The 115,343-nt window shown below is 59.6% G+C and carries 95 protein-coding genes, 2 pseudogenes and 1 riboswitch (2 of these 98 cut by a window edge); of the genes and pseudogenes, 53 read left to right on the top strand and 44 right to left on the bottom strand.

Annotated features, from left to right (window positions below; translation table 11 throughout):
* Together NXC24_RS33310 and NXC24_RS33305 are read left to right on the top strand one after the other, a co-directional pair.
* Positions 1–849 carry the 3' portion of a malonyl-CoA synthase gene (locus NXC24_RS33310; protein WP_104827518.1) on the top strand. It extends 663 nt beyond the left edge of the window, so only the last 849 of its 1,512 coding nucleotides appear in the window; the start codon falls outside the window, past its left edge; the stop codon is at positions 847–849.
* A gap of 32 nt (positions 850–881) precedes the next feature.
* On the top strand, positions 882–1,859 hold the full coding sequence (locus NXC24_RS33305; protein ID WP_104827971.1) for a helix-turn-helix transcriptional regulator: 978 nt from the start codon (positions 882–884) through the stop codon (positions 1,857–1,859).
* A gap of 124 nt (positions 1,860–1,983) precedes the next feature.
* On the opposite strand, the gene NXC24_RS33300 is transcribed toward NXC24_RS33305, so the two are convergent.
* The 4 genes from NXC24_RS33300 to NXC24_RS33280 form a co-directional block, all read right to left on the bottom strand.
* Positions 1,984–2,562 carry an OmpA family protein gene (locus NXC24_RS33300; RefSeq protein WP_104827517.1) on the bottom strand — a complete coding sequence of 193 codons (579 nt, stop codon included), beginning with the start codon at positions 2,560–2,562 and terminating at the stop codon, positions 1,984–1,986.
* 4 nt (positions 2,563–2,566) lie between these two features.
* Complete coding sequence (locus NXC24_RS33295) at positions 2,567–2,989, bottom strand: hypothetical protein (RefSeq protein WP_104827516.1); 423 nt, start codon at positions 2,987–2,989, stop codon at positions 2,567–2,569.
* A 745-nt stretch (positions 2,990–3,734) separates the two neighbouring features.
* Positions 3,735–4,295 (bottom strand): GNAT family N-acetyltransferase, encoded by a 561-nt coding sequence (locus NXC24_RS33285; protein WP_104827514.1) that lies wholly within the window; start codon positions 4,293–4,295, stop codon positions 3,735–3,737.
* A gap of 14 nt (positions 4,296–4,309) precedes the next feature.
* Positions 4,310–6,667, bottom strand: coding sequence for an Orn/Lys/Arg decarboxylase N-terminal domain-containing protein (locus NXC24_RS33280; protein ID WP_104827513.1), 2,358 nt, complete (start codon positions 6,665–6,667; stop codon positions 4,310–4,312).
* A 564-nt stretch (positions 6,668–7,231) separates the two neighbouring features.
* Here NXC24_RS33280 and NXC24_RS33275 point away from each other — a divergent pair.
* Positions 7,232–8,482, top strand: a complete 1,251-nt coding sequence (locus NXC24_RS33275; RefSeq protein WP_104827512.1) for a sensor domain-containing diguanylate cyclase — start codon at positions 7,232–7,234, stop codon at positions 8,480–8,482.
* 832 nt (positions 8,483–9,314) lie between these two features.
* Positions 9,315–9,680, top strand: a pseudogene (locus NXC24_RS36080) (DUF4168 domain-containing protein); the annotation flags it as partial.
* A gap of 484 nt (positions 9,681–10,164) precedes the next feature.
* Here the strand turns inward: NXC24_RS36080 and NXC24_RS33265 are convergent.
* The 3 genes and pseudogenes from NXC24_RS33265 to NXC24_RS33255 all read right to left on the bottom strand — a co-directional run.
* Positions 10,165–10,419 (bottom strand): annotated as a pseudogene (locus NXC24_RS33265) (IS66 family transposase); the annotation flags it as partial.
* Positions 10,420–10,466: 47 nt separating this feature from the next.
* A complete protein-coding gene (gene tnpB / locus NXC24_RS33260) occupies positions 10,467–10,817 on the bottom strand; it encodes an IS66 family insertion sequence element accessory protein TnpB (RefSeq protein WP_104822825.1) in 351 nt (116 codons plus the stop codon).
* Complete coding sequence (locus tag NXC24_RS33255; RefSeq protein WP_104822824.1) at positions 10,814–11,242, bottom strand: transposase; 429 nt, start codon at positions 11,240–11,242, stop codon at positions 10,814–10,816. Before NXC24_RS33255 ends, tnpB begins: the two co-directional genes overlap by 4 nt.
* Positions 11,243–11,704: 462 nt before the next feature.
* On the opposite strand from NXC24_RS33255, the gene NXC24_RS33250 reads away from it, so the two are divergent.
* From NXC24_RS33250 to NXC24_RS33215, 8 genes are all read left to right on the top strand, one after another.
* A complete protein-coding gene (locus NXC24_RS33250) occupies positions 11,705–12,679 on the top strand; it encodes a quinone oxidoreductase (RefSeq protein WP_104827510.1) in 975 nt (324 codons plus the stop codon).
* A gap of 298 nt (positions 12,680–12,977) precedes the next feature.
* Positions 12,978–13,418, top strand: a complete 441-nt coding sequence (locus NXC24_RS33245; RefSeq protein ID WP_104827509.1) for a biotin/lipoyl-containing protein — start codon at positions 12,978–12,980, stop codon at positions 13,416–13,418.
* Complete coding sequence (locus NXC24_RS33240) at positions 13,418–14,806, top strand: acetyl-CoA carboxylase biotin carboxylase subunit (RefSeq protein ID WP_104827508.1); 1,389 nt, start codon at positions 13,418–13,420, stop codon at positions 14,804–14,806. Before NXC24_RS33245 ends, NXC24_RS33240 begins: the two co-directional genes overlap by 1 nt.
* Complete coding sequence (locus NXC24_RS33235; protein WP_104827507.1) at positions 14,803–15,231, top strand: acetyl-CoA carboxylase; 429 nt, start codon at positions 14,803–14,805, stop codon at positions 15,229–15,231. Before NXC24_RS33240 ends, NXC24_RS33235 begins: the two co-directional genes overlap by 4 nt.
* Positions 15,228–15,935 (top strand): 5-oxoprolinase subunit PxpB, encoded by a 708-nt coding sequence (gene pxpB, locus NXC24_RS33230; RefSeq protein WP_104827506.1) that lies wholly within the window; start codon positions 15,228–15,230, stop codon positions 15,933–15,935. The genes NXC24_RS33235 and pxpB overlap by 4 nt, the downstream gene beginning before the upstream one ends.
* Positions 15,932–16,927 carry a biotin-dependent carboxyltransferase family protein gene (locus NXC24_RS33225; RefSeq protein ID WP_104827505.1) on the top strand — a complete coding sequence of 332 codons (996 nt, stop codon included), beginning with the start codon at positions 15,932–15,934 and terminating at the stop codon, positions 16,925–16,927. Before pxpB ends, NXC24_RS33225 begins: the two co-directional genes overlap by 4 nt.
* 31 nt (positions 16,928–16,958) lie before the next feature.
* Positions 16,959–17,726, top strand: coding sequence for a 5-oxoprolinase subunit PxpA (locus NXC24_RS33220; RefSeq protein ID WP_104827970.1), 768 nt, complete (start codon positions 16,959–16,961; stop codon positions 17,724–17,726).
* Positions 17,727–17,877: 151 nt separating this feature from the next.
* Positions 17,878–19,083, top strand: coding sequence for a pyridoxal phosphate-dependent aminotransferase (locus NXC24_RS33215; RefSeq protein ID WP_104827969.1), 1,206 nt, complete (start codon positions 17,878–17,880; stop codon positions 19,081–19,083).
* Positions 19,084–19,144: 61 nt separating this feature from the next.
* On the opposite strand, the gene nac is transcribed toward NXC24_RS33215, so the two are convergent.
* Positions 19,145–20,050 (bottom strand): nitrogen assimilation transcriptional regulator NAC, encoded by a 906-nt coding sequence (gene nac / locus NXC24_RS33210; protein ID WP_104827504.1) that lies wholly within the window; start codon positions 20,048–20,050, stop codon positions 19,145–19,147.
* 241 nt (positions 20,051–20,291) lie between these two features.
* On the opposite strand from nac, the gene NXC24_RS33205 reads away from it, so the two are divergent.
* From NXC24_RS33205 to NXC24_RS33180, 6 genes are all read left to right on the top strand, one after another.
* Positions 20,292–21,059 (top strand): SDR family oxidoreductase, encoded by a 768-nt coding sequence (locus NXC24_RS33205; RefSeq protein WP_104827503.1) that lies wholly within the window; start codon positions 20,292–20,294, stop codon positions 21,057–21,059.
* Entirely contained in the window at positions 21,056–21,763 is a 708-nt protein-coding gene (locus tag NXC24_RS33200) for an amino acid ABC transporter permease (protein WP_104827502.1), read from the top strand. The genes NXC24_RS33205 and NXC24_RS33200 overlap by 4 nt, the downstream gene beginning before the upstream one ends.
* Entirely contained in the window at positions 21,760–22,518 is a 759-nt protein-coding gene (locus tag NXC24_RS33195; protein ID WP_104827501.1) for an amino acid ABC transporter permease, read from the top strand. The genes NXC24_RS33200 and NXC24_RS33195 overlap by 4 nt, the downstream gene beginning before the upstream one ends.
* Positions 22,515–23,282, top strand: coding sequence for an amino acid ABC transporter ATP-binding protein (locus tag NXC24_RS33190; RefSeq protein WP_104827500.1), 768 nt, complete (start codon positions 22,515–22,517; stop codon positions 23,280–23,282). The genes NXC24_RS33195 and NXC24_RS33190 overlap by 4 nt, the downstream gene beginning before the upstream one ends.
* 31 nt (positions 23,283–23,313) lie before the next feature.
* The gene (locus NXC24_RS33185; RefSeq protein WP_104827499.1) at positions 23,314–24,150 is read left to right on the top strand and encodes an ABC transporter substrate-binding protein; all 837 of its coding nucleotides are present in this window, start codon (positions 23,314–23,316) and stop codon (positions 24,148–24,150) included.
* Positions 24,151–24,248: 98 nt separating this feature from the next.
* Entirely contained in the window at positions 24,249–24,923 is a 675-nt protein-coding gene (locus NXC24_RS33180) for a 4-carboxy-4-hydroxy-2-oxoadipate aldolase/oxaloacetate decarboxylase (protein WP_104827498.1), read from the top strand.
* Between the two features lie 42 nt (positions 24,924–24,965).
* Here NXC24_RS33180 and NXC24_RS33175 read toward each other — a convergent pair whose 3' ends face one another.
* On the bottom strand, positions 24,966–25,211 hold the full coding sequence (locus NXC24_RS33175) for a DUF6074 family protein (protein ID WP_104827497.1): 246 nt from the start codon (positions 25,209–25,211) through the stop codon (positions 24,966–24,968).
* Positions 25,212–25,558: 347 nt separating this feature from the next.
* On the opposite strand from NXC24_RS33175, the gene NXC24_RS33170 reads away from it, so the two are divergent.
* Positions 25,559–26,038, top strand: a complete 480-nt coding sequence (locus NXC24_RS33170) for a DUF2231 domain-containing protein (protein WP_245464119.1) — start codon at positions 25,559–25,561, stop codon at positions 26,036–26,038.
* A 137-nt stretch (positions 26,039–26,175) separates the two neighbouring features.
* On the opposite strand, the gene NXC24_RS33165 is transcribed toward NXC24_RS33170, so the two are convergent.
* The gene (locus tag NXC24_RS33165; RefSeq protein WP_104827967.1) at positions 26,176–26,637 is read right to left on the bottom strand and encodes a cupin domain-containing protein; all 462 of its coding nucleotides are present in this window, start codon (positions 26,635–26,637) and stop codon (positions 26,176–26,178) included.
* Positions 26,638–26,763: 126 nt separating this feature from the next.
* Here NXC24_RS33165 and NXC24_RS33160 point away from each other — a divergent pair, with 126 nt between their 5' ends.
* The 5 genes from NXC24_RS33160 to NXC24_RS33140 all read left to right on the top strand — a co-directional run bounded on the left by NXC24_RS33160 (position 26,764) and on the right by NXC24_RS33140 (position 34,464).
* Positions 26,764–28,317: a winged helix-turn-helix domain-containing protein gene (locus NXC24_RS33160; RefSeq protein WP_104827496.1), complete on the top strand. Its 1,554-nt coding sequence runs from the start codon at positions 26,764–26,766 to the stop codon at positions 28,315–28,317.
* Between the two features lie 594 nt (positions 28,318–28,911).
* A complete protein-coding gene (locus tag NXC24_RS33155) occupies positions 28,912–30,318 on the top strand; it encodes a TolC family outer membrane protein (protein WP_281060757.1) in 1,407 nt (468 codons plus the stop codon).
* Positions 30,319–30,347: 29 nt separating this feature from the next.
* The gene (locus NXC24_RS33150) at positions 30,348–32,501 is read left to right on the top strand and encodes a type I secretion system permease/ATPase (protein WP_104827494.1); all 2,154 of its coding nucleotides are present in this window, start codon (positions 30,348–30,350) and stop codon (positions 32,499–32,501) included.
* Positions 32,501–33,802 (top strand): HlyD family type I secretion periplasmic adaptor subunit, encoded by a 1,302-nt coding sequence (locus NXC24_RS33145; protein WP_104827493.1) that lies wholly within the window; start codon positions 32,501–32,503, stop codon positions 33,800–33,802. The genes NXC24_RS33150 and NXC24_RS33145 overlap by 1 nt, the downstream gene beginning before the upstream one ends.
* Before the next feature lie 8 nt (positions 33,803–33,810).
* Entirely contained in the window at positions 33,811–34,464 is a 654-nt protein-coding gene (locus NXC24_RS33140) for a ribbon-helix-helix domain-containing protein (protein ID WP_104827492.1), read from the top strand.
* 60 nt (positions 34,465–34,524) lie between these two features.
* On the opposite strand, the gene NXC24_RS33135 is transcribed toward NXC24_RS33140, so the two are convergent.
* Both NXC24_RS33135 and NXC24_RS33130 read right to left on the bottom strand, forming a co-directional pair.
* Positions 34,525–35,475, bottom strand: coding sequence for a transglutaminase-like cysteine peptidase (locus tag NXC24_RS33135; protein ID WP_104827491.1), 951 nt, complete (start codon positions 35,473–35,475; stop codon positions 34,525–34,527).
* Between the two features lie 249 nt (positions 35,476–35,724).
* Positions 35,725–36,816, bottom strand: a complete 1,092-nt coding sequence (locus tag NXC24_RS33130) for a hypothetical protein (RefSeq protein ID WP_158704608.1) — start codon at positions 36,814–36,816, stop codon at positions 35,725–35,727.
* A gap of 362 nt (positions 36,817–37,178) precedes the next feature.
* On the opposite strand from NXC24_RS33130, the gene NXC24_RS33125 reads away from it, so the two are divergent.
* Entirely contained in the window at positions 37,179–52,703 is a 15,525-nt protein-coding gene (locus tag NXC24_RS33125) for a VCBS domain-containing protein (protein WP_104827489.1), read from the top strand.
* 210 nt (positions 52,704–52,913) lie between these two features.
* On the opposite strand, the gene NXC24_RS33120 is transcribed toward NXC24_RS33125, so the two are convergent.
* Both NXC24_RS33120 and NXC24_RS33115 read right to left on the bottom strand, forming a co-directional pair.
* The gene (locus tag NXC24_RS33120) at positions 52,914–53,219 is read right to left on the bottom strand and encodes a hypothetical protein (RefSeq protein WP_104827488.1); all 306 of its coding nucleotides are present in this window, start codon (positions 53,217–53,219) and stop codon (positions 52,914–52,916) included.
* An 83-nt stretch (positions 53,220–53,302) separates the two neighbouring features.
* Positions 53,303–53,680: a helix-turn-helix domain-containing protein gene (locus NXC24_RS33115; RefSeq protein ID WP_104827487.1), complete on the bottom strand. Its 378-nt coding sequence runs from the start codon at positions 53,678–53,680 to the stop codon at positions 53,303–53,305.
* A gap of 122 nt (positions 53,681–53,802) precedes the next feature.
* On the opposite strand from NXC24_RS33115, the gene NXC24_RS33110 reads away from it, so the two are divergent.
* Positions 53,803–54,180, top strand: coding sequence for a nuclear transport factor 2 family protein (locus NXC24_RS33110; protein WP_104827486.1), 378 nt, complete (start codon positions 53,803–53,805; stop codon positions 54,178–54,180).
* Positions 54,181–54,229: 49 nt separating this feature from the next.
* Here the strand turns inward: NXC24_RS33110 and NXC24_RS33105 are convergent, their stop codons facing one another.
* Positions 54,230–56,275, bottom strand: a complete 2,046-nt coding sequence (locus NXC24_RS33105) for a flotillin family protein (RefSeq protein WP_104827485.1) — start codon at positions 56,273–56,275, stop codon at positions 54,230–54,232.
* A 689-nt stretch (positions 56,276–56,964) separates the two neighbouring features.
* On the opposite strand from NXC24_RS33105, the gene NXC24_RS33100 reads away from it, so the two are divergent.
* Both NXC24_RS33100 and NXC24_RS33095 read left to right on the top strand, forming a co-directional pair.
* On the top strand, positions 56,965–59,526 hold the full coding sequence (locus NXC24_RS33100; RefSeq protein WP_104827484.1) for an FAD-dependent oxidoreductase: 2,562 nt from the start codon (positions 56,965–56,967) through the stop codon (positions 59,524–59,526).
* A gap of 390 nt (positions 59,527–59,916) precedes the next feature.
* Positions 59,917–60,576 (top strand): DUF3313 domain-containing protein, encoded by a 660-nt coding sequence (locus NXC24_RS33095; RefSeq protein WP_104827483.1) that lies wholly within the window; start codon positions 59,917–59,919, stop codon positions 60,574–60,576.
* Positions 60,577–60,654: 78 nt separating this feature from the next.
* On the opposite strand, the gene NXC24_RS33090 is transcribed toward NXC24_RS33095, so the two are convergent.
* The 4 genes from NXC24_RS33090 to NXC24_RS33075 form a co-directional block, all read right to left on the bottom strand.
* A complete protein-coding gene (locus tag NXC24_RS33090; RefSeq protein WP_104827482.1) occupies positions 60,655–61,893 on the bottom strand; it encodes an ABC transporter permease in 1,239 nt (412 codons plus the stop codon).
* Positions 61,890–62,579, bottom strand: coding sequence for an ATP-binding cassette domain-containing protein (locus tag NXC24_RS33085; protein ID WP_104827965.1), 690 nt, complete (start codon positions 62,577–62,579; stop codon positions 61,890–61,892). The genes NXC24_RS33090 and NXC24_RS33085 overlap by 4 nt, the downstream gene beginning before the upstream one ends.
* Before the next feature lie 5 nt (positions 62,580–62,584).
* A complete protein-coding gene (locus NXC24_RS33080) occupies positions 62,585–63,004 on the bottom strand; it encodes a hypothetical protein (protein ID WP_104827966.1) in 420 nt (139 codons plus the stop codon).
* A gap of 111 nt (positions 63,005–63,115) precedes the next feature.
* On the bottom strand, positions 63,116–64,870 hold the full coding sequence (locus NXC24_RS33075) for an alkaline phosphatase (protein ID WP_104827481.1): 1,755 nt from the start codon (positions 64,868–64,870) through the stop codon (positions 63,116–63,118).
* A gap of 383 nt (positions 64,871–65,253) precedes the next feature.
* Between NXC24_RS33075 and NXC24_RS33070 the strand changes: the two genes are divergently transcribed.
* Complete coding sequence (locus NXC24_RS33070) at positions 65,254–66,171, top strand: DMT family transporter (protein WP_104827480.1); 918 nt, start codon at positions 65,254–65,256, stop codon at positions 66,169–66,171.
* An 82-nt stretch (positions 66,172–66,253) separates the two neighbouring features.
* On the opposite strand, the gene NXC24_RS33065 is transcribed toward NXC24_RS33070, so the two are convergent.
* A complete protein-coding gene (locus NXC24_RS33065; RefSeq protein WP_104827479.1) occupies positions 66,254–67,252 on the bottom strand; it encodes a 4-hydroxyproline epimerase in 999 nt (332 codons plus the stop codon).
* A gap of 190 nt (positions 67,253–67,442) precedes the next feature.
* Here NXC24_RS33065 and NXC24_RS33060 point away from each other — a divergent pair, with 190 nt between their 5' ends.
* The gene (locus tag NXC24_RS33060) at positions 67,443–68,240 is read left to right on the top strand and encodes an SDR family oxidoreductase (protein WP_104827478.1); all 798 of its coding nucleotides are present in this window, start codon (positions 67,443–67,445) and stop codon (positions 68,238–68,240) included.
* Between the two features lie 162 nt (positions 68,241–68,402).
* Here NXC24_RS33060 and NXC24_RS33055 read toward each other — a convergent pair whose 3' ends face one another.
* On the bottom strand, positions 68,403–69,398 hold the full coding sequence (locus NXC24_RS33055; protein WP_104827477.1) for a LacI family DNA-binding transcriptional regulator: 996 nt from the start codon (positions 69,396–69,398) through the stop codon (positions 68,403–68,405).
* A gap of 264 nt (positions 69,399–69,662) precedes the next feature.
* Here NXC24_RS33055 and NXC24_RS33050 point away from each other — a divergent pair, with 264 nt between their 5' ends.
* The 5 genes from NXC24_RS33050 to otnC all read left to right on the top strand — a co-directional run bounded on the left by NXC24_RS33050 (position 69,663) and on the right by otnC (position 74,654).
* Positions 69,663–70,979: an MFS transporter gene (locus NXC24_RS33050; protein WP_104827476.1), complete on the top strand. Its 1,317-nt coding sequence runs from the start codon at positions 69,663–69,665 to the stop codon at positions 70,977–70,979.
* 64 nt (positions 70,980–71,043) lie between these two features.
* Positions 71,044–71,973, top strand: coding sequence for an L-threonate dehydrogenase (gene ltnD / locus NXC24_RS33045; protein ID WP_104827475.1), 930 nt, complete (start codon positions 71,044–71,046; stop codon positions 71,971–71,973).
* 3 nt (positions 71,974–71,976) lie between these two features.
* The gene (gene otnI / locus NXC24_RS33040) at positions 71,977–72,753 is read left to right on the top strand and encodes a 2-oxo-tetronate isomerase (RefSeq protein WP_104827474.1); all 777 of its coding nucleotides are present in this window, start codon (positions 71,977–71,979) and stop codon (positions 72,751–72,753) included.
* Positions 72,754–72,756: 3 nt separating this feature from the next.
* A complete protein-coding gene (otnK, locus tag NXC24_RS33035; RefSeq protein ID WP_104827473.1) occupies positions 72,757–74,019 on the top strand; it encodes a 3-oxo-tetronate kinase in 1,263 nt (420 codons plus the stop codon).
* Complete coding sequence (otnC, locus tag NXC24_RS33030; RefSeq protein WP_104827472.1) at positions 74,016–74,654, top strand: 3-oxo-tetronate 4-phosphate decarboxylase; 639 nt, start codon at positions 74,016–74,018, stop codon at positions 74,652–74,654. The genes otnK and otnC overlap by 4 nt, the downstream gene beginning before the upstream one ends.
* Positions 74,655–74,721: 67 nt before the next feature.
* Here the strand turns inward: otnC and NXC24_RS33025 are convergent, their stop codons facing one another.
* The 9 genes from NXC24_RS33025 to NXC24_RS32985 form a co-directional block, all read right to left on the bottom strand.
* Complete coding sequence (locus tag NXC24_RS33025) at positions 74,722–75,687, bottom strand: MBL fold metallo-hydrolase (RefSeq protein WP_104827471.1); 966 nt, start codon at positions 75,685–75,687, stop codon at positions 74,722–74,724.
* Positions 75,688–75,935: 248 nt separating this feature from the next.
* Positions 75,936–77,381, bottom strand: a complete 1,446-nt coding sequence (locus NXC24_RS33020) for an NAD(P)(+) transhydrogenase (Re/Si-specific) subunit beta (RefSeq protein WP_104827470.1) — start codon at positions 77,379–77,381, stop codon at positions 75,936–75,938.
* A gap of 18 nt (positions 77,382–77,399) precedes the next feature.
* Entirely contained in the window at positions 77,400–78,974 is a 1,575-nt protein-coding gene (locus NXC24_RS33015) for a Re/Si-specific NAD(P)(+) transhydrogenase subunit alpha (protein ID WP_104827469.1), read from the bottom strand.
* A gap of 36 nt (positions 78,975–79,010) precedes the next feature.
* Positions 79,011–79,457 (bottom strand): RidA family protein, encoded by a 447-nt coding sequence (locus NXC24_RS33010; RefSeq protein ID WP_245464117.1) that lies wholly within the window; start codon positions 79,455–79,457, stop codon positions 79,011–79,013.
* Positions 79,458–79,533: 76 nt separating this feature from the next.
* The gene (locus tag NXC24_RS33005; RefSeq protein WP_104827467.1) at positions 79,534–80,028 is read right to left on the bottom strand and encodes a cupin domain-containing protein; all 495 of its coding nucleotides are present in this window, start codon (positions 80,026–80,028) and stop codon (positions 79,534–79,536) included.
* Positions 80,029–80,226: 198 nt separating this feature from the next.
* On the bottom strand, positions 80,227–81,534 hold the full coding sequence (locus tag NXC24_RS33000; protein ID WP_104827466.1) for an MFS transporter: 1,308 nt from the start codon (positions 81,532–81,534) through the stop codon (positions 80,227–80,229).
* Positions 81,535–81,573: 39 nt separating this feature from the next.
* On the bottom strand, positions 81,574–82,362 hold the full coding sequence (locus NXC24_RS32995; protein ID WP_104827465.1) for an SDR family oxidoreductase: 789 nt from the start codon (positions 82,360–82,362) through the stop codon (positions 81,574–81,576).
* Positions 82,359–83,363 (bottom strand): D-2-hydroxyacid dehydrogenase family protein, encoded by a 1,005-nt coding sequence (locus NXC24_RS32990; RefSeq protein ID WP_245464116.1) that lies wholly within the window; start codon positions 83,361–83,363, stop codon positions 82,359–82,361. The genes NXC24_RS32995 and NXC24_RS32990 overlap by 4 nt, the downstream gene beginning before the upstream one ends.
* 5 nt (positions 83,364–83,368) lie before the next feature.
* Positions 83,369–84,115, bottom strand: coding sequence for an RraA family protein (locus NXC24_RS32985; protein WP_104827464.1), 747 nt, complete (start codon positions 84,113–84,115; stop codon positions 83,369–83,371).
* A 90-nt stretch (positions 84,116–84,205) separates the two neighbouring features.
* Between NXC24_RS32985 and NXC24_RS32980 the strand changes: the two genes are divergently transcribed.
* Positions 84,206–85,192: a LysR family transcriptional regulator gene (locus NXC24_RS32980; protein ID WP_245464115.1), complete on the top strand. Its 987-nt coding sequence runs from the start codon at positions 84,206–84,208 to the stop codon at positions 85,190–85,192.
* Between the two features lie 156 nt (positions 85,193–85,348).
* A complete protein-coding gene (locus NXC24_RS32975; RefSeq protein WP_104827462.1) occupies positions 85,349–86,344 on the top strand; it encodes an aldo/keto reductase in 996 nt (331 codons plus the stop codon).
* A gap of 29 nt (positions 86,345–86,373) precedes the next feature.
* On the opposite strand, the gene NXC24_RS32970 is transcribed toward NXC24_RS32975, so the two are convergent.
* From NXC24_RS32970 to NXC24_RS32960, 3 genes are all read right to left on the bottom strand, one after another.
* The gene (locus NXC24_RS32970; RefSeq protein WP_104827461.1) at positions 86,374–87,309 is read right to left on the bottom strand and encodes a GGDEF domain-containing protein; all 936 of its coding nucleotides are present in this window, start codon (positions 87,307–87,309) and stop codon (positions 86,374–86,376) included.
* Positions 87,310–87,504: 195 nt separating this feature from the next.
* On the bottom strand, positions 87,505–88,407 hold the full coding sequence (locus tag NXC24_RS32965) for an alpha/beta hydrolase (RefSeq protein ID WP_104827460.1): 903 nt from the start codon (positions 88,405–88,407) through the stop codon (positions 87,505–87,507).
* 224 nt (positions 88,408–88,631) lie between these two features.
* Positions 88,632–90,893, bottom strand: a complete 2,262-nt coding sequence (locus tag NXC24_RS32960) for a bifunctional diguanylate cyclase/phosphodiesterase (RefSeq protein WP_104827459.1) — start codon at positions 90,891–90,893, stop codon at positions 88,632–88,634.
* Positions 90,894–91,130: 237 nt separating this feature from the next.
* Here NXC24_RS32960 and NXC24_RS32955 point away from each other — a divergent pair, with 237 nt between their 5' ends.
* Together NXC24_RS32955 and NXC24_RS32950 are read left to right on the top strand one after the other, a co-directional pair.
* Positions 91,131–91,802, top strand: coding sequence for an ATP-dependent Clp protease proteolytic subunit (locus NXC24_RS32955; RefSeq protein ID WP_104827458.1), 672 nt, complete (start codon positions 91,131–91,133; stop codon positions 91,800–91,802).
* A gap of 142 nt (positions 91,803–91,944) precedes the next feature.
* Positions 91,945–92,937, top strand: coding sequence for a dienelactone hydrolase family protein (locus tag NXC24_RS32950; protein ID WP_104827457.1), 993 nt, complete (start codon positions 91,945–91,947; stop codon positions 92,935–92,937).
* A gap of 95 nt (positions 92,938–93,032) precedes the next feature.
* Here NXC24_RS32950 and NXC24_RS32945 read toward each other — a convergent pair whose 3' ends face one another.
* From NXC24_RS32945 to thiC, 5 genes are read right to left on the bottom strand one after another with little or no spacing between them, the layout of a single operon-like run.
* Positions 93,033–93,662, bottom strand: a complete 630-nt coding sequence (locus NXC24_RS32945) for a thiamine phosphate synthase (RefSeq protein ID WP_104827456.1) — start codon at positions 93,660–93,662, stop codon at positions 93,033–93,035.
* The gene (locus tag NXC24_RS32940; protein ID WP_104827455.1) at positions 93,659–94,432 is read right to left on the bottom strand and encodes a thiazole synthase; all 774 of its coding nucleotides are present in this window, start codon (positions 94,430–94,432) and stop codon (positions 93,659–93,661) included. Before NXC24_RS32940 ends, NXC24_RS32945 begins: the two co-directional genes overlap by 4 nt.
* Before the next feature lie 2 nt (positions 94,433–94,434).
* Positions 94,435–94,632 carry a sulfur carrier protein ThiS gene (gene thiS, locus NXC24_RS32935; protein ID WP_104827454.1) on the bottom strand — a complete coding sequence of 66 codons (198 nt, stop codon included), beginning with the start codon at positions 94,630–94,632 and terminating at the stop codon, positions 94,435–94,437.
* A complete protein-coding gene (thiO, locus tag NXC24_RS32930; RefSeq protein WP_104827453.1) occupies positions 94,623–95,603 on the bottom strand; it encodes a glycine oxidase ThiO in 981 nt (326 codons plus the stop codon). Before thiO ends, thiS begins: the two co-directional genes overlap by 10 nt.
* A gap of 1 nt (position 95,604) precedes the next feature.
* Entirely contained in the window at positions 95,605–97,431 is a 1,827-nt protein-coding gene (gene thiC / locus NXC24_RS32925; protein ID WP_104827963.1) for a phosphomethylpyrimidine synthase ThiC, read from the bottom strand.
* Between the two features lie 92 nt (positions 97,432–97,523).
* Positions 97,524–97,656: riboswitch (TPP riboswitch) on the bottom strand.
* A 199-nt stretch (positions 97,657–97,855) separates the two neighbouring features.
* Between thiC and NXC24_RS32920 the strand changes: the two genes are divergently transcribed.
* The 7 genes from NXC24_RS32920 to NXC24_RS32890 all read left to right on the top strand — a co-directional run bounded on the left by NXC24_RS32920 (position 97,856) and on the right by NXC24_RS32890 (position 104,951).
* Positions 97,856–98,608, top strand: coding sequence for a FadR/GntR family transcriptional regulator (locus NXC24_RS32920; protein ID WP_104827452.1), 753 nt, complete (start codon positions 97,856–97,858; stop codon positions 98,606–98,608).
* Between the two features lie 29 nt (positions 98,609–98,637).
* Positions 98,638–99,621, top strand: coding sequence for a D-erythronate dehydrogenase (gene denD / locus NXC24_RS32915; protein WP_104827451.1), 984 nt, complete (start codon positions 98,638–98,640; stop codon positions 99,619–99,621).
* 1 nt (position 99,622) lies between these two features.
* The gene (locus NXC24_RS32910) at positions 99,623–100,399 is read left to right on the top strand and encodes an SDR family oxidoreductase (protein WP_104827450.1); all 777 of its coding nucleotides are present in this window, start codon (positions 99,623–99,625) and stop codon (positions 100,397–100,399) included.
* A 100-nt stretch (positions 100,400–100,499) separates the two neighbouring features.
* Positions 100,500–101,567, top strand: a complete 1,068-nt coding sequence (gene ugpC, locus NXC24_RS32905; RefSeq protein WP_104827449.1) for a sn-glycerol-3-phosphate ABC transporter ATP-binding protein UgpC — start codon at positions 100,500–100,502, stop codon at positions 101,565–101,567.
* 153 nt (positions 101,568–101,720) lie between these two features.
* Positions 101,721–103,034, top strand: a complete 1,314-nt coding sequence (locus NXC24_RS32900) for an ABC transporter substrate-binding protein (protein ID WP_104827448.1) — start codon at positions 101,721–101,723, stop codon at positions 103,032–103,034.
* A 66-nt stretch (positions 103,035–103,100) separates the two neighbouring features.
* Entirely contained in the window at positions 103,101–104,036 is a 936-nt protein-coding gene (locus NXC24_RS32895; RefSeq protein WP_104827447.1) for a sugar ABC transporter permease, read from the top strand.
* Positions 104,037–104,051: 15 nt separating this feature from the next.
* Positions 104,052–104,951, top strand: a complete 900-nt coding sequence (locus NXC24_RS32890) for a carbohydrate ABC transporter permease (protein WP_104827446.1) — start codon at positions 104,052–104,054, stop codon at positions 104,949–104,951.
* A 129-nt stretch (positions 104,952–105,080) separates the two neighbouring features.
* On the opposite strand, the gene NXC24_RS32885 is transcribed toward NXC24_RS32890, so the two are convergent.
* Positions 105,081–106,091, bottom strand: coding sequence for a LacI family DNA-binding transcriptional regulator (locus NXC24_RS32885; protein ID WP_104827445.1), 1,011 nt, complete (start codon positions 106,089–106,091; stop codon positions 105,081–105,083).
* A gap of 336 nt (positions 106,092–106,427) precedes the next feature.
* Between NXC24_RS32885 and NXC24_RS32880 the strand changes: the two genes are divergently transcribed.
* From NXC24_RS32880 to NXC24_RS32870, 3 genes are all read left to right on the top strand, one after another.
* Positions 106,428–107,414, top strand: a complete 987-nt coding sequence (locus tag NXC24_RS32880; RefSeq protein WP_104827444.1) for a sugar ABC transporter substrate-binding protein — start codon at positions 106,428–106,430, stop codon at positions 107,412–107,414.
* Between the two features lie 161 nt (positions 107,415–107,575).
* Positions 107,576–109,096: a sugar ABC transporter ATP-binding protein gene (locus tag NXC24_RS32875; protein WP_104827962.1), complete on the top strand. Its 1,521-nt coding sequence runs from the start codon at positions 107,576–107,578 to the stop codon at positions 109,094–109,096.
* Positions 109,080–110,102, top strand: coding sequence for an ABC transporter permease (locus NXC24_RS32870; protein ID WP_104827443.1), 1,023 nt, complete (start codon positions 109,080–109,082; stop codon positions 110,100–110,102). Before NXC24_RS32875 ends, NXC24_RS32870 begins: the two co-directional genes overlap by 17 nt.
* 34 nt (positions 110,103–110,136) lie before the next feature.
* On the opposite strand, the gene NXC24_RS32865 is transcribed toward NXC24_RS32870, so the two are convergent.
* Positions 110,137–110,946, bottom strand: coding sequence for an alpha/beta hydrolase (locus NXC24_RS32865; protein WP_311319449.1), 810 nt, complete (start codon positions 110,944–110,946; stop codon positions 110,137–110,139).
* 235 nt (positions 110,947–111,181) lie between these two features.
* On the opposite strand from NXC24_RS32865, the gene NXC24_RS32860 reads away from it, so the two are divergent.
* On the top strand, positions 111,182–111,415 hold the full coding sequence (locus tag NXC24_RS32860) for a DUF2171 domain-containing protein (protein WP_104827441.1): 234 nt from the start codon (positions 111,182–111,184) through the stop codon (positions 111,413–111,415).
* A gap of 94 nt (positions 111,416–111,509) precedes the next feature.
* On the opposite strand, the gene NXC24_RS32855 is transcribed toward NXC24_RS32860, so the two are convergent.
* Positions 111,510–111,659, bottom strand: coding sequence for a hypothetical protein (locus tag NXC24_RS32855; protein ID WP_016553206.1), 150 nt, complete (start codon positions 111,657–111,659; stop codon positions 111,510–111,512).
* A gap of 84 nt (positions 111,660–111,743) precedes the next feature.
* A complete protein-coding gene (locus tag NXC24_RS32850; RefSeq protein WP_104827440.1) occupies positions 111,744–112,247 on the bottom strand; it encodes a metallophosphoesterase family protein in 504 nt (167 codons plus the stop codon).
* 142 nt (positions 112,248–112,389) lie between these two features.
* Between NXC24_RS32850 and NXC24_RS32845 the strand changes: the two genes are divergently transcribed.
* Positions 112,390–113,274, top strand: coding sequence for a hypothetical protein (locus NXC24_RS32845; protein WP_104827439.1), 885 nt, complete (start codon positions 112,390–112,392; stop codon positions 113,272–113,274).
* Positions 113,275–113,309: 35 nt separating this feature from the next.
* Here the strand turns inward: NXC24_RS32845 and NXC24_RS32840 are convergent, their stop codons facing one another.
* Positions 113,310–113,522, bottom strand: coding sequence for a hypothetical protein (locus NXC24_RS32840; protein WP_104827438.1), 213 nt, complete (start codon positions 113,520–113,522; stop codon positions 113,310–113,312).
* A 191-nt stretch (positions 113,523–113,713) separates the two neighbouring features.
* Here NXC24_RS32840 and NXC24_RS36075 point away from each other — a divergent pair, with 191 nt between their 5' ends.
* Positions 113,714–113,899 (top strand): hypothetical protein, encoded by a 186-nt coding sequence (locus tag NXC24_RS36075; protein ID WP_104827437.1) that lies wholly within the window; start codon positions 113,714–113,716, stop codon positions 113,897–113,899.
* Between the two features lie 273 nt (positions 113,900–114,172).
* Positions 114,173–114,421: a hypothetical protein gene (locus tag NXC24_RS32830; RefSeq protein ID WP_104827436.1), complete on the top strand. Its 249-nt coding sequence runs from the start codon at positions 114,173–114,175 to the stop codon at positions 114,419–114,421.
* Positions 114,422–114,965: 544 nt separating this feature from the next.
* On the opposite strand, the gene NXC24_RS32825 is transcribed toward NXC24_RS32830, so the two are convergent.
* Positions 114,966–115,343, bottom strand: the end of a protein-coding gene (locus NXC24_RS32825) for an amylo-alpha-1,6-glucosidase (protein WP_104827435.1). The gene runs 1,827 nt beyond the window's last position; only the last 378 of its 2,205 coding nucleotides appear in the window; the start codon falls outside the window, past its right edge; it ends in the stop codon at positions 114,966–114,968.

Below are 115,343 nucleotides of genomic sequence, written 5' to 3'. Positions count from 1 at the left end.
GCCTCGATGTATCTGCTGCCCAAATTCGACGCGGACGAGGTATTGCGGCTGATGCCCCGAGCGACGGTTCTGATGGGTGTCCCGACCTTCTATGTCCGGCTGGTGCAGCATCCCGGCCTGAACGCCGAGGTGACCTCGGAGATGCGGCTCTTTATCTCGGGCTCCGCGCCGTTGCTTGCCGAGACGCACAGGTTGTTTTCCGAAAGGACGGGCCATGCGATCCTCGAGCGCTACGGCATGACCGAGACCAACATGAACACCTCGAACCCCTATGACGGGGAGCGCGTGGCTGGCACCGTCGGCTTTCCTCTACCCGGCGTTTCCCTGCGCGTCACGCAGCCGGAAACGGGGGCGTCGCTGGCGGATGGCGACACGGGCATGATCGAAGTGAAGGGGCCGAACGTCTTCAAGGGCTACTGGCGCATGCCCGAAAAAACCAAAGCCGAGTTTCGCGACGACGGCTTCTTCATCACCGGCGATCTCGGCAAGATCGACGAGCGCGGCTATGTGCACATCGTCGGCCGGGGCAAGGATCTCGTCATCTCCGGTGGGTACAACATCTATCCGAAGGAGATCGAGAGCGAGATCGATCAGTTGCCCGGCATAGTCGAGAGCGCCGTCATCGGCGTGCCGCATCCCGATCTCGGAGAAGGCCTGACCGCAGTCGTCGTGCGAGAGCCGGGCGCGGCGATCGACGAGACGGCGGTGCTGGAAGGGCTGCGGGATCGTCTTGCACGATATAAGCAGCCCAAACGCATCATCATCGTCGATGAGCTGCCGCGCAACACCATGGGCAAAGTACAAAAGAACGTGCTGCGCGATGCTTACTCGGGACTTTTTCAAGCTTAAAGCCGGAGTTTTTGCCAGTGGCAGGGGGCACATTGACAGAGATTATCCAGATCACGCTAGAGCCGACATCACTCACAACTGGTGAAGTTGCTCAATGGATTACTGACAAAAAGCCGAATAATTTCTATCGACCCCTCAGTACCGATCGTCGTGGCCTGTTTTCATTCGGTGTCCATGGAACGGCCGATTTGGTCGGCTGGACCGTATCAAGTTCGGCGGATCGCGCCTTTTCCGTTACAGTCGAAAACGACGACTTCATGTTTTTTGTCGAACGTGAAACCTGTTACGAACTGGCAACGGGCGGGATACGTCACGCGATCACGCCCACGACCGGGTTACTGACGATGGCTGATCGATATTCCGGGGTCGGCATCCAAGCGGGCAGCATTGCAGAAGGATTTTGCATTACCCGAGCGTCGGTGCTGTCTGCATTTATCCGAACTTTCGACCGTCCGCTGCCCAGCGACTTCGAATTCGCACCCATGCAGGATCTGACCACCGGACCAGCACAACATCTTTTCAAACTAATGCGCATCTTCAGAGACGAGGTTTGCGCCAATCGAAATATCGGCGCTTCCCCAATCGCTCTTGCAAGCTTTCAGGAGGTGTTTGGTCTGCTGATGGTGCAGAATTTGCGCCACACATCTTCTCATGTCAGGTCGCCAGTACAGACAATTGCTCCACGGCAGGTTCGACGAGCCCTGGAGTTTGCCAAAGCGCATATCGCTATGCCCATCACGATATCGGATATGGCAGAAGCGGCAGGTGTCAGCGTTCGCACGCTGCAGTTTAATTTTCACCGCTTCTTGAACAAGTCACCGATGACCTATTTGAGGCAGTTGCGTCTCGATGGTGCGCGTCATGACCTGTTGACTACCGTCCCATCCTCGACCGTCAACGAAATTGCACTCCGTTGGGGCTTTACGCACCGCGGTCGTTTCTCTCAGGAATATCGTGCCGCTTTCGGCGTTCCGCCAAGTGCAGATCTGGGACGTAAATTCAGAGCCTGATCAAAAGTGCAGCTCTTTGTAAGGATGTGTTATCGAAACAGGGTGCGTTTGCAATGGCGGAAGCGCAGCGGTGAGCAACCAACTCCCACGGAAGGCCTTCCTGAAAGTCGACGCCACGTTCATGTCATTGACTGCGAGTGAACACCCCGAGATTGACGAGTTGCACGCGTCTGTTGTTGGAAGCCTCGGTGTTGGATCCTTCGATCGGGAAAGCCTCGCCGACGCCGACGGCGTAAAGTCGTTGAGGGTCGACGGCGAATGTGGTTGCCAATGCTTCCTTTATCGCGACGGCGCGTTGCTGACTGAGATCGAGATTGTGCTTTTCGTCCCCGGTCGAGCTCGCATGACCAATCACGAGGAACTTGTAGGCCCAAAGGTTCGGATGGTGCAGCGCATCCGCGATCATACCGAGTGTCCGGTAGGATTTCGGCTGGATGGCGACCGAGTCATTCTCGAAATTGATCTCGACGACCATCTGCGGAAGCTTGGCAATCTTGCTCCAGTTGGGCAGTGCCGACATCTCCTTGCCCGCGCCGGCCTCCTGGCGCAACAGTTCGATGTCGATGGCCGGGGCGTTCGCCTTGAGTTTACCCAGGCCCGAAATGATCCGTTGTTGGGACACCTGCTGGGCGAAGGCGAAGCTTGCCGGCAGGACGCCGATGGCAACGAGAACTGCGAATGTCTTAAAGGAACGCGGTAACATCGTCTTACCTCCACCCTGCATCGGTAATCGCCTGGTTGCACTTATCGCTCACCCGCTTTTGCCCTTTGTTGAGGCAGGCGAGTATATATCCGTCGCCCTTGACGCCTTTGCAGCGCATGGCGATGTCGCCTCTACAGACTTGGCTATAGGCGCTCTGCGCCTGCTCGCGTTGAGTGATCGATTGAACGACGCTGGCGACGGAGGTCTTGCAGCTTGGCGATATCTTTGCCTCGTTCTGCGCGAGGCAGTCGGCGATCCGTCCGCCGCCAAGGTTCAGGCCCTTGCAGAATTTGCCGATATCGGCGCCGCAATCGTCCGCAAGCTTCGTAACCGCATCCGCATAGCTGATGGTTTCCGCCTGCAGTAGCCCGCCATAAGAAACACAAGCAAGCATGACGGCCGCGAAAAGATTGCCTCTCCTCGACATTCTTCGCCCCCTCTGAGTTTGGCACGCCGGGGTAGGCGTACAGACGCCGCCAACCTGCCTGAAACCTCAGACGCCAGGAAGTATGTTACGGTATCGCTGATCGGGACACGTCTGCATTGAGGCGAGCGGCAGATTTGCACGCAGCACAGTCTCGTGATGTTCGGCTTACCAAATCGCTCGGCTGACCCGGGTGCTCGCCTTCGCGTGGCGAGAAAATGTGTAAAATACCGTAAAATACGGTTTTGATGATTTCTCTTCGTTTTTGGTCGGTAGAAGTGTCCCGTGTCGGATGAGGGCGCTAGCTGAGTTGCTACTAAGATCCGCAGCAGTGCGGGCCTGCCGCACTTGGTTGCCAATGCGGCTCATTGCGGCGAGTTGTCTGGCGGGCGCCTGCTTCGAAATGCGCGCCAGATCGACGGAGCAGCTATAAGGAACGTTATGAAAGCAGCCAGCATAACGAGCGCAATACCCGTCTGCAGGAGCTCGAAGCGCAGAGTGTCGCGGGATACGAAATGCCCCGCTACCATCCCGGCTACGGCCAGCGGAAGGCGAACGAAAATTGGCATCTCCATCGTCTGTTCCCCCCATAAGAACCGCCAATGCGGGCGTTCCGAGGAAGTATAACACGTAATCCGGGTCTTCCTCACTTGTGTGGCTCAGTTCCGGTTATGCGGAGCTTGCCCTGTGGTTCCTCGGCCCCGCTTTCGCAAGGGTGCGTGGTACCAGAGATTCAATCCCGTTGTTTTCAGCGAGTGGAGAGCGGAGGCGGTGGTGGTGGGGTGGTTGAGCCGGCGGCGAGTGAGCGCTGAACCATCACGGTATCGGCCCATCGGCCGTAACGATAGGCGACCGCCGGCAAAAGGCCGACGCGAGCAAAGCCGAACCGTTCATGCAGGGCGAGCGAGGCGGCGTTATCGGCGTCGATATAGCCGATCATCTGCCGGAAGCCGGCCGCAGCGCAGGCGTCGATCAACCCGCGCATGAGCAGGCTCCCGACACCCTGCCCGACATGGTCGTGATGCACATAGATCGAATGCTTGACGGTGTAACGATAGGCCGGGCGTTTGCGGAACAGCACCACGTAGGCATAGCCGACGACCTTCTCGCCCTCGAGCGCAACGACGTGCGGGAAGCGGCGGTCTTTCAAATTCTTGCGCCGTTCCCGCAGATCGTCCGGTTGCGGTGTATCGCTATCGTCCACCCCAACCTCGATGCCGCGGCGAATATGGCGGCGATAGATCGCCAACATGGCATCGACGTCGGTCTCCCGGGATGGGCGAATGACGATTATTTTCTCCTGCTTCATGACTGAACCTAAGCCTATTCCGCGACGACGTAGGTGTAGAGCCGGATGCGGCCGGATGCATCAATCTCGCGATAGACCCCCTGAATCTCCACCTCAAAGCCGGGGAAGGTGTTGAAGCAGGTTTCAAACATCTTGAGATAGTCGATCATGGGCTTTGCCTGCTCCGTCAAGCGCTCGCCCGGCACGATCGTCGCAATACCCGGAGGGTAGACGACGAAGGGTGTCGTCGCGATGCGGCCGGCTATGGCGTCGATCGGCAGATATTCCACATCGTTGCGAACCAGGCAGCGTGCCGCATCGTGGGGCGACATGGCTATCGGGGGTAGGTGGTCAGCGGAAAACTGCTTGGTCTGAAGCCCGCTGACATCGGCCTGGCGGAAGAAATTATGCATTTCTGCGCAGAGATCGCGCAGGCGCACGCCGGCATAGCGGCCCGGACGGCGTCGATAGAATTCCGGAATTACCTCCTCCAGCAGAGCATTGTCGTCATGGAGTTTCTTGAAGGCGACGAGGCCGCTGATCAAGGTGCCGGCCTTGCTGGCCTCCACGCCAGGAGTGAGCAGGAAGAGCAGCGAATTGAGGTCGTTCTTTTCCGCGACGATGCGGTTTTCGCGCAGATATTGCGCGACCACCGGCGCCGGTATGCCATGCTCGGTGTATTTTCCGCTCGCCCGGTCGAAGCCGGGGGTCAGCAGGGTGAGCTTGTTCGGATCGGTCATGGCAAAGCCCGGCTCCATTGCGGAAAAACCGTGCCACGCTGCGTCGGGCGTCAGATGCCAGAAGGCGGGATTGGTGGCGAGCTGGTCGGTAGAGACGCTTTCCCACGGCACTTCATGCACCGCGCCGTGGCTCGATACATCCGGGATCGCCACCCGATCCGGCACGAAGGGCTCGAAGAACCAGCGGCGCTCGGGACGATGCTCCTTCTCTTCGAATTCGCGTCGCACTGCGCGGATCTTCTTACGCAGCTCGATGCCGAGGCGGATCGTATCGTCCCACAGCACTTCGCCCGAGCGGCCCTTCATCATCTGCGCGCCCACGTCGAGCGAGGCAAACAGCGGATAGAAGGGCGAGGTCGAGGCGTGCTGCATGAAGCTTTCGTTGAAGCGACGGTGCTCCACGCGGCGCTTCTGGCCGGTAATATGCCGGTCCTTCATGTGGATCTGAGAGGCCTGCGAGAAGCTTGCGAGCTGCTTGTGGGTGGATTGCGTGGCGATGATGCCGGGCGCGTCCGGGCCAAGATCGGAAAGGCCCATGGCAAAGCGTCCGGCATAGAGCGGATGAAACTTCATGAAGCCCGCCCACGCCTCGTCGAAGAGGATGTAGTCGCACAAATGGCCGATGCGCTTGAGGATCATCTCGGCATTGTGAATGGTACCGTCATAGGTGCACTGTTCCACGACAGCAACGCGGAATGGGCGCGGCTTCTTGTAAGCCTCCGGGTCTTTCACCAGCGGGTGCGTGCGGATGCGCTCGCGCAGGGCGTCCTCGTCCATGACCGCGAAATCGATGGGACCGATCAAGCCATAGAGGTTGCGTATGGTCGGCATGTAAACCGGAATGCCGCCCGAGATCATCAAGGCGCCGTGATGGGCGGCCTTGTGGTTGTTGCGATCGAACAGCACGAGATCGCCATCGGTGACGAGTGCGGAGAGCGCGACCTTGTTGGACGTGGAGGTGCCGTTCAGGACGAAATAGGTCTTCTCGGCGCCGAAGATTTTGGCTGCTTCCTTTTGTGCAGCGAGCGCCGGTCCTTCGTGAGTCAGCAGGTCGCCGAGGTCGAGCACGGAATTGTCGAGATCGTCGCGAAACACCGCTTCGCCGAGATGCTCCATGAAGACCCGCCCGATCGGGCTGCGGCTGTAGAAGATGCCGCCATTGTGCCCGGGGCAGGTCCAAAGGTGATTGCCTTCCTCGGCATAATCGACCAGTGCACCGAAGAACGGCGTCTTCAGCGTCTCGGCATATTGCTTGAGCCGGCTGATGAGGCTCTTGGCGATGAAGGCGGGCGTTTCTTCCGATAGGAAGACATAGCCATCGATGAAATCGAGGACCTCTACCGGCACATCCTCGAAGCGCTTACGGCGGATCAGCAGGATGATGGGGAATTCCAGGCCGCGCCGGCGCATTAGGTTGATGAGGGAGGCCGTTTTGCCCTCGAGCCCCTTTTTGCCCCAGTCGACTAGCATGCAGCCGATGGCGGCGTCCGTCTGTACGGCGATCTCCGCATCTTCGAGGTTTCGTGCGCGCACCACCTCAAAGCCGGAGCCTTGGATCTCCTCGATGATCTGGTTGTAGCGGGCGCCCTCCAGGTCATCGCTGTCGAAAGCCGGCGTTGCGAACAGAAAGTTGAAACGTCTGAAATAATCCATTTGGGTACCCGCTCCTGATCTGGGACGAGATGTCGACGCATTTCATGACAAGGATGTGACAGGCTGTCGGATGTTCGAAACACTTGCACAGAATGGCATTTTTGCCATGCGTCTCTTCTCTTCCTGAATTTCTCCGTGCAAATCGATCGTCGGCGACTGTCCGATGCGATAAGCTCCTTTCGAGTGAACGGCCGCTTCTGAAACATAGTTCTGGCAACAAACCACCTGGCTAATGGTTCCGATTCCTTTCAAGGCGAGCAGATATCCTGTTGCATTTTCGGTCAGCCGCCGAGACTTTCATCGGCATATGCGTTTGCTGCTGGCTTTGTGATTGTCAGGAGCTTGGCTGGAAACCACATGCTGCCGGCAGGTGTAGCTTTGCCCGTGGCAGAGGGATTTTGGCTACAGACCCCGATATTTGAACAACCACCAGCCGTCCACGTGCTTCCTTCGTTGGCAGCAAAATCTTAAGCGTTGCGACAGCATGTCCGGACTCCAGCTTGACGACATTCCCCTGCGCAATTTACGGCTGGATAGCAATCTGCTTTGAAAGGTGTCGGGTCGATGTCGGCTGTACGTGCATTTGGAAGATTATCCGATGAGGCAGCGCGGCGCGAACTCGACCGCCTGGCCGCTCTCGATCGGCTGGACATATTAGACACGCCTAGAGACGAGGGGTTCGAACGGCTGGCTCGCCTCATCAAGCAGGTGTTCACAGTCGATATTGGCATCGTCTCGTTCATCGACGCCCACCGTCAGTGGTACAAGGCCTGTTTGGGATTGCCGGCAGACGAGGTGCCCAGGGAAGACACGTTCTGCCGCTACGTGGTGGACTGCGAACAGCCGATCGTCGTGCCCGATGCGAGCCGCGATCCCCGGTTTGCGTCCAATCCTGCCGTGACGGGAGAAGCGCATATCCGGTTTTACGCCGGCGTTCCTCTCAAGACCCGTGATGGTCATACCGTGGGAACCGTCTGCGCCATCGACCGTCAGCCGCGGTCATTTGGAAACAAGGATCTGGCGATCCTGGAGGAGATTGCGGGCGTCGCAATTGATCGCGCCGAGTTGCTGCAGTCGGCGGCCATCGACGTCCTAACGGGCGCGCTGACCCGTCGCGCTTTCAACGAGGAGGCCAGCCGTCTGCTTTCCCTTGCGGCTCGCCATCATCATGACGTGGCGTGTATCGTGCTCGATGTCGACCACTTCAAAAGGATCAACGACACCTATGGCCACGCGGCGGGCGACGAGGTGCTCAAGTCGGTGATCAAGACGTGCCGAGAGCAGCTCCGAGCGGACGATCTGCTTGGGCGTTTGGGTGGTGAAGAATTTGCAATTCTCCTTCCGCATATTGACCAGGCTGCTGCGTTTAAGGTGGCTGAAAAGCTTCGCAGCGCGCTGGATGCAGTTCCGGCCCAACTTGCAGAAAACACGGTGCCGGTTACCGCGAGTTTTGGCGTGACCGCGATGTCGATCATCACGAAGGACATCGATACGCTTCTCGCCCAAGCTGACGCTGCTATGTATCACGCCAAGCAGGCCGGTCGTAATCGCTGCGAATCATTCGCCGCTCGCTCCGGGTCGCACCAAAGTGCGCGGCGTCGGGTGCTTAAAGCCGGCGTAATCATTTTCAACGAAAGGCACTCGAGCTTCGATTGCACGATCCGTTCTCTCGGACCTGATGGTGCGAACCTCGTCGTGTCGACTGCTTTGGGCATCCCATCGGAGTTCGTGTTGAGCATCCCGGGAGAGGGATTCGAAACCACGTGCCGGATAGTCGCGCAAGACCGTCAGCATCTGGATGTGATGTTCCGGTAGGCTCACATCCAAACAACAAATACCTCGCTTTCCGACCGCGGCCTGCCGCTGATGACGGGATGTAATTCTGGCGCGGCGCGCTTTCAGAGGCCCTTTAGAAACCCAGTTCCGACGATGTTTGCCGTCAGCAGGCGAGGCCCTGGCGCTGGCAGCAAACCTTCTCCTGGCTGTTTGAGAGCCACGATGGCGATCGAAGGGTACAGTGCCCACCGATGATCGGCGCGAAGGTTTCTTAGCAAGGATTAAGTTTTATCTTGATCGATGGGTGGTGCAAAGCTTCATCCTCTTATAGTTTCACTTAAGGCAATGGAGGTTGCTGGAGGAGGATTCTATGAGTGAAAGAGCCCTGGGCTTTTTGTTGGCTGCAGAAATGTCTGCTCTTTTCTGGGCTGCAGTATTTGTCGTGGTGTTTTCAAACTCATAACTGTGGCATGCGATGCGTGCCAAATATCATCGGTAATAGCTCTGCGAGCGGCTGCATTCGGTAACTGCGCTCGGGATCGGAAAGCCGATGATCGCGCTTTGCGACAAGCTCTTGGATTTGCATGCAGACACAACAGTGTGGGTATGTGGAAGTAGCAAGCGTGTGCACCCAAACCGCCCCCGACATGGGCCCCCAAGACACACTCCCGCGCACATGTGAGATTTCCGCTCTCGGGTTCAGTCCGCCATAAAATCGCCCCCCAATGGACAGCAGATCACCCCGATATCATCACGGGATACCCTTCTCGAGGCCACATTGTGACTTGATCGTTGCTCGATCCCGCCCACAGCGAAAGCAAAGCAATGCAACATAATGCCGCTTTCGCCGCATGATCTGAGAGGAGCGAACATGCACACTCGTTATACCAAGACCCTATCGTTGACTGCTGCTGTTTTCAGCCTGACGTTGCTCGGCCAACCAGCGTTCTCGCAGGTGATGGCCCAGCAGCAGCCAGCGACTCAGCAACAGCCAGCGGCTCAAGGACAGACTGGTGACAATGGCGCAGCCGCAGCCGTCAGCGATCAAAAAATCGAAGCATTTGCGGTCGCCTATCTCCAGGTCGATAAAGTGAGGCAGGAATATTCGGCCAAGATAGGAGCAACGCCCGATGTAACGGCAAAGCAGAAACTGCAAACCGAAGCTAGCGAGCACATGGTTAAGGCTGTGGAAGGTTCCCCGGGCATTTCGCTAGAGGAATATAAGGCGATTTTGACGACGACAAGCCTGTCGCTGCGACCGGCGATGCAGGCTCGGTCACCGAAGGCGCGCTGGCGAGCGGCAACGAGACCCCGCATGTCGAGACCGATGCCATCACCACCGGCTCGCTCAATATCTCCTGGGGTGCTGATAACGCCAACACCAACAACGGCGTCGCCGGCGACCGGTCGGTCGCCTTCACCGATGCCTCGGTTGCGGCGACGGGCCAGGACGGCGAAGCGCTGAGCTCGCATGGTCTGGCCGTACATACAGTACTGCTGGCCGATGGCACGCTGGTTGGCTACACCGGCGAGACTGCTCCAACGGCCGTGACGAATGGCGAGGGCGGGGTTGGCTCGAACATCGTCTTCTATGCGACGGTCTCGGACACCGACAACGGCCACTATAACTTCACCCTGGTGCAGTCGCTCGATGACGCCAAGGGTTCGGATGCCATCACGCTGACCTTCGGCTACACGGCAACCGATTCCGATGGCGAGTCGGCGACCAGCTCTTCGAGCTGCAATTCCATCTGGTCGATCAGCCGCTGGGTGCGCTCCCGGCTCGGACCGTGTTTGTCGCGTTCCAACTTGGCGATCAGCAATTGCAGATGGGCGTTGAGCGCCTCGATGCTGGAAAGCTCTGCCTTGGCTTTGGTCGCTTCGGCCTCCGCCTGCAACCGCGCCTCGCGTTCCGCCAGCAGCGCGGCGTGGGCGCTGGCAAGATCGTCCGGAAGGGAAAGCGGTGGCAATGACATGCAAATTTTAGAGCATATTTCCTGAACAAATTCAATGAAGAAGGCGCTCAAACCCGTGTCGGACGCCAGGTTTCCTGCGGCGCCCGCCAGTCAATTCCCGACAGCAAATAAGAAAGCTGTGCGGCCGAGATCGCGACGGCGCCGCCTTCAACATTGGGCCAGATAAACCGCCCGCGCTCCAATTTTTTCGTGAACAGGCAGGCGCCTTGGCCGTCATGCCAAATTAATTTTACCAGATCACCTCGTCGACCCCTGAAGCAGAACAGATGACCGCCCAGAGGGTCATGTTTCAACACCTCCTGCACCCGAAGGGCCAGCGAAGGAAAGCCGCACCGCATGTCTGTATGTCCCGTCGCCAGCCACACCTTGACCCCCGTTCCCATCGGAAACGGGTTCATCGCAACGTCTCCAGACCACAAATGAGCCGCAGCAGGACGTCCACGTCGACATCCCGACCGACGATCACACGCCGGCCGTTCGCACTCACCACCTCCATGCGACCGGGCGCGGTGACAGAAGGCGGCACAGCGACAGTCGCCGCAGGTGGCGTATTCGCAACATTAGGCTCGGTAACAACGATCGCTGGAACAAATCCGTTCGCCGAGCGGGGGACAAGCCGTCCTTCCCGCGCGGCCCTGCGCCAGGCATTCAACTGCCAGCGCGTGATCCCATGACGCTGCGCCGTGGCCGTCACCTGTCGCGGGCCGTTATAACTCTCAGCCACGATCGCCAGCTTCGCTTCATCCGTGAAACGCCGGCGACGCCCGCTATCGACAATCTCCATCCGGCTGAAATGCCCGGTGAGATCATTCCTCAAGTCCATGTGTGAAGCACCGTCTATATTGCCGTCTATATAGACAGAGCATCCACACTCTCACTCACTGCACAATGCGGCCCAACTCGGATGCGTACATTTTGACAGCCGCTCAGAACGATCCGACACTCGCTAAGAGAGTTCAGGACAAGTTTCCGAAATCCGCTCCGGCGCAGCAGTAAGCTGAGTGGAGAACTGCACTGCGCACCTTAAGACAATGCGGTAGCGGCGAATAACCGTAGGCGATCCCCACTTTTGGTCAGGTGGAATGGACGATCACAATTGTTAGTTCTGCCGCGCCAGCTACCGTGACCGCGCGTGAAGCAAATATCCCCTAAACGTTGGTATAGCTACGGTTAGACCTCAGTCGCGTAGCCTTCGAAGTTGGGCACGAGTAAACCTCCGTCGAACAATGAAAAGCGTTACGGTCGGTGACATCGATGCCGACCATAATGCAACGGAGGTTCGAAGGTGGAGCGAGCCGTTCGCATTCACAAGTATGGTCCGGCCGAGGTGCTCAGTCTCGAACCGATCGAGGTTCCGCTGCCGGGGCCTGGCGAGGCGCTGATCCGCCACACGGCGATCGGGCTCAATTTCGTCGAGGTCTATTTTCGGCGCGGCACGTTCAAGGTGCCGGCGCTTCCGGCTACGCTCGGCAATGAAGGCGCAGGGATCGTCGAAGCCATCGGCCCCGGCGTTACTGGTGTACAAATCGGCGACCGTGTCGTCTATGCCGACGGCCCGCTCGGCGCCTATGCAACGGTCCGCCTCTACCCCGCCGATCAGCTTGTGCGCATTCCCGACGCGATCAGTGACAGACAGGCCGCGGCCTCTTTTTTGCGCGGCACAACGGCGCGCATGCTCTTGAAGGAGGTAGCGCCACTCAAAGCTGGCGATACGGTGCTTTTCCATGCCGCGGCCGGCGGAGTCGGCCTGTTATTCACGCAATGGGCGCGTTCGCTCGGCATTCGCGTTATCGGCACCGTGTCCCATGAGAGGAAGGCGGAAGCCGCACGACGCGCCGGCTGCATCGAGGTGATCAACTATGCCACGGAGGATTTCGTCGAGCGTGTCCGAGACATCACGTCCGGCGAGGGCGTCGCGGCCGTGTTCGACGCCGTTGGCCGCGACACCGCGCTCAAATCGCTGGCAACGCTGAAGCCGCGTGGCGTGCTGGCGCTTTTCGGCCAGGCATCCGGCAGCCCGCCTGACATCAATCCGTCCCTGCTGGCGCCGAAATCGCTATACGTCACCTGGCCGATTCGGCCTGTCTATATGGCGACGCCTGCACAGCGACAGACCAGCGCAACCGACCTGTTCGATGCGATCGGCGGCGGTATCCTTGGTGTCGGACCAAACCAGATCTTCGCTCTCGACGACATCGTTGCGGCCCATCGGGAACTCGAAAGCCGCAAGATCGTCGGCGCCGCCGTCATAACACCGTAAGCCGTTCGCGTCGCTGCGGTCCGCTACAGCCATCCAGGCGGACGCGGAGCCCGCCTTTGTAGGCGCGCTCAATGCCAGGGACAAACTAATCGCCGTCACGGACCAATTGCAGGCGGGAGCTGCAAAAGCGCCACCTGGCAAGGCAGCGGTGCCGGATGATCTTTTCCTGGATCACAGGCGCCATTAAAAGTTCTTCTGACCCCATCGTTCGGCCCATCGTGTACGGAAGAGATCAGCCGAACGCGGTCCTCATAAGTATGGACCCGCGAAGAGGCACTCCGAAATACCGAGTACTCTGATGGACCTGTCGAAAATAAAGACGCTGATCGATTTTGTCGGACGATCGAACATTTCCGAGCTGACGGTAACGGAAAAGGACGTCACGGTACGGATCTTTCGGTCACCGGATCAGACGGCCTCCGCCGCTCCGGAGCAGGTCCTCGATAAATCAGTGGTTGGTTCGGCCGTATCGAGCGGCGATGTTTCGGCAAACGCATCGGCCTCAGCCATCGCCGTGAAGGCGCCCCTCTTTGGCGTGCTGCATCGCGCAGCGGCGCCGGGGGAGGAGCCTTTCGTCAGGGTTGGCGACACGGTGCAGGAGGGGCAGATCCTTTTCATCATCGAAGCAATGAAGGTCTTCAACAAGATCGTCGCGCCGCATGCCGGTCGCATTTTGCGCCTGACCGACGTCGATGGCGGTGAAGTTGAAACGGGCGTCGTGCTGGCGGAGATTGCGTGATGGCGGAGCCGCTTGATAAAGCCTTGGCAGAACGGCGTTTCGACACGGTTCTCATCGCCAATCGAGGTGAGATTGCCGCGCGGATTCAGCACGCTTGCCGCGAACTCGGTCTGAAGACGGTCGCGATCTGCTCCGAAGCGGACAGGCAGGCATCCTATGGCAAGACGGCCGACAGCTTTCTGTGCATCGGTCCCTCGAACGCGGCCCGGAGTTATCTCAATCAGGATGCAATCCTCCTTGCCGCGCATCTGACCGGGGCCGGCGCGATCCATCCCGGTTACGGATTTCTGTCGGAAAACGCTGCTTTCTCTGACGCTGTTGAAAAGGCCGGCCTTGTCTTCATTGGGCCTGAAGCTTCCTCGATTGCGACCATGGGCGACAAGATATCGGCAAAACGGGCGATGATCGCCGCCGGTGTGCCCTGCGTGCCCGGCCCTGATACGTCGCTTCCGGACGATCTGGCGTCCATCGAGCGCATCGCGCAGGAAATCGGCTATCCCGTGATCATAAAGGCCGGGGGCGGCGGGGGCGGAAGAGGGATGCGGGTGGTTCCCGAGGCCGACGGGCTGCACGAGGCCATCGCTCTGACGCGCGAGGAAGCCCGGCAGGCTTTCGGCTCCCCGGCGCTCTACATGGAGAAGTTTCTCGAACATCCACGGCACATCGAGATTCAGGTGCTGTGCGATACCCACGGCAATGCCATCTGGCTTGGACATCGCGATTGTTCCATGCAGCGTCGGCATCAAAAGGTCGTGGAAGAGGCGCCGGCACCCGGGATTTCATCAGAGGCGATCAAGGCGGTGGGCACGGTCTGCGTCGAAGCCTGCCGGCAGATCCGCTATCGTGGTGTCGGAACCTTCGAATTCCTCTACGAGAATGGCTCGTTCTATTTCATCGAAATGAACACGCGTCTGCAGGTCGAGCATCCGGTCACTGAGATGACCAGCGGGATCGATATTGCGCAGGCACAGATACAAGTCGCTCAAGGTGTTCCCCTGGAAACCAGCCAGGATGATGTGACCTGTACCGGCCATTCCTTCGAATGCCGCATCAATGCCGAGGATCCCGACAGTTTCCTGCCTTCGGTGGGGACTATCACCGATCTTGCCCTTCCTGAAGGGCCGGGCATCCGGGTCGATACCCACATCCATGCCGGCTATCGGGTCTCGCCCTATTACGACTCGCTGATTGCGAAGCTGATCGTCCATGCGCCCACGCGAACGGAAGCGATGGCGAGAATGCGTGAGGCCCTTGCCGTCACGCGGATAGAAGGGATTTCCACCAACCTGCCATTGCTGCGCGCACTGTTCGAGGATGAAGGGCTCGCACGTGGCGAGACGGATATCCGCTATCTGGAGCAATGGCTCCAGCATCGGAGGGCGGCATGAGCGCGATCGACTTCAGCGATCCGGCGACCATAGCAGTCCTGGCCGATGCCTTGATGGCCGCGGGAGTCGGCGGAATTGAAATCTCGAGACCTGGCGGAAATCTGCGTCTCGTGATTTCGGCAGCGGGTGGCGCTCAAGTCAGCACGACAGGGAATGCACGGCCGGGCTTGGCCGTGACACCGGCGGCCACCGTCAAAGCGCCGATGGCAGGTCGCTTCTGCCCTTCATACCCTTCGGCCCCCATCGAAATCGAGCATCGTCCTCGCGCTGTTTCAGAGCAGGACGTTATCGGCTTCATCCGCATAGGTTCCGTCCTACTTCCTATTCCCGCGGGCCGGTCCGGTTTGCTGAGCAAACGACTGGCAGAGCCCGATGCTCTCGTCGGTTTCGGTGATCCCCTGTTCGAGATCGAGCCACACTCATGATTGCCAATTCGAACATCCTTGCGCAACGTCGCGAAATCGTCCCCGCCGTCAAAGGCCAGGCGCGGGTTTCCTGCATCGGAGCTCGATCTTTCCTGCTCGAAGCGCCGGGTGAATTTGACCTCCCCGCCCAGCGATGGATCTGGGGCCTCTCGCAAACGGTGACGCGCTGGGCAGATATCGCGGAAGTGATCCCCGGCATGACCAATCTCCTGGCGATCTTCAAGGAGACGCCCGAGGATCCCGAATTCATTGCAGGCCGGCTTCTCGAGGCATGGAACAATACCGAGAGCCTCGACCTGGCGGGAAAGATCATCGAAGTCCCCGTCCACTACGGCGGCGCTTATGCGATCGATCTTCCGGCTATCTGCGACTTCAGCGGATTGAGCGACCGCGAAGTGGTGCGTATTCACTATGAAGCCGATTACCGTGTTTTCGCCTTGGGAAGTGCCCCGGGTTTCGCCTACCTGCACGGCCTTGATCCGCGCATTTATATGCCTCGCAAGACCATTCCGTCGCTGAGGATGGAAAAGGGCAGCGTAACGATCGGAGGAATGCAGACCGGCGTTGCGATGCTGACCGGTCCGAACGGGTGGAACTCCCTCGGCCATGCGGAATTGCAGATGTTCGATCCGACCTCCGCGACGCCGGCCCTTATGGCGCCCGGGGATACCGTGCGCTTTCTGCCGGCAAGGATCGAGCTATGATCCAGATCATCGAAACCGGTTCATTCAACACCGTCCAGGACCTTGGCCGCCCCGGCTATCGCGACATCGGGGTCTCGGCCAGCGGCGCGATGGATCCGCTTGCGGTGAAGATCGGCAATATCCTTATTGGCAATGACGAGGGCGCGGCGGCGATCGAGGTTCAGACCTTTCCGTTCAAGCTGCGGTTCGAGACCGATAGCGTCTTTGCCGTCACAGGTGCGGACGGCCATCCGACACTGGATGGTCGGGAATTGCTTCCATGGTGTACTCACGTCGCCGAGCCGGGTCAGATCCTGGAGCTGAGGCAGCCACCGAAATTGGCCCGCGCCTATATCCTGTTCGGTGGAGGGCTGGACGTGCCGGTCCTCATGGGCTCGCGCAGCACCGCGCTGCGCGGAGGGTTTGGCGGCAATGCCGGTCGATCGCTCGCTAGGGGCGACAGGATCGGATTTGGCACGGTTTCGGATGCACTCCCTCTGCCACCAAGCGGCATCGCCGCCGTCGAGCCGGCCGTGGCGTTGCGCGATGTCTTCCCGGCTGTGATCGACAGTGTGCTGCCGATCCGGGCTATAGTGGCTGGCGAGCATGAGCTCTTCGCCTCCGAAGGCGAGGCCTTCTGGGGCCAGACCTGGAGGATATCATCCAGCAGCGACCGCACCGGTTATCGCCTCTCCGGCGAACCGATCAAGCCGTCAGCGACAGTCGAGATGCGCTCTTACGGCATCGTGCCCGGCGTGATCCAGGTCCCGCCCGGTGGCGAGCCGATCATCCAAATGAGCGACGCCAACACCGCGGGTGGCTATCCCAAGATCGCGGGCGTCATCGAATGCGATCTGTGGCGTCTCGGGCAAGCCCGTATTGGAAGCCGGTTGCGGTTCGTTCGCTCGACGCATGCCGAGGCACGCGCAGTTGAGCAAGCCGTTGCCCGCTATGTCGCGGATGTCAGGCGGACCTCGCAGATGGTCAAGCGCGCTTTGAAGGCGATGGCCTGACGGCAAGTGAATGGGTCAAAAGGAGGAAGCTGTGAAGATCGATCTGAATTCTGACATGGGCGAAGGTTTCGGTCCTTATCGGCTATGCGATGACGAAGCGATGATGAAGATCGTCTCGTCCGCCAACATTGCCTGCGGCTTTCATGGCGGTGACCCGGATACGATGGCGCGCATGGTGCGTCTCGCAAAGGAAAACGGCGTGGGGATCGGCGCGCATCCGGGTCTGCCGGATCGATCCGGTTTCGGCCGGCGCGAGATGCCGTTTCAGCCGGACGAACTGCGGCAGCAGATGCTTTATCAGCTCGGCGCTCTGATCGCGATCGCCAAGAGCCAAGGCATGAGGGTCAGTCATTTCAGCTTTCACGCGGCCATGGGCAATATGGTCAATCGCGATCCAGCGCTCGCCGATCTGATGATGGATGCCATTTTCACCGTCGATCCTCGCCTGGTGATATTCGTCACGGCCGGCAGCGAAATCGAGAAGGCGGCAAAACGCGCGAAACTCAGGACGCTGGCGCTGTTTCTGGCCGACCGCGCCTATGACGCCAGCGGCGCGCTTGTTGCCCGCGGTCTGCCGGGCGCCCTCGTCAAGGATGAGGCTTCTGTTCGGGCGCGAGTGCGTCGTTTTCTGACCGATGGCACCGTCGAGGCCATCGACGGTACCACCATCGCCATGCCGGCCCGGTCGATCCTTGTGCATAGCGATACGCCCGGCTCCTTGGAGCTTGCCCGCATTGTCCGCAGCGAAATCGAGGCTTCCGGCGCCACGCTCGCGCCTGCGGCCGAACTTGCGTCCTGATTGCCTAAAGCATGTCGCGCAAAAGTGTGCAGCGGTTTTGCGACAACGACATGCGCAAAAACAAGAGCTTAAAGCGCAAGGAGCGAATCCCAGAGATCGTGACGCGCTTTAAGGCAACCAAATTTTCCCATCTCAGCGAAAGATCATGCCGATGTCTTCCATAGCCGATCGCCTCAAAAACGTCTCCATCTCCGCATCCGCCGCCATGACCCAGCGCGCCAGGGAACTCGCCGCCAAGGGCATCAAGGTTGTCAGTCTCTCGTCCGGCGAGCCGGACTTTCCAACGCCCGCTCATGCGATCGAGGCAGCGCACGCCGCAGCGTTGAACGGCGAGACGAAATATCCGCCGATGGATGGCACGCCGGCACTGAAGGCTGCGATCAGCAGAAAGTTCAAGCGCGACAACAATCTCGATTATGATGCCAGCCAGATCGTCGTGTCCGGCGGCGGCAAGCAGGTGATCTTCAACGCGATGCTCGCGACCTGCAATCCCGGCGACGAGGTCGTTATTCCCACTCCGTCCTGGGTTAGCTACGCCGACATCGTCAAGTTTGCCGGCGGCGTGCCCGTGGCAGTGCCTTGCTTCGAGCAGGCTGGATTCAAGCTGCGTCCCGAGGATCTGGAGGCTGCGATCACGCCGCGTACGAAATGGCTTATCCTGAACTTCCCGAACAATCCGACAGGTGCCGCCTGCTCGCGCGCCGAAATGGCCGCGATTGCTGACGTCATGCTGCGCCATCCGCACGTCTGGATCCTGACCGACGATATCTACGAGCACCTGGTCTATGACGGCTTTGAATTCTGCACGATCGCCGATGCCGAACCCAGGCTTTACGACCGTGTCCTGACGATGAACGGAGTTTCGAAAGCCTATGCCATGACCGGCTGGCGGTTGGGATATTGCGCCAGCGGATCGAAGGAGCTGATCGCGGCGATCAGCAACGTCAACGGCCAGAACAGCGGCGGGATCGCCACCGTCTCGCAGGCTGCCGCGATCGCAGCGCTCGACGGTCCCCAGGATCTCCTCAAGGAACGGGCGGCCATCTACAGGGAAAGACGCGATTTCGTTCTCAATCAACTGTCGAAGGTCGAAGGGCTGCGTTGCCACAAGCCCGAGGGTGCCTTCTACCTCTATCCCAACATGTCAGCCCTGATAGGCAAGACGACCAAGGGCGGACGCAAGATCGAGACTGATGTCGATTTCGTCATGGCGCTCGTGGAGGAGCATCACGTCGCGACAGTGCAGGGTGCCGCCTATGGCATGAGCCCTTATTTCCGCATCTCCTATGCGACAAGCATGGAAATGCTTGGCGAGGGCTGCGCGCGTATCGCCCAGTTCTGCCGCGATATGCACTGACACCGGATCGTGCCCACCGGCCCGGTTTCCGGGTCGGTGGGCGCGAGGCCCGTTGCCAAATCTAGAGTTTTAGCCGTTCGGTCAGTTCGACAAGGATATCCTTGACGGCGAATGCCGGCTCCGACAGTGAACTCTGATCGGACGTGCAAAGCGACAGCGTTTCCTCGATGCGGGGCGAGACGAGCCGGCAGACAAGAGGCTCGCTCGATTCCGACACGATGCGGTCAGCGATCGCCTTCGGCATGATGGTCGCGCCAAGCCCGCTGCCAACCGCGCGCCCCAGGGTTCGCACGATTTCCACTTCGGCCACGACCTTGAGGTTGATCCGGCTGCGCGTGAAGGCGGCATCGATGGCCCGACGCACGAAATTATAAGCCGGCGGCAACAGCATCGGCATTCCGTCCAGTGCGCTGACCGGCAGGGGCTTCGGGTCTGAATCGATCGCGAAATTGCGATGAGCGACGAAATAGAATTCCTCCCTGAGGATCGGTTCGAACCGTACGCCCTTGATCGGCCCGATGCCGTGGATCAGCGCCATTTCCAGCCGGCCGTTCATGATCATCTGGCTGTAGGTCTGGCCGACGCTCTCGGTCAGATGAAGCAGAATGCCGGGGTGCCGCTTTCTCGTTTCCGCCAGCAGCTCGACCGAGAGCGTGGCAGCGCTGCTGAAAGGCACGAGGCCGATGGAAACGCGTCCCGCAAGCGAATTGCCGGCGGCTGCCGCATCCGTCTGTGCCTGTTCCATCTGACGGAGAATGATCTGCGCATGCCGGTAGACCGCATGTCCGGCATCGGTCATGCTGACGCCCTGCTGGCTTCGGATCAGCAGTTTCTGCCCGAAATGCTCCTCGAGCGCCGCCAACTGCTGGCTCAGCGCCGGCTGGGCGAGGTGCAGGATATCGGCGGCCCGCGTAATGCTGCCGCTGTCAACGATGGCGATGAAGGATTTGAAACGTCTGATATCCATGGCATTGGGTACTATTCTGTCTTCCGGGGCATGTTTGCAGACGCGCATCTGTTTTGCAACGCGCGTCGATGCGGGAAGGCCATGTAGGCTCCGGCAAAAAGGCGCAATTACCCGCGGCAACAGCCCGCTCGCTTGCGGCCGGTCGATCTCCATAAAAGTTGCTTATTACTCCAAAAATAATCGGTCTTAGGCAAGGAGTTGAAGCTCCGCTAATGTCTGCGGCAACAACAAGGGGATCAGAATGCCATTCTCTGATTACAAGACCGCGTTGGTCACCGGCGCCTCCTCCGGTATCGGCGCTGCAGTGGTGGAGCGGTTTCGCCGCGAGAACATCGAAGTGCATGCGATTGCCCGCAGCGCTGGTCCATTGACGGAACTGGCAGAACGTACGGGATGTATCGCTCACGTCATCGATGTGACGGATCGTGCGGCCATCGCCGATCTTGCGAACCGCGTTCAGTTCGATATTCTGGTCAACAATGCCGGCGTTGACCGGCCGAAGAAATTCCTCCAGGCGGACGAAGAGGACATTGATCTCCTCATCGACGTCAATCTCCGCGCCGTCCTGCATATTTGCCGCCTGATCGTGCCCGGAATGGTGGCTCGCGACCGCGGGCATGTCATCAACATCTCCTCGATTGCCGGCAACTATAATTTCGGCGGCAACTCCACCTATCACGCCGTCAAGGCAGGCGTCGCCATGCTGTCGAACCAACTGCGTATCGACGCATTCGGCAAGCGCGTCCGCGTGACCGAAATCTGCCCCGGCCGCGTCGCGACCGATATTTTCAACCACGTGCACGGCAGTGATCCCAGCGTGCGCGAACGCTTCATCGATGGGTTCGAGCTGCCGCAGGCCGCCGATATCGCTGACGCAATCGCCTTTGCGATCGCCGCGCCGGTCGCGGTTAATATCGGCCATATGGAGATCACCCCGACATTGCAGGTGATGGGCGGCCTTCAGACGGCCAAGCCTCAGCCCCATGACGCGGAAGGTGCGAAGCCGTGAGCGGGTTCGATCTTTCGGCGATCCTCAGCAATCCGGACTATCAGGCGATGCTCCTGCAGGGCATCGAGATGACTTTCGTCATCTACATCGGCTCCTGGCTGCTTGCCATGACACTCGCCATCCTGCTGTTTGCGCTTCGGATGTCGCCGCTTCGCGTCGGTGATCCCATCGTAAAGGCCTACGTTTCCTATCACCGCAATGTGCCTACACTCGTGCAACTGATGCTGTGGTATTTCGGGATCTATTCGTTGATGCCGCAGGGCATCACGGATTGGCTCGCCAACCACAATGCCGAAGCCATTTTCGCGGTGATCGGGCTGGGATTGTGTCAGGCTGCCTATTTCAGCGAGGACTTGCGTTCCGGCCTACGCTCCGTCAGCCCTGGGCAGATGGAAGCAGCCAAGGCGCTCGGGCACGGCTATCTTTCCGCAATGCGTTTCGTGATCATGCCCCAGGGGCTGCGCAATGCGCTGCCGCCGCTGATCAATCATAGTGTATCCCTCTTCAAGAACAGCAGTCTCGCCATCGTTGTCGGTGCGTCGGAGCTTACGCATGCGGTGAAGGAAATCGACAATGTCAGCTTCCGCACCTTTGAGATCTATTTGATCGGCACCGTGATCTATCTGTTCTTCTCCCTGATCATCATGGCCCTGGGCGCATTTCTTTCCATGCGGTCCGATCCGATGCGGAGGGCGCGCGCGTGATCCAGGACGTTATCAACATCATCCATGACTATTGGCTTTTGTTGCTGATCGGCCAGTATCCCAATGGCCCGCTGGGCGGCCTTGCGAATACGCTCATTCTCTCGGCGCTCGCCATCGCGCTCGCATTCCCCGTCAGCATCCTGCTAGCCATGGCTCGCCTTTCCAAATGGGCGGTCCTCCGGTGGCCGGTGACGGGCCTGGTCTACATCACACGCGGCGTTCCGCTGCTGATGCTGATCCTTTGGTCCTATTTCCTCGTTCCGCTCTGGACTGGCGCGGACGTGCCGAGTTTCCTGATCATGCTGGTAACGCTGGTGATCTATGAGGGGGCGTTCTTGAGCGAGGTCGTGCGGGCCGGCATCGTTTCACTCGGTCAAGGGCAAATGGATGCCGCCAGGGCTCTCGGCCATAGCTATATCGGCGCGATGCGCTTCGTGATCCTGCCGCAGGCGCTCTACAATATGATCCCGAGCATGATCTCGACCTTCGTCTCGACGATCAAGGATACGACGCTTGGTTACGTCATCAATGTACCGGACCTGACCTTTGCTGCGAGCCAGGTGAACAACCAACTGCTCTCGCAGCCTTTCCAGGTCTTCTTCATTCTCGCCGTGGCCTACTATCTGCTCTGCTGGAGCCTGACCCACATTGCCAACACGGTTGAAAAGCGAATTGCCCGCAGGCGTGCAGGGCCAAGCAAAGTTCGCCTTCGCACCGACGTCCTTCCCCTCAAGACATTTACGGAGCAGCTATGAGCATCCCAGTTTCCGGGCCGCAGGACGCTCAGGAGATACGTCTTCATGAGGTCTGCAAGAATTATGGTCATTATCCGGTGTTGAAGAACATCAACGCCGCCGTCAGCCGCGGCGAGGTGGTCGTCATTTGCGGGCCGTCCGGTTCCGGCAAATCCACCCTGATCCGCACGATCAACAGGCTGGAAGAGATCAATAGCGGTTCGATCAGTTTTGAGGGAAAGAATATTCATGCCCCGATGGGCGGTGCCGAACTCAACCGGCTGCGTAGCCAGATCGGTTTCGTTTTTCAGAATTTCAACCTGTTTCCCCATCTGTCCGTCATCGACAACGTTTCCATGTCGCCAATCCGCGTCAAGGGCGTGCCGGCGAACGTAGCGCGCGACAAGGCCATTTCGCTGCTTGATCGAGTGGGCCTTGCCGACAAGGCAAATGCCTATCCCGGCCAGCTTTCAGGCGGTCAGCAGCAGCGCGTGGCAATCGCCCGCGCGCTCGCGATGGAGCCGCCCGTCATGCTCTTTGACGAACCAACGAGCGCGCTCGATCCGGAGATGGTGGGCGAAGTGCTCAGCGTCATGAAAAGCCTGGCGGCCGAGGGGATGACCATGCTCTGCGTCACCCACGAAATGGGCTTCGCCCGCGATGTGGCGGACCGGATCTGGTTCATCGACGCAGGCGAGATCCTGGAAACCGCTCCTCCGGAGGAATTCTTCAAAAATCCTCGCCATCCCCGAGCGCAGCGCTTTCTTTCCGATCTGCGCCACTAAGCATCTGAAATCAATAATAAGGAGAACAGCAATGAACTGGAAATACCTCACCGTAACGCTGGCACTCACGGGCACCGCTGTCGCCATGCCGGCCAAGGCCGACCAACTCGACACGATCATGTCAGCCAAGACGCTGCGCTGCGCGACCTATGCGGATGTTCCGCCGTTTTCCTCGCCTGATCCAAAGACCCGCGAAATGGCGGGATTCGACGTCGATCTGTGCAAGGCGATCGCGAATGAACTTGGCGTAAAGGCCGAGATCAAGCCGATTTCGGTCGAGGCGCGTGTCCCGGAAGTCAAGCTTGGCCGGGTCGACATCACGGTCGCCAACCTTGCCTATACGCTGAGCCGCGCGGAGCAGATCCAATTCAGCGATCCCTACTATGTCGCCAAGGAAATGCTCATTGTTCCCGCCGATGACGCCGGCAAGAAGAAGGCCGATTACGAGGGCCAGCGTCTCGCCTCGACCAAGGGCTCGACGTCGGAGCTGGCGATCAAACTCAACAAATCCGACCCGCTGACCTTTCAAGATACGGGCTCTGCCTACCTTGCCGTTCAGCAGGGGAAGGCGCGCGGCATGGTCGCGAACACCATGACGACGACGCTGCTTGTCAATCAATCGAAGACCAAGGGCAAGCAGATGCGCATGATCGACGAGCCCATGCTGCTGGAGCCGGTCGGTATCGGTATGCAGAAGGATCAGCCTGCGCTGACCGCAAAGGTCAATGCAATCCTGCACAAGCTGGATGACTCCGGCGAGATCAACAAGATCTGGGAAAAGTGGCTTGGTCCGAACACGGAATACAAGATGACCCGCAACGAGAAGGTCGTACCGATCACCGAATTGAAGTTCGACCCGATCCCCTGACGCCGCATCTTCGCGCCTAGTCAATTCTCCATCCGAAAATCCTTGTTGATTGCCGGCGGCGGTATGCCTGCCGCCGGCCTAAACCATGAGAAGTTTCCATGACCCACATCAAAGATATCGCCGAGCGACCGAGCACCGCAGACATCGAAGCGCTCGCCAAATTCTCGCCCGCAACGATCCATGAAGCCCAGGGTCGCCGCGGCGCGCTCTCCTCGCGTCTGAAGCCCGTGGACTATCGCATGAAGCTTTGCGGTCCGGCGTTCACGGTGAAGTGCGCGCCGCGCGACAACATCATGCTGCAGCTTGCGATCAACTACGCCAAACCGGGCGACATCATCGTCGTGTCTGCGGGAGAATACGAGGAAGCGGGCTCCTTCGGCGATGTTCTGGCCAATGCTTGCCTTGCCAAGGGCATCGGCGGCTTGGTGACCGATACAGGCGTGCGCGATACGCTTCAATTGAGGGAACTCGGGTTTCCGGTCTTCTCACTCAGCGTCTGCATCAAAGGCACGGTCAAGGAGACGCTCGCTGCGGTCAACGATCCGATCATCGTCGGCGGAGAGATCATCAATCCTGGTGATATCATCGTCGGCGACGCGGATGGTCTTGTCGTCGTTCGCAGAGAGGAAGCGCGGGAGGTCGCGCGGCTTTCGCAGGCGCGTGACGATGCCGAAGCGGGCTACATCGAAGCCTATAGGCAAGGCAAATCGGTCATCGAAGTCAGCAAGCTTGAGCCGGTGCTGAAAGCCAAGGGCCTCATCGTCGATATCTGACCAGTTATTTCCCGATCAGGCCGCCTAGCTGCTATTCGAAACCTAGTGTCCTGCCTCATCCATCGCAAAGGCGACTTGCAGTTCCATCTGAACCGCATGCATGAAGCGGCTCGCTTGGCGCGATATAGCCTCCTCGGTCATACCTTGCCGTTCGAGCGCAGCGGCAAGCGCCGCCATCTCCGACCGCCAGAAACGGTTAGCTTCCTCGCCATGAAGGCGCTGGAGAGCTTCTGCGCATCGTTTGACTTCGGCTACGCGCCGATCGGCAGGAAACTGTACAACCGTCATACTGTCTTCGTCCTTGTAAGTCGAATCACCTCAGAATGACGCAGCATTGCCGCCGGACCTTCACAAATGGTGAACCGGCCGTTTTGGCCCGCTTTTTGCGATCTGCAATGGCAGCTCGTCCGGCAGTGGCATTGCGTCTCATCAACGGAACAAGGGGCAACTGGATCTGTAGCTGGTCCAATTGTTGCATTCCTAAATGGCCCTATAGACGCGCCCGTACCGCCGTCGCGTTGTGGAACATTCCTATGCAACCGGAGTTCATATGTATGGCTTTGTGCTGCCAAGCCTCTCATGCGTCGTGATGTGGTCTGATGGCGGCGCTCGCCGCGCCTCCGGGAGGCATTACGATGGCCCAGCCTATGATCACCCACAATCCTCACAGCACGGCAAGCATTGCCGGCCACCCTGTCCACGCAATGCTGATACCATTCCCGATCGCCTTCTTCGTCGCGACCTTCGTTTGCGACCTCGTTTTCTGGCGAACCGGCAATGCAGCCTGGGTCACCGGTTCGCTCTGGCTGCTCGGGGCCGGCCTGATCATGGCCGCGCTGGCCGCTGTTGCCGGACTCACCGACGTCCTTGGCGACGCCCAGATCCGTAACCTTCAGGACTTATGGCTTCACGCCGGCGGCAACGTCCTTGTCGTCCTGATCGAGCTTTACAACTGGTACTCGCGATATGCCCACGCAGAGGCGGCGGTGGTGCCGGTTGGCCTCGTCCTGTCGCTGATCGTTGTCCTCATCCTCCTGTTCACGGGTTGGAAAGGCTGGGGAATGGTCTATCGACATCATGTCGGCGTCGCGGATGAATCGGACGAAATGCGCTGAATACTGTCAGCGTGATTGTAGTCGGCCTCGCTTGCTGCAAAAAATCCGGTCGGCGGACCGGAGAAGGTCCTGTAAACCAACGCCAGAGGTCCTGCGTTGCACCTGTCGCCGCGTTGCACTGGGCCTGCCAATCGCGCCTACGCGCTTGTTGTCAGAGTAGAGATCTGATCGGTATCGTAGCGGCTCCGCAAGTCGGCAAGCGCGCTTGGATCGGGAGAGCCGTGTGCAGCGAGCTTCGCAAGCTCTTCGAAATAATGCTCGTGTCCGGGCGGAGAGACGGTCATCAGCACGCGCGCCGGCTTTTCGCTGACATTGGTGATGTTGTGCGGCACGCCCGCTGGAATGAACAGGTAGGTACCCGGGGTAGCGCGGATCGTTTTTTCGCCGACGTGCCAGAGGCATTCGCCGTCGAGCATGTAGAAGGTTTCCTCCTGCACGCGATGGATATGCCGGCCGGTGGCAAACCCGGCTGGGATCGTCCAGTCGAACATGCTCGTGTGTCTCGTATCCTCGCCGGTGACGAGAAACACCATGGGATGGCCACGCAGCATGACCCCCTTGTTCTCGTCAGGCATGCGGATGACAGGGGCGGCGCTCATCTTATCCTCCATTGGCTCGGTGCTGCTTCCGCAAGCACCCACCCAGAATGCCACCGCCCTGTCGGACAGTCCTGAAGCCGTTCCGAAATTGTTGCGAAAAGATCGCAAACGGTATCTTCTTCAGGAATGGTTACAAGCCTCACGTTTGGCCCATTTCGCCTCGACGCCGATGCCGGGATCCTGTTCCACGGCGACAAGCCGACGCCGCTCGGTCAGCGGGCGGTTGCGTTGCTTGCGCTGCTCTTGGAGCGGTCGGGTTCACCGGTTTCGAAGGAAGCGCTAATCGAGACTGCATGGCCCGGGCTCGCCATAGAGGACAGCAACCTGACGGTCCAGATCGCGGCGGTGCGGCGGGTTCTCGAAAACCTTAGCGGTGGCGGATGCTGGATAGAGACGCTGCCACGACGCGGCTATCGTTATGTCGGACCGGCGGTCGCAGTTGATGGTCCTGATTCGGCAGCCGCGGTCTTGGCTACGACAACGCCGACATTGCCAGACAAGCCTTCGATCGCGGTTTTACCGTTCTCCAACCTGAGCGGCGATCCTGAACAGGATTATTTCACTGACGGGATGGTTGACGACATCATCACCGGCCTAGCGCGCATCAATTGGCTGCTCGTCATCGCGCGTAACTCGACCTTCATCTACAAGGGTCGCGCGGTGGACGTGAAGCAGGTCGCCCACGAGCTCGGTGTCCGCTACGTGCTCGAAGGCAGCGTGCGGAAAGCCGGTGGCAGCGTACGCGTGACCGGCCAGATGATCGATGCATCGACCGGCGCTCACGTATGGGCTCAGCGGTACGACCGCTGCTCTACCGATATTTTTGCGCTTCAGGACGAGATCGCCCTATCGGCTGTCGGTGCAATCGCACCCAGCCTGCGGCGTGCCGAAATCGATAGGGTGAAGCGCAAGCGTCCCGACAGCCTCGATGCATATGATCTTGTGCTGCGGGCGCAGCTCGACGTGGATTCCGGCATGCCGGACCGGGTTGCGCGAGCGCTGGTGATGCTCGATCGTGCCATCGAACTCGATCCGGGTTATGCGCTGGCGCATGGCAATGCCGCGATGTGCCATCATTGCCTCTTCCTGCGCGCCGGCCTGCAGGAAGCCAACCGTGCCGCTTCCATCCGCCATGCTCGCTCAGCGATCCTCCACGGACAGGATGATGCATCCGCCCTGACCCTTGCGGGTTTTTCCATTGGCATGGATGGACATGACCGGAAAGCTGCTTTCACCGCACTGGAAGCCGCACTCGCCATCAGCCCGTCATCTGCCCTGACCTATATCTTGGGAAGCGTCATTCTCGGATGGGGCGGAGAAGCAGAGCGGGCCATCGAGTGGAGCGAGCGGGGCATGCGGCTGAGCCCATTTGACTCATGGGCTTTTGCCGCATTCGATGCGCAAGCGATGAGTCATTTGCTGCTTGGCCGCTATGATGAAGCCTGTCGCGCAGCCTACAAGTCTGTTCAGGCCAATCCCGCACACAGCATCACCCATGTGCAATTGGCTGCCGCCCTGGCCAAGCTCGGCCGGCTGGAAGAAGCGAGGGCAGCCGCTGCGCGGGTGCTTGAGCTGCATCCAACGTTTCACTTCGGCCGCCAGTTTGCAGGCGTCGACTGTGCGCCGGCGCTCGCGCAATGCCTTGGTGATGCGCTACGTGCTGCCGGCCTGCCGGAGTAGCGCGCATCGACCCTGCCGGCGCCTTCGACGGGGTCCGCGTTCGGATCCCATAACGAGCAGATATTCGGCGCCTTGAAAGTAATTTTCAGCAACAGAAGCGAGATATGTTTCCGGATAATCGCAGATCGGCTTCGCAGAACTTACGGTTCTGAGATCGAGTGAGAATATAGTCAACTTTCTACGGCGTTGCTTCGGCTAAAGCGCCGGCGACGCGATAACTGGGCCCTGCCGTCCTCGATTACGTGATTGCGGCCAAGATAGCGTGCAGCATTCTCAGTTATCGGTGGTCGTTTTGTACCAGCCCACACCGCCGAAGGTAGGCCCGTGTTCTGCATAAAGAGACGACTGCGTGCCGGATCGACCGCACGTCTGCGCAGTGACTGTGAACAGACCAAAAATGGTCAACAAATTGTTAGTCATGAGGCTTGCGCGCCGCGATATTAACTGCTTCAGAGGAAATAAATAAGAATCTACTTTGCAAGTAGATGTGATTTCGTCTACCTAGTGGATGAATAAGCCTGGAAGTATATTAGCAAAGTACTGTTTTTGGGGAAGGGTACTATTTTGGTTTATAGAAAACGATTGATTGGGGCGATCGGCATTTCGGTAGCCATTAGTTCTTTATTGAGCGGCGCTGCTTACGCTACGACATTGCAGCAGGCAATTGACAAGACAATGAAGACCAACCCGCAGATCATGGAGGCTGCCCAGAATAGGGAGGCAACCGAGTTCCAACTGCGGCAGGCGAGGGGGCTTTATCTGCCGTCGGTCGATCTGGAGTCGGGTTATGGTCGCCGTAGGCTTTCGGATGTCACGTCGGGAGCCCTGACGCGTAGCACGGATTACCTAAATCCGGCCGACGTCAGCTTGACGATTACGCAGACGTTGTTTGACGGCGGCGACCGCAAGGCACAGAAAGATAAGCAGGCGGCTCGTGTCGACAGCGCATCCTTTCGCGTCCAGCAGCGCTCGGAAGCCTTAGCGCTTGAAGTGACCCAGGATTATCTCGAATATATGCTGCAGACGGAAATTGTCGCGGCCGCGGAAAAGAACGTCGCCTTCCACAAGCAGATGGTCGGTAACATCGAGGATAGCATTAAGGGCGGGGCCCTTACCGATGCCGATCGTTATCAGGGCCGCGAGCGCCTGCAGGCGGCAAATGCCCGTCTTCAGGAAGCCAAGCAGGAACTGGATGCGACGAAGATCCGCTACCTTCAGGTCGTCGGCGAACCGATCAGCAATGCCCAGCGTCCGGCCTCCGTGTCGCATTACCTGCCGAAGACGCTGGATGATGCTGTCTTCATCGCCCAAAAGAACAATCCGCAGATTTCCTCCGGCAAAGCTGACGTGAACGCCGCGGACGCCGATGTCCGCGGTTCCAAGTCTGCCTTCCTGCCGAAGCTGGACCTTGTCGGCAGCGCCCGTATCGGTGACGATGTGGACGGCAACAAGGGCAACACCAACGACGTCCAGGTCGGTGTCGTCGCCAAGTGGAACCTCTATCACGGCGGCATCGATACCGCCCATCAGCAGGAACTGGTCCGTCGCGCCGCCGAACAGCGTTATGCGCTGAGTGAAACATATCGCGAGGTCGATCAGTCTGTTCGTTCCGCTTGGAGCGAGCGTACCAATCAGGCCCAGCTCGCGCGTATCCTGGACGGGCAGGAAAAGACAAACGCCCAGCTCGTGACGTCCTATCGTGAGCAGTTCAAGGTCGGTCAGCGCTCCCTGCTCGATCTGTTGGATGCCCAGAACACTCGCTTCAACACCGAGGTTTTGGCCAAGACGGCGGACGTCGCCTCGCTCTTTGCCGAATACAAGATCCTTGCCGCATCGGGCAGTTTATTGTCGACGATGAAGCTGAAGCCGGTCGATCAGGCAACGCCTTATGCCCGTGATCAGTTCAGCGTGTCGTCGAACACGGCTGATCCCGGCTATACCAAATACGACTCGCATCAGAAGCCCGGCCTGCCGATGGATCTGCTCGAGCCGATTCGCTAATCGTCGCGATCCGGATTGGATAATACTCCATGTTGAACGTGGCACCTGAGGTGTCTGCGAGCGTACCGCTGCAGACGTTTAAATCGGCATTTAAATCGGTCGCTGCGTTTTACGGTCGCCCGAGCTCCGACACAGTGCTGTTTTCAGGCGTTCCGGACGAGGTTCTGGAGGCCATGGAGCAGGACGACGTCGAGCGACTGTCAGAACGCGTCGGCCTGCAGGTGCTGCAGCACAAGGAGCGCGATTGCCGGCTGGGTAATTTCGACTGTCCCGCCATCGTCACCTTTGCTGGTGGCGGTGTGCTTCCATTGCTTGAAATCGCCGAAAATGGCTCCTACGTCATCGATATCGCGCCAACAGCGGGGACGCCGCTCCACCTGACGCGGGATGAGCTTGCGGCGCTCAATCCGCAGGCCGCCTTTGCCTTCACGCTCTACTATCAGAATGCTTCGGAAGAAGCGCGCGTCGGTCATGCGATGGAGATAGAGAAGCGGCATTGGCTGGCAACGACGCTGGTGCCCTACTGGCGCACCTATACTCGTGTCATGCTGGCGGCGCTGTTTATCAACATCATCGCGCTGGCCTCGCCGCTCTTCACCATGAATGTCTATGACCGCGTGCTGCCAAACAAGGCGTTCCCAACGCTTTGGGTGCTGACGATCGGCATTTCCCTGGCCTATCTGTTCGATTTCCTGCTGAAGACGGCCCGCGCGGCGCTGATCGACTATGCCGGCCGCAAGGCGGACTTGCGCCTTTCGCAACTGATCTTCGACAAGATCCTGAATTCGACGCTAGCCTCTCGCCCGATGTCGACAGGCGAATATGCCAACCGCGTGACGCAATATGAATTCGTGCGAGAATTCTTCACCTCGAACACGATCGGTGTGCTGATCGACAGCCTCTTCGTCATCATCTTCCTGATCGTCATCTATATGATCGCCGACTGGCTGGTGGTTATTCCGGCTGTCGCTTTCGTTCTGTCTGTCGTGATCGGCCTTGTGGCCCAGGCGCAGATTGGCAAGCGCATGGCGGCTGCGACGAACGAGGCATCACGTCGCCAGTCCATGCTTGTCGAGACGATTTCGACGATCGAGACATTGAAGAGCCTTCGAGCCGAAGCGACCATGCTACGCCGCTGGCAGGAGCTGACGAAATATTCGAGCCGCACCAGCGAGGACATCAAGCACATCTCGTCGAACGCCATCAACTTGACGATGTTGCTGCAACAGATGGTTAGCGTGTTCATCGTCGTGGCGGGCACCTATGAATTCGCCGATGGAAAAATTGCCATGGGCGCGATCGTCGCCACCGTCATGCTGGCGAGCCGTGCCGGCGCGCCTTTCGGACAGATCGCCATGACACTGGCGCGTTTCCGCCAGGCCACCATGTCGCTGCGCATTCTCGACAAGATCATGGAACAGCCTGATGATCGACCGTCGACTGTCGGCTTCGTCAACCGGCAGATCCGCAGCGGCGGATTCAGCTTCCAGAACGTCTCTTTCCAATATCCGGGTTCCGATCAGGCGGTCATCAATCAGTTGTCCTTCACGGTCACGCCCGGGGAGAAGATCGGGATTATCGGCCGCATCGGTTCGGGCAAGACGACGCTCGGCCGGTTGCTTGACGGGCTTTTCCAGCCTACCAGCGGCCGCGTGCTGATCGATGGCGTCGATATCCGCCAGTATCACATGGCAGAGGTGCGCGCCGCCGTGGCTGTCGCCGGCCAGTCGTCTGACCTGTTCTCCGGCACAGTGAAAGAAAACCTGCTGCTCGGCAGGGCCGATGCCAGCGACGAGGAGTTGCTGGCCGTCTCGCGGATGACCGGTGTCGAGGAGTTCGTCGCCGTTCACCCGCGCGGTTTCGACATGCCCGTCGGCGAGCGCGGCGCGAACCTTTCGAATGGCCAGAAGCAGGCATTGACCATCGCCCGCCTGCTCCTGACCCGGCCGAAGATCGTTTTCCTCGACGAGCCCTCGGGGGCCATGGATCTGGCGAGCGAACGGCACCTGATCAACAAGCTGACAAATGCGTTCGGCCCGGAAACGACGGTGATGGTGGCAACCCATCGCCACAGCATGTTGGAGCTGGTCGACCGGCTGATCGTCATCGACAAGGGCCGCATCATTGCCGATGGACCAAAGCACGCCGTCATCGAGGCGATGCAGCGCAAGGCGGTGTCCTGATGCGTAGTCATCGCCACAATATCCACGACAATCCTCCGCTTTTCGCCCGGCTGATCCTCGGTATCTGTGCCTTGATGATTGCCGCTTTCATTGCCTGGGCGGCCTTGGCCGACATCGACGAGATCGCACGGGGCGAGGGGAAGGTGATACCGGTATCGAAGACGCAGATTGTACAGTCGTCCGAGCCCGGCATCGTCCAGCAGATCAATGTCAATCTTGGCCAGGTCGTCCATAAGGGCGATCTTCTGGTCCAGCTCGACAACACCACGACACAATCGACGCTTGGTGAGTCGGTGGCCAAGGCCCGCGCTCTCGGTGCCAAGGTCGAGCGCCTCGCCTTGGAGGAGGCCGGCACCTACGACGCGCAATTTATCTGTCCGGCCGATATTCTGGCCACCGCCAAGGACGTCTGCGATAACGAGGAAAAGCTTTTCGAGGCGGATCGCGCCGCCTATCAGAACAAGCTTAATGTTCTCGATCAGCGTTTGAAGCAGCATCAGAACGAGCTGGACGAGGCCCACGCCAACATAGACCGTTTGACGCAGAATATCGCCGGGGCTCAGAAGCAGTATGATCTTCTGAAGCCGCTCGGCGAGAAAAAGCTCGTCGCCGAAACTGAAATCCTGAAAGTCCAGCGAGACCTGGTCGACCTGCAGGGTCAGCTTAAAGTCTATGTCGAAAGCCTGGATCGCCTGCAGGCAGCCATCAAGGAAGCGAATCTGCAGGTCAACGACCTCGGGTTGCAGCTGCGCCAGCAGGCATTGACCGACAAGGGGCAGGCATTGTCGGAGCTGTCCGTCGTCGACGAGACGATCCGTGGGGCTTCCGACCGGGTCAAGCATACCGATATCCGTTCCCCGGTCGACGGCATCGTCAATACGCTGGAGGTCAACACGATCGGCGCCTATGTCGACGCCGGCAAAGTCATCGCCGGCGTCGTGCCGACAGCCGACAATCTGCTAATCGAGGCGAAGATTTCACCGCGCGACGTTGCCTTCGTGCGCCTCGGCCAGCCGGCGGTCATCAAGATCTCGGCCTACGATTTCTCGATCTTCGGCGCGCTGGATGGCGCGGTCGTCAACGTCTCCGCCGACAGCCTGGTCGATAAGGACAAGAACGAAACCTATTACCTCGTGCGCATCAAGACCGACAAGTCGGAGCTGGAGCGCGACGGCAAGCGCTATCCGATCATCCCCGGCATGGTGGCTTCGGCCGAGATCATGACCGGCCGCAAGGCGATCCTTGCCTATTTGATGAAGCCGATCAACAAGGCGCGCTCCGAAGCGCTGACAGAACGGTGAGGGCGGCGATGCGCAAAGGAGCCGGAAAGGACGAAGTCACGACGATGGCCCGCAGCGAAGCCTTGCCATCCGTCGATGGTGACGAACTGGAGCCGCGTTTCCGCGCCGTGACTGGCGGCGGTGAGCGTCGCGGCATCCGCTTGGAGCGGATCTATTGGGACGGCCTCGGACGGATGTCCGAAGCCGGCGGCATCAGCATCGGCGACCTCGTTTACCATACGGCGACCGATATGCCGGAAACGGGCAATCTCGCCTCGCTGCTGCGCGTTCTGAGCTTCAAATGGGCGCTGAGCCGTCTGGACGCCATCGAAGATGTTGCGTCGCTGACCAATCTCAACGCAGTCCTTCAGGCGTCGCCGACGCCGGCGGTGGTGTTGACGCGGGAGCGCGGGATCAAGCTCTTCAACGATGCCTTCCTGAAAATGCTGCGCCACCGCCTGCCTTTGATTGATGACGTCCAGCAGACGGCGCGCACCCTGCGCTTTTCCATCGACACCCAGGTCGAGGAAGTATTCTCCGTCCTATCGAGCAATCGCGGCAAGACGCTGAATACAGGCTTCAAGATCGGCCTCGGCTCGCAATCGCTGACGGGCCAGATCAATCTGGCACTGGCACCGACGCACGAGGCCCCGATGCTGATGGGCTATATTTCCGTTTATTGAGAAGTCGTCACGTTCGTTGAGCGCGGCATTCGCCGCGGAACGTCGAAAAGGCGAGCCCGATTAGTGGATCTCGCCTTCGCCAGGGGCCACCTTGGCGAGCGGCATTGCGGCGACAACCGCTTTCGCATGAGGATCGCGGGAGCCGTGCAGATAGCCGCGGCCGGCGACGATCGAATAGAGCGGCAGATATTCTGCAATGCGCCTGTCGGACAAAACCTCATCGCGCATGTTGTCGAGGATGAAATAATTGCCGTTGACCGAGACCGAGAGGACGGCGTGGTAGAAATGCCGCTGCTGGTCAAAGAGGATGACCAGCGCCATTTGGTCGAGATCGACGCCTGCATTGTAGAGGGCGGCCATCTTTAATATGGCAAAGTCCTCGCAGTCGCCCTGCTGGTGCGACAGGGCCTCGCTCGGCTTCGCCCAGTAGTCCGTCACATGATAGGTATCCATGTCGCTGGCGTAGCGGATGGCATGGTTGACGGTGAAATTGATGGTGTTGATCTTGTCGCGGATCGAGGCGCCGGCAGCCTTTGTCTCGGCAGCCGCGACGGCAGCTGCGGCTGTATCGCATCCACCAGCGCTGCAACCGAGCGCTTTGCCGGAACGGATCTCGGCGAGCGGGCCGGCAAACTTGTCGAGCGCCGCAAGATGCTTGAAGGGGATGGCGACTGTTCCGAACACCGAGTCGCCCATTGGGGTGTTGGTCGGCTGTGCGGGACGTGCCGGCTCGAGCACAGCTTCATCATTATGCGGAAGACCTGCGGGCTCGACGGCGAGGCTCTGGCTCAGCGCGGCAAGGTCGAGGCCCTCAATCGCCTTTGCTGTGTTTGCGGCGGTCGGCGCAAAGAGATTGATGACCGTGTCGAACAGCGGATCCGAAAGCAGGTTGACGACCGGGCGGACGGTATCGCTGGTCGCCGCCAGGCAGGTGGTTGATGACGACAGACCAAAGGCAAGGGAAGCTGCAGCAATCGCTGCAAGTATAACTTTATTGTTCTTGCGTTCCATTGGTGCATTATTCTCCCTGGTTGAGAGAATAATGCGCCATACCTCTGAATACGGCGTTCGGAAGCGTAGATAATCTAAGTATAAATTAAGCGATCAAATAAGTATAAAATTCAACCGGGTTTGGTGGGAAACCATTAAGGATGATGCCGTCAGGCGCACAAAATGATCCAGCATGGCGCTGCAACTGATAACACAGCGCGGCGCGACAGTGCGCGCTATGTGCACTGCGCTCGATGCGATTGCTCAGCTTCAGAACGACTGCGAGGGCTGCGCGGCGACCTTCAGCTTGCCGCCGTCGATCGTATTGATCACCATTTTGCGCTCTACCATGCCGGCGGCATTGAAGCGGAACAGCCCGGTCGTGCCGCGGAAGCCGACCTTGTTCATCAGGTTGGCGGTGGTGATGGCTTGCGGGCCCTGGGAACGGATGAGGCCGGAGGCGATCGCCATAGCGTCGTAGCCATAGGCGCCGGAGGTTGTCAGCGGATGGTTGAAGTGGCGCTGGTAGCGCTCGGCAATTAGCCCGCTGCTTTGCGTGTCGTCCGTCGCGACAAATGCACCAGCCACAGCCGACACGGCATAGATTGATTGGGGCCATCTGTTGGTGCCCACCACCGCCTGAGCGGGAATGGCAGCACTGCGCACGGCACTCGCTACTGCGCCGATTTCCGGCGTGTTACCGAGAATGACCACGATCTCGGCCGACTGGATAAGCGGCCGGTTCTTGGTAAGGATATCCGCGGCCTGATCGCTTGTGTTGTAACGGCCAAGGCCCATGAAAGTGTTGCCGCTGTTCCAGATGGCGTTGCTCAACCTGGTGCTGTCGGATGGAGAAAAATCCGCAGGCACCAGCGCCGACACCTTCTTGTGACCTCCGGGACCGGCCGCCTTGACGCCCTCGGTCGCGCTATCGATTTCGTCCGAAGCGAGGTTGAAGACATCGCCACCGGTCGAGGCCATAGCACTCGCAAGGTTAAGCAGTGGCGGGCGTTGGGCGGGGGAAATGGCGGCAATGGCAGCGGTCTCGGCCGGCGGCAGATAGCTGACGATCAGCGCGGCATTGCGGCTCTTGGCCGCGGCGACCTGCGCCGCGATTCCTGCAGGGCCCTGGCCGACATCTTTTACACGCAGCCGAACCTGATTGCTGCCGAGCTCGCCGACGCCAAGCACTGCCCCGTCACGCACGTCGCGAGCCGGACCTTCGTAGAGACCTGCTGCGCCCTTGCGCATCAGCAACGTAATTTCCGTGCCGCTGTCGCCGCCGTAGGTTTCATCGATGGCGGTGGACGGCATTTTTACGTCGTCGTTCTTGCTGTTGCTGCTCAGGCCAGCACCGTTCATCTGGCATCCGGCGAGGCTGGCGCAGAGGACAAGAACGGCACCGCCTGTTGGGCGCCGGTGCTGTCTGCGCCGCAGCCAATCAGTCAAAAGGCTCAACGAAAGGCTGATCGCAAACGGCACAACTCACTCCCCCGATTCCCGAACGCAGGCTGCGACAGCCTATGGCGGCGCATTTGCACACAGCGGCTGACGGAAAGTCAAGCGGTATACTTAAGGAGTTGTTTGGTTGTTGAGTTAACCATGGGTAAATATATCTGCGGTCGTGCATAACCGGCTATATCTGTGAGGTTAACGAAGTATTGCAATCACCCCGCTCTCGTAATTGATTGCCGTCAAATTACGAGACACCGGGAGTTAGACTTATGGAAGATTCGCGCATTTCGACGGTAGACCACGAAGCGGTTTCGAACGATCTCGTATCGGGCGACCGGAACGAAGGCCTTGCAGCCGACATCAATGCGTCTCGGCCGTTGTCGCAGAATGCTGATGTCGCCGCGTTTGAGGTGGCACAGGCCGCCGAGCAGCAGGCGAACGGCAAGACCGAGCGCCTTGCCGCCAACGAGCCGCAAAACGCCGATGCCCGTCAGCCAATCCAAATCGTGCCCGACAATGGCAACGTCGTCCACCTGCCGCCGAACACCTCGATCGACGACATTCACGTCGAGGGGCGCAACCTCGTTCTCATCCAGGCCGACGGCACGCGCATCGTCATCATCAACGGCGCGCTGCACGTCCCGACCTTCCTGATCGGCGAAGTCACGCTGCCGCAGCAGGCCATCGTCGCTGCCCTGCAGCAGCAGGGCATCAACGTCGCCGAAGGTCCTGACGGTTCGGTTCACGCCGGCAATAGCACGGATTCCGGCCACCAGTTCACTGACAGCCAGGCCCCGAATGCCCGCACGCCGCTTAATCTGATTGGTCTGCTCGGTCCTGGCGACATAGGTGGCAACGGGAACGGCGGCAATCTGTCTGGCACCCAGACTCGCGTTCCCTTTATCCTTCAGCAGGCGACCGAAACAGCTTCGCTGATCGAACGCGGCAGCAGCACTGGCGCCTTCCTCACGACAAGCAGCACCGGCCGCTTCGGCTTCGGCGGCAATAATGCCTCGATCACCACTGTCACGCTGGTCGGCGAGGCAGAAATCACCAGCAGCGGTACGCAGCAGCTATCGGGCCTGACCTCCGGCGGCGTTCCCGTTGTCGTCACCCAGAGCGGCCAGACCGTCACCGGCGTCGCGAATGGCGTCACTGTCTTCACGCTGGTATTCAACGCCTCGACTGGCGCGTACACCTTCACCCAGCTCGCTGCCCTCGACCATCCCCGCGGCGCCAATTCGGCCAGCGATGTGCTTGAACTTCAATTTCGGTATACGGTCTCCGACACGAGCGGCCATACGGTTTCGGCTGTCGCAACCGTCGATATCACGGACAGCGTGCCGGTTGCGGCCGTTGGTACGGCGGGTTCGGTTACCGAAGCAGCTCTGTCTGCTGGTAATGCAGCCCTGACCCATGACACCGGCGTCGCGACCGCCACTGGTTCACTTAACATCTCCTGGGGCGCTGACGGCGGCAACACCGACAAGGGCGGCCTCGGCGATCGCTCGGTCGCTTTCACCAATGCCACGGTTTCGGCGACGGGTGAGGACAATGGCGCGCTGAGCTCGCATGGTCTGGCCGTTCATACGGCGCTGCTGGCTGATGGTACGCTGGTCGGCTACACCGGCGAGACTGCTCCGACGGCAACCTCCGCAACCAACGTCGTCTTCTATGCTACGGTATCGGATACCGACAACGGTCACTACAACTTCACGCTGGTGCAGTCGCTCGATGATGCCAAGGGTTCGGACGCGATCACGCTGACCTTCGGCTATACGGCAACTGATTCCGACGGCGATACAGCCGCGAACACCTTCACCATCACCGTCGCTGACGACAAGCCTGTCGCTGCGACCGGCGATGCAGGCTCGGTCACCGAAGGCGCGCTGGCGAGCGGCAACGAGACCCCGCATGTCGAGACCGATGCCATCACCACCGGCTCGCTCAATATCTCCTGGGGTGCTGATAACGCCAACACCAACAACGGCGTCGCCGGCGACCGGTCGGTCGCCTTCACCGATGCCTCGGTTGCGGCGACGGGCCAGGACGGCGAAGCGCTGAGCTCGCATGGTCTGGCCGTACATACAGTACTGCTGGCCGATGGCACGCTGGTTGGCTACACCGGCGAGACTGCTCCAACGGCCGTGACGAATGGCGAGGGCGGGGTTGGCTCGAACATCGTCTTCTATGCGACGGTCTCGGACACCGACAACGGCCACTATAACTTCACCCTGGTGCAGTCGCTCGATGACGCCAAGGGTTCGGATGCCATCACGCTGACCTTCGGCTACACGGCAACCGATTCCGATGGCGACACCGCCGCAAACAGCTTCACCATCACCGTCGCCGACGACAAGCCTGTCGCTGCGACCGGCGATGCAGGCTCGGTCACCGAAGGCGCGCTGGCGAGCGGCAACGAGACCCCGCATGTCGAGACTGACGCCATCACCACCGGCTCGCTCAACATCTCCTGGGGTGCTGACAACGCCAACACCAACAATGGCGGCGCCGGTGACCGCTCGGTTGCCTTCACCGATGCCTCGGTCACGACACAGGGCCAGGACGGCGAAGCGCTGAGCTCGCATGGTCTGGCCGTTCATACGGTACTGCTGGCTGACGGCACGCTGGTCGGTTACACCGGCGAGACCGCTCCGACGGCCGTGACGAATGGCGAGGGCGGGGTTGGCTCGAACATCGTCTTCTACGCGACGGTCTCGGACACTGACAACGGCCACTATAACTTCACCCTGGTGCAGTCGCTCGATGACGCCAAGGGTTCGGATGCCATCACGCTGACCTTCGGCTACACGGCAACCGATTCCGATGGCGACACCGCCACGAACAGCTTCACCATCACCGTCGCCGACGACAAGCCTGTCGCTGCGACCGGCGATGCAGGCTCGGTCACCGAAGGCGCGCTGGCGAGCGGCAACGAGACCCCGCATGTCGAGACCGATGCCATCACCACCGGCTCGCTCAATATCTCCTGGGGTGCTGATAACGCCAACACCAACAACGGCGTCGCCGGCGACCGGTCGGTCGCCTTCACCGATGCCTCGGTTGCGGCGACGGGCCAGGACGGCGAAGCGCTGAGCTCGCATGGTCTGGCCGTACATACAGTACTGCTGGCCGATGGCACGCTGGTTGGCTACACCGGCGAGACTGCTCCAACGGCCGTGACGAATGGCGAGGGCGGGGTTGGCTCGAACATCGTCTTCTATGCGACGGTCTCGGACACCGACAACGGCCACTATAACTTCACCCTGGTGCAGTCGCTCGATGACGCCAAGGGTTCGGATGCCATCACGCTGACCTTCGGCTACACGGCAACCGATTCCGATGGCGATACCGCCACGAACACCTTCACCATCACCGTTGCTGACGATAAGCCTGTCGCTGCGACCGGCGATGCAGGCTCGGTTATCGAAGGCGCGCTGGCGAGCGGCAACGAGAACCCGCATGTCGAGACCGATGCCATCACCACCGGCTCGCTCAACATCTCCTGGGGTGCCGATAACGCCAACACGAACAACGGCGGCGCCGGCGACCGGTCTGTCGCCTTCACCGATGCCTCGGTCACGACACAGGGCCAGGATGGCGAAGCGCTGAGCTCGCATGGTCTGGCCGTTCATACGGCGCTCTTGGCCGATGGCACGCTGGTTGGCTATACCGGTGAGGCCGCTCCGACGGCGGTCATGGATGCCAAGGGCGCGGTCGGCTCGAACATCGTCTTCTACGCGACGGTCTCGGACACCGACAACGGCCACTACAACTTCACGCTGGTGCAGTCGCTTGATGATGCGAAGGGCTCGGACGCCATCACGCTGACCTTCGGCTACACGGCAACCGATTCCGATGGCGACACCGCCGCAAACACCTTCACCATCACCGTCGCCGACGACAAGCCTGTCGCTGCGACCGGCGATGCAGGCTCGGTCACCGAAGGCGCGCTGGCGAGCGGCAACGAGACCCCGCATGTCGAGACCGATGCCATCACCACCGGCTCGCTCAACATCTCCTGGGGTGCCGATAACGCCAACACGAACAACGGCGGCGCCGGCGACCGGTCTGTCGCCTTCACCGATGCCTCGGTCACGACACAGGGCCAGGATGGCGAGGCACTGAGCTCGCATGGTCTTGCGGTTCATACGGCGATTTTGGCCGATGGCACGCTGGTCGGCTACACCGGTGAGACCGCTCCGACGGCAACCTCCGCAACCAACGTCGTCTTCTATGCTACGGTATCGGATACCGACAACGGCCACTACAACTTCACGCTGGTGCAGTCGCTCGATGATGCGAAGGGTTCGGACGCCATCACGCTGACCTTCGGCTATACGGCAACCGATTCCGACGGCGATACCGCCGCAAACACCTTCACCATCACCGTTGCCGACGACAAGCCTGTCGCCTCCACCGGCGACGCAGGCTCGGTTACCGAAGGCGCGCTGGCGAGCGGCAACGAGACCCCGCATGTCGAGACCGATGCCATCACCACCGGCTCGCTCAACATCTCCTGGGGTGCCGATAACGCCAACACCAACAATGGCGGCGCCGGCGACCGCTCGGTCGCCTTCACCGATGCCTCGGTCACGACGCAGGGCCAGGACGGCGAAGCGCTGAGCTCGCATGGTCTGGCCGTTCATACGGTACTGCTGGCTGACGGCACGCTGGTCGGCTATACCGGCGAGGCCGCTCCGACGGCGGTCGTGGATGCCAAGGGCGGGGTTGGCTCGAACATCGTCTTCTATGCGACGGTCTCGGACACCGACAACGGCCACTACAACTTCACCCTGGTGCAGTCGCTCGACGACGCCAAGGGTTCGGATGCCATCACGCTGACCTTCGGCTATACGGCAACCGATTCCGATGGCGACACCGCCGCAAACACCTTCACCATCACCGTCGCCGACGACAAGCCTGTCGCTGCGACCGGCGATGCAGGCTCGGTCACCGAAGGCGCGCTGGCGAGCGGCAACGAGACCCCGCATGTCGAGACCGATGCCATCACCACCGGCTCGCTCAACATCTCCTGGGGTGCCGATAACGCCAACACCAACAATGGCGGCGCCGGCGACCGCTCGGTCGCCTTCACCGATGCCTCGGTTGCGGCGACGGGCCAGGACGGCGAAGCGCTGAGCTCGCATGGTCTGGCCGTACATACAGTACTGCTGGCCGATGGCACGCTGGTTGGCTACACCGGCGAGACTGCTCCAACGGCCGTGATGAATGGCGAGGGTGGGGTTGGCTCGAACATCGTCTTCTATGCGACGGTCTCGGATACCGACAACGGCCACTATAACTTTACGCTGGTCCAGTCGCTCGATGACGCCAAGGGTTCGGACGCCATCACGCTGACCTTCGGCTACACGGCAACCGATTCCGACGGCGACACCGCCACGAACAGCTTCACCATCACCGTCGCCGACGACAAGCCTATTGCTCAGACGATTGACAACACTGTTTCGCCGCTGAATGACGATGCTCAGATCGGCGGAAACCTGGATGCCAACGACGCCAACGCGCATAGCGTCTCGGGCGCTGCCGGCGCCCTGTTCAGCGCTGGCGCCGACGGTTCTGCAAGCGTCTCGATCGATCAGTCCAGCCTTCCGGCTCTGAAGACGATCTATGTCGACGCCAACGGGTTCGCACAGCAGGAAGACGTTACCTGGGGCAAGCCGACGGTTTCCGGCGGTGCGACAACCTGGGTTGCTTCCAGCGCCAATCACGACACCGTCGCCACGCTGACCATCAATGCCGATGGCTCCTACACGTTCAGCACCAGCGCGCCGCTCGTCCACCCGACCTCCGGCACGACGGAAGAAAGCTTGTCGCTGACCTTCACCTTCACGGTGACCGATGGCGACAATGATACATCGACCGGCTCGCTGACTCTGCATGTTACGGATGACGTACCGCTGGCAAATACCGTCACTGTGACCAGCGTGACGCTGAACGACGACGCGCTGAAGGGCGGAAATCCCGACACGGTTGGCGTAACCGATACCGACACGGTCAGCGGCACGTGCGGCACGCTTTTTTCGGGCGGCGCCGATGGCGTCCATCAGGTGACGCTCGGAGCGACGACGGATTTCAGCGCCATCTATACCGGCAAGGACGGCTTTGCCCATGTCGAGTCGGTCGTTTGGGACAGCCCGACGACGGCGGCGGGCGGCGAGACGATCTGGATCGCGACGGGCAAGGACAGCGGCCAGACGGTCGCGACCCTCACGATCGGCACGGATGGTTCCTACAGCTTCACGCTCAGTGCGCCGGTCGTCCATGCGGCCGCGGAAAATACGCAGGATCTGACCTTCAACTTCACCGTCACCGATGGTGACAGCGATACGGCCAGCGGCTCGCTGACGGTCACAGTCAAGGACGACGCACCAATCGCCTATAAGGTCGATGCCACCTCGACGCCGCTCAACGACGACGCGCAGGCACATGGCAACCTGGACGGCGCCGCCGACGCGAAGACGATCAATGGCGACGCAGGAGCTCTGTTCTCCGCCGGTGCCGATGGCGTCAAGGGCGTGTCGATGGACAGCCTGCCGACACTGAAGGCGATCTACCTCGACAGCCACGGCATCGGCCACCAGGAAGCCGTTTCCTGGACGTCGTCTGCGGCGAACGGTGTGACGACCTGGACGGCAACCGGCGCCTCCAGCCATGCCACCGTTGCAGTTCTGACGATCAATTCGGACGGTTCCTACAGCTTCACCGCGGATGCGCCGCTTGTTCATTCGACGTCGTCGACGACCGAAGACAGCCTGACGCTGAATTTCGGCTTCACGGTCACGGATGGCGACGGCGATACAGCGAAGGGCTCGCTGGCGATTGCCATCACGGACGACGTCCTGGTTGCTTCCGGCACGACCGTTGCTGTCAAGGCCGACGAGGGCGACATTTACAATCTCCTGTCGCATGGCAACAGCGCGCTCGATGGCACGCATGACGGATCGTCTTCGCAGCCGGCACTGTTCGGTTTCGGCTTTGCGGCCACGGTATCCGGCTCCGTTGCTTCCACCGTTTCCTTCGGTGCCGACGGCGCAGCGGTCGGTGGCGGCTTCAGCTTCACCGCCAATGCGGCGTCGACGCTTACCGCTCTGCATCTGACTTCGGGTGGCGAAGCGCTCTCCTATGCGGTCGTCAACAACGTGATCATCGGCTATGTCGATAATGACCACCATAGCGGCTACAACCCGGTCCTCGACCGCCCGGTCCTGTCATTGTCGCTGTCTGGCAACGGCAGCTTCACCTTCCAGCAGTACGATCAGCTCGACAACGTCGCTGGTCCCGGCAACGACCTGCGCTCAGGCAATAGCTCGATCTCGGCCATCGACTTCGGTTCCGTCATCCAGGCGACCGACGGCGACGGCGACAGCGTGACGCTGACCGGCGCTTTGAAGGTCACCATCGTCGATGACACGCCGAAGGTCGATCTGGCCCTCACGGGCTCGATTACGATCGACGAGAGCGGCAGTGGCGACAACGACGTCAACGCCAGCAATGCGGTCAAGAGCCTGTTTGCGGGCATCACCGGCGGCAACGATCCCGATATGTCGACGGTCTACGCTCAGCACAACGTCGTCTCGCCGGCGGTCTCGATGGGTGCCGACGATGCGTCGGGTACGACGAGCAGCCTGACGCTTCATATCGACAATGCCGACTCCGGCTTGACGACGACTGCTGGTCAGGCGATCATGCTCTCGCAGCTCGCCAACGGCACGGTTGTTGGCAAGATCGCCGACGGCGAGATCGCCTTTGCGATCCGCCTCGACAACAGCGGCAAGGTCAGCATCGCCCAGTACATGTCGCTCGCCAACCCGAATACGTCGAAGTCGGACGGTGATACGGTCGATCTCACCGGCAAGCTCTCGGCGGTGCTGAGCGCGACCGATAGCGACGGTGACACCGTCGCCAAGTCCGTTTCCATCGGCAGCAGCATTCGTTTCGATGATGACGGCCCGTCGATCGGCGGTGCCGTATCGGCAAAGACACTTGCCGAGCATGACCTTCTGACGAATTCGGGTTCGCTGTCGCCCTCCGGCATCAGCACTGGTGCGGTTGCGCTCAATCTCGCCTTCGGCGCTGACGGCCCGGCCGCCCATGCTGCTACCTTCGTAGCGGGTTCGAACGGCAGCTATTTCACCGCAAGCTACAGCAATAATCAGACGCTTGATGCGACCAAGCTCAGCTCCGGCGGCCATGCGCTGTCCTACTCGCTCAGCGGCGACGGCATGACGCTCATCGCCTACACCGGCAGCAATGCCGCCGACCAGTCGAGCTGGGTCTTCAAGGTTGTCCTGTCTCAGGACAGCGGCCACGCCAGCGGCGCCTACGACTTCACGCTTTACAAGTCGCTCGACGACGTCAACGGTCAAAGCAACCTCTCGGATATCAAGCTGACCTTCCAGGTTGCCGGACATGACGGCGACGGCGACACCACGAGCGGCACGCAGAGCTTCTCGGTCGATTTGATCGACGATGTGCCGACGCTGGTTGATCATGCCTCGGTTTCCGCGACCGTCTCGGAGACGGCGATCAATGCTCCCTTGGTGACGACGGGATCTTACACCGTCGATTTCGACACGGTGAACCCTTCGGCTGCCAAACTGACGGTCAGCGAGGGCAGTGTCAGCGACGGCCATGTGGAATCGTCGTCCAAGGGGGGCGATATCGTGCTCGTATCCAACACGGGGACGACCTTTGTCCTCGCCCAGATGGATATAGGTGTGTTTGACCACAAAGGCGCGTCGTCCAAGACCGTCACGATCATCGGCACCGATGCCAATGGCAACACCTATTCGGTGACGACTACCGGTACGACCTTCTCGGCCGCCGGCACGGCGCTCGAAGGCAAGCAACTGACGTCGCTCGAGATCGATCCGCATGACAACTCGCTGACAGTCACGGTCGACAACATCCATGTCACCGACACGACCACGACGCCCACAAGCAATCCTGCTGAGACAACGCTAGATCTGACCTCGCTCGTTCACGCCAGCGCCGACAGCCCGTTGACCTGGTCGGTGAACACGGTTGCCGCTGGAACGTCTTCCGGGAACCTGACGGGCGGTACCGGGCTGACCTACAACGGCACGGCCATCACGCTCGCCAGCACGGATGGACACACGATCACCGGCTCGGCCGGGGGCGTCACGGTCTTCACGTTGACTGTCGATCCTGCGAGCGGCCACGCCACATTCGGCCTTTACCATGCGATCGACGGCGGCAAAACGCTGCCGCTCGACTTCTCGAAATACGTTACGGCGACGGATTTCGACGGCGATGCTGTCACCCTGGGCAGCGGCTCCGTCACCATCGTCGTGCAGTCGGCCACGGACAGCCTTCCGACAATCAATTCGGCCGGCCTGGTATCAAGCGTCAGCGAAAGCGGCTTGCCGGGTGGTACGGGGGCGGCTGGCGTCGCCAACGTCCATTCCGGTAGCATCGCAATCACTGCAGGCGATGCACCTTCGACGGTGACAATCGCAGGCCATACGTTCAACGTCGGCGCCACAATCGCCAATGGCGATACCAATGCCACCATTCATGGTGCCTACGGAACGCTGCACATCCTCAGCGTCACTACGACGGCCATCAACTATACCTATACGCTGACCAGCACCACGAGCGGGGCGAGCAACCACGACGCCTTCTCCGTCACAGTCAGCGACGCGCCGATTGACGGTGAAAGCCAGACTGCCACTCTGACCTTCAACATTACCGATGATAAGCCGATAGCAAGCACCATTCTGGTCGGATCGATGCATGAGAACGACAGCAGCGCGACCTTCGCACTGGCTTCCGGAACCATCGCCTTCGGCGCCGACGGAGCGGCCCAGAGCGGGGCAATCCATGTCGACAGCGTCAGCGCCAATGGAGATCTCGCCGGGTCGACGCTGAGCACGTCCATGGTCACGATTGACGCCGGTCATGTGACCGTTGCGCCGGGCAGCGCACTGGATGCCCTGCCGCTTGGCCACTCTTCGATACTCTCGATCGGTTATACCGTCACCGACGGCGACGGCAGCAAAACCAACGGCACCTTCACCATCAGGGTCGACGGCGTCAACCATGCCCCGACCACGGCGGACGGAAGCGTCTCCACCGGCGAACATGCGGCCTACTATTTCTCGTCGAAGGATTTCGCCTTCAGCGATAGCATCGACGGCAATACCCTGAAATCCGTCACCATCACCAGCCTTCCGACGGGTGGGACGCTTTATCTCGACGGGACGGCCGTCACGGTCGGTCAGCACATCGCCGCGAGCGCGCTGACAACACTTCACTTCACGCCTTCGTCAGACTTTGCCGGCGCGACCGAAACCGCGAACTTCGGCTTCACGGTGCAGGATAATGGCGGCACGGCCAATGGCGGTGCGGATACGTCAACCGCCCATACGATGACAGTTACCGTGACTGCCGTTGACGATGGCACGGCGAAGGTCTCGATTGCCGATCAGACGACGCATACCGGCAATGCGGTCGTCGCAGGCGATACGCTGAACGCGGCGATCGCAACAGACGACCCGGATCACGGGCAGTCCGGTCTGACCTATGCGTGGAGCTGGGCGGACGATCAGTCCCATACGGTTCTCGGAACCGCATCGTCCTACACGGTGACGAGTGCCGATGTCGGGCATTCGTTGATCTTGACGGTGAGCTATACGGATGGCCAGGGCTTCAGCGATGTCGCGACGCAGACGACGTCCGCTGTCATCGCTCCGACGGTCTTCACTCCGACGATCGATGCAACGCCACTGTCGGAGGCCAATCTTTCGGGCGGCTCCAACCCGCAGCCTTCTGAACTGACAGCCACGGGCAGCATTGCGCTGGGCACCCTGGATAATCCGCACATCACCAGCGTCGCGGGTGCCGACGGCGCGCCGGTAAGCGTCGATCAAACGGCTCCGGACAGCCAGACGACGACGATCCACGGTTCCTACGGTGATCTCGTAATCGACGCGAACGGCGCATATACCTACACGCTGCTACATGCTGGCTCGAACGCATCGGGAGATACGGATCAGTTCACCTATACGGTGACGGACATGAACGGCAAAACGGCTCAGGAGACCCTGACGTTCAATATCGCCGACGACGCGCCGACGCTGACCGGTACAGGGATTTCCGCAACCGTCTCCGACAATGGCGTGGTGACGGCCGCCGAACACTCCGCAACGACGACGGCGGAACTGACCTCACTGGTTAACTCTGGTGCCGACAGCCCGTTGACCTGGTCGGCGAACGCCGTCGCAGCCGGTACCTCCTCCAGCACTCTGACAGGCGGCACCGAGTTGACGTACAACGGTGCGGCTATCACGCTCGACAGCACGGATGGGCATACGATCACCGGCTCGGCGGGAGGCGTCACGGTCTTCACTTTGACCGTCGACAGCAGCGGCCACGCCACGTTCGTGCTTGACCAGACGATCGACGGTGCCAAGGACCAGACGCTCGACTTCTCGCAATACCTGAAGGCCACGGATTCCGATGGTGACTCGGTGACGTTGGGTACAGGCGCCTTCACCATCGCTGTGGACCATGTCAATCACGCGGCAGAGATCGGCGGCGCCGATAGCGGCGCCGTCACGGAAGACCTCAGCGTTTCCGCCGACGGCTATCTGCAGGCAAGCGGCACGCTGACGATCGACGATGCGGATCGGGGCGAAAGCAAAATCCAGGCGGCGACCATAAACGCTGACGGCACGCATCTTGGTACGCTGACGATCGGTGAGGACGGTAGCTGGACCTACAAGGTCGATAACAGCCTGTCAGCCGTGCAGAATCTGGGTGTGAACCAGAGCACGACCGACAGGTTCACGGTCTCCTCGGTTGACGGAACGACCCATGACATCGTCGTGACGATCAACGGCACCAATGACGCGCCGACGATCTCGATCGCCGGCGGCGACAGCGCCAGCGGTGCCGTGACAGAGGCCGGCATTGGCATTGCTGACGACAGCACTCATAACACGGTTTCCGGCCATCTGACCGGGGCGGATATCGACAGCCCGACACTGACGTGGTCGGTGGTTGCGGACAGCGGCCAGACTGCCAATGGGAGTGAGTCGGTCACCGGCACTTACGGTACGCTGAGCGTCGGCGCGGACGGCACCTGGACCTATGCCCTGGATCAGTCGAAGGCCGATTCGCTGAATACTTCAGATCATCCGCAGGAGAGCTTCACGGTTCAATTGAGCGACAACCAAGGCGGCATCACGACGCAGACGGTCGTGGTGACGGTCAACGGCACGAACGACGCGCCGACGATCTCGATCGGCAGCGGCGACAGCGCCAGCGGTGCCGTGACTGAAGCCGGTGTTGGTGTTGCTGACGATAGTGCTCACAACACGGTTTTCGGCCATCTGACCGGGGCTGATGTCGACAACACGTCCCTGACTTGGTCGGTGGTTGCCGGCAGCGGCCAGACTGTCAATGGTGGGTCGGTCACTGGCACTTACGGCACGCTGAGTGTCGGTACGGACGGTACCTGGACTTACACTTTGGATCAATCGAAGGCCAATTCGCTAACGGCTTCGGATCATCCGCAGGAAAGCTTCACGGTTCAGTTGAGCGACGGCCAAGGCGGCGTCACGACACAGACCGTCGTGGTGACGGTTAACGGCACAAACGATGCGCCGACGATCTCGATCGCCAATGGCGACAGCGCCAGCGGTGCCGTGACAGAGGCTGGTGTTGGCGTTGCCGACGACAGCGCTCACAATTCGGTTTCCGGCCATCTGACCGGGGCTGATGTCGACAGCACGTCGCTGACGTGGTCGATAGTCGCGGGCAGCGGCCAGACCGTCAATGGTGGGTCGGTCACTGGCGCTTACGGCACGCTGAGCGTCGGTGTGAATGGCACCTGGACCTATGCCCTGGATCAGTCGAAGGCAGATCCGTTGACGGCTTCGGATCATCCGCAGGAAAGCTTCACGGTTCAGTTGAGCGATGGCCAAGGTGGCGTCACGACGCAGACGGTCGTTGTGACGGTCAATGGTACCAACGACGCAGCCTCGATCTCTGGCACGGCGACCGGTTCGGTCACCGAGGACGGCCAGTTGACGGCAAACGGTGTGCTGACCACTGCCGATGTCGACAATGGCCAGAACCATTTCCAGACGCCGACATCGCTGACCGGCACCTACGGCACGTTCACCTTCAATGCGACGACCGGTGTTTGGGGCTACACGCTCAACAATTCTGCATCGAATGTTCAGGCATTGAACGGCGGGCAGGCAGTTACGGATAAGTTGACTGTAACGTCCGCAGACGGGACGGCTTCACAGGATATCGTGGTGACCATCCACGGCACCAACGAGTCGGTATCGGCACCGAGCATCAGCCGTGTCGCCGACAATGTCGGGTCGATCCAAGGCAACCTGGCTGATGGTGCGGTTACGGATGACACCAATCTTGGGATCCGCGTCAGCCTGACCGGAACCGGTGCTGTCAGCGGTGATACGGTGCAGCTATATAACGGCACGACCGCACTCGGCTCGGCGGTCACGCTGACGGCGACCAACATCAGCAATGGATATGTCGACATTACCACGCCGACGCTGACGAACGGATCGACTTATAACTTCCGTGCCTCGCTCACGGATGCGGGCACCACCAGCCCGCTGTCGACGAGCGGCGCCTATGATATCAAGATCGATACGACGGCGCCGACAGTCGCCATAACGCAAAGTAGCTCCGGCGGAACGAACGTCCTCACCTTCACCTTTAGTGAGGCGGTGTCAGGGTTTAACGTGTCAGACATCGTGGGCAGTGGCAATTATACGCTCTACAACTTCATGCATGTTGGCCTGAACGGTTCCGGACAGGACGTCTACACGGTGAATTACACCGCCGGCAATAACGGTTGGAAGTCTGTGTGGGTTGCAGGAAGTAGCTATACGGACCTGGCCGGCAATTCCGGAGCGGACGGCTTCTTAACCGCTTTCAAGCCCGCCGGCACCTCCGGCGAGGCCATGAACCTCGCGCTCTCTGCGCCGTCGGATCATGTCGGCGCGGTCACGTTGACCGTTGCTGGCCTTCCCGCCGGCTGGGTGCTCAGCGAAGGCACGCATAATGCCGATGGCACCTGGTCCGTGGTGACGAACGATCCGTCGTCGCTGACGGTCACCTCGCCCGATGGCGTCACCGGCGCACTGGTTCTTCAGGTCACCGAGACCTGGATCAATGCCGATGGCTCGACCGGCACGGCCTATGTGTCCGACAACATCGAAGCCTATGCCAAGGGTGCGCCGATTTTTGCCTGGTCGGGCGACGATACGCTCACCGCATCGAGCGGCAACGACACGCTGGTCTTTGCGAACACCATCGGCACCGACGTCGTGCACAACTTCGATACGGCGCATGATAAGATCGATCTGGTCGGCTTTGCGGGCTTCTCAAGCTTTGCGGACGTTCAGGCCCATCTGTCGACCGACGCGTCGGGCAATGCCGTCATCACGCTCGGCGATGGCGAGACCATTACCTTGGCAGGCGTCAGCGCCGCGGCTCTTACGGCAGACGACTTCCTCTTCAACGAGACCGTGGTGACGCACAATACTGGCGACATGGTGCTTAGCGACGGTGCGCTGATGCCATTCAGCGGCACGCTCGACAACACCGGCAGCATCCATCTCTCTTCGACCGGCAGCGAAACGGCCTTCGAAATCGTGCAGCACGGCCTCACGCTGACCGGCGGCGGCACGGTGACGCTGTCCGACGATGCGGCCAACGTCATCTTCGGCAGCGGTGACGCGGTCACGCTGACCAACGTTGACAACACCATCTCCGGTGCAGGCCAACTTGGCGACGGTCACCTGACGCTGGTCAACGAAGGCACGATCATTGCCGACGGCAGCCACGCGCTCGTCATCGACACGGGTGTCAACGCTGTGAGCAACACCGGCACGCTGGAGGCGACCGGGACCGGCGGCCTCGACATACACAGCAGCGTCATCAATGATGGCGTGTTGTGGGCGAATGGCGGCAACATTAATCTCGAGAGCAATGTCAGCGGCAGCGGCACGGCGCTGTTGTCGGGCCACGCTGGCCTCGAAATCGGCGGCTCGTTCAGCCAGGCGATTACGTTGAGCACGGATGCCCAGGCTACGATCACCATCGACCACGCGGCCGCCTTCACCGGCACGATCGCCGGCCTCGACGGCAATGACACGCTGCGGTTCGGCGACATCTCCGCCGCGACCGCCAGCTTCTCCTATGCGGAAAACGCGGCGAAAACCGGTGGTGTGCTGACCGTCACCGACGGCACCCACACCGCCAGCATCGGTCTCACCGGCGACTACTCGGCCGGCGACTTCTCGCTCGGTCATGATGGCGACTATGCCGAGATCGACTTCGGCCACCTCTACGGCACCGACGGCAACGACACGCTGACGAGCGGTGGCGGTTACACCATGACCGGCGGCGCCGGTGCGGATACTTTCGTGCTCGATGCCCAGGCTCTGCACAACCTCAACATGGCTGACGTCATCACCGACTTCAGCCCGAAGGGAGAGGGCGATAAGCTGGATGTTTCGAACCTGCTGAACGCGCTGGTCGGCGAACATCCGGGCATGACCGAGGCAAGTGCTGTCGCGTCGATGACGGCAGCGGTCGACACCGCAACCAATTCGACGAAGATCAGCATCAACACCGGCTCGGAAACCCATGTGGTCGCCACGTTGCAGAACTACGCGCCGACAGGCCACGATGCCGTCCACGTGCTGTTCAACAACCACGAAGAGCAGCTTGCAACGCATACGCAAACCGCCGGCGCCTGACGCCTTTCCGTCGGCATAGAAATCTCAAGCGGCGCGTCTCGGACGCGCCGTTTTTATGAAAGCCACAGCGATGTGTCGATCGTGAAGTGTGTCCTAACGGTCGGTACCGATTGGAATGATACCGCGCGGGCGAAGGATGGTTGTGGATAGCTCAACCGGATTTTGTCACCCGCCATGTATCGAAACTTCGCCACATGGCGGCGCGAGGTCTTAAATCCCTGACCCGTCGAGCTGCTCAACGTCGTCACCTTCCCAGGGGGAGGGCATCGAGGTGCGCTGGAGATTGGCCGAGGGCATCGGCATCCAGCACTTCAATTCCGGCTCGGCATATTCAACGATGCGGCCGGGCGAGGAATCAGAGGCGCGCCAGCCTTCTGCACCGAACTGATCGCCATTCGACCAATATGCGAGATCAACTTCTGCCGGCCCCTGTTCGGACGGGCGGATCGTGACGAGGATCCGGCTGCCGTCTTTCGGTGCGCTTGCCATGTGGCGCCAGCGGTCTGGCTCATCCATCTTTTTCCTCCTGCCTTGCTGCCGGCTACAAGTGTCGCTTCGCCATCGAAAACGGTCAACCCAAACTTTGCACAAGCCATCCTCTATCGATTGATTGTCCGTGCCTCCGCATCTGCGTGTCGTGCCTGCTCTATAAGGGGCTTCACATGGTCTTCAGCCCACAGCGCCAGTTCACGCAGGACCGGGACCAAGGTTTGGCCGAAGGGCGTGATCGAATATTCGACTTTGGGCGGCACCTGCGGATAAATCGTGCGCGTGATGATGTGATCGGCCTCAAGCTCGCGCAACTGCGTCGTGAGCATCCGCTGCGTCAGTCCCGGCAGCAGGCGTCCGAGTTCACCGAATCGTTTCGGCCCGTCCAGGACATGAAAAATCAGAATGGCCTTCCATTTGCCGCCAATGATGTCGAGTGCTGCTTCTACCGGGCAGTTGGCATAGACCTGATGACGTTGCTTGCGCATGATGTTCCACAATTTGGCGATTTGGGACAGTAGCTGCGCTATTTGTGCGTACTGTCCAAGGACACGGAAATCCTATTAATGGACGGCTCTTCCGCAACCGGGAAAATTTTAAAGGAGAGCAGATGTCACAGTCTCATGCCGTCGTCGAGTTGGAAAAAGCCGCAATGGCGCGGTGGTGCAATGGGGATCCCGATGGGTTCCTTGAACTGTCATCCCGCAATGTCACCTATTTCGATCCCTTTATTCCACGCCGCATCGACGGGCTCGATAATCTGCATGCCCATTATGATACCATTCGAGGCAAGATATTTGCCTCGCGGTACGAATTCCTCGATGTGCGCGTAGAGGCGGTCGGCGACGTTGCGATTTTGACCTATCATTTCCACTCGTGGGCCGGCACGGAAGGGGCGATGCGCTGGAACTGCACTGAGGTCTTCCGGCACGAGCCGCAGGGGTGGAAAATCATTCAGACGCATTGGTCGTTTCAGGGGCCGCAATGAGCCTGTGGGCAGGATGCAAAACGGGCCGGCATGACCGGCCCGTCCACAATCAGTCCTGCTCGAGCGGCGCCGGCACCGCGGTCGGCGAAGCCTGTCGTCCAAGCCGGTCGGCGACCAACATTGACAGCATCATTTCCACCAGACCATTGGTGGCACCCTTCTCGCCGGAGCCACCGCCGACCTGGATCTGCGGCACGAGCGGCAGCTTGCCGTTCTCGATCGCCTCGGCGAAGCGCATGAGCACCTGCGAGTTGAGCTGATAGTCCGGCCCGCCGAAGGCCGCGACCTTTTTCTCGGTGGCTTCGGCTTCCGCCAGGCCGACGGCGCGCACCTTCTCTGCATCGGCAAAACCGGTCGCCTTGATACGTTCGGCATCGGCAAGCGCAATGGCCTTGATCCGGTCGGCCTCACCGAGACCGGCGAGGCGCACCTTCTCGGCCTCTGCCTTGGCCGTGACCTGAATGGTTTCTGCCTGCTGGCGGGTGCGGGCGAGCTGCGCTTTACCCTCGTTCTCGCTGATCTCGATGGTGAGTGCTGATGTCGTGATCTTGGCCTGCTGTTCGGCGAGCGCTTCCTTCTCGCGCAATGTGCGCTCCTGGATCGCAGCCGCTTCCTGCAATTTATAGGTCTCGACCTTTTCAACGGCGATCTGGCGCTCGCGCAGTTGGATCAGGATCTGCTCTATGCTGTTCTGGCCATTGTTGGCGCGCGGCGTACCGATCAGCACTTCCTGCAGTTCGAGGCTGTAGGAGGCAAACTTCTCGCGCATTTCATCACCGGATTTGCGCTGGATTTCGCTGCGTTCCTGCAGCAGTTGGATCAACGTCTTGGTCTGGGCGATATTCTTAAAATAAGCCGAAACCATCGGGTCGAGCGTCTGTTCGACCAGCCGTTTGATGTCCCCGAAACGCTGCACGACGAGGGGCGCCTTCATATAGTCGATATGCACGACGACCGAGAGCGGCAGCACGGGTTCGAACGCATCCTTGGTGATCAGCGACACTTCGGAGAGATTCTCGTCCAGCCTGTGCTCGCCGAACTGTTCCCTGGACCATTTGAGCACGAAGTTGGTGGTCGGCACGATGACGATATTGCCGGCATAGGTGTTGAATGCATATTTGCCCGGCAGAAGCGGCGTTGACCAGACGCCGCGTGCGCCCGTCTCGACCAGTTCGCCATGGCGATAGGACTGGCCGGAAATATCCGCGCCTCGCCGGCCGGTATAGGAGACGACGACACCCACTGTGCCAACATCGATGATCGTCTTCTCGACGAGTTCGACCGTTGCGAAGATGCGGTTGAGGAAGTAACTGCCGTCGGCAAGCACCTGCAATTGGCGGCCGCGATAACCGCCGGCATCGAGAAACTTCTCCGGGTCCTGGAAATTATTGTGAAAATTCGGATCCTTCGGGTCGTTGGCAACGGTCGGCGCGATGATCTCGCCATCCGGCAGCGCCGGACCGTCGTGAATAGTGACGATGCCGATCAGGTCCTCGGCGTCGTGGATGACGACGGGCACAAATCCATCCCGTTCGGTGATCAGCGTGGACATATCCGCAAACAGCTTTTGTTCCGACGAGCTCAGGTTTACGGCGTGGGTCGATTGTGCCGTCAGCACGATGAACTGCGCGAGATTGATGGCATAGGTGCCTTCGCGCAGGATCTTGCGCTGCGGACCCTTCTGGCCGCCCTTGAGGAGAAAGCCGCGCACGTCCTGGAAGTCATCGGCTTCGATATTCGAGGCGAGCGTCTGGGTCGGCGGCAACGACTTGCCGTCACGCGCGAAGACGTAGCCGATCTGGCCTTGTGGAATGGTCACGAGATTGGCGCGATGCATCGAATACTGGAACGGCATGAAAAAATGCAGGCCGCCGCGCACGACTTCCGGCTGGAACCCGGCTTCGCCGTTGAGTGCAATGAAGCCATTCTTGACGGAGCCCCGAAAACTCCACAGCTTTTCGAGGATGCCGAGCCTGTCGTTGGGGATATAACGGACCAGGCCGCTCCACCGGAACAGGATTGCCAGCACGATGACCGCGACGGCGATTTCGATCGCCATCCATTCCATCGGGCTGAGATATTGTAAGGATTCCATCTCTTCTCTCCTATGGGCGCACGGGTTCGTCCATCCGACGGCCGCCCGGTTGGTGTTGGTTGTAAGACGGGGAGATTGCGCGCGGCTTTACGCTCGACGCATTAAGGGCGTGTCGAACGCTTGGGCTGCTCATTTGTCTGGGAAAATGACCGCGCGTCCCGAGTCCCCACTGAGGGACGGCGTGGTCGTGAGTGATCTCACATCGGTGTTGCCTTGATAGACATAACGATAGAGGACGTAAGGATTGCGCCTATAGGTTTAAAGACGATCGATACGGAAATCGGATAAGTACTTTCAAGGATTTCGGTATTTCGAGCATTCAATTCTACTGAATTAGACCATTTCGGTTGATCGTTTCGGCAGACGTTTCCTCTGTCCCGGCTAGGCGACGGTGAGGAACATATAAAAATCGACGGGAAATCTCATGCCGAAGGTCCGGATGCACGGAAAATCGATGGCATCCCTGCGGTGAGAGGGATACCTAGCACCTGGCGAGCCTTGCTGCAGTCCCGTCAGAAGCGATCATTTCAGCGGATGTCTGCCAGGCGCGACCGGGATGACCCGCAAGCTTCGGATGGCCCGCTTTGAACATCTACTGTCGGAGTCTGTCGCACGGCACATCGAAAACATTGCTAGACCCGGCCTGATACAGTCAATTTCAATGTCGTTAGAAACGAAGAGGGGTGAAAATGTCAGCGTTTCCCGAAAAAGCGAGGGTAGTCATCGTTGGTCTCGGAGGTATCGTTGGTGCGTCGATCGCGCATCATCTGATCGAACGCGGTTGGGACAACATCGTCGGCATCGATAAGTCGGGCATTCCTACTGACATCGGATCCACGGCGCATGCCTCGGATTTTTGCTACACCACCAGCCATGACTATCTCTCGGTCTGGACAACCCAGTACTCCATCGATTTCTTCGAAAAGCTCGGCCACTATGCTCGCATCGGCGGTCTCGAAGTCGCTCGCACCGGCGATGACGTTTGGATGGAAGAAATTAAGCGCAAGGTGACGTCGGCCAAGTCTTTTGGCACGCGCGCCCATCTCGTGACTCCCTTCGAGATTAAGAAGATGTTCCCGCTGATCGAGGAAGATCAGGTCATGGGCGGCATGTTCGATCCGGATGCGGGCCTCGTCGTTCCACGCTCGCAAACCGTAGCCGGCAAGTTGGTTGATGCCGCGGAGAAATCCGGTAAGCTTCAGGTGTTCGGCAATACGCCGGCCAAGTCACTGATTGTCGAAGGTGGCCGCATCAAGGGCGTCGTAACCCATCGCGGCACTATCATGGCTGACCATGTCGTTGTCTGCGCTGGCCTATGGGGTCGCCTGATCGCCGAAATGGTTGGCGAAGATCTGCCGGTCATGCCCGTCGACCACCCGCTGACGTTCTTCGGCCCCTACAATGAATTTGAAGGCACGGGCAAGGAAATCGGCTATCCGCTGCTGCGCGACCAGGGCAACTCCGCCTATATGCGCGACACCGGCGACCCGAAGACCACCGAGGGCGGTCAGATCGAGTGGGGCTACTACGAGAAGGACAATCCGCGCATGTGCCATCCGCGCGAATTGCTCGAAAAGCACGAGGCACGCCTATCGCCCTCGCAGCGCGACCTGGACATGGAACAGATTCTCGAGCCGCTCGAGCGCGCGATGGAACTGACACCGATCCTCGGCGAGCTCGGCTATAATGAAGGCCACTCCTTCAACGGTCTCCTGCAGGTGTCCGCCGCCGGCGGCCCGTCGTGTGGCGAGAGCCAGAAGGTGCGCGGCCTCTGGTACTGCGTTGCCATCTGGGTCAAAGACGGTCCCGGATATGGCAAGTTGATTGCCGACTGGATGACCGATGGTCGCACCGAGATCGACCACGCCAGCATCGACTATTCGCGCTTCTACCCGCACCAGCTCGAAGAGAAATTTATCGAAGGCCGCTGCTACGAGGCCGCGCAGAAGATCTATTTCCCAGCGGTCCATACGCGCGAACCCTATGCTTCGGGCCGCAACGTCAAGCGCTCGCCTTTCTACGAGCGCGAAAAGCAGCTCGGCGGCTATTTCATGGAGCTGGGTGGCTGGGAGCGTGCTCACGGCTATGCCGCCAACGAACACCTGCTGGAGAAATACGGCGACCGCGTTCCGGTTCGCGAAAACGAATGGGACAATCGCCACTTCTGGCGCGTCTCCAATGCGGAACATCTGGCGATGAGCGAGGATTGCGGCATCGTCAACCTCAGCCACTTCTACATGTTCGATGTCGAGGGGCCTGACCATGTCGAACTCATGGAATGGGTCTGTGCCGCAAAGATCGGCGGCGATGCCAATATCGGCAAGGGCATCTATACCCACTTCCTCGACGACGAGGGCATGGTGCGCGCCGACTTGACGGTCATTCGCATGGCCGATCGCTGCAGAGTGATCGACGGAGCGGACGCCGGCCCGCGCGATTTCCACTACATAAAGCGCATTGCCGAGGATAAGGGCTTCAACGTCACCGTCACCGACGTTTCCGAGAAATTCGTCACCATCGGTCTCTGGGGTCCGAACGCCCGCGCCACACTGAAGAAGGTCGTTGCCGATCCGGCAGGACTCGATCCCGAAAACTTCGCCTTTGCAGCGATCAAGCCGATCGTGATCGCCGGCAAGTCGGTCACTGCCTTCCGTATCTCTTATGTCGGCGAGCAGGGCTGGGAACTGCACATGGCGTACGAGGACGGCCTTGCGGTCTGGGATGCGCTGCGGGCAACGGGCGTCATGGCCTTCGGCGTCGAAACATATGCCAACTCGCGCCGCATGGAGAAAAGCCTGCGCCTGCAGAACGCAGACCTGCTGACCCAGTACAACCTGCTCGAATGCGACCTCGCGCGCCCGAAGGTTAAGGAAGCTGACTTCCGCGGCAAGGCGAAACATCTGGAGTACAAGGCACGCGACCATCAGCCGGCCATGCTCTGCACCCTCGTCATGACCGACAATGTCGACAGCAAGGGTGTTGCCCGCTATCCGCTCGGCAACCTCCCGGTCATGGATCCGGAAACCGGCGAGGTGCTGGTGGACGAACTCGGCCGCCGCTCCTACACGACCTCGATCGCCTTTGGCCCGACCATCGGCAAGAATATCGCGCTCGCCTACCTGCCATGGAGCCATTGCCAGGAAGGTCGCAAGCTTAATATCGAATATTTTGCCGAGACCTATCCGGTGGAGGTGGTTGGCATCGGTTACAAGCCGATCTACGACCCTGAAAGCCTCAAGCCAAAAAGCTAAGTCGAAGTGCTTGATCTAAGAGGTCATTGAAGCAATTGCCTGGCGCTCCCACATTTCGGCGGCGCCGGGCAAAGAATGCCTTTGTGCCGGGCCGGGCTCGCCCCGATTGTCCGGCTCGGGCGGTGCTGCACCGTGACATCGGTGCCCGATCGCGACACCAGCGAACTGCCCCAGGTAATCGCAGATACCCAATTCCGCTCCTATCCCTTCAAGATGGACTGCATCCACCGCTGGTAGTGGAGCCATATCCGGCCTGCCAGCATCCGACGGAGCTCAATGACCGGCGTCAACATTTCTAAACATATCTGAACACACAGCAACGCGATCAGGCGCTATCGCTGGTTCAAGTGACATCTTTCGCCTGCCCATTTTTTCACGAGAGAGATAATCTTGAAACTTGCTTCCAAAGCTTCGCTCGCATTCATCCTTATTGGGTCGGCGCTTGCCGGCTGCACGACGGCGGATCCGCTGGTTTATTCCGGATTGGCGTCAGCGCCGAATTTGCAGCCCAACCCCAGCGACCCGAGTGGGCGCGTTCCCTTCCGCTATCGGGGCAATGCCGATTGGAAGCAGTATGACAAGGCAATTATCGATCCGGTGACAGTCTATCGAGCCCAGGACAACCAGTTCATCGACACGAGCGAGCAGGACAAAGGCGAGTTGGCCAACTACATGCAGACCCGCTTCACCGAACAGCTCAGAACCCGCTTCGGCATCGTCAATACGCCGATGCCGGGAACCCTGCGGATTCACCTGACGCTTACCGGCGCGAAGAAGACGACGCCCGTCCTTGGACCGTTCTCGCATCTTGATGTCGGAGGTAACGTCTACAACGCGGTCCAAGCCGCCCGTGACAAGGAAGGATCGATGACCGGCTCGGTTTCATATGCCGTCGAGATTTACGACGCCCCGAGCAATCGTTTGCTTTCCGCCTTTGTCGCCAAGCAGTTTCCCGGCGCGATGAACGTGGGCGCGAGCTTCGGCGCCCTCAAGGCCTCGAAAGTCGCGATCGACAAGGGGGCTGAGGCACTTTTGGCGCAGTTTCAATAGAGCCAAATCCCTTATCTGCCGTTCAATGCCCGGTCGGAACACGTCTTAAGGGCAAGCGTGCCCCCGAGATCGTTCCGATCAGCCGCGGAGTGCGGCGGCGGGCGGCTGACGGTAAGCGAGGATAGCGGGTACGGACGCGATCGATGCCGCAAACGTCAGCAGCGCCGCCGCGAAGCCGATATCTTCGCGAAGGAATCCGACCGGCATGACGACGCCGCTATCCCCCGCCACGACCTCAGAAATTACCGCTGCCGCTGCATAGCCGATGCCGAAGCCCATGGCGACACCAATGGCCACCAGCGCGAACAGCTCCAACCAGACGATCGCAAACAGCGCGCCGCGCGGGGCGCCGAAAGCCCTAAGCGCGCCGATCTGGCGCCGCCTCTGCCCGACATGCATGACCGTCACCAGCAGCAGCGCCGCCGCCACTAGGACTTGCGACCCCACAGCGATCGCAAACAGCACCCGTTTCGCATCGCCAAGCGTCGCATAGAGCCGGGTCAGGACCTCGGCGGGGAACACCGCCAGCGTTGCACCGGCGCGGTATTGCTGCCTGAGCTTATAGGCATCGGCTATGGTCTTCGGCTTCACCAGAATTGCCGGCAGGCCGGGAACCTCATCATCCCACGTTTCATTCAACGGCGCATCCGGATCGATGGCATGATGCTCGTGCTCATCATGCGCTTCGGCGGGGTCTTCGTGATCGTCGTGATGGCCCATGCCGTGGATATGCCAGACCGCCTGGATCGGGACCAGTATGGCTCGATCCCAGGCCGTTCCGGTAGGTTTCAGGCGGCCGGTTACATGGTAGGCGAGTTCGGAGTGGGTATGTCCCCCTTCCTGCGCCGAGCCGTGCATCGGCTTGATTTCATCGCCCTGTTTGAGGGCAACGCCTGCGCCAATCACCGCCTCGCCTTCCTTTGCGAAAATTTTTCCCTCCGCCAGTTCCCCGGCGAGATTGTGCACCAGCGCCGTCGTCGTGCCGACGATCGGATTGCCCATGAACGAATCTCCGAAGCCGATCGGGGCCGCCCAGGCGACGCGGGGATCGGCGGCAAGCTTTGGCAGTAGCCCGCCATCCATTAATGGCAGCGGCGCGGCCTGCAGGAAGACCGAGGAAAGCACGAGCTGATTCTCGCTGCCGGCTGCGCCGATCACCAGATCGAATTTGTCGGCGGCCCGTGCGCTGCCGAGCCTGAGCGCCCGTTCCTGCAGCGTGACCGTCACCCCGAGCGCCACGGCAAGGGCTACGATCAGAACGAGCACGGCCGAGCCGAGCCAGAATCTGCGGAGATCGGCCAGGATGAAACGGATCATGCTGCATCTTCCATCGACCGGGTATCGCTGGCGATGCGCCCGAGGTTGAAGGTGATCTTGCGTTGGAGCCGGTTGGTCAGCCGCTCATCGTGTGAGACGACGATCAGTGTGCTCTTTTCCTGATCGGCGAGTTCCAGCAGCAGGCTGCCGACGGCTTCGCCGCTGTCGACATCGAGGCTGGCGGTAGGCTCGTCGGCGACAATAACGCCGGGTTTTTGCAGCAGCGCCCGGGCAACGGCAACGCGCTGCATCTCGCCGCGCGACATGGTCTCGATCCTTTGCTTGGGCTGCTTCAGACCTGCCCGCTTCAACAAATCATGTGCCCGTTCGACAATCTCGACGGATGCCGCGCGGGCAAGCCTTGCCGGCAGCAAGATGTTTTCGATCGCCGACAGGCCGGCAAACAGATGAAAATCCTGCATCACCAGACCGACATTGGCGCCACGCCAACGGTCCCGGCCGCCTTCGGAGAGCTTGGCTATGTTCGTGCCGCTCCAGTCGATGCGGCCCTGGCGTGCCCGTTCGAGCCCGGTGATAACGTTGACGAAGGTGCTCTTGCCGGACCCGGAGGCGCCAGTGACGGCCACGCGACCGCCGGCCGGAATCTGCAGTCGCTCGATCGTCAGCACCGGCGCGGCGAGCCCAGGAAAAGTGATGGAGATATCGGCGAGTTCGAGCGATAGCATCTTGTTCAGGCAATCCAATAGTTCGCTTCGCGCAATCTAAGCCGGCTTAAGAATCCGGTTTCCGGGTCCGTCCAGGAGCCGACTTCGAGCGTGCCGGCGACGGCTATCAGCGTGCCGGGTTGCACGAAGGTCTGCGCTTCTGAGAGATAGATGACGACAATATTGTCCGGCCAGTCGGCATCGGTCGAGCAGAAGGGGCAGATCGACATCGGGATTTCGGTCAGCACGAAAAATTTCGCTTCTGCCTTCAGCGGCGGCGCCATGAAGCCGCGCATCTGGATCTGTTGTCCGTTCAGGGACTTAACCTTGTCGGAAAATTCGAGGCCGAGCGCGCTGACCTTGCCGTAGAGATCGCCGATGGAGAGTTCGCTGGGCGAGGCGTGGCTGGGGCCTGCGGTCATGACCCATGGCGACAGGCCGATCATCGCAAGCAGGCTGCGGCGACTGACAACGGAACCGTAAAGAATGTTGCCCACCGCGCACCTCCTCGGAAATGGCCTCCCGGCGGCCAATGCCGCCCGGAGGTTTCTGGCAAATTACATAGTCTCTGCACCGAGCGCAAAGGTATCGGCGAGAACGCGGTAGACGTCGCTCTCTTCCATGTAGCCCTTGAACTCTTCCGAACCCGGACCTGTTGCCTGCAGCACGACGTCGTCGACGGCATGAACGGCCGTATCGGCATTGCGCGGCAGATTGCCTTCGCGAAGCACGGCGCCGGGAACATCCTTATACGCGCTGTTGGCGACGTATTCCTTCTTCTCGTTTTGAATTGCCGGCTCAAACGGACCGTCCATCTTCGGGCGGAAGGTTTCGTAATAGTCCGGATAATTGTTGGCGAAGATGGCGAGGCGGCGGCTCACGTCGACCTTGTCAGGGAAACCGTCGCCGTCCTTGTCCTCATAGTTCGGGAAGCCGGCATCGGCGTAGACGCCCACCTTCTCACGCATGTCCGTGCCCGGCTTTTCGTCATCGACCGTGCCGATGACCGAAACGCCATGCGTATGGTCGCCGGTGACGACGATCAGCGTATCGGGATGCGTCTTGGCGAATTCGCGCGCCATGCCGACAACCTGGTCGAATTCGATGGTTTCGAAGACCGAGCGCTCCCAGTCCATCGTGTGAGCCTGCTTGTCGATCGAGGCGCCCTCGATCATCAGGAAGAAGCCGTCCGGATTCTTGGAAAGCTGATCAAGCGCGACCTTGGCCATGTCCTTGAGGCCGGGCTGGTTCGGGAATTTGCCGACCGTGCCCTTCTTGAGGAATTCCCGATCCAGCGTCACGTCCATGTTGCCGGTGTGGAAGAGGCCCAGGATTTTGCCGGTATTGGTGCCGGCGGCGGCTGTCAGCTCGGACTTATCGGTCGCCAGCGCGTAGCCATCGTCCTTGAAGGTCTTGACCAGGTCCTTGTCGTCCTTGCGCTTGGAGCCCGGGACGTCCTTCGGCAGGAAATAGGCCGAGCCGCCACCGAGGATAACATCCGGCTTGGTGTTGAGGAACATGGCGGCAATTTCAGCCTTGTCGCCGCGCTTGCGCGTATGGGAAATGACGGCGGCCGGTGTGGCATCTTCGATTTCGGCAGTGGAAACGACGCCGATCGATTTCTTGGTCAGGCGGCGCACCGCTTCAGCGATGTTTTCGACACGCGGGTCGTCCAGCGAGTCCGGCGTGCGGTCGGCATAGACGCCAAGCGCATTGATCGCGGTCTTGTGGCCGGTCATGTAAGCCGACATGGTGTTGGCGCTGTCGGTGGCGATCGCATTGGTGGACGATGTGCCGATGAACGCCATGTGATCGAGGTCATCCATGAAGAGGCGGCCGTTCGCCTTGCCCTCGGTCATGCCTTTGGACATCAGGCGGGCAGCGGTGCGGTGGCCAACGGAGAGGCCGTCGCCGAGCAGAAAGATGACGTTCTTGGCCTTCGGGGTCGCGGAGGTGCCGAACACGTCCCAGGTAACGGCTTTCGTCTGGCCGCCGGCGCTGACTTCTACCTTATAGGTGCCTGCCTTGCCGATTTTGGCGGAGCGCAGAATAACGGCAGAGCCGAGGCTCTTGTCGTCCTTGCCCTTCTCGTCGGCCACGAAATTGAAATCGGCGCCGAGAACGGACTTGGCATCCTGGCCGTTGATGGTGATCTTCACGTCTTCCTTCTTGATGGCGCCGTCGAACTCGACCTTGAAGTCGAAAGGCGAGCCGACCAGGATCGTTGCACGATCGAGCGGATAGACGGTGGCTGCGTGGGAAACGCCGGCCAGCATGGTGGCGGCGGCAAGAGCGATTAGAGTTTTACGCATGGGAATCCTCGCGCGTTTGTGAAGTCACGTTACAGTGTCGTGATTAGCGGGCGATCGTGACACACGAATGACAGGCAGAAGGTAAGTGGTTGGACTTGCAGCGATATCAGTCTCGTCGCATCGGTGTCGCCTAAAGCATCTGCATGGAAAACCGCCATTCCAGGATACTTTCCCGAAATCGTCAACTATTTCAGCGAAGTAGTCGCGTCTCTGACGTTCCCGGGTCGGTAGTAGCAGTTGTCCGTCTGCTTGTCTGACCGGTTTATTCATCGCTCCGATCGCTTGTAGCCGTCGTATTTAAGCCAGCACTTGACATCGGCAGCGTTAAGGTCGAAGCCGCATTTGGCCGCGCATGCGCGGCCGTTTTTGCGAGGATTCGGGGAATGAAGACCAAGACGGCCGTGGCCAATACCGGAAGCCTGATCATGACCGGTGTCGTGCTGATGTTGCTCGGCGATCTGCTCTTTGCGTTGAATGATGCGATGGGCAAGTGGCTGGTCTCGAGTTTTGCCGTCGGTCAGGTGCTGGTGATCCGCTCGTTCGGAGCTTTTGTCGTGCTCGGACCGATGATCGTGAGACAAGGGCCGATGGCCTTGTTCCGCGTCGAGCAGAAAGGCCTCCAGTTCATGCGGGTGGCCATGGCGACTGGCGATGTCGGCCTGTTCTACGCTGCCGTCGCCTATCTGCCGCTCGCAGATGTGATGACCTTCTATATGGCCGGGCCGATCTATGTTGCGGCGCTCTCGCATTTCTTTCTCGGGGAAAAGATCGGCTGGCGCCGTTGGCTAGCCGTTCTGGTCGGCTTCGCTGGCGTCGTCATCGCGCTGCGTCCCTCCACAGCGATGCTGTCGCTTCCATCGCTTTTCGGTCTCGCGGGCAGCTTAGCCTTTGCACTGACGCTGGTGATGAGCCGCTATCTGCGCTCGACCAGCGACACGACACTCGTGACCTGGCAGACGATCGCCGCCCTTGCCACCGGCATCGTCTTGAGCATCGGCCACTGGCGGCCGGCGACGCCCATCGATTGGCTCGGCATGCTACTGCTTGGCATCGTAGCCTCTTGCGCGCATCTGCTCATCACGCGCTCGTTGAAGCTCGCACCGGCATCGCTGCTCGCGCCGCTGCAATATACGCTGCTGCTCTGGGCGATTGTGCTGGGCTACATCTTCTTCAACGATATTCCCGATATGCAGATCATCATCGGCGCCGCGATCATCGTCTTTGCCGGTCTCTTCATCTTCCACCGGAAGAACCTGAAGGAAACGGTCCCGGCCGAGGCAGTCCCGCCCGACGGCCATTGAAGGTTATGCCGGCTCATATTAGCGTGAGGCCATCGGTTTGATGCCGCTCGACTATGAGACCGCATGATTGGGCGCTGCTGATTCAGGTCAAATAGCCTGCAGCGTATGGTTCCTGGTCATCGATAACGTGAGTTGAGACCCCCGTAATATAGGCACGGCCTTCAACGCTTGGAATGACTGCGGGTATGCCGGCGTCCAGGGTTACATGACGCTCGATCCGTCCTTTGAATATGGAACCGATCAAGCTCTCGTGGCTGAAAACATCGCCGATCTGCTGCTCTCCGCGTGCTGCCCGGAGCGCCACGCGTGCCGATGTGCCGGTGCCGCACGGTGAGCGATCAATGATTTTGGGGGTCGCGATGACAACTGCGCGCGCGTCGGCGCCCTTCATAGGCGCGCCGCACCACATCGTGTGATGCGCCCCCCGTATGCTCGGATTGTCTGGGTGGACGACATCGATGACGCTGGGAAGTAGCTTGACAAGGACCTGCGCCATTCTTCGCAACTCTTCGGGGGAATAATCCGCACAATCTCCAAAATTCCGCTGGCTCTCGACTATGGGATAAAAATTTCCACCATAGGCGATGTCAAAGACGATGAGGCCGAGATCCGGATGGTTCAATTCGACGCCTTCGGCAAGAACGAAGGAGGGTACGTTGCTGAAACGAACCCCGCTGACTTTCTCACCCGTCTTTTCATATCTGGCCTCAACGACTCCGGCAGGCGTGTCCAGGCGGACAAGGCCGGGTGTCGCCGGTTCAATCAATCCCTTTTCGATGATGAAAGTAACCAACCCGATCGTCGCGTGACCGCACATTGGCAGGCACCCTGAGGTCTCCAGGTAGAGCACGCCGGCGTCGCAATCGCTTCGGGTGGACGGAACCAGCATCGCTCCCGACATCATTTCGTGGCCCCTGGGCTCACACATCAGGCCAGTGCGAATCCAATCGTGGCGGGCGATGAAATCCAGTCGTCTCTCGCTTTGCGTCGCGCCTACAAGATTTGGCTGTCCAGAAGTTATTAGCCGCACGGGCATGCCAGCCGTGTGACCTTCAATGCAATCGAACGTGTAAATGGTCATGTTGGTCACTTCAGTTTAGGGCGTTCAGTTACGCCTCTGATAGCATATTTTGCAGATTGTCGGTCAAATGTCGACATAAATATTGCTTCAAATGTGACCTGCCTCTTCGTGAAATGTCGATTGACATTTTGTTATTGTCGACATTAGATCGACGGATTCTAGATTTGATAAGTGGTTCAGGAGCCCACGCATGAATGAGAAAACCGGCGCCAGAGCACCACTCGCGGTGGTAACGGGCGGAGCAAGCGGGATTGGAGAGGCGACGGTTCGGAAATTTGCCGCGGCCGGCTGGAGAACAATTATCGCTGACATCAATGCTGATCGCGGCAGGAAAATCGCGGACGAATTAACGTTGCAAAACTGCGATTCTCGGTTCGTCTATCTCGATGTTACGGATGAAATGGCCGTCGAAAATTTTTCAGAATCGGTATTTTCCCAAGACGGTGCTGTGGAGGCACTCACCAACTCAGGTGGCATCTTGCAAAATGCGACCCGATTGACGTCCATGCGCGTCGAAGATTTTGACAAGATAATCGGCGTCAACCTTCGCGGAAGCGTTTTGACCGGCAGAGCCTTCGGAAAGAGAATGGCTGAGGCTGGACGCGGCGTGATTATCAACATGTGTTCGCTGACAACCTTTCAGGCTCATCCGCAACCTGCATATGCGATGAGCAAGGCTGCGCTAAGGACATTGACGGAAGTGATGGCTGCCGAATTGGGACCTCAAGGGGTTCGGGTGAATGCCGTAGCGCCCGGTTATACTTTGACGCCGGCGATGCAGGATCGCATCGAGAAAGGAGAGCGCGATCCGTCAAAGGTCGTGTCCAAGTCTGCGCTTCGGAGATTCGTGGAGCCAAGCGAAATAGGCGAAGTAATTTATTTCCTGTGTTCACCCGCTGCAGCCGCGATCACCGGCGTGGTGTTACCGGTAGACTGTGGCTGGCTAGTTTACTCCGTCTACAGCAGCGCGGCCGCGCAGCCGCAATAGGTTGTATGTCGGGAGCCTCAGATGGTTTCATTCGGGTCCAGGCACGCATTGCTGAAACGAGGGCGGGTTCGGATGCGGCGCTCGCCCTGAGACTCTCGGGAGCGCGCGTCGACACGACGCGACCACCGCCTCGGGCTGTGCCCGCCGTACCGCGAAGTTTTGTCAGGCCGTCCCGCCCGGCACGAGATCGAATCCGACATCGACCGTTTGGGGAGGAGCATCCTCCAGAAGGAGTTCCGCGGCCCGCCTTCCTATATCCACACGCCGCGTGAGAATGCTGGCGATGGGCTGCGGGGTGTGGCGGCAGATATCGAGAGCGTTGAAGCCGATGATCGCGAGCCGGTCGGGCACGGAGATTCCCGCGGACAGGCAATGGAAGTAGCCCCCAAGCGCCATGTCGTCATTGGAGAAATATACGGCCTCAACGTCTGGGGATCGGCTTAAAACACTCGCCAATCCCGCTTTTCCCAGGCTGACCGAGGAAGGAGCATTGCGGATTTCCCGATCTCTCAGCGCGAGCCCTGCCTGGCTGAGTTGATCGACAAACCCTGCGAAGCGTTTTGCGCTGCGGGTGTCGCGTTCCATGTCGTGTCCGACATAAGCGATGCGTGTATAGCCTTTTTCAATGAGATGGGTGGCAGTCGCCTTGCCGGCCGATCGATGCGAGAATCCGACAGCGATATCTAGCGGTTCTCCATCGATATCCAGCAGCTCCAGAACACGGCAGCCCGCGGCGCGAAGCAGCTTTCGCGTTCCCTCGGTATGCTCCAGGCCGACAAGCATGACCGCTTCCGGTCGCCACGCCAGAACGGCCGCGACAAGCGCCTCTTCCCGTAGCGGATCATATTCGGTAACGGCGAACACGGCCTGCTTCTGCCGCGTCTCAAGCGCCCGGGTAACGCCGCTCAAGACGTCGGCGAAGACGATATTCGAGAGAGAGGGCACGATGATCGCCACCAGGGGTGTGCCGGTCGATGCCAAGGCTCCAGCGATCTTGTTGGGGACGTAGCCAAGTTTGTCGACCGCCGCCATGACGCGGGCGCGCGTTTTCTCGGAAAAGGACCCATGATTGCGCAGCACACGCGAGACCGTGCTTTCGCCGACGCCGGCCGCGTCAGCAACCTCGGCCAGTGTGATCGGCGTGTTTTTCAGATCCATTTCCTTCCCCCAGCTCGAGATTCTCGCGAAATGTTCCTTCGAGTGCCTCGCGGGTTTCGGCTTGTCCATCAAGACTTTGGAAAGCGCGTCGCACTCTGAAAAGCGGCCTTTGCAAGCATATTAGAAAAGCACTCCTTTGTTCAATGGCAGCGCTGCCAAAAACTGCTTGGCAGCGCTGCCAAAATTGTTTATAGGAAATGGCAGCGCTGCCAATTTGGGGCGCGGGAGGCGGGACTACCCGTATTTTATCGGAGGAGGAGAGCAATGACGGTGCTGGATCAGGCATCGGCCGCCCGTGCGGGCGCGTCCGAAGCGGTGGAAAATATCGCTTACAAGAAAGTTTTCTGGAGAATTATGCCCTTGCTGATGTTCTGCTACGTGGTCGCTTATCTCGACCGCGTCAATGTCGGCTTCGCCAAATTGCAGATGTCCAGCGAGCTGGGTCTTTCGGAAGCGGCCTATGGTGCCGGTGCCGGCATTTTCTTCATTGGCTACTTCCTTTTCGAAGTGCCCAGCAATCTGCTGATGAACAGGGTCGGCGCGCGGATATGGATCGCCCGCGTCATGATCACCTGGGGTATCATTTCCGCCGCCTTCGCATTCACGTCCTCGGAAAGAATGTTCTACATTCTGCGTTTCCTGCTTGGTCTTGCGGAAGCCGGCTTTTTTCCGGGGATCATTCTTTATCTGGCATCCTGGTATCCGTCCCATCGGCGCGCCAAGATCATTGCGACGTTCATGTCTGCCATCCCAGTTTCCGCCATTTTCGGAAACCCGCTTTCGGGCTGGATCATGGACAGCCTTCACACCTTCAACGGCATGTCCGGATGGCAATGGATGTTCATGATTGAGGCCATCCCCGCTGTGCTGCTCGGCTTTGTCGTCCTTTGCTATCTCGACAACCGTATTGAAGATGCGAAATGGCTGGATCAAAAGGAGAAAGATGTTCTGTTCGCCAACATGGAGGCTGAGAACCGGATCAAGACAGCGAGTCCCAGCAGCCTCGGTGCGACCTTGCGCGACGGTCGGGTATGGCTGATGAGCCTCATCTATTTCTGCTTCGTGCTCGGTCAATACGGCCTGAACTTTTGGATGCCGACGCTCGTCAAGGCTTCCGGGGTTGTCGGCAATTTCAACGTCGGCCTGGTCTCGGCAATCCCCTACATCTGCACATTCATCACTATGCTTGTTCTCGGACGCTCGTCCGATCACTTCCGCGAACGCCGTTGGCATCTCGTCGTCCCTGCCATGATCGCCAGCATCGGCTTCATCGCCGCAACCGCCGCATCGAGTACCGGGGTCGCCATCGCGGCGCTCTCGCTGGCTGCTGCCGGCGCGATCACCTGCGCACCGCTATTCTGGTCCCTGCCGACTGCCTTTCTGGCCGGCACGGGTGCCGCAGCCGGCATCGCGTGGATCAATTCGGTCGGCAATCTTGCGGGCTTCCTGGGACCGTTCATAATCGGTTATCTCAAGGACGCCACAGGCAGTAACTCCATTGGTATGTATTTTCTGGCGGCGGCATTGATCGTCGGTTGCATCGCAACACTTTCCGTGCCGGCAAAGACGGTAAACCGCTGAATGAGTGCCTCCCCGACATCAGGCGCCGGGGAGGCCAACCGCTGTATCATTTAAGGATCATCATATGACAACCCTTCAGGAAAACGCGGAAACGCCCCAGGTGGCGGCCGTCATTGGTCTTGGCGCCATGGGCATGGGCATGGCTCTCTCGCTCAGGAAGGCCGGCTTCGATGTGATCGGCATCGATATTTCCGCGGATGCTGTTTCCCGCTTCGTGCAGGCAGGAGGCCGCTCCGCTTCCAGCATCGCGGAAGCCGCGAAAGAGGCCGACATCGTTGTTTCGGTGGTCGTCAACGCGGCGCAGACGGAAAGCGTCCTGTTCGGTGCGGGCGGCATTGCCGGTGTCATGCGTCCCGGTTCCGTATTTATCTCGTCCGCAACCATGGATCCTGCCGTGGCCGGCAAGCTTGCCGCGCAGCTCGAGGCAAGGGCCGTTCACTATCTCGACGCCCCCATTTCGGGTGGAGCGGCGCGCGCCGCCAGCGGCGAGCTGACGGTTATGGCCTCGGGGACAAAGGCTGCCTTCAGCGCCGCGCGCCGCGCGCTCGATGCCATGGCCGCTAAGGTCTATGAGCTCGGTGAAACCGCTGGCGCTGGCGCTGCCTTCAAGATGATCAACCAGTTGCTCGCCGGCGTTCACATCGCCGCCGCCTGTGAGGCGATCTCGCTCGCCGCGAAACTGGGGCTAGACCTCGACAAGGTCTACGAAGTGATTACCGCATCCGCCGGCAATTCGTGGATGTTCGAAAACCGCATCCCCCATGTGCTCGCCGGCGACTACACGCCCCTCAGCGCCATCGATATTTTCGTGAAGGATCTCGGCATCATCCAGGACATGGCGCGGTCCGAACGCTATCCGGTGCCGCTCAGTGCCGCGGCGTTGCAAATGTACCTTGCGGCTTCCGGCGCCGGCATGGGACGCGACGACGATTCGTCGCTCGCACGCCTTTATGCGCAACTGTCCGGCGCCTCGCTTCCGGAAAAGACGAGGTGAGCCATGCCAACCTTCGCCGCCAATCTGACGATGATGTTCAACGAATGGTCGTTCCTTGACCGTTTCGACGCTGCCGCCGAGGCCGGGTTTTCGGCTGTCGAATACCTGTTTCCCTATGACTTCAAGCCCGAGGACATCCAGGAACGGCTTGTCCGCAACGGCTTAACCCAGGCACTTTTCAACATGCCTCCGGGTGATTGGGCCGCCGGCGCGCGAGGGCTGGCATCGCTGCCGGACCGCTTCGGCGATGTGGACGAGGGCGTGATCCGCGCGCTCGTCTATGCCGAAGCCACTGGCGTCAAGAAGATTCACCTGATGGCCGGCCTCGCCGACCGCAGCGATCCACAAGCGCAGGCCAGCTATCGTCGTGCGGTGGAGCATGCCGCTCATCGACTGGCCGAAAAAGGCATCGATCTTCTGCTGGAACCCATCAATGGGCGCAATATGCCCGGCTATTTCCTCAATGATTTCCATGCGGCTGCGCAGATGATCGATGAATTCGGCCTCACCAATGTGAAGCTGCAGTTTGACATCTACCATTGCCAGATCATTCATGGCGACGTGACGACACGCCTGCGCAAGCTGATGCCAATCAGCGGGCACGTGCAGATCGCCAGTGTGCCGTCGCGTCAGGAGCCGGACGGCGAAGAGCTTAACTATCCATTCCTGTTTTCCGAGCTCGATCGGCTCGGCTACACGGGCTATGTCGGCTGCGAGTATCATCCCCGCGGTCGAACGACGGACGGTTTGGGCTGGTTTGAACCTTATAAGCGGGGATGAGCGATGGGTATTCTTCTTGGCGTCATAGCCGACGACTTCACCGGGGCAACTGATATCGCCAGCATTCTCGTACGCGAAGGAATGCGGACGGTGATGTCGATCGGCGTTCCCGCGCCGGCATTCGACGTTCACGACGCCGATGCTGTCGTCGTTGCGCTAAAATCCCGGACCGCTCCCGTCTCGGAAGCTGTCGCGCAATCGCTCGGTGCCCTTCAGTGGCTGCGGACACACGGCGCCGAGCAGATTTTCTTTAAATACTGCTCGACATTCGACTCTACCGCCCAGGGCAATATCGGTCCCGTCGCGGATGCCTTGAGCGACGCGCTTGATGCGAAGATCGCGGTAGTCTGTCCTGCCTTCCCGAAGAACGGGCGGACGGTGTTCAACGGGCATCTTTTCGTCGGCCGCCAGCTATTGCAGGATTCGCCGATGAAGGACCATCCGTTGACGCCGATGCGCCGTTCCGACCTCGTCTCGCTGATGGCGGAACAGTCGGCCCACGATGTTGGTCTCGTTCCTCATGAGGTCGTCTCTGCGGGCGATGCCGCGATTGCGGAAGCTTTTGCCGGTCTCACAGAGACCGGACAACGCTACGCCGTTACGGACGCGATCCATGACGAGCATCTCCGGTCCATCGGACGCGCCGTGCGCGGTCACAAGCTCGTAACCGGCGGCTCGGCGCTCGCCATGGGCCTGCCAGCCAATTTCGGCATTTCGCCGCGCAAGCCGGTCGAACGCGCCTATGGATCCTCGACGCCGCCACGAGCGGCAATCCTCGCCGGCAGTTGCTCCGCCGCCACGCGCCAGCAGCTTGCCAGGGCTAGGGCACTTTGGCCGAGCCGCAGGATCGACCTGGACGCCATAGCCGAAAAGCATCCCGTCGTGGAGGAGGCCATTTCCTGGGCGAAAAGCCAGCCTGTCGACCGGCCGGTCGTGATCTACGGATCTGCCGATCCCGATGAGGTTGAGGAAAACCAGGCGAAATACGGGCGCGAGCAGGCCGGCGCCATGATGGAGCATACACTGGCCGCCATCGCGGAAGGGCTGGTGGCGGATGGCGTCAGCCGGTTGCTGGTGGCAGGGGGAGAAACTTCCGGAGCGGTGATTTCGGCGCTCAAAATACAAGGACTTTCCATCGGTGTCGAGATCGCCCCCGGAGTGCCATGGACGACGACGCTTTCCGATCGGCCCTTGCAGGTGGCGCTCAAAAGCGGCAATTTCGGCGGCCCGGATTTTTTTGAACGCGCCTTGGATATTATCGCATGAGCGAAACAAAAATTCGCGACCAGATCGCCGGTTATGCAAAATCGCTTTTCGATCGCGGCCTGACCGCTGGATCGACCGGAAACATCAGCGTCCGCATTGACGATGGATGGCTGATGACCCCAACCGGATCGTCCATGGGAACGATTGATCCATCGCGCATCGCCAAGTTGGATGAGGCGGGGCGGCACGTTTCGGGCGACGCACCCACCAAGGAAGCGTTTCTCCATCGCGTCATGTACGACAAGCGGCCACGTGCGAGAGCTGTCGTCCATCTGCATTCGACCCATTCTGTCGCGGTTAGCTGTCTCTGCGGGATTGACCATGACGATGTGCTTCCGCCGCTTACGGCCTATTACGTCATGCGCGTCGGACGTCTGCCTCTCGTCCCGTATTATCCGCCCGGCGACGAGGCCCTGGCCAAGGCGGTTGCGGAGCGGATTTCCGATAGCCATGCAGTGCTGCTCGCCAACCACGGCCCGGTTGTTGCCGGCGTCGATCTTTCCGAGGCGGTCTATTCCGCCGAGGAACTTGAGGAAACCGCCAAACTGTTCCTGCTGCTACGCGGCGAGAAAACCAGACCGTTGAGTTGTGACGAGACGACCGAACTGCAACGGCGCTTCCCCGCCAAGTGCTGATGCTCGGCGAGAACTCGGGATCGGCAGAGGCTTAGCGGATCGTCTCCTGGCTGGCTTATGCCGATCGCTAACTCAACGGCACATAGGCGTAAGTCTTGTCGCCGTTATCGCGAACATGGCCAAGCCCAGGAAAGGGGAGGTGCGCGCCCCCGATCATGCACCGGCTCCGCGCTGCGTCGTCGAAGACGCGCCAGTGCTCCTGTTCGGCCTGGGTCCGGTCGACATCATATCCGATCGTGACGGTCGGATCGGCGAACTGAACTGTGGCGACATGGACGATATCGCCCCACAGGAGCAGCTTCTCCCCCTTACTTTCTATCTCGAACATCGTGTGTCCGGGGGTATGCCCATAGGCCGGTTGCGCTCGAATCCCCGGAATCAGGTCGGTACTGCCCTCGAAAGTCTTCAGCTTGCCAGCTTTCATATAAGGGGACAGCGAAGCCATGGTGGCCTGGAAGAAGCGCTTCGCCTCGGCGGGAGCGGCGCGCATTTCTTCTTCGCTCAGCCAGTAATCTGCGTCGCGCTTATCGGCGCGGATAATCGCATTCGGGAAAGCGCGTTCCTCACCCGACATCAGCCCGCCGATGTGATCTGTATGCATGTGGGTGAGATAGACCTCATCCACCTGTTCTGGCCGATAGCCAGCAGAGCGTAGATTGCCGAGCAATTTGCCGGTATGCGGACCCAATAGAGTGCCCGCGCCTGCATCGACCAAAACCAGTTTATCGCCGGTATTCACAAGAAAGGAATTGTGGGAGGTCTCGACCTGCTCGCCGAGAAAGTCGCTTTTCAAGGCTTCGGCTATCCGCGCCGAGTTCCCTTGCAGCAATTTCATCGCTGCAAGAGGGAGCTTGCCGTCGGACAGCGCCATTACCTCGTAGTCACCAACCATCAAGCGATAGAAGCCGGGTGCTTCGCTCGTGGCTATCGGTGCGGCAGCAAACAGGGGGCCGGGCACGGCGCACCCAATGCACATGCATGACGCGATAAGAAGGGAACGGCGGGTAAGATTGATCTGTCTGTTCTCAGTCATCGCTGGCTTCCTTGGGCTGTCGATTGCGGATCGGGCGGCGGGATGCGGGTGCACGACGAAGTCAAACCTTCATTGCTCCCGCGCGGCGCTGCACCGGATGAAGGTTTGCACGGCGCTTTTATTTCGGTCCAATTCAGAGTTTGACGGGACCATCATCATTGGGATGAATGATAGTCGGGGTCGACGAAGCCGGGTTTGATCTGGCCCGCAACAACTACGCTCGTCGCAGGGCTGCGCGCGTATCCTGCCTAGCCGATCATCGGCAAGAGCTCGCTGACCGACTTCTTGGCATCGCCGTAGAACATGCGGGTGTTCTCCTTGAAGAACAGCGGGTTCTCGATGCCGGAATAACCGGTGCCCTGACCGCGCTTGGAGACGAAGACCTGCTTGGCCTTCCAGACTTCGAGCACCGGCATGCCGGATATCGGCGAGTTCGGATCTTCCTGCGCCGCCGGGTTGACGATGTCGTTCGAGCCGATGACGATGACGACGTCGGTATTGGGGAAGTCGTCGTTGATCTCGTCCATTTCCAGCACGATGTCATAGGGAACCTTCGCTTCGGCAAGCAGCACGTTCATGTGGCCGGGCAGACGGCCGGCCACCGGATGGATGGCGAAGCGGACGGTCTTGCCGGCAGCACGCAGCTTGCGGGTCAGTTCCGAGACCGACTGCTGCGCCTGGGCCACCGCCATGCCGTAGCCCGGCACGATCACGATGCTGTCGGCCTCGTCCAAGGCGGCCGCGACGCCCTCGGCACTAATGGCGATCTGCTCGCCGATGATCTCCATCTGCGCGCCGGTGCTCGCGCCGAAGCCGCCGAGGATCACCGAGACGAAGGAGCGGTTCATCGCCTTGCACATGATGTAGGAGAGGATCGCACCCGAGGAGCCGACTAGGGCGCCGGTGACGATCAGGAGATCGTTGCCGAGCGTGAAGCCGATCGCCGCGGCCGCCCAGCCGGAATAGCTGTTCAGCATCGAGACGACGACCGGCATGTCGGCGCCGCCAATGCCCATGATCAGGTGATAGCCGATGAAGAAGGCAAGTGCCGTCATCAGGACGAGCGTCCAGACCCCGGCGCCATTGAAGTACATCAACAGCAGGATCAGCGACAGGATCGCGGCGCTCGCGTTGAGAACGTGCCCGCCCGGCAGCTTCCTGGCCTTGCCGTCCAATTTGCCGGCAAGCTTGCCGAAGGCGACGACCGAGCCGGTGAAGGTGACGGCGCCGATGAAGATGCCAAGGAAGACCTCGACCTTCATGATCGACAGTTCCACCATGTCCTTGTGGGCCAATATGCCGGCAAATCCGGTGAGCGCTGCGCGGGAAGCATCGTCGAGAGAAGCGACATGGGCCGCTTCGAGATGGGCATTGAAGCCGATGAACACCGCGGCAAGGCCGACGAAGGAATGCAGCGCCGCAACGAGCTGCGGCATTTCCGTCATCTGCACCCGGCTCGCCACATAATGGCCGAGCACCGCGCCGCCTGCGATCATCAGCGCGATGATGAACCAATTGCCGACGGTCTTGTCGATCATGGGGCCGAAGATCGTGGCAACTACGGCAAGGGCCATGCCGACAATGCCGTACCAGACGGCGCGCTTGGCGCTTTCCTGGCCGGACAGGCCGCCGAGCGAGAGGATGAAGAGAACCGCTGCCGCAACATAGGCGGCCGATACAATACCGATGGTCATTGTGAAGATCCCTGCCGCTTAAGACTTCTGGAACATGGCGAGCATGCGCCGGGTGACGAGGAAGCCGCCGACGATGTTGATGGTGGCGATCAGCACTGACAGCGCCGCCAGCGTCACCACCAGCCCGTTGCCCGAGCCGATCTGCAACAGCGCGCCGAGGATGACGATGCCGGAGACGGCGTTGGTCACCGCCATCAGCGGCGTGTGCAGCGAATGGCTGACGTTCCAGATCACCTGGAAGCCGACGAAACAGGCGAGCACGAAGACGACAAAATGGCTCATGAAGCTCGACGGCGCATAGGCGCCGACCAGCAGCAGAAGTGCGGTGCCGATGACGAGCAGGATGCCTTGGTTCCTGGTCTGCGCCTTGAAGGCGGCCAGTTCCCGGGCCCGCTTTTCCTCCGGCGTCGGCTCCTTCACCTTTTCCTTCGGCTTGGCGGCGGCGATCGCCTGCACCTTCGGCGGTGGCGGCGGATAGGTGATTGCGCCATCCTTGGTGACGGTCGCACCGCGGATGACGTCATCGTCCATGTTGTGGACGATCACCCCGTCTTTGCCCGGCGTCAGATCCGTCAGCATGTGGCGGATATTGGTGGCATAAAGCGTCGAGGCCTGCGCCGCCATGCGGCTCGGGAAATCCGTATAGCCGATGACGATCACGCCATTGTCGGAGACGATGCGCTCGTCGGGGACCGTCAGGTCGCAATTGCCGCCACGTTCGGCGGCCAAGTCGATCACGACCGAGCCCGGCTTCATCGCTGCCACCATATCGGCAAGCCACAGCTTCGGCGCATCGCGGCCGGGGATCAGGGCGGTGGTGATGACGATGTCGATCTGAGGCGCCAGTTCCCGGAACTTGGCAAGCTGCTTCTCGCGGAACTCCGGCGAGGACGGCGCGGCATAACCGCCGGTCGCGGCGCCATCCTGCTGTTCTTCGCCGAAGTCGAGGAAGACGAATTCCGCCCCCATGGATTCGATCTGCTCGGCCACCTCAGGGCGCACGTCGAAGGCATAGGTGATGGCGCCGAGCGAGGTTGCCGTGCCGATCGCCGCAAGCCCTGCGACACCCGCGCCGATCACCAAGACCTTGGCCGGCGGCACCTTGCCGGCGGCCGTCACCTGACCGGTGAAGAAGCGGCCAAAATTGTTGCCGGCCTCGATCACCGCGCGATAGCCGGCAATATTGGCCATCGACGACAGGGCATCCATCTTCTGGGCTCGGCTGATGCGCGGCACCATGTCCATGGCGATGACATTCGCTCCGCTGGAGCTGGCCTGATCGAGAAGCTCCTTGTTCTGCGCCGGGTAGAAGAAGGAGATCAGCGTCTTGCCAGGCTCCAGCCGATCAACCTCTGCGGCTTCAGGGGGCCGGACCTTGGCAATGACGTCGGATGTCTCGTAGAGCAAAGCCGCGCTGTCGACCACCGTGACACCCACGCCACGATAGGCCTCGTCCGAAAATCCGGCCGCTTTTCCAGCACCGGTTTCGATCACGCACTCGTAACCCAGTTTCTGGAGCTGAAGAGCGGCCTCTGGCGTCATCGCAACGCGCGCTTCTCCTGCGGCTCTTTCCTTAACTGCTCCGATCTTCATCGTATCTTATCCCCCGACGATCGCGCCGCGCCGCCGTCAGCCTGCTCGTCCAATCACTGCCATGAAATCGCATTGAACCAGCGAAGGTCCTTCCACCAACAAGGGCTGCGAGTGTCGAGCCGGTCGGGTTTCGGGGTCCGGGAACATGCGCACCCATTCCTCATTGAGCGGCTCTCGATTGTTGCGGTCGCGCAGATAGACCGTCATCTTGATGATGTCATCGGTGCTGCCGCCGGCGGCCTCGACGATCGTCTTCATATTTGCGAACACATGGGCGCACTGGGATGTGAGGTCCTCCGGCATGACTTGCGTTTCGGGATCTACGCCGTGGATCGCACCCGAGACGACCAGGTTCCCGATTCGACACGCGTTGGGGACCGGGAACTTGTGGGCTAAGCGTTCGACGGTGACGCTCTTGCGGCGGCTTGTGGCGGAGCTTGCCTGCACCACATCGGTCGGATTGGTCATTGGCGATTGAGACATGTGTTTCTCCTGTCATCTCACTTCAGCGCTCCATCGGGCGCCGCTGAAAGCGCATGGTTTCTGGCAGTGCATTTAGTTACTTTGGCGCATCCGCGGGGTTCGCATAGTTTGTGCCGCTCGGCCCATATCCGGTAATCGCGACGAGGGCTGGCTCGTCTCGCGTTTCCCCGAAATGGTTGGCATTGGCGGGTTCGGTGTAGATGCCTCCCGCCGGAAGCGCATTGAGCTTGGTTTCATCGTAGGTATTGCCAAACCCAACGTAGAAGGTGCCCGACAAGACGGTCACGAAGCGGGAATCGGGATGCGATAGCGGCATGATGCGCTTGTGTGGTTCGAGGCGCAGCAGAACCGTGTAAAGTCCTGCTTTCGTCGGATCGCCATAAAGCATTTCAGCGCTCTGACCCGAAACCTGGGACACGCCGACCGTCTTCGAGGCGCTCTGAGTGATCGAAAGTTGCTGGGGTGTCGCAACCATGATTTGCATTGGTCCGCCTGCGGCTTGCGCTTGGGCGATGCTCCCTTGTGTCGCCAAAGTCATGGCAAGAACCAGGTACGGGAAAGTTGATTTCATTGGTCTCTCCTTGGTCCAGAAAGAAGCTCCACGGAAGCATCCAGGTTGCGTCGTGGAGGGTTGCGATTTGTCCCAAGCGCATGCGCTCGGCAAACCGGTGGTTGGTCATTTCGTCTCTCGGGGCGCGGGCCCGAGGTCCTATGTCATCTCTGTGGATCGCATATCGCGTGCCGTCGGGTTCCAACGGTCCCTGTGGGGTCAGGGGCTACCCGCAGCGGTTTGTTCCCTCGTTGCGGCGGACTGGTCGTCCTCATCCGCCGTTGGACCGAGGCCTGGCATAAGATTGATGCCTTTCGTTTCAGGAAGCAGCAGCGTTGCCACGATCGCGATGCTGTAGCCGAGCAACGCAATCAGCCCGATGGCCTCTGCCAAGGTGATCCACTGCGCCAGAATGCCGATGCAGGAGACTGCGATAGCACCGGCCGCCTTGCCGAAGTTATAGGCGAAGCTTTGGCCGCTGCCACGTATCGCTGTCGGGAAGAGTTCGGTAAAGAAGGGACCCAGCGCTGCGTAGTTGCCGATCGTGAAGAAGCCGAATGGCACACCCATCAGAATGAGTCCCCAGCCCGATAGCGGCAGGAACATATAGGCAATGGTCACCACCCATGAGCAGACCAGAAACAACTGGAATGTCCGTCGCCGTCCGAGCACGTCGGACAGGTATGCGCTTGCCAGGAAACCGAAGAACGAACCGCCGGTAACCAGAAATACGTAGTAGCCTGAGGCGCTTGGCGAGAGGTGACGGACCGTCTTCATGAACGTCGGCAGCCAGTTGACAATTGCTCCGCCCACGCCGACGACGCCGAAAGCCAGCAGTGAAGCAAGGATCGTCACCTGCAGCATGCCAGGGTGGAAGATCGCGCTGAGGCTCGGGTCGCGGCCGGTGGCCTTTATCGCAGCTCGGGTCTGCTGATAGAGTTCCGGCTCCTCGATCGTTCGGCGCAGATGCAGAACCAGAAGTCCGGGCAGCACGCCAATCATCAGCAGGGTCCGCCATGCATATTCCGCCGGTACGTAGGCCAGAACGATGCTGGCCAATATGGCCGCGGCACTCCAGCCGACGCCAAAACCACTTTGAACGCTGCCCACCGCCTTGCCGCGGTGGATAGGCCGGATGATCTCGCCCATCAGCACGGCACCAGCGGCCCACTCACCGCCGAAGCCCAGCCCTTGCAGCACCCGCACGACGATGAGCTGTTCGAAGTTCTGCGTGAAGCCGGCGATGAGAGTGAACACCGAGAACCATAAAATGGTGAACTGCATGACGCGGACGCGGCCGAAGCGGTCTGCCAGATAACCGCATGCCCAGCCACCCACGGCGGCCGAGAGGAGTGTCGCTGTGGCGAGATAGCCCGCTTGCGCCGTCGTCAATCCCCATGCTGCGATCAGCACCGGAAGCACAAAGCTGAACAGTTGCGCATCCATCGCGTCCACTGCCCACCCCGCAAAGCATCCCCAGAACGTATTTCGCTCTCTATTTGTTAGCTCGCGATACCAGCCAAACATTTGGTCTCCTCCCAATGTTGATTTTTCGCACTCAGCCGGTCACACAACGAGCGGCGTCAGGCCTCCGTCCATCGTCAACGACGCGCCGGTCACGTAGGATGCTCGAACGCTGGCGAGATAAAGCGCGGCATCGGCCACCTCCTCTGGGGTGGCATAGCGCCCAAGCGGTATGCGCTGCTGGTTTTGACGCAGCAGCTCCTCCGGCGGCTTTCCGGTGGCGCGCGATTCCGCGTCCAGCGACATTTGCACCCGATCGGTCATCGTGGCCCCGGGATTGATGACGTTGACGCGTATGCCCGCGTGTCCCCAAGCTGCAGCCAGACCGGCCGAGGCCAGCATCAGCGCCGCGTTCGCAGCGCCGCCAGGAATATGGATCGGCGAGGCGATCTTGCCGCCAGTGCCGATAATGTTGACGATCGCACCCGCGCGCCGCGACACCATGCGCGGCAAGACATAGTCCATGACGTTCATGTAGGTGAAGAACTTCGCGTCCATCGCGATGCGCCACTTGTCCGGCGTTAGTTCGCTCGGGGGTACGCGCACGGCGCCACCGGCGGAATTGACCAGCACAGCAATCGGTCCGACCTGCTCCTCAACCGCAATGACTGCACGCTCGGCTGCGGTGCCATCCGACAGGTCCGCGGCGAAGGGTGTGACGTCGATGCCGTCGGCCGCAAGTGCTGCCCGGGCGGCGGCCAGATTATCGGCGCCGCGCGATACGATAGCCACGCGGGCGCCTTCCCTGGCGAAGGCCCGGGCGCAGGCAAGACCGATGCCTTTGCTGCCGCCCGTGATCAAAACGACTTTGCCGTCCAGCTCAAGGTTCATTGCGCATTCTCCTGTTTCAGCACATCCGGATTGTGGATGTTGATCGGCGCGCCCTGGGCAAAGGCGACGATCTGGTCAAAGGCATTGCCATAGGCATATTCGTAGTTGTCGCGCTCGACATAGCCGAGATGTGGCGTGCACAAGGCGTTTGGCAGCATCAGCAAGGGGTCGCTCGGGTCGGTCAAAGGTTCGTGCTCAAACACGTCGACTGCCGCTTTGCCGGGGCGGCCGTTGCGCAAGGCTGCGACCAGCGCCCCAGGCTTGATCAGCTCCGCTCGGCTCGTGTTCACCAGCAGGGCCGTCGGCTTCATCAGGGCAAGGTCGTCGGCGTCGATCAAGCCGGCAGTCTCGGCATTCAGGCGCAGGTGCAGGCTGAGCACGTCCGATTGCTCGAACAGGGCCTGCTTGCTCGCGGCAACTGGAAGGCCCTCTTGCCGCGCCCGGTCCAGAGACCCCTGGCGCCCCCAGATCAGCAACTCCATGCCGAAGGCGACGCCGATCCGCGCCACCATCGCGCCAAGCCGGCCAAAGCCATAGATTCCGAGTGTGCGGCCTCGCAGTCCGAGTCCGACGGTCGTCTGCCATGACCCTTCCCGAAGCGCGGCGCTTTCAAGCGGAATGTTGCGCATCGCCGAGAGGATCAGGCCCCAGGTGAACTCCACCGTTGGATATGAAGGCCGTTGCGTCAGAGCCGAGGAGACCAGAACGCCGTGCCGCGTGCATGCGGCGAGATCGATGTGCGGCACATGGCCATTCTGGCTGATCAGCCTGAGGTTCGGCAGTCGGCTGACCAGCACTTCGTCCACCTTGGTCCGCTCGCGCAGCAGCACGAGTACGTCGGCATTGGCAAGTCGCTCTGCCAACATGTTCACGTCGGCTACCGCATCGTTCCAAATCGTCACCTCATGGCCTTGAAGTTTGCTGAAGCAGTCGAGCGTACGAACGACATCCTGATAGTCGTCGAGGATAGCCACACGCAGTCTGGGGGTGAGATTAGCCATTATAGTCACTCTTTGCTCGGCAAGTCGGCAACTGCGGTCCCTGCATCGATTGCACCGCATTTTTCGTGCTCGAAGGCAGCCTTCGCCAGCGCCCGCTCCAGCACCTCGGCCGCGCGCGCAATCGGGATGAAGCAGACGCCGGTCTCATCGGCGACGACGATATCGCCGGGCGCGACGCGAATGCCGGCGATCTGGATATCGCCATTGATTTCCACCGTCTCGATGCGCCATTTGCCCGTAACCGGGGTGATCTCGGTGGCCCAGAGTGGATATTCCACACGACGGGAATGGCCGACGTCACGGATGCCACCGAAGACGATGGCGCCGGCTTCGCCCTGCCGTTTGCCGGTCTGCGCCGAAATGCCGCCCATGTTGGATATGCCGGCAACACCATCGATGACGACGACGTCACCAGGCAGCGCCAGATTGTGAGCCTCGAACTCCGCCATGCGGTTCACATGGTTGCGGGCAGTTTCGTAGACATGGTCGCGTTGCATGATATTGCGCACGGTCAGGGCCGGCCCGACGATGCTTGCGTTCGGCAGGGTCGGCTTGAGAACCGATGCTCCGATAGCGCCGGTGATGCCCAGCTCGTCCATGACGTCGGCGACCACGCTCGTCGCATCGGGGATGCGTTTGAACTTCTCGATGAGGCCATGCGGCGGACGTGGCGCCCGCATCAGACGAATACGATCGGGGCTGATCTTACCGGTCAGCTTCGGCAACAGGTCTCCGGCAGGAGCATCATTCATGAGATAAATCCTCGCAGTATATTGCGCAGTTGTCTGTCGCAGCCTTATCTCCGATGCAGGACATCATCGTTCTGGCTCTTGTCGATACAGTTGCCCAAAAGGTTTGAATCGTCCAATTTAGATTTAGAGGGCACGATTATCATCGTGGTGAATAACATGCGGCTTGATCTCAACCTGCTGGTGGTCATTGAAGCGATTATGCTGGAGCGGAACGTGACGCGAGCCGCAGCCAGTCTGTCGATGAGCCAGCCAGCAGTCAGCAACGCGCTTCGGCGCGCCCGAAAATTGACGCACGACCAACTTTTCCTAAAAGTTGCGGACGGCGTTCAGCCAACCTCACGGATGCTCGCCATTTGGCCCGAGCTTCACCGTTCGCTCGCGGTCATCAGAGCCTCAATCGCACCGGAGCAATTCGACCCGCGCTCGGACCCGACCAGCTTCCGAATTGCCGTTACGGATAGCCTTGCCGAGGAAGCGGTCTGCGGCATTGCGCTGAAGCTGCGCGCGATGTCACCCTATGCCCGCTTGGCATTTTCTTTCCATACCAATGCGAGCTCTCTTGAGGGGATAGAGCGTGGCACGCTTGACTGCGCCGTCGGTATGTTTCCGTCGCTCCCACGAGACATCCATGTTCAGGGGCTTCGGACAGATCACTACATGTGCGTGATGCGGCGAGGACATGCATTAGAGGGAGAGATGGACCTTGATCAGTTCGTCGCAGCTTCGCATGTGCTGGTGACGCCATCGGGGATGGATTTGGGCGTGATCGATGGCTGGTTGAGCCTGCATGGTCGCACAAGGACAATCGCCGTCGTCGTCAACCATTTTGTCGATGCGCTGCGCATTGTCGCGGGAAGCGACCTGATGACCTGTGTGCCCAGCGGATTCATCAACGGACATGGCCGATCGCTCGTCTCCCAGCATGGATTGGTCGTTCGTCATCTTCCTTTCGAGGCCGAGAAGCTGGTCTATAAGCTCGTGTGGCATGAACGCGTTCACACCCATCCCGCTCACCAATGGTTCCGCTCGCTTGTTGCCGGTATTTGCGGAAACGTCGGAGCGGATAATGCCGGCTGAGTGCTGTGGTCATACATTCAATGCGGAGTTTTCCCATCGGGTAGCCGCCAACGACCGTTTTTCATCCGTGAAAAATACCCTGCAGATTTGGCTGTTTGCCACTCGGGCAGCTGCCCCTATCTCTCCCCGCAACGGCAAACGATCGCGGAGGATGACATGCTGACTGAACCCGACAATGCTACCACAATGGTTCTCTGGAATGGCCGCGAGATTCCGCGCCTCGGCATGGGATGCTGGGCGATCGGCGGGCCGTTTTATGCCGGCGACGTTCCACTTGGCTGGGGCGATGTCGATGACGATGAATCGATCCGTGCTATCGAGCGGGCGGTGGATCTCGGCATTCGCTTCTTCGATACCGCCTCGAATTATGGGGCTGGGCATTCCGAAGAGGTGTTAGGTCGGGCGATTGGCAATCGAGGCGACATCGTCATCGCCACCAAATTCGGCTCCGCGACGGACGAGAAGACCAAACAAGCGATCGGCGCTTTCGCCGACCCGGCCTTCATCCGGCAGTCCGCCGAGACGTCCTTGCGCCGGCTGCGCCGCGATCGTTTGGACCTGTTGCAGTTCCATCTCAACGATTTTCCGCTCGAAGCGTCGGACGAGGTATTTGAAACGCTGGAAAGGCTAAAGGACGAAGGCAAGATCGACGCTTTCGGCTGGAGCACGGACCATCCGGATCGTGCCGCACGTCATCTGCATCGCGCGGGATTCGTGTCGATCCAGCATACGATGAATGTCTTCGAGCCGGCTTCGGCGATGATCGATATCATCGAGCGCAATGGCCTGATTTCCATCAATCGCGGTCCGCTCGCCATGGGGTTGCTCAGCGGCAAGTTCACGCCTGACAAAACGGTCGGCGAGAAGGATGTGCGTGGCGCAAGCCTCGGCTGGATGATCTACTTCAAGGAGGGCAAGATCGCTCCTGAATTTGCCGCCCGTCTGGAAGCGGTCCGCGATCTGCTGACCGAAGACGGTCGCACGCTGACGCAGGGTGCGCTTGCATGGCTATGGGCGCGCTCGTCGCGCACGCTGCCAATTCCCGGCTTCCGCACGGTGGCCCAGGTCGAGGAAAATGCCGGTGCCCTCGCGAAGGGACCGCTGCAGCCAGATGTAATGGCGAAAATCGATAAAGCGCTGGCTGGCCTCTAGCCTGGTCATGCCGCGACAAGGTCCTGCTTTCATCTCGCGCTCGCGGGTCGATCGTCCGCTGAACCATCTGCGTGAATTCGATCACGGCCGCCGAGCTTTGCCATATAAAGTGCCCGGTCCGCGCGGGCATATAGGCTGAGGGCTGTGTCACCCGGCTGCGCGCACGCTATGCCTGCCGAAAATGTGTATTGAAATTCTGGATGCTCCGGCAGCGGTCTGGCTTTGCGAACGGAAACGAGCATCCGTTCGACGATCAAATGTGCCTGGCCGATGGGAGTGGCTGGAAGCGTGAGCACGAATTCCTCCCCGCCGATGCGTCCGAAGCAATCGGTGCGCCGAACGAGGCTATGAACCCGCTTTGCGAAGTCTCTGAGCACCAAGTCGCCAATCTGATGGCCGAATTGGTCGTTGATGCTTTTGAAGCGGTCGATATCGAGGACGCAGAGGCAGCCGGACGATGGCTCGGCGTCCTTTCGTGGCAGCAACATGTCTTCGACACGGGCGGTGATGAAGCGGCGATTGGCAATACCGGTCAGTTCATCGGTATAGGAGGCCTTTATTGCCAGATCCCGGTCCTGCCGGACCGTGCGTGTCTTTGCCTTCAAACCCGTCACATCGCTGGCGACACACAGCATCCACCCATCTTTTTGAACCATCTCCGTCATCCAAAGCCAACGACCGTCGACGAGATCGGTTTCAAAAGCTCGGTAGCCGATCTTCCCGCGGCGGGATTGGGTGGAAATCAACCATTCTTCAAAGTCTGCAGCGTGGATGACAGTGCCCCGTTTCGCATGGAAATTCCGCCGCATCAGATCTGGCCAGAAAGGGGTCTCATCGGGCTCGATGAAAAAGGTCATCCGAAACGCCTTGTTCGCGTAGCGCAATCGGTCAAATTCATCATAGGCAGCTACGAGAACAGGGGCGCTCTCGAATAGTTCAAACAGTCGGCTGATGTCATTATCCATGGGATCGACTTTGACAATCCTCGTGCGTGTTCTCATGAAGCCGGACGGTTGGAAGCGCCTCAACGGTCTATTTGTCGCCGAACGATGATCAGGTCAAGCTTAAGTAACATCGACGGGGGTCAGAACGCTCATTGTTACAATGACCATCACGACCGGCGCCAGGCGTGATGAAGCATCGGCGGCATCCGCGGCCCGCTATCTTGGCTCTCCGCTGATGCATCGCCGGATGAAGTTTCCGGCATGTATGATTGCCTGCCGTCCTGCTTCGAGCTGTGCGTTCCATAGCGGCCATGCGTGGATCATGCGCGGCCAGATCTCGAGTGTGACCTCGACGTCGGCTTCGCCGGCAGCCGCTGCAAATCTTGTGGCATCGGCGAGCAGGGTTTCATCCGATCCGACCTGGATTAGGAGCGGCGGCATTCCCTTCAGATCGGCATAGAGCGGGGAAACGCGAGGATCCTTGCGATCCACATGCGGGGGCACGTAGGCCTCGGCGAGCTCAAGCAAATAGTCTTTGTGAATGAGCGGATCGATCGCATCCTTCGTGGCAAGCGTCGTGCCGGACATGGTCAGATCAGTCCAAGGCGAAGTCAGCCAGCCACATGCCGGCAAGGCTTCACCGGCAGCGCGCAGTGTATTGATCAGCGAGACGGTCAGGCCGCCGCCGGCGCTATCGCCGCCAACGGCGATATGTTCGGCATTTATGCCCTGTCCGCGCAGAAAGCGCCAGGCGGCGATGGCATCGTCGAGAGCCGCGGGAAACGTATTTTCCGGCGCAAGGCGATAGCCGACGGCGAGCGTCCGCGCGCCCGCGGCGCGCCCAGCTTCGGTCACCAAACGGCGATGGCTGACGATCGAGCCCGAGCAATAGCCGCCCCCGTGGAAGAACATGAGCACATGAGCGGCATTGCTGCCCGGCGCCAATGACCATTCCGCGGAGAAGCCGTTCAGTTCGACCTCTTCCAGTTCGATATCGTCGGCAATCGGCCAGGCGGCACCGACTTCCTCGATTCTATGCCGGCGCTCCGCCCATCCGACGGGGCGGGGCCTGGAATTTAATAGGGCTCGAATAGCATCGATTTCGCGGTGGTCCGTCATCTTGATCTCCGTATGGGCCCGGATCGGATCATTGCTGGATTTCAGTCGATGCAGATATGATTGCGGCAGCCGGACGCTATTTCGTCGGGCCGTTCTGTCCCTTTGGGACGTTCTTCGAGAATGCCGTCTAAGCTTGGTTGGTCCCAGTCACAGAATAGATTCGCGTTTGCGCCGTTGCAAGAACGTCGCGGGCAGTAATCGCCGATTGTGTTGTCGCGACGTTATTATCCCGCCTCTGTAAGTCCTTTACTCTTCGTACGGCAAAATTCGATCAACTGCTGCGAGGTCATTGGTCGTGCTAGCGCGTAACCTTGCAGCAGATGGCAACCAAGATCTTTCAGGATCTTCGCATGCTCCATGGTCTCCACGCCTTCGGCAACGATGTCGATGTTTTGCGATCGGCCGATTTCGATAATTGAGGAGACCAGACGGCGTTGGGATGGAGACGTAACAATCGGCTTGATAATTTCCCGATCGATCTTAAGCCTTCGTGGTTCAAATCTAAGCAGGCTGACGATGCTGGCATGTCCGGTGCCGAAATCGTCGATCTCGATTTCGATCCCAAGCTCTTTGACAGCGGGAATGATCTCATTGAGAACAGGTTGAAGATCATCGAAGGAGATTGTCTCAAGCAGCTCGAAACACAGGCGACCTCTCGCCAAGGGAAGTGCGGAAAGCTCGGCAAGCAGATTTGGTTGCGCCAGTCGACGCGCTGAAATATTGACTGAGACACGCGGGATGTACATCCCAAGGCTGTCCCATCTTGTAAGCTCGAACAGGGCCTTTTGCAGGATCAGCCTGTCCATGTCGCCGCTGCGCCCCAGCCTTTCCGCGACGTCAAGAAATTTGTCCGGGGTGAGTAGACCTTTTCGCGGGTGATCCCAGCGGGCGAGTGTCTCGACGCCGACGATATCCAATGTGTCTGCGTTAAACTGCGGTTGGAAGAATGCGACCAGTTCATCGCGATCGAGCGCATGATTGAATTCGTTCGCCAGTTCTTTCGAATGGATTGTGGCGCTACGAAGCTCTTCGGTGAAAATGGCGGCCCGGCCGCGGCCGGTCTTCTTCGCCTCGTACAGAGCCAAATCGGCATTGAGAAGCAATTGACTGAGGTCCCGCCGGCGCACCGCAGGTTCAGTCTCCCAGGCGACGCCAACGCTTGCACCGACCACACACTCCGCCCCATCAATGGAGAGGGGCTGCTCGAGCGTATCGACAATCTGTTGCGCCAATGCGTTTGCCTTAGGCTCGGCATCGGTGCTCCAGCTAGCGAAGATGAACTCATCTCCGCCGATCCGAGCCGCGACGTCGTTCGGGCCGGCCAAATTGGCAAGGCGCGAAGCCGTTGCCTGCAGCACCGTGTCACCTCCGGCATGACCTTTCGTGTCGTTGATCTCCTTAAATCGATCCAGGTCGATATGAATGAGGATCAGACAATCTTCCGGACCGGGTCTCGTCGGTTGCGAGATCATCTGGTCGATAAATCGCCTGTTAGGAAGCCCTGTGAGGGCGTCATGCAACGACAGGTATTCCAGCCTTTGCCGTGCTCGAACGAGCTTTTTCTTGTGAAGGCGAAGCTTTTCAATGGTTTTTTGGCGTGATTTGGTCAGAAAGCCGACCCAGATGATCGGCGCAACGACACAGAATGCCAACAGGCTCGCATAGAGCTCAAAAGTGGCAATCCCGCTATTTTGACCCCATCCGTGCTTGGGCACCGCGGCGAGGGTCCATCGGCCATACGTCATATCAACGAATGTCACGACCGGTTGCTTCGAAAAAGTGTCCAGGCTACCGAGAAAAACTTGTTTGGGCGAGTTCGGCTCCGGTACGGTGCTGATGGCAATCTCAAGGTCGGTCGATTCAAGGCCGCTATCTTGGTAAAGCCTCGGAATATCTACGATTCCAGAAAGAAGACCCCAAAAGATCTGGCTTGTTCCGTCATTGATATAAACTGGGCACCTGACTATGAAAGCAGTCCCGCCCTGGACGAGCTCAACAGGCCCGGTCAGAACGATATTGTGGGTGTTGCGCGCCAGCATCGCGCCATCGCGTTGCTTTTCATTCTTTCGGTAGTCGAGTCCGATGGCCTTTTCGTTTCCTTTTTCCGGATAAACCCACTTCACCACCATGCCAGGCGCCGCGGCGAAGCTTCGCAATTGTGAATCGGGCTGCAAGATTTCGGCAGCAAGTTTGGAAAAGGCGGTTTGGTCCATCGTTGGATTGACTGCGACACCAGCCGCCAGGCCTTGCAGCAGCTTCACATTGCTATTGAGGTTCGTCTGAAGCCGGGATGAAATGGTGGCAATCTCGCCGGCAACAATGGAGCGTTCATCGGCCAGCGATCGTTCCCGCCGCCAGTTCGTTGCAACACAGACGACGATGACTGCAATAGTTGCCGCAAATATTGCCGGAGCAAATGCGCCAGTATGGCCTATTACAGAGCTCGCGAAGCCGCGCAGTATCTTTGGATTTCTTCGAAACTTCATCAGGTTGCCGGTATAGAGGACACGCCTGTACCCTGACACAGTTTCTTTAAAGCAACACTAAACCGGCTGAGGCAAAGAATTTTATCCTCCACACGAGGTCTTTTGCCAGTGATGACGGCATCCTGCAGCGCATGAGATCACGTGACTTTGAAGTAAGATCGTTCGCTTGAAGTTGCCGAGGCTCGCAAGTGCCGCGTATCTTACCGAAGTGATTAATCCATTCGAGGGCTGTCTGATATGTCGGTAATGTTGAATCGCCGGAATGTCTGCTTAGGTCTATCTGCCTTAGCGATCGGTACCTTCAAATCCAGCGTCGTCTTTGCTCAAGAGAAGGAAAATGTGAATAGCGGTTCCTCCGCCTATTTGTATTTCTCGCAGCCGATTGATGAAAAGTCTACGCTCGATCTTACGAGCGGGATCATAAATCTCAGATCAAAGGGTTATGGCACAATATACCTGATGATAAATTCCATGGGTGGAAATATCGCCTCGGGCATCGCCCTATACCACATGCTGTCTTCCATGGACGTTCAAATTAATACCTATGCAATTGCCAATGTTGAATCGGCGGCAGTTCTTTTATTCCTGGCTGGGAAAGAAAGAATTGCAAATAAAGAATCTCTTTTTGCATTTCACTCCGGCCAAGAAACCTTCAGCAGCGAAAAACTGACCGCCGATCAAATCAATGAGGGATATAACGCCCTTGCAATCGATGATGATCGAATGAAGGAAATATTCGAGGGGCGGCTTTCAATCAGCGACAAGCAATATGCCGACCTCCTGAGCCCGAAACTTCGATTTGTAAGGGCACCTGAGGCATTAAATATGGGCCTGGCAACACGGATCGGCGAGGTGAGCATACAACCGCATGATGGGCTGTTTTTTGTTCAATCCTCCGGCGGCAAGTAGTCTTGGTGAAATGCCTCTTTGGCCGGGTGGCGTTCGTATGGGAGCTACCTGAGCGAGACAATGCTCCGCATAAACAGAGGCGAATTCTCAGCATCCTGGAAACCGTCTACGGCAAGTTCAAATCTCTTGATCGGAGCAATGCATGCGCCTTTTCAAGTCCACGCTCCTGGCCACGTTCTGCTTGATGGCAACGTTCGCCCAGGCTGCCGGTCTTCGCTTCATCAGCGTGCCGGCTGAGCCCGGCCTTCCAATGCTACAAGCAGCCGTCTGGTCTCCTTGCGCCGAAGAGGCGGGCGAGGTGAAATTTCGCATGACGACGCTGCCGGCCACGGAGAACTGTGCCGTGTCCGGCGAAAAACTGCCATTGATCGTGATCTCGCATGGCTATGGAGGATCCTTCGTCAGCCACCATGACACAGCCGAGATGCTCGCAGATGGTGGGTTCGTTGTCGTTGCGCTCAACCATCCGGTCGACGCCGGAGCCGGCGGCGATTTGAGCCGTGCCGATACTCTTGCCCCGTTCACGGAGCGTCCGGCCGACATCACGCGATTGATCGACTACATGCTCACCGCATGGCCCGATCATTCGAAACTCGACCCCGAAAATATAGGGTTCTTTGGCTTCTCGAGAGGTGGCTATACAGGCTTGGTTGTTGCAGGCGGCACTCCCGATCTTCGAAAGGCTCTTGCGCTCTGCCCGGAGAATTTTCCGAAGCCCAGTTGCGCACAAATGCAGAAAAACGAGATGCCGGCACAATCATTCGCGCATGACCCTCGCGTGAAGGCCCTTGTCATTGCCGATCCGGCTTTCGGTCCATTGTTCGGCCCAGACGGCTTAGAGAACGTGAAAACTCCGATTCAACTTTGGGCGTCGGAACACAGCGGAGAAGACAGGACTGGCGGTGAAGTGTCGTTTGACTTTGTTTCGGCTATCGATCGCGATCTGCCGGCCAAGCCCGACTACCATATCGTACAAGGTGCCGGTCATTTTGCCTTCCTTACGCCCTGCACGCCGGATTTGGCTAAGAAACGTCCGGACATATGCGGCGACAGACCCGGGTTCGACCGGGTGGCCTTTCACAAGGAGTTCAATTCCGCGGTGTTGGCGTTCTTCCGGAAGCACTTGGAGCACTAACCGGCCGATCTGACGGCCGAATTGGTCGTTGATGCTCTTGAAGCAGTTCTGGCCAGAAGTGGGGCGTCCGCTGCAGCAAAGACGCCCCTTCGTATCTAAATCGGGTCCGCGCTGACATTGGAGCGGTAGATGTCGGTCATCCCCAGCCACTGCATGGTTCTCGTTTCGGGTGCTTTGTTCAAGGTGATATCCGTGACCACCGCAGCACTGTCCGCCCCGTTCTCGAAGACGCCGGCAATGCGTTCCACGGTCAGCCCGCCGATCGCCACCAGCGGTATGCTGCCGATGCGCGCCTTCCATTCGCCGATGCGGTCGAGACCCTGCGGCGCCCAGGCCATGGCCTTGAGAATGGTGGGGTAGATCGGACCGAGCGCGATATAGTCCGGACGCGCCGCCAGCGCGATCGCCAGCTCCGCCTCGTCATGCGTCGAAAGTCCCAGTTTCAAGCCTGCCTCGCGGATGGCGCCAAGATCGGCCACCGCCAGATCCTCCTGGCCGAGATGGATGAAATCGCAGCCTTCCTCGATGGCAAGTTGCCAGTAGTCATTGATGATCAACTGGCATGCGTGGGCAGCGCAGACCGCCTTTGCCTGGCGGATGTCTGCCCGTATCTCGGCCAGAGTGCGATCCTTGATGCGCAGTTGCACCAGTTTGACACCCAGTGGCACCAGCCTTTCGATCCATGCGGCACTGTCAACGATCAGGTAGAATGGATCGAGCTTCATGCGAAAACCGCCTTTCCGATTACGGGTGTCGAAGGCACTGCCATGTCGCGCGGCTCCAGCATACCGGCGCCGAAGGCCTGCCTGCCGGCGTCGATCGCCTTGGCGAAGGCTTCCGCCATTGCGGCAGGGTCGCCGGCGCCGGCAACCGCGGTGTTCAGCAGTACGGCATCGAAGCCGAGCTCCATGACAACAGCAGCATGCGAAGGTCGGCCGATACCGGCGTCCACGATCAACGGCACGTCGGGAAAATGTGCCCGCAGAGATCGAAGTGCGGAAAGATTGAGCGGTCCTGCCGCAGAACCGATCGGCGCGCACCAGGGCATCAGCACCCGGCATCCGGCTTCGAGCAGACGTTCGGCGACGACCAGATCGTCCGTCGTATAGGGAAAGACCTCGAAACCCTCACCGATCAGAATGCGCGCCGCCTCGACGAGTGCGAAGACATCCGGCTGCAGCGTATCGTGGTTGCCGATCACCTCCAGCTTGATCCAGTTGGTTCGAAACACTTCGCGGGCCATCTTGGCGGTCAGCACCGCCTCCGATACGCCATGGCAGCCGGCCGTGTTGGGAAGAACGCGAACGCCGAGCGCGCGGATCATGTCGAAGAATGCGCCACCGTTGCGACCGCCGACCGCTTCGCGGCGCAACGATACGGTGACGATCTCGGTCCCTGATCGCTTGACCGCTTCGGCGAGGACTGCTGGCGAGGGATAGCGCGCGGTGCCGAGAAGAAGTCGCGACCCGATTTGGCTTCCGTAGAGATCGAGCATGGTCAGCCTCCTTGCATGGGTGTCAGGATCTCGATCCTGTCGTTGTCGGCCAGAATATGTCCGTCGCGATCCTCGCGATGAACGAGTTCGCCGTTGACGGCGGTTGCCAGCCATTCGCCTTCGTAGTCGAGGGCGGCCAAAAGCTGCGAAAGCGTCGTGGCGGCGATCGTCTGTGCTTCGCCATTAATGATCAGGTGCATTGGAAACTCCTTTGCGTCGTCCGTTCGGAAAAGACGAGATCGGCGGCTTCCGCCGCCATTGTTGGCGCCAGCAGAAAGCCGTGGCGATAAAGACCGTTGAGGAAGGTGACCTTGCCTTCCCGCATTACTCGCGGAAAATTGTCGGGGAGGGCAGGGCGGATGCCGGCGCCGGTTTCGACGATAGTGGCATCCGCAAAGGCTGGATGCAGCGCATAGGCTGCATTCAGCAGTTCCATCATCGAGCGCGCAGTGATCGGGCCGTCGAATTCGGTCTCGATCATCGTCGCGCCGACCATAAACAGGCCCTCGCCGCGGGGGACGATATAGACGGGAAAGCGCGGATGTAGCAGGCGAACGGGCCGGGCGAGCGTGACCTCCTCAGTATGCAGATAGAGCATTTCGCCACGCACGCCGCGCAGATCGCGACTTTGCCCGATGCGGGCAGCACCTGTGCAATCAACGATATCGGAGAAATCGTCTTCGCTCACATCTTCGTCGGTAAAGACGACGCCCTCTGCCGACAACAGCTCTTTCAACTCGCGCAGCGCGAGACGAGGATCCAGATGAGCCTCACGCTGGAAGAACAGGCCATGTCTGAAGCGAGTGGCGAGAGTGGGTTCGAGTGCAGCAATGTCGTCCTCTCCCACCCATTGATAGCAGGTCGTGCGGCTGGCAAATCGCTTCAGTTCACCATGATCGCGCGTCGATGCGACGACCAGCGTTCCGTTGCGGACGACCTTGCCCGGCAGGATCGCTTCCCACCGATCGGCGGCATCGAGGCCGCGTTTAAGCACAGTCTCAGCGGCGCTTTCGCGCTCGCACCAAGGCGCGAGCATGCCGCCGGCGAGCCAGGAAGCAGCGCGAGCGAAGTTTGGGTGCGGGTCGAAGACGATCACTTCCGCACCACGGGCTTGCAATTCGCGTGCGACCGTGAGGCCGGCGACGCCGGCCCCCTTCACAAGGACACGCATGTCAGTCTGCCTTATGGGTTGGGGTGTCGATCGGCATATAGAGATCGCCGCCCTCACGGTATTTCGCCGCCATCGCGTCCAGCCCTTCCTTCTGCGCTTCGGCGCGGATGTCGTGCGAAATCCGCATGGAGCAGAATTTCGGGCCGCACATCGAGCAGAAATGCGCAACCTTGTGGGCTTCCTTTGGCAAGGTTTCGTCATGGAAGCTGCGGGCGGTGTCGGGATCGAGCGACAGGTTGAACTGGTCTTCCCAACGGAACTCGAAGCGGGCGCGCGACAATGCATCGTCGCGCACCTGCGCGGCCGGGTGCCCCTTGGCAAGATCGGCAGCATGGGCGGCGATCTTGTAGGTGATGACACCTGTTTTGACGTCATTGCGATCGGGCAGGCCAAGATGTTCCTTCGGCGTGACGTAGCAGAGCATCGCCGTGCCGAACCAGCCGATCATGGCAGCGCCGATGCCCGAGGTGATGTGGTCATAGCCCGGCGCGATATCGGTCGTCAGCGGCCCGAGCGTATAGAAAGGCGCCTCGCCACAAACGGCGAGCTGCTTGTCCATGTTTTCCTTGATCTTGTGCATCGGCACGTGGCCGGGGCCCTCGATCATCACCTGGCAATCCTTCGCCCAGGCGATCTTCGTTAGCTCACCGAGCGTTTCGAGTTCGGCAAATTGCGCCGCGTCGTTGGCATCGGCGATCGAGCCGGGGCGCAGGCCGTCGCCGAGCGAGAAGGAGACGTCATAGGCGCGGCAGATATCGCAGATTTCCTCGAAATGTTCGTAGAGGAAGCTCTCGCGATGATGGTGAAGACACCACTTGGCCATGATCGAGCCGCCGCGCGAGACGATGCCGGTCACGCGATTGACGGTGAGCGGGATGTAATGCAGCCGTACGCCGGCATGGATGGTGAAATAGTCGACGCCCTGTTCGGCCTGCTCGATCAGCGTATCGCGATAGATTTCCCAGGTGAGGTCTTCGGCGATGCCGCCGACCTTTTCCAGCGCCTGATACAGCGGCACCGTGCCGATCGGCAGCGGCGAATTGCGGATGATCCATTCTCGGATATTGTGGATGTTGCGGCCGGTCGAAAGGTCCATGACGGTATCGGCGCCCCATCGGGCAGCCCAGACCATCTTCTCGACTTCCTCCGCCATCGATGACGTGACGGCGGAGTTGCCGATATTGGCGTTGATCTTCACCAGAAAATTCCGGCCGATGATCATCGGTTCGCTTTCGGGGTGATTGATGTTGGCCGGGATAATCGCCCGGCCGGCGGCAACTTCCTGGCGGACGAATTCCGGCGTGACATGATCCGGAATATGAGCGCCGAAGCTCTCGCCGTCGCGAATCAGTGCTTCGGCGTTGGCCTTGCGGCCGAGGTTTTCGCGAATGGCGATGAACTCCATCTCCGGCGTAATGATGCCGGCCCGTGCATAAGCGAGCTGGGTGACGGCTTTACCGTCCGTGGCACGTAGCGGCCGGCGTCGCCCTGGGAATTCCGGTGTGAGCCGTTCGCCGCTGACAAAGCCGTTGTCCTCGGGGCGGACATGGCGGCCCACATAGGATTCGACATCGCCGCGGGCGAGCACCCAGTCACGGCGCAGTTGGGGCAGGCCCTGCTCGATGCGGATCTCGGCGCCCTCTATCGTGTAGGGACCGGAGGAATCATAGACGACGACAGGCGGCTCGCCTGCGGTCGGATGGACGCTGATCTCGCGCATCGGTACGCGGATATCGCTATGGATATCTCCAGAAATATGGATCTTCCGCGATGCCGGCATCGGGCCGGTCGTGACGGTCGGGGTAAGATTCTTTGCGGCAATGGTCATGGTTTGAGGCTCCAAATTGCAGTTGGAGACCCAGTCAATCAGCCGGAATGATGGAAAGACGCCGACACGGATTCCACGCATGAATCCAAAGCCTTCGAGCGCTTGCACCGTCCCTACGCCAGTATGAACTGGATCAGGTTCAACGGGTCACTGCGCCCACAATCGGCAAAGCCGTATTGTTCAGCAGTATCTCAGCCCCTTGCCGGGACCCCCCTGGTGAATGTCGGTGATGGTAAAGGGCGCTCGCTAATGATGTCAAGCTTGCTCTCGTTGCGGCTCAGACGTCGAGCGATATCTCTGTCCCGAGCCTGGCTGATGAAAGATGTCCCTATTGGCGGTTACAGGAGGAAATTGGCTTGACTGATTTGCTCAACCATTCTTAATAAACTGATCTGCTGGACCAACCAGTGGACCGGAGGGTGTGATGGACGAAAGTCCGATCTTAACCGAGGTGCCGAATATCGCGCGTGGTCTCGCCCGCCGGACGGCGCGTGACGTTATCGCTCAGAAGCTGATGGTCCTGATAGCAACCAACATGTTGCGGCCGGGCGACGAGTTGCCGGGCGAGCGCGAACTGGCAAGCGTTCTCCATGTCAGCCGCGAAACGGTGCGCGGCGCCATCCAGACCCTGGCCGCGCAAGGTATCATCGCGGTTTCGCATGGCAGCCGCAGCCGCGTTTGCAAGGTCGACCTCAGCCACATCACGGTGACAATCGCCTCCCCCAATGCAATCGACAGCTACGATCTGGAGTCGGTTCACGCGGCCCGTCTCCATGTCGAGCTCAAGGTCGTCGGCGACGCTGCCGAACGGATCGACGATGCGACGCTGGCAAAGTTGCAGGCTCTTCTGGAGGCGCAGCGGCTTGGCGGAGACGATGTGATGCGTTTCCTCATTTGCGACCGCGAATTCCACGTTGCGATCTATCGCGCCGGTGGAAACCCGCTGCTCGCCGACTTTGTCACTGACCTATACACCTACATGATGAATTACCGCCGCAACGCCATGTCCAAGCCGGGCGCTATCGAAGCGAGCTACGACGATCATCTATCGATCTACGAGGCTCTCGCACGGCATGACCGCGATGCCGTCGTCGACGCGTTCCGGCATCATCTGACGCGTATTTACGAAACGACCAAGGTTCTGCTGGCGACCGGCAATACCGGCAATACGGTTTGAGCCGCTGAGCATGAGGAGGTTTGGCTGACATGCATGTGATGGTTATCGGGGCGGCTGGCATGATCGGTCGCAAGCTGGTGGAGAAGATTGGTCTGCAGGCAGATGTGCTTGGCCGCGGGATCGACAGGTTGACGCTTGTCGACGTTGTTCCGCCGCCGGTCCCGGCCGCGCTTGCATCCGTTTCCACGGCGATGACGGCCGATCTTGCCGATGCCAGTAGTGCGACCAAGCTTTCCAGCTTGCGGCCGGATATGATCTTCCATCTGGCGGCGATCGTATCGGGCGAGGCCGAGGCGGATTTCGATAAGGGCTACCATACCAATCTCGATGGCACGCGCTCGCTCTTCGAGGCCATCCGGCACGAGGGGCTGAAGGAGCCCTATAACCCCCGCGTCATCTTTGCCTCGTCGATCGCTGTTTTCGGCCAACCCTTTCCGGAGAAGATCGGCGATGATTTCTTCACGACCCCTCTGACGAGCTACGGTACGCAGAAGGCGATCTGCGAACTGCTGCTTGCCGATTATTCGAGGCGCGGCATCTTCGACGGCATCGGCATTCGCCTTCCGACAATCTGCATCCGCCCCGGCAAGCCCAACAAGGCCGCCTCCGGCTTCTTCTCGAACATTCTGCGCGAGCCTCTTGTCAATCAGGAAGCCGTGCTGCCGGTGGACGAGAACGTCCGACACTGGTTTGCCAGCCCACGCTCCGCGGTCGGCTTCTTCATCCATGCCGCACGCATCGACAGCAGCGAGATCGGACCGCGCCGAAATCTCACCATGCCCGGGCTGTCCGCACTTGTCGGCGAGGAGATCGAGGCTCTGCGCCGCGTAGCCGGCGAAAAGGCTGTCAAACTCATCCGCCGTGAGATCGACCCCACAATCCGCTCGATTGTTTCCGGATGGGCGACGGATTTCGATGCGCGGCGCGCAACGGCGCTCGGCTTCAGGGCGGAAACCAATTTCGATGAGATCATAAGGATCCACATCGATGATGAACTTGGAGGGAAAATCTGAGATGGCGCAGCCCGCAATCGCACCAAAAACCCAGATCGCCCTTGTCACCGGCGGAGGTACCGGCATCGGCCGCAGCATCGCCAAAGCGCTGAGCGCTGAAGGTTACACCGTTGTCCTCACCGGGCGCCGTCATGATGTGCTGGAAAAGGCAGCCAGCGAACTCGCCGCCGAGACTGGCGGCACGATGCGGGCGATTGTCTGCGATATCGGGGCTCCTGAACAGGTCGCTGACCTCTTCGGCAAGATCAAATCCGAATTCGGCCGGCTCGATCTTCTCGTCAACAATGCCGGCAGCGGTGCGCCTGCGATACCGCTCGAAGAGCTCACCTTCGACCAGTGGAACGGCGTGGTCGCGGCCAACCTCACCGGCGCGTTTCTTTGCACGCAGCAGGCTTTCAAACTGATGAAGTCGCAGGTGCCTCACGGCGGCCGCATCATCAACAACGGGTCGATTTCGGCGACAACGCCCCGGCCAAATTCCGCCCCCTATACCGCGACCAAGCATGCGATCACCGGCCTTACGAAATCGACCGCGCTCGACGGACGCCCATTCGATATCGCTTGCGGCCAGATCGATATCGGCAATGCCGCAACGGACATGACCGCGAGGATGAGTTCCGGTGTGCTGCAGGCGAATGGAGAAATTGCCACCGAACCGACGATTTCCGCTGAGCACGTCGCTCGCGCGGTCGTCTACATGGCAAGCCTTCCGCTGGAGGCGAACGTCCTGACCATGACCGTGATGGCGACAAAGATGCCGCTCGTCGGAAGGGGATAGGACGTCGAAATTGAATTGGCTGGCGTTCTGGCGGTGAATGTCTCGGAGGAGGAGATGACCGGCAGGGCCAAGGAAGTGACAAGTTCTGGGAGGGACTTTTATGGCAGGTGTCGAGTTTGTCGATGTCAGGAAATCATTCGGGGCGTTCCCGGTTATCAAGGGCGTGAATATCGAGATTGCCGACGGGGAGTTCGTGATCCTGGTCGGACCGTCCGGATGCGGAAAATCCACGCTTCTGAGAATGCTTGCCGGCCTCGAAAACATTTCCGCCGGCGAGATCCGTATCGGCAATCGTGCCGTCAACGGCGTAGCGCCGGGCGACCGTGACATAGCCATGGTCTTTCAGAATTACGCGCTCTATCCACACATGTCGGTGGCGCAGAACATGGCTTTCTCGCTGATGCTCAAGCGTGCGCCGAAAGCCGACATGGATATGCGTGTCAAGAAGGCTGCGGAAATCCTGGGCCTCACAAAGCTCCTCGACCGCTATCCCCGCCAGCTTTCCGGCGGCCAGCGCCAGCGTGTCGCCATGGGCCGGGCGATCGTGCGCGATCCGCAGGTTTTCCTCTTCGATGAGCCGCTTTCCAACCTCGATGCCAAGCTCCGGGTCGCCATGCGCGCGGAGATCAAGGAGCTTCATCAACGTCTCGGCACCACGACCGTTTACGTCACGCATGATCAGATCGAGGCCATGACGATGGCCGACAAGATCGTCGTCATGCATGACGGCGTCGTCGAGCAGGTGGGAAAGCCGCTGGATCTCTACGACACGCCTGCCAATCTTTTCGTCGCGGGCTTCATCGGTTCGCCGGCGATGAACATGATCAAAGGCCGCCTCGATGCGGAGAATGGCAGCCGGTTCATCGCGTCGGACGGAACTGTCCTGCCGGTGGCAAATCCGCCCGCTGGCGCAAAGGGCCGGGATCTCGTCTATGGGCTGCGTCCGGAATACATCGCGCTCGACGCCAACGGTCTACCGGCGGAAATCATCGTGATCGAGCCGACCGGGTATGAAACGCAGATGACCGTCAGGTTTGGCGGCAGTGATGTCAACTGCATCTTCCGGGAACGAATCAATGCCCGACCCGGCGATACGCTGCGCGTTTCCATCGACGCGCCGCATGTCCATCTATTCGACGCCGAAAGCGGTCGGAGATTGACGATCTGATACCGCTTCGGTGGGAAGCAGGAAAAAGAGGAGTTTTCCTGCTCGCCCGTCGGTGCGGAAATATCCGGCAAGGTCGGATGCGATGGTCGTCGTCCACCACACGGGAAGGTGGGCGCCGGGGGGATTTGCTCCCGTTTTCAAAGGAGGAGTATCATGACATTCAAGAGACGTGACTTTCTTGCCGCATCCGCGGCGGCGGCCGGTATCGCTGGCCTTGCGCCGCTCGGCATACGCCCATCTTTCGCCCAAACCGAACCCGGCTACACGCCCGAAAAGGGCGCAAGTCTCAGGCTTCTTCGCTGGACCCCCTTCGTCAAGGGCGACGAGGATGCCTGGCTTGCCAATACCAAGAAGTTCACGGAGGCGACCGGCGTCGAGGTTCGTGTCGACAAGGAAAGCTGGGAAGACATCCGACCGAAGGCCGCTGTCGCCGCCAATGTCGGTTCCGGTCCCGACATGGTGATGTGCTGGTTCGACGATGCTCATCAGTATCCCGATAAGCTCGTCGACCTGACTGAACTCGGTAACTATCTCGGCAATAAATACGGCGGCTGGTATGACGGCGTGCGCGGTTACGCAACCCGCGGCGACAAGTTCATCGCCATGCCGTTGACGGCGATCGGCAATGCCGTCGTTTATCGCGACAGCCATGTAAAGGCGGCGGGCTTCAGCGAATTCCCCAAGGATACCGCAGGGTTCCTGGAGCTTTGCAAGGCAATGAAGGCGAAAGGCACGCCGGCCGGCTTCCCGCACGGCAAGGCCGTGGGCGATGGCAACAATTATGCCCATTGGCTGCTTTGGAGCCATGGCGGCAAGATGGTGGACGAAGGCGGCAAGGTGACGATCAACAGCCCTGAAACGCTGGCGGCCATCCACTATGCGATGGATCTCTACGCGACCTTCATCCCCGGCACGGAAAGCTGGCAGGACATCAACAACAACCGGGCCTTCCTTGCCGGGCAGGTATCGCTGATCGCAAACGGCGTATCGGTCTATTATGCGGCGAAGAAGGATCCGAAGCTCGCCGAGATCGCGGCCGATATCAGAACCACAAACTTCCCGATCGGCCCCGTCGGCAAGAGCGTCGAACTGCACCAAACAAGCTCGTTGGTTCTTTTCAGCCATACCAAATACCCGGAGGCCGCCAAGGCCTATATCAAGTTCATGATGGAAGGCGACCAGATGAATGCCTGGATCCAAGGGTCGAGCGCCTATTGCTGCCAACCCTTGAAGGCCTTTGCCAACAACCCTGTCTGGACTGCTGATCCGGTGCACGCACCCTATGCCCGCGCCTCGGAAACGCTGCGCCCGAATGGCTATGCCGGTCCCCTGGGCTATGCTTCGGCAGGCGTGATGGCCGATTACGTGCTCGTCGACATGTTCGCCGCCGCCGTAACCGGCCAGATGTCGCCGGAGGATGCGATGAAAGAGGCCGAGCGCCGGGCGAACCGCTACTACAAGGTTTGATCCTTCGCGAAGATCTGCAGCGTGCCGGCAACGGCATGCTGCGACTGTCCATCAGGAGATAATATCATGTCGACTGTGCCATCCGGGGATATCACGCGCAGCCCGATCAGATCGCTCATGCAAAACAACAATATGCTCGGCTTCCTCTTCATGTTGCCGGCGGCCATCTTTCTGATTTGTTTTCTCACCTATCCGCTGGGGCTCGGCGTCTGGCTCGGTTTCACGGACACACGTATCGGGCGTGCCGGGAGTTTCATCGGACTGGAGAATTATCAATTCCTGGCCCATGACTCCGTCTTCTGGCTGACGGTCTTCAATACCTTGCTTTACACCTTCGTAGCTTCCGTCCTGAAATTCGTGCTCGGCCTTTGGCTGGCGCTGCTTCTCAATCAGCATCTGCCATTCAAGTCGTTTTTCCGGGCGATCGTGCTGCTGCCCTGGGTCGTTCCAACGGTGCTGTCAGGATTGGCATTCTGGTGGATCTACGATTCTCAATTTTCCATTATCTCATGGTCTTTGATGAAGATCGGCCTGATCCATGGCCCGATCAATTTCCTCGGCGATCCGACCAATGCGCGCATCTCGGTCATCATCGCCAATGTCTGGCGCGGCATTCCTTTCGTGGCGATTTCCCTGCTCGCCGGTCTGCAGACCATTCCCGCTTCGCTTCAGGAGGCGGCATCCCTGGATGGGGCCACGAGTTGGCAGCGCTTCCGTTACGTAACGCTACCGATGCTGACGCCGATCATCGCGGTGGTGATGACGTTTTCGGTACTGTTCACCTTCACGGATTTCCAGCTCATCTATGTGCTGACCAAGGGCGGGCCGGTCAACGCGACGCATCTGATGGCGACGCTTTCCTTCCAGCGCGGCATCCCCGGAGGGCAGCTCGGCGAGGGGGCGGCAATCGCGGTTGCCATGATTCCCTTCCTGCTTGCCGCCATCATGTTCAGCTTCTTTGGTCTGCAGCGCCGCAAATGGCAGCAAGGCGGACAGGACTGAGATCGGGAGAACCTCATGAACACCAAAGCCAACACCGCCAATCCGGTACTCACCGATAATGTCGAAGGCATGGGCTATCTCAACCGCCTGCCTCGACGCATCGTCATGCTTTATCTGCCGATGGCGGTCTTCGTCTTCGTGCTTCTGTTTCCCTTCTACTGGATGGCGATCACGGCCATCAAGCCGAACGCACAGTTGACCGACTACAATAACTACAGCCCCTTCTGGGTGGTGGGGCCGACACTCGATCACATCAAGTACCTGTTCTTTGAAACGTCGTATCCGGGCTGGCTATGGAACACGATATTGGTGGCGGTCGGATCGACTGCGCTGTCGCTATTGGCCTCAATCTTCGGCGCCTATGCAATCGAGCGCGTGCGCTTTACCGGCTCGCGTTCGATCGGCTTGCTGATCTTCCTGGCCTACCTCGTCCCGCCTTCGATCCTCTTCATTCCTTTGGCCTTTATTGTCTTCAAGCTCGGGATCTACGATTCCAGGCTGGCGCTCATCTTCACCTACCCGACGTTTCTTATCCCGTTCTGCACCTGGCTCTTGATGGGCTATTTCAGATCGATACCTTTCGAACTGGAAGAAAGTGCGCTGGTCGATGGCGCCAGCCGCTGGCAGATCCTTGTCAAAATTATCCTCCCGCTGGCGGTGCCTGGGCTGATATCGGCCGGAATCTTCGCCTTCACCCTCTCCTGGAACGAATTCATCTACGCGCTCACCTTCATCCAATCCTCGGAAAACAAGACAATCCCCGTGGGTGTTCTGACGGAATTGGTGCGCGGCGATGTCTTCGAGTGGGGCTCGCTCATGGCCGGCGCTCTATTCGGTTCATTGCCGGTCGTCATTCTCTACTCCTTCTTCGTCGACTACTACGTTTCGTCCATGACTGGCGCCGTGAAAGAATGATGAGCGAGAGGGCTGTCTCCTCCGCGATAGCCAATTTGGATTGGGCCTGCACGAAGCCGGCAAGAGATAGAGGGCGGCACTGACCGGGCGCCGTCCCGATAGAGCGCGTCGGGCTACGTGTACGCCGTTTTAATCGGGTTGGGGTGGAGAGGTCGTTTCTCCCTCCGACAGCTCGCAAGCGAGCAGGATTGGATGGTCGAGGCCAGGCGTAGGCTGCTTGTTCAACAGGACCGCGACCGCCGCTGCCGCCATCTTCTGAATCGGCTGCTTGACCGTTGTCAGGCGCGGCGTTGTCATGCTGGAGAGAGGGATGCCGTCGAAGCCTACGATGGAAAGGGCTGCAGGTATCGGGATTCCCAAATCATGTGCCGCTCTCATGCAGCCGATCGCCTGCTGATCCGAGCTTGCAAAGATGGCGGTCGGGCGCTCGTACCGCGCTCGTGCAAGCAGGTAGTTTCCTGCTGATCGACCGCTTTCATAGTCGAAAGCCGCCTCGGCTATGAGCGATGATCCTTGTATTTGCTTGCCATCATCGGACTGCCCCATTGCGTCGAGGTAGCCCTTGAGGCGATCATTGGCTGGTACGGAGTGTTTAGGTCCCGAAATGAAGCCGATGCGGCGATGACCGAGCTTCAGAAGATGTTCGACGCCGAGACGGACTCCATGGCGGTGATCGGAGGCGATGCCGGAATATCCTGGCATAAGGCGGTCGACGACGACGATCGGCAATCCCTTCGGCAGCTTGATCGTGTGGAAATCGATGCTGGGAACGAGGATGATGCCATCCACCTTCCGGCTCATCAGTTGCCCGATGCGGTCTGCCTCCTTGGCCGCGTGGTCAAAGGAGGTCATGACAATGATGTTATAGCCATGACCTGCCGCCGCTTGTTCCGCGGATTGCACAAGTTCCGAGAAGAAGGGGTTGGTCAGGTCCGGAATGACGATGCCGATGAGGCGGCTGACCTTGCTGCGCATGCTTCTTGCAGACGGGTCGGGCATATAGCCGAGTTCTTCGATGATGCGCCTGACACGCGCTCTCAATTCATCCGTCACGGAGGGGTGATCGTTCAAAACCCTTGAAACGGTTCCGGTGGAAACTCCCGCGAGCTTGGCAACGTCTCGAATTCCGACCTTTGACATAACAGAAGCACATGTTCCTTCATCTTCGCCTTCCGAACACCGAAAGGCGCCCGATCCGGGCTTCCAGCTAATGGTCTCTATCGTCTCAGTCAAAGGGCACATCTCAATTTTGTGCCGCTTAAGCTCCATAGCATAAGGTTGATATGCACTCAATGGAAACGGTTCATTGAGGCGCATGTACGCAAGCAACAATTATTTCAAATTTCAACCGGTTTAGGCTCTATGTCGCCGTCTTGACAACACTTATGGCCATTGCTACCCAATAGATGTTGGAAACGGTTCATTGCCGCTGGCAACTCAGATGGAGCTGAGCCCAGAAGGTGGGGAGGAAAGAAAATGTCCAATTCTATTAAGCGTGATTCCGTCATGATGAGTGCGTCGCGGCGTGCAGCATTGAAGCTCGGCCTGGCCGGCACCTTGATGCTCGCGCTGTCGTGCGGCGTGTCGCCTGCTTTTGCGGCCAGCAAGCCCAAGGTGGGCCTGATCATGAAGTCTCTGTCCAATGAGTTCTTCAAGCAGATGAAGGCCGGCGCCGACAAATATGCCGCGGAGAACAAAGACAAGTTTGACTTCAAGGCCGTGGGCATGAAGGACGAGCGTGATTTCGCCGCGCAGGTCGATGCCGTCGAAAACTTCGTGACGCAGAAATACGACATCATCGTCGTCGCGCCGGCCGATTCAAAGGCGATGGCTACCCCCATTGCGAAGGCCGTGAAGGCCGGCGTGAAGGTCATCAACATCGACGTGCCGCTCGACGCCGACGCCAAGAAGGCAGCCGGTATCGACCTCGCGTTCTTCGGTCCGGATAACCGCGAAGGTGCCAAGCTTGCTGGGGATGCGCTCGCCAAGGACCTCGGGCCCGGTGCGAAGGTCGTTATCCTCGAGGGTAACCCCGAGGCCGACAACGCCAAGGAGCGCAAGGAAGGCTTCATGGACTCCGTCAATGGCGGCAAGCTTCAGCTTCTCGACAGCAAGACTGCCCATTGGGAGACGGAAGAAGCCAATACCGTCATGACGAACTTCCTGACGAAGTATAAGGATATTCAGGGCGTCATGGCGGCCAATGACTCCATGGCTCTCGGCGTCGTCAAGGCTCTCGATGCGACCGGTCAGAGCGGCAAGATCAAGGTTGTCGGCTTCGACAACATTCCGCCGGTGCAGCCGCTGATCAAGGACGGCAAGATGCTTGCCACTGTCGAGCAGTATGGTGCGCAGATGGCCGTCATGGGCATCGACTATGGCCTGCGTGAACTTGCCGGCGAAAAATTCACCGGCTGGGTCAAGACGGACGTCAAGCTTATTACCGCCAAGGATCTCAAGTAATTGAGATTGCCCGCGGGGCTAAAAGAAGCGCCGGCCACTGGCCGGCGCTGACCGCTACCAGCCGATTTGCGCGTCGATCGCCGAGGGTGACGCTTCCGCACCTCTGAGTGCGTCGCGCAGAGGCTGGCCATCTCGAATTCGAAATAGACCATGAGGTGGACGTGTCAGACGCACCAGATGACTACATCCTGAAGCTGGAAGGGATCGGCAAGCGTTTCCCGGGCGTCGTGGCGCTCAAGGATGTTTCCCTGCGGGTTGGCCGCGGCAAGGGCCACGTTCTTCTTGGCGAGAATGGCGCCGGCAAATCCACCCTGATCAATCTGCTCGGGGGCGTCTTCAGGCCGGACGATGGCCACATCTCCTTTGACGGTAAACCCTATCACCCGGCCTCTCCGCTGGAGGCATTCAAAGCGGGCATCCGGGTCATCCACCAGGAACTGCACCCCCTTTCCAATCTCACCGTCGCCGAAAATCTGCTTTTCGAGCATCTTCCCCGCCGATACGGTCTGGTCAATTACAAGGAAATGAATCGTAGGGCCGCCGAGCTCCTGGCCGACGTCGGCCTCGATGTCGCCCCTACGACCCTGGCCAACCGTCTCAGCGTTGCGCAGCTCCAGCTTCTCGAGATCGCCAAGGCGCTTTGCTACGAAAGCAAGCTTCTGGTCCTTGACGAACCGACGGCAACCCTGACCTCCAAGGAGGTCGATCGCCTGTTCGAAATTCTGAAGCGGCTGAGAGGTCGCGGCGTTACGACGCTTTACATCTCCCACAGGCTCGAGGAGATCTTCGAGGTCGGCGACGACGTGACGGTGCTGCGCGACGGCCAGCATGTGATAACCCGTCCGCTTGCAGGATTGACCATCCCGAATATTGTCGAACTCATGGTCGGCCGCACGATTGCGGATCATGGCGTCTTTCGCAAGGACAGCGTGGTGTCCGGCGAGGCGCTTGGCGTTTCCGGTCTGAAAGTGACGCGACATAGTCCGGAACTGTCCTTCTCCGTCGGCAAGGGCGAAATCGTCGGCATAGCCGGCCTTGTCGGCAGCGGGCGCACCGAAGCCGTCCGGGCGCTATTCGGCGCCGACGTCAAAGCCGCCGGCGAGATCCGCATCGATGGCGAACTGGTCTCGATCCATTCGCCCAGGCAAGCGGTTGCCGCGGGCCTGTGCCTGGCGACTGAAGACCGCAAGATGCAAGGCTTGATGCTCGACATGAGCTGCGCGCAAAACACCACCATAACGGACCCAGCCAAGATCTCCCGCAAGGGATTGATCCTGCGCAAGGTCGAGGACGAGCATTCGCAGCGTCTCGTGCGCGAGCTTCGCATCAAGACCCCATCGATCCGCCAGGCGGTCAGGACGTTTTCCGGCGGCAATCAGCAGAAGGTGGTCATTGCCAAATGGCTTTTCCGTGGCCCCAAGGTACTGATTTTCGATGAGCCGACCCGGGGGATCGATGTGGGCGCGAAAGTCGAAATATATGAGCTTCTTTGGAAACTCGCCGCCGAGGGCAAGGGTATTCTGGTGGTCTCCTCCGATTTGCCGGAACTCATGGGTATCTGCCACCGCATCATCGTTTTGTCGAACGGGAAGATAGCCGGGGAAATAGCGCGGGAACAATTTGAAGAGAGCAGCATCCTCTCACTCGCTTACAAGGAGTACAGCCGTGTCCGGGAACGTTGAAAACAAGACCGATATGAAAGAGAGCCGTTTTTGGGACAGCCTCATTCGGATTTCGATGAAGGAAGCCGGCGTTGCGATCGCCCTTGTTCTGATCCTGGCGTTTTTCTCGGCGACGGCACCCTATTTCGCGACGCCGGAAAACTTCCTCAAGATCTTCGTTCAGATCGCCATCAACACCGTGCTTGCCTCGGGCATGACCTTCGTCATCCTCGTTGGCGGCATCGATCTTTCCGTCGGCTCGTTGCTTGCCCTTTGCACGGTCATCGGCGCGACGATCATGATCGATCCACGGTTTTCCCCATGGCAGGCGATTGTTCTGGCTTCGATCGCATCCATGGGAACCGGAGCCGTCCTTGGCGCGATCAACGGCTGGGTATGCGAGAAGTGGAAGCTTCCGTCCTTCATCGTGACGCTCGGCATGCTCAATGTCGCCAGCGGCTTGGCGCGCGTTGTCAGTGATAACTCCACCATCACCGGCCTCCCGCAGCCTTTCGTCGATTTCGGAAATCTGATCTTCTGGGGCATCTTCCCGTCGATCTTCCTGATTGCGATCGTTGTCGTCCTCATTGGCTGGTTCGTGCTGCGCTATACGGTCTTCGGACGCTTCGTCTTTGCGATCGGCACCAACGAAGAGGCCGTCCGACTGTCGGGGCATGAGCCGAAAAGATACAAGATCGCAGTGTTCACGATTTCGGGGTTCACCGCGGGCATTGCGGCCATGGTCTATCTGCTGCGCCTCAACGTCGGCAGCCCGGTTGCGGGCATCGGCTATGAATTGAATGCCATCGCCGCAGTCATCATCGGCGGCACCAGCCTTTCGGGCGGCAAGGGATCGATCGTCGGAACGCTGGTTGGTGCGTGCATTCTGCAGGTGCTGTCGACGGGATTGCAGCTATTGGGCGCTGACGACAACATCAAGCCGATCGTCATCGGTGCCGTCATTGTCCTGGCCGTCATTCTGGATAGCTATCGCGGCCGTTTGATGCGGATACTGGAAACGCGATAATCAATCGCAACGCTCAGATGATCTAAAGCAATTGTTAGGCGACATGGTCGAGGGGTAGCCGTTCGGATCCTTGTGGCATTTGCGGGCAGATGAGATTTGCGAGCATGTTTCGCGCCTCGTCCGGCGCAACATGGTGAGGCAAGTGCCCCACGCCTTCCAGCACTTTGATGAACGCCGCAGGGTGCTTGCGGCGTAACCAGTCTATGTGCAATGCCGGGTGGATGATCGCGTCCGACAGGCCGAAGAGCACGTGGATGATGAGATGGGGCGGCAGGCTCGGCAAGAGCTGCATATCGCGGTTGAATGCCCGCAATTCGTCGGCCATGGTTTGTACAGCGAGTGGATTGACAAGGTGGCTGGCGGGTAAGCCGCCGAGGCAAGCTGGGACGGTGTTCGGAAACGAAGATGCCCTCAAGCCTTGGCCGACGAAGAAGGTTGCACAACGGCTGATGACGTGCTGACGCACCAGGCCGCCCACCAAGGGAGCTGAGGCGGCCCTTAAGATGAGCATCGCTTTCGGCGGTACCGGGCTGCAACAGGGTGATATCAGGAAAAGCTTGCTTATGAGATCGGGCCTTCGCGCAGCCAAGTGCAGCGCAGGCGCGCTGCCAATCGAATGAGCAACGATCGTCAGGCCGGTAAAACCAGCGCAATCGAGGAAACGCTCAAGCCAGAATGATTGGCCGATCGGACCGCATTCAGCCGCTGGTATGGGTGTACTGAGACCATATCCCGGGCGGTCAGGGGCTATCACGCGAAACTCGCTATCCTCGAAAGGCAATAGCAATTCTTCGGCAATGCTGCCGCAGCCGTGAAGAAGGATCACCGGTTCCTTGTCGCGCACGCCCTTTTCGAGAAAATGAACCCGTCCATCGCCGATGGACCATATTGTGCCGACCTTGGGCGGGATGGGCTGCTTCCCTGACATGGCCAAAGAAACGCGCCTGCTTGCGCAAAGTTCCAAAGACAAGACGCGCCAGCATTGCCGCGCGATCGACGCAAGACGGTGGAGCCGCCACAGTGGGAACCAAGTCCCTGTCGCCTCGTTCCCGTCCTGTAGGAAGCAATAGGAGGAAACAATGTTTTCCGCAGACAATATTCGCGAGCATATGGAAGTACTGGCTGCCGACGGTGTGCATGTCGGGACCGTCGACGAACTTGATGGCGACACCGGTATCAAGTTGACCAAGAGCGACTCCGATGATGGCAAGCACCACCTCATTCCGCTGAATTGGGTCGATCACGTCGACGCTCACGTTCATCTCTCGAAGAATGCAGACGACGTCCGCAGTGAGTGGTCGACGCTCAATTGAAGGCGATCTGCCGCGTCCCGAGGGCGCGGCATTCCTGCAGAAGTCAAGCAGGCTACACCAGCGCTCCCGCCATTTCGTGCATCAATGAATGCGGCTAGTGGTGCTTAAAGTACTGAACTTCGCGCTCGTGCTTCTCGGCTGCCTCGCGTGACTTGAACGTGCCGAGATTTTTGCGTTTGTGGGTCTTCGGATCGACCTTGCGCGAGTAGAGACGATACTCGCCGGACTTCAGCTTGCGGATCATGACAGCCTCCTATGTGAGGTCATAACCGCTACCGGCCAATGTCGGTTCCCCGATTGATCCGAATATCGTCGCAGCTCTCGACACCTATGCCTTCGCACCGCCAGCCGGATTCAGGAGAATCTCGAGCGACACCGGCCGCAGACCTTGCGCGTCCACGCCGACGTCGTACTGTCGGGGAAGCGGTCTGAGCTTTCCGTGAGAGTGACCGTGGAGATTGATCGATTTCTTGCTCATCTTATTCCAGGTTCGAAAAGGATAGTGACAGAGGATCAGCAGGTGGTCGTCCAGGGTGATCTCGCTGTAGTGCTGAACGCTCTCCCAACCGCTTGCTTTAGTCGTAGCGTCCTGGTCGTTGTTCCCGATGACGAGATGCTTGCGGCCATTCAGCATTGAGAGAAGCTGATCACAATCCCCGCCGCGTGATGACATGAAGTCGCCAAGGTGCCAGACATCGTCCCCGGTTCCGACGATCTCGTTCCAGTTGTCGATCAGGGCGACGTCATGGAATGCCATATCGGGGAAGGGGCGCCGGTCGATCCTTAGGACGCGCGGATCGGCAAAATGGGTATCGCTTGTGAAATAGATCATTCGGCCAAAATGGCGGAGTTCGAGAGGAAACCAAGAGCTCTTTCGTGATTTGTATATTCGAGGCGGGATTGAGCAGTTCTTCAGGCAGACCGTCGCGCCATCTCGGCGAGGACTTCCAAAGGGTAGTTCTTGGATCATGCACATGGACGAAGAAACGAACGACAAATCCGCGACCCCACGCGTGGGTGCAACGACTGACTTGCCGCACGATCGAATGACGGTGCAGCGATTTCGGGAGGCGTTCCCTCGTGCGCGCTGGAGCGACAGTCTCAATGCGTGGTTCGTGCCTGGCCGTACGGCTCAGAGGCGCATCAGCCGCTGGTTGGCCGAGATGGAGGCGGAAGCCGACACATTCGCGGACGAAAAGGGCAGGGACGCCTTCGCATTCGATCCGATCGAAAGCCGCTATCTCGAAGCAGCGCCAGTATCCTTCCAAATCCGAACGCCGTATTCGCGGACCGTCATCAACGAGATCCGCGAAATCCCCTATGCCCGCTGGGACGCGGATCGGCGCCTCTGGACCGTGCCGTACCGCTCATTCGGCGAACTCCGGCAGCACTGGCCGGCGATCAAGGCGGCAGCCGAGCGCAGTGAGCCGGACGTAAGGCGAGCGCGGCGGGAGACAATCAGGGGAACCGAGGAGGACGAGGCATCCAAGGCACGAACAAGGGAGCGTCGCAGGAAGCGATATCCCGTCCCCTCCGATGATTGCCCGCCCTTCGAAAACGCAGTCGGCACGCATGTCGGGGTCGTCTTCTTCACCGGCACGGACGGAGAACTGGCGGACCCGGCGACAATCAGCGCGCACTATTTTCCCGCCGAAGGCAGGGAATACGTCTGGGTCTCCTGGCGGCAAGGCGGGCTGGAAGAATTGGTGACAACCTGGCCGGCACGAGTGGCACCGGGTCAAGACGACCTCGACCGGGGCTGGTGGTTGCCGACGCTGGAGGAATTGCGAGTCGCGCGACGCGATGCCAAATCCCGATGGCGAGCCAGACAGCGCCGGAACAAGGACAATTCCTTTTGAAGGGTTTCAAAGCTTGGCGCAGAACGCCGTTGCTTCTAGCGACGCCTGAAAGTCTTCACGGCGCGATGGGATAAAATCAGAAAGACGGCGATCCATACGACCGGATAGACTGGCAGCAATGCCAGATAAAGCCCGTTCTCGAAGATCGCGGCTTCGAACGTTTTCTTCGCCAACCAATAAGTCGGAACTCCGGTTGCGATGAGGATTGCCAGACCAAAGAGTGCTGGCTTCAAATAATGCGCGTACATTCCACTGTCCCCCCGGACAGCTTTCAAGCTTGCATCGAAAACTCGAAGATGTCGAGAGGCAGGGCAAGGCGTCCTGGTCGACGCCGTGCGGCAGATCGTTGAGGGTCGGACAATTCCTCCCCACATGTCTTATTTTATTTCTAACTAATGTAGGTTTCGCTATCGTTCGGCAATTCCATAGGAGGAGTTGGATGCAATACGTCGAGCCAAAGAAGGTAAGTCACAACACCGCGACGCGCGTATGGTCAGTCAAGGATTTTTGCAAACGGCACAGGCTGTGCAGCAAAGAGGAAACTCGACTTCTCCAGCTTTTTGGGCAGTTCGCGACGGCTAGCGAATTGCGATACAACACAACGCGCAGGCCGAAATGGCGTTGATTTGCGGAGGCGTGAGCGGCAGGCGGTTTCCCTCGGTTATGGGCGTCTGTCAAACAAAGCCCGCCACCCATGTGGGTGGCGGGCAACTTTTCCAGCAGGTCGCTCCGAGAACTAAGCCGAAAAGAGCGACGTTCAGTCTAATGACAGGGGCTTAGCGTACTTGATCAGAAAACGTCACTCCCGGTTTCCGGTTCCACGCCAATTCTTGAAATTGGGATGGGCCGAAAATACATCATTTCCAGTTGGTAACATGCGTTGGATGGGAGGAAAGGAATGATCAGCAGGTATCTCAGCAAGCGTGATTTGGCTCTCGATTCAATAGACTTGGACATTTGTCAGCGCGCTTTTGATGCCATTCTGCTCAAAAGGAATATTACGCGCGAAAGTGAAGAAGGCGAGGAAGTGGCAGCGATGATTATCGAGCTCTTCCGAGAAGGGATCCATGACGAAGATCAGCTCGTCGCTCTCGTCGGTATTAACGACAGCCATCGTCCGCTCAGTGGCGATAAATTCGCGCCTTGATGGAACAAATTGAGCGCAGCTCTATTTGAGGAATTGGTTGGGAAGTTCCCCCACTTTCCAACTGGCCTCCAAAGCCAGCCCGTCGCTGGTAGTGTCCCCGCCGGCGACGGGTTCTTGATCGATCCAAACTATAATGTCCCGAGCTGGCGCGGCTTGTTCCATAGCCATATGGACGAAGCCAATCGGTCAAGTGCAAGATTAGTCTGTGCTGATCTACTATCACCAGTTATGGAAAGCGTACGTATCAATCTTTTCAGACATGGCTGGGCTTCGCTCGCGTTGAGATGCCCTGGCCTTCGTTCGCACCCCAGCAATGCTCCATGGTTCAGGGATTTATGCAGGAGCTATAGCAAAGCGGTGATGCATCGCGATCGTCTGCGGCTAGCTCGGGCCGATGCCCATCAATTGGGACAATATGAGGAAATCTGCGACGATCTGGAGAAAGAAGTCCACGTCTATCTCAGCTTGTTGAATCCGCAGTCGTAGGCGTCAAATCGCCTCGAAATGGCGGCGGATCATCCCGTCTCTGGAATTGCCTCGGCGCCTATACGGTCGTGAGAATCCGGACATCGCCTTTGCGATCAATAACGTCGACCACGACATGGCGACCGGAGCGGCGTAAGGCGACATCCGCCGAGCCGGAACCGATCTGCAAGTGCCGCAGAATGACTTCATCAAGAAATATGGGAAGCTGCGGCTCATGGAAGCTGATCTGCAATTTGTTTGGATTGAAACCGAGGCCGAGACAGGATTGTAACAGGAAGAGCGGTGCCGCCGACGCCCAGGCTTGCGGGGAGCAGGCCACCGGGTAAAAGGTCGGCCCCTGCGCCCGCTGACGCGGCATTCCGCAGAAAAGTTCGGGAAGCCGCCGCAGATCGATATAGGTAGACGCCGCAAAGAGCCCGTCGAATATCCTCGCCGC

This window comes from Rhizobium sp. NXC24 (assembly GCF_002944315.1).
In the GTDB taxonomy this organism is placed as follows: Bacteria; Pseudomonadota; Alphaproteobacteria; order Rhizobiales; family Rhizobiaceae; genus Rhizobium.
This window is presented reverse-complemented; position numbering and strand designations above follow the sequence as displayed.

Coding starts and splice junctions, on each gene's coding strand:
- NXC24_RS33300 (WP_104827517.1), bottom strand. CDS start 2,562: ATGTTACCGCGTTCCTTTAAGACATTCGCAGTTCTCGTTGCCATCGGC.
- NXC24_RS33295 (WP_104827516.1), bottom strand. CDS start 2,989: ATGTCGAGGAGAGGCAATCTTTTCGCGGCCGTCATGCTTGCTTGTGTT.
- NXC24_RS33285 (WP_104827514.1), bottom strand. CDS start 4,295: ATGAAGCAGGAGAAAATAATCGTCATTCGCCCATCCCGGGAGACCGAC.
- NXC24_RS33280 (WP_104827513.1), bottom strand. CDS start 6,667: ATGGATTATTTCAGACGTTTCAACTTTCTGTTCGCAACGCCGGCTTTC.
- NXC24_RS33275 (WP_104827512.1), top strand. CDS start 7,232: ATGTCGGCTGTACGTGCATTTGGAAGATTATCCGATGAGGCAGCGCGG.
- tnpB (WP_104822825.1), bottom strand. CDS start 10,817: ATGAACCCGTTTCCGATGGGAACGGGGGTCAAGGTGTGGCTGGCGACG.
- NXC24_RS33255 (WP_104822824.1), bottom strand. CDS start 11,242: ATGGACTTGAGGAATGATCTCACCGGGCATTTCAGCCGGATGGAGATT.
- NXC24_RS33245 (WP_104827509.1), top strand. CDS start 12,978: ATGGACCTGTCGAAAATAAAGACGCTGATCGATTTTGTCGGACGATCG.
- NXC24_RS33240 (WP_104827508.1), top strand. CDS start 13,418: ATGGCGGAGCCGCTTGATAAAGCCTTGGCAGAACGGCGTTTCGACACG.
- NXC24_RS33235 (WP_104827507.1), top strand. CDS start 14,803: ATGAGCGCGATCGACTTCAGCGATCCGGCGACCATAGCAGTCCTGGCC.
- pxpB (WP_104827506.1), top strand. CDS start 15,228: ATGATTGCCAATTCGAACATCCTTGCGCAACGTCGCGAAATCGTCCCC.
- NXC24_RS33225 (WP_104827505.1), top strand. CDS start 15,932: ATGATCCAGATCATCGAAACCGGTTCATTCAACACCGTCCAGGACCTT.
- NXC24_RS33215 (WP_104827969.1), top strand. CDS start 17,878: ATGTCTTCCATAGCCGATCGCCTCAAAAACGTCTCCATCTCCGCATCC.
- nac (WP_104827504.1), bottom strand. CDS start 20,050: ATGGATATCAGACGTTTCAAATCCTTCATCGCCATCGTTGACAGCGGC.
- NXC24_RS33205 (WP_104827503.1), top strand. CDS start 20,292: ATGCCATTCTCTGATTACAAGACCGCGTTGGTCACCGGCGCCTCCTCC.
- NXC24_RS33190 (WP_104827500.1), top strand. CDS start 22,515: ATGAGCATCCCAGTTTCCGGGCCGCAGGACGCTCAGGAGATACGTCTT.
- NXC24_RS33185 (WP_104827499.1), top strand. CDS start 23,314: ATGAACTGGAAATACCTCACCGTAACGCTGGCACTCACGGGCACCGCT.
- NXC24_RS33180 (WP_104827498.1), top strand. CDS start 24,249: ATGACCCACATCAAAGATATCGCCGAGCGACCGAGCACCGCAGACATC.
- NXC24_RS33175 (WP_104827497.1), bottom strand. CDS start 25,211: ATGACGGTTGTACAGTTTCCTGCCGATCGGCGCGTAGCCGAAGTCAAA.
- NXC24_RS33170 (WP_245464119.1), top strand. CDS start 25,559: ATGGCCCAGCCTATGATCACCCACAATCCTCACAGCACGGCAAGCATT.
- NXC24_RS33165 (WP_104827967.1), bottom strand. CDS start 26,637: ATGAGCGCCGCCCCTGTCATCCGCATGCCTGACGAGAACAAGGGGGTC.
- NXC24_RS33160 (WP_104827496.1), top strand. CDS start 26,764: ATGGTTACAAGCCTCACGTTTGGCCCATTTCGCCTCGACGCCGATGCC.
- NXC24_RS33150 (WP_104827494.1), top strand. CDS start 30,348: ATGTTGAACGTGGCACCTGAGGTGTCTGCGAGCGTACCGCTGCAGACG.
- NXC24_RS33145 (WP_104827493.1), top strand. CDS start 32,501: ATGCGTAGTCATCGCCACAATATCCACGACAATCCTCCGCTTTTCGCC.
- NXC24_RS33140 (WP_104827492.1), top strand. CDS start 33,811: ATGCGCAAAGGAGCCGGAAAGGACGAAGTCACGACGATGGCCCGCAGC.
- NXC24_RS33135 (WP_104827491.1), bottom strand. CDS start 35,475: ATGGAACGCAAGAACAATAAAGTTATACTTGCAGCGATTGCTGCAGCT.
- NXC24_RS33130 (WP_158704608.1), bottom strand. CDS start 36,816: ATGAACGGTGCTGGCCTGAGCAGCAACAGCAAGAACGACGACGTAAAA.
- NXC24_RS33125 (WP_104827489.1), top strand. CDS start 37,179: ATGGAAGATTCGCGCATTTCGACGGTAGACCACGAAGCGGTTTCGAAC.
- NXC24_RS33120 (WP_104827488.1), bottom strand. CDS start 53,219: ATGGATGAGCCAGACCGCTGGCGCCACATGGCAAGCGCACCGAAAGAC.
- NXC24_RS33115 (WP_104827487.1), bottom strand. CDS start 53,680: ATGCGCAAGCAACGTCATCAGGTCTATGCCAACTGCCCGGTAGAAGCA.
- NXC24_RS33110 (WP_104827486.1), top strand. CDS start 53,803: ATGTCACAGTCTCATGCCGTCGTCGAGTTGGAAAAAGCCGCAATGGCG.
- NXC24_RS33105 (WP_104827485.1), bottom strand. CDS start 56,275: ATGGAATCCTTACAATATCTCAGCCCGATGGAATGGATGGCGATCGAA.
- NXC24_RS33100 (WP_104827484.1), top strand. CDS start 56,965: ATGTCAGCGTTTCCCGAAAAAGCGAGGGTAGTCATCGTTGGTCTCGGA.
- NXC24_RS33090 (WP_104827482.1), bottom strand. CDS start 61,893: ATGATCCGTTTCATCCTGGCCGATCTCCGCAGATTCTGGCTCGGCTCG.
- NXC24_RS33085 (WP_104827965.1), bottom strand. CDS start 62,579: ATGCTATCGCTCGAACTCGCCGATATCTCCATCACTTTTCCTGGGCTC.
- NXC24_RS33080 (WP_104827966.1), bottom strand. CDS start 63,004: ATGATCGGCCTGTCGCCATGGGTCATGACCGCAGGCCCCAGCCACGCC.
- NXC24_RS33075 (WP_104827481.1), bottom strand. CDS start 64,870: ATGCGTAAAACTCTAATCGCTCTTGCCGCCGCCACCATGCTGGCCGGC.
- NXC24_RS33070 (WP_104827480.1), top strand. CDS start 65,254: ATGAAGACCAAGACGGCCGTGGCCAATACCGGAAGCCTGATCATGACC.
- NXC24_RS33065 (WP_104827479.1), bottom strand. CDS start 67,252: ATGACCATTTACACGTTCGATTGCATTGAAGGTCACACGGCTGGCATG.
- NXC24_RS33060 (WP_104827478.1), top strand. CDS start 67,443: ATGAATGAGAAAACCGGCGCCAGAGCACCACTCGCGGTGGTAACGGGC.
- NXC24_RS33055 (WP_104827477.1), bottom strand. CDS start 69,398: ATGGATCTGAAAAACACGCCGATCACACTGGCCGAGGTTGCTGACGCG.
- NXC24_RS33050 (WP_104827476.1), top strand. CDS start 69,663: ATGACGGTGCTGGATCAGGCATCGGCCGCCCGTGCGGGCGCGTCCGAA.
- ltnD (WP_104827475.1), top strand. CDS start 71,044: ATGACAACCCTTCAGGAAAACGCGGAAACGCCCCAGGTGGCGGCCGTC.
- otnI (WP_104827474.1), top strand. CDS start 71,977: ATGCCAACCTTCGCCGCCAATCTGACGATGATGTTCAACGAATGGTCG.
- otnK (WP_104827473.1), top strand. CDS start 72,757: ATGGGTATTCTTCTTGGCGTCATAGCCGACGACTTCACCGGGGCAACT.
- otnC (WP_104827472.1), top strand. CDS start 74,016: ATGAGCGAAACAAAAATTCGCGACCAGATCGCCGGTTATGCAAAATCG.
- NXC24_RS33025 (WP_104827471.1), bottom strand. CDS start 75,687: ATGACTGAGAACAGACAGATCAATCTTACCCGCCGTTCCCTTCTTATC.
- NXC24_RS33020 (WP_104827470.1), bottom strand. CDS start 77,381: ATGACCATCGGTATTGTATCGGCCGCCTATGTTGCGGCAGCGGTTCTC.
- NXC24_RS33015 (WP_104827469.1), bottom strand. CDS start 78,974: ATGAAGATCGGAGCAGTTAAGGAAAGAGCCGCAGGAGAAGCGCGCGTT.
- NXC24_RS33010 (WP_245464117.1), bottom strand. CDS start 79,457: ATGTCTCAATCGCCAATGACCAATCCGACCGATGTGGTGCAGGCAAGC.
- NXC24_RS33005 (WP_104827467.1), bottom strand. CDS start 80,028: ATGAAATCAACTTTCCCGTACCTGGTTCTTGCCATGACTTTGGCGACA.
- NXC24_RS33000 (WP_104827466.1), bottom strand. CDS start 81,534: ATGTTTGGCTGGTATCGCGAGCTAACAAATAGAGAGCGAAATACGTTC.
- NXC24_RS32995 (WP_104827465.1), bottom strand. CDS start 82,362: ATGAACCTTGAGCTGGACGGCAAAGTCGTTTTGATCACGGGCGGCAGC.
- NXC24_RS32990 (WP_245464116.1), bottom strand. CDS start 83,363: ATGGCTAATCTCACCCCCAGACTGCGTGTGGCTATCCTCGACGACTAT.
- NXC24_RS32985 (WP_104827464.1), bottom strand. CDS start 84,115: ATGAATGATGCTCCTGCCGGAGACCTGTTGCCGAAGCTGACCGGTAAG.
- NXC24_RS32975 (WP_104827462.1), top strand. CDS start 85,349: ATGCTGACTGAACCCGACAATGCTACCACAATGGTTCTCTGGAATGGC.
- NXC24_RS32970 (WP_104827461.1), bottom strand. CDS start 87,309: ATGGATAATGACATCAGCCGACTGTTTGAACTATTCGAGAGCGCCCCT.
- NXC24_RS32965 (WP_104827460.1), bottom strand. CDS start 88,407: ATGACGGACCACCGCGAAATCGATGCTATTCGAGCCCTATTAAATTCC.
- NXC24_RS32960 (WP_104827459.1), bottom strand. CDS start 90,893: ATGAAGTTTCGAAGAAATCCAAAGATACTGCGCGGCTTCGCGAGCTCT.
- NXC24_RS32955 (WP_104827458.1), top strand. CDS start 91,131: ATGTCGGTAATGTTGAATCGCCGGAATGTCTGCTTAGGTCTATCTGCC.
- NXC24_RS32950 (WP_104827457.1), top strand. CDS start 91,945: ATGCGCCTTTTCAAGTCCACGCTCCTGGCCACGTTCTGCTTGATGGCA.
- NXC24_RS32945 (WP_104827456.1), bottom strand. CDS start 93,662: ATGAAGCTCGATCCATTCTACCTGATCGTTGACAGTGCCGCATGGATC.
- NXC24_RS32940 (WP_104827455.1), bottom strand. CDS start 94,432: ATGCTCGATCTCTACGGAAGCCAAATCGGGTCGCGACTTCTTCTCGGC.
- thiS (WP_104827454.1), bottom strand. CDS start 94,632: ATGCACCTGATCATTAATGGCGAAGCACAGACGATCGCCGCCACGACG.
- thiO (WP_104827453.1), bottom strand. CDS start 95,603: ATGCGTGTCCTTGTGAAGGGGGCCGGCGTCGCCGGCCTCACGGTCGCA.
- thiC (WP_104827963.1), bottom strand. CDS start 97,431: ATGACCATTGCCGCAAAGAATCTTACCCCGACCGTCACGACCGGCCCG.
- NXC24_RS32920 (WP_104827452.1), top strand. CDS start 97,856: ATGGACGAAAGTCCGATCTTAACCGAGGTGCCGAATATCGCGCGTGGT.
- denD (WP_104827451.1), top strand. CDS start 98,638: ATGCATGTGATGGTTATCGGGGCGGCTGGCATGATCGGTCGCAAGCTG.
- NXC24_RS32910 (WP_104827450.1), top strand. CDS start 99,623: ATGGCGCAGCCCGCAATCGCACCAAAAACCCAGATCGCCCTTGTCACC.
- ugpC (WP_104827449.1), top strand. CDS start 100,500: ATGGCAGGTGTCGAGTTTGTCGATGTCAGGAAATCATTCGGGGCGTTC.
- NXC24_RS32900 (WP_104827448.1), top strand. CDS start 101,721: ATGACATTCAAGAGACGTGACTTTCTTGCCGCATCCGCGGCGGCGGCC.
- NXC24_RS32895 (WP_104827447.1), top strand. CDS start 103,101: ATGTCGACTGTGCCATCCGGGGATATCACGCGCAGCCCGATCAGATCG.
- NXC24_RS32890 (WP_104827446.1), top strand. CDS start 104,052: ATGAACACCAAAGCCAACACCGCCAATCCGGTACTCACCGATAATGTC.
- NXC24_RS32885 (WP_104827445.1), bottom strand. CDS start 106,091: ATGTCAAAGGTCGGAATTCGAGACGTTGCCAAGCTCGCGGGAGTTTCC.
- NXC24_RS32880 (WP_104827444.1), top strand. CDS start 106,428: ATGTCCAATTCTATTAAGCGTGATTCCGTCATGATGAGTGCGTCGCGG.
- NXC24_RS32860 (WP_104827441.1), top strand. CDS start 111,182: ATGTTTTCCGCAGACAATATTCGCGAGCATATGGAAGTACTGGCTGCC.
- NXC24_RS32855 (WP_016553206.1), bottom strand. CDS start 111,659: ATGATCCGCAAGCTGAAGTCCGGCGAGTATCGTCTCTACTCGCGCAAG.
- NXC24_RS32850 (WP_104827440.1), bottom strand. CDS start 112,247: ATGATCTATTTCACAAGCGATACCCATTTTGCCGATCCGCGCGTCCTA.
- NXC24_RS32845 (WP_104827439.1), top strand. CDS start 112,390: ATGGACGAAGAAACGAACGACAAATCCGCGACCCCACGCGTGGGTGCA.
- NXC24_RS32840 (WP_104827438.1), bottom strand. CDS start 113,522: ATGTACGCGCATTATTTGAAGCCAGCACTCTTTGGTCTGGCAATCCTC.
- NXC24_RS36075 (WP_104827437.1), top strand. CDS start 113,714: ATGCAATACGTCGAGCCAAAGAAGGTAAGTCACAACACCGCGACGCGC.
- NXC24_RS32830 (WP_104827436.1), top strand. CDS start 114,173: ATGATCAGCAGGTATCTCAGCAAGCGTGATTTGGCTCTCGATTCAATA.